Origin of the sequence: Pseudoalteromonas sp. T1lg75, assembly GCF_002964705.1 — a bacterium.
GTDB lineage: Bacteria > Pseudomonadota > Gammaproteobacteria > Enterobacterales > Alteromonadaceae > Pseudoalteromonas.
The window spans coordinates 1-115,343 of record NZ_PQCD01000055.1; the positions used below are offsets into that span (position 1 = coordinate 1).

Here is a 115,343-nt window from a genome sequence, read left to right on the forward strand (position 1 = left end):
GGTATAGGCCTGGGTTCTTTTCTTTTTAGTCATGAGACACCTCTTTTTCTAACTATAGAAGGTGTCTACTTTTTTTGGGTAAGTCCTTTACATAACGCCCCAATAAGAGGCTAAAAATCAGTTGGTTATACTTTAGCGAGGTACGAGCGACAAACCAACTGTTTTTTGACCTACCACTTTATTGGCTTGTTATATTCCCCAAACACATACTTCAAATTGGGGGCTTTGGTTTTCGTTGAACTCAAAGATAACTCCAAAATCCTGTGACTCTCCGACCCAGGACAAATCTCTAAAACCACCATTTTCGCAAGCTAGTAATTGCATGATACCAAATAAGTTTGATTTAAATTCTTTGGCACTCATTTGATAATGCATTCCTTGAAAGTCAAAACTTAGCCAACCTTTATAATGGTCAGGAATTTTCAACTTTTTGATATATATTATCGTAGATTGGAAATCGGGATATTCAGTTCGACTCCAGCTAACAACATGCTCTCGACTAGGCTTAAATTCGCCGTTATTCCAACTAGAAAGAGTTAAATTTCTAACTGCCTCTTTCCTATCTGTTCTTGGGACAGACTCAAAAAGTGCGTGCATCATAGGATCTAAACTAGAAACGAGTTTCTCATGCTCTTTCCTACAGCTAAATTCATGTAACTTCTGTTCGAGTTTGCTCATATCTATAAGGGAGTATAACAGCTTATTAGTGCGAATTCCCGGTTAAGGAAGTTATCCACAACCTCACCATTGCCCACTAATAAACTTTTTTATTCAATAATAGCAATAAGTTATCAGGTGTTTTGTTCACACGCAATCGAGAAACGAGCCATAAAAAACGTGCCTTCACTTATTCGAGCCTTGCGTGGCTCGCTATGTACTTTATTTTTGCCAATTAAAATCAGTAACCTATCTCTTATTACCACATAATCGAGCCGTTTTTGTGTATTACATAGCGTGCCAAAACGACGTAATTGACGCGTTTTTACTTATCCATGTTTTTGAGGATATGGGGCGAAGATCTGTTTCTGACACCGAGCCGAGCATCAGTTCGGCCCGGTGTCAGAATCGGGAATAAAGGATATGGCTGCGCAATACTAAAGCGAATTAATCTCCATAAAGCTCGCTTAAATAGGCTTTGGCGGCCTCATGCCAGCTAAAGCGACATTCTCTGGCGTTTGCACTTAGCTCTTGCCAATCCTGGGGCTGATCTTTGTGCATGTCCAGAGCACGAGTAAGGCACGCCAGTAACTGCTCACCTTGCTCTGCTGGGCTGTCGCCATTAAATACAAAGCCGTTCTCTCCTTCTTTGACCGTATCCTTTAAGCCGCCAACACCGTGCACCAGGCAAGGTGTGCCGCTGCGCAGTGCCAGCATCTGGCTGATACCACAGGGCTCAAACGAGCTGGGCATAAAGAAGAGCTCACACAGCTCATAGATGGCGTCGCTTAGCGCCAGGGAGAACCCATTGATAAAGAGGAAGTTATCATGTCTGGCCATGGCTTGAGTTAAGAGCGATTCATAGTATGGGTCGCCGGAGCCGAGCATAATAAAATGCTTTTGTTCTTTGGCCAGTTCATCGAGCACCGCATCGATAACTAAAGTTCCTTCTGACGATGCCATAGGCTGTGCCAAGGGCTTTGCCAATCGCTGCGCTAACAAGGCGACCTTTTGCGATGTCACCCGTCCCACCGAACCCAACCAAGGTTTAATTTGCAACTGCTGCCATTGTTGCATGCGCACATGAGCAATATAGTGGCCGCTGCTGAGTTGTGGCTGCTTGGCCATGGCCGAAAACAACGCCTGCTGCGTTAATGGCCAAAGCGCCTTAGGCGGATAAGATGCGGCCTCTTGTTCATAATCGCAGCCGTTTAATATGCCAACCAAACGACCTTGTTGATGGGCCTTTTGTAATTCGCCCTCTAAGCCCTCACCGCCGATAAAGCCCCGCTCTGGGTCGCTCGGTTGCAATACTTCCTCAACATACGTTGGCGACACCAGGTGAATTTTATCGCACAAAGTAATGGCCGCGCGCACCGGGTTATAGCAGTGCAGGTAGTGCGGATCGCAGATTTGCTGACCATCATAACCCAGCCAGGGGAACCAGGTTTGCAGCGATGACTCATCGCCGCTAAACGGGCGCGTGCCCTGCAGCGCCAGGTTATGCACCGTATAAACGGTGCGTAATTCCTGCAGGCACCGATACTGAGGCGCAAACGCCCGTAGCACCGCCAGAGTAGCGCTGTGCCAGTCATGCAGGTGCAACACCTCAAGCTCGCCAAAGCCGCCCTGCTTTATGGCCTCGGCCACCCCCACGCAGAATAATGCGAACTTGCTGGCATCCGCAGCGAAGGGGCGATTATCCGTGTCATTGTGATACACCTCGGCGCTATTAAACCAGGGGTGGCTCAATACATAGTGCGTCACCCCCTGCTCCACCAGCACCCGATATAAATTCAGGGTTAGCTGATTGCCCGCAAAGTTCACCGAGTATTGACCGCAAAGCGTGCGCTCAGCTAACTCCAGGCAGGCGTACTCGGGAAGCACCACCTGTACCCCATTACCGCTGAGACCTGTATTTACCTCGGCAATAGCCTTTGACACCTCGGCAACCACATCGGCAACGCCCCCTACCTTGGCGCCGCTAATCGCGGCGCTTTCGCTACTTACAAATAATACTGCACTCATAAGAACTAGGCCCTTTGCTGCTCGGCGCTGTTGGTCTTTGCCGCCAAGGCCGCGAGCATATCGCGGGTCACCAGCACGATACCGTTTTTAGACACCCTAAAGCCGTTGGCGCGGTCCTGATCATGATCGACGCCTATGTGCAGACCCGCCGGAATCTTACAGCTGCGGTCGATGATCGCCCGTTTTATACGGCAATTGCGGTTAACCACCACCCCGGGCAACACCACCGCCTCTTCTATTTCACAGTAGGAATGCACATAGACATTGGAGAACAACAGGGATTTACGCACCGTTGAACCGGAAATAATACAGCCGCCGGATACCGTGGAGTCCACCGCCATGCCGCGACGGTCATCATCATCGAAAATAAACTTGGCCGGTGGCAGTTGCTCCTGATACGTCCAAATTGGCCAGCTTGGGTCGTAAAGATCCAGCTTTGGTTCTGGCGATACCAGCTCCATATTCGCCTCCCAGAACGAGTCCAGGGTGCCCACATCGCGCCAATAGGGTTGCCCCGACATATTCGGGTCGGTAAACGGAAAGGCAAACACCTTATGTTTATCTATCAGTGCAGGAATAATGTCGTGACCGAAATCACGGCCCGAGCAGGAATTTTGTGCATCCTTTTTTAATTGCTCGAACAAAAACTCGGTGTTGAACACATAGTTACCCATGGATGCCAGACAGCGGCCACTCTTGCCGGGAATTTCATTAGGCACCGGCGGCTTTTCATCGAAGCGGCGGATTTGATTATGTTCATCCACCGTCATCACCCCAAAGGTGTTCGCCGCGTCCTGACTATCCACCTCGATACAACACACCGTCATGTCGGCACCCGTTTCCACATGCTTGGCCAGCAGAGCACCATAGTCCATGCGATAGACATGATCGCCGGATAAAATCATCACATAGCGCGGCAAGTCGTGGCGAATAATATCCATATTCTGGAACACCGCATCGGCGGTACCGCAATACCAGTCATCACCGTAACGCTGCGACGCCGGTAGAATTTCCACCGACTCACCCAGCTCCTTTTTGAAATGACCCCAGGCGCGTTGCACATGGCGAATGAGCGAGTGCGACTTATACTGAGTGGCCACACCAACGCGACGAATGCCCGAGTTGATGCAATTAGACAGCGGAAAGTCGATGATCCTGTGTTTGCCGCCAAAATACACTGCCGGCTTAGCTCGCCAGTCGGTGAGCTCGTGCAGGCGCGAGCCTCGGCCACCGGCGAGGATCAAGGCATAGGTATCACGGGTCAGGTTACTAATATAGCGATTGGCATAACTGGGCATACTATTCTCCTTGGGGTGAAGCAATCGGGCTTAGGCGCCAAATCTCTTGACTGTATTGGGCAATGGTTCGGTCACTGGAAAACGGGCCGGATGCGGCGGTGTTTAACACACTCATTTGCGTCCAACCTTGTTTATCCTCGTAGGCTTTGCTGACGCGCTCCTGCGCCTGGCAATAATCGGCAAAGTCGTAACAGGTCAGCCAGGGATCCGAATCGCTGTAAAGCGCCGCCAGAATGGAATCGAAGATCCCCGGCTCACAGAGGTTGAAATGGCCGCTTTTTAGCAGCGCCAGCACGGCGGATAAATTCTCATCTCCGGCGATGATGTCCTTGGCGTTGTAGTGACTGCGAATGGTATCGACCTGATCAATCTCGGCACCAAACACAAAGAAATGCTCGCCCCCCAAGGCGTCACGCATCTCCACATTGGCACCGTCCAAGGTGCCTATGGTAATGGCGCCGTTCATCATAAATTTCATATTGCCGGTGCCCGAGGCCTCCTTACCCGCAGTGGAGATTTGCTCGGACAGATCCGCCGCCGGACAAATGGTTTCCATGGCGGTGACATTATAGTTGGGCAAAAACGCCACCCTGAGCCAGGGCCTGGCTTTGGCATCGTTATTGATGGTCGCCGCCACATTGCTGATCAACTTGATGATCTGCTTAGCCATAAAATAGCCCGGCGCCGCTTTGCCGCCAATGAGCACACAGCGCGGCACCATGGTCTCGGTGTCGCCATCACAAATACGTCGATACAGATGGATAACGTGGAGAATATTGAGCAACTGGCGTTTGTATTCGTGAATGCGTTTAACCTGAACGTCAAAGAGCATGTTGGCGTCAAATTCGACGCCGCACTGCGACTGCACCAGGGCGCACAGGCGCTGCTTATTAGCCTGTTTTACCTGTTGCCACTGCGCCAGTAATTGGGGTTCATCATAATAACGGCGCAGTTTGCTGATCTCACTAAAGTCATCTTGCCAGTGCGCGCCAATCTTGCTGGTGATCAGCGCCGCCAGCTGGGGATTACAATGCATCAGCCAGCGCCTGGGGGTTACGCCATTGGTCTTGTTATTAAATTTATGCGGCCATAGCTCGTAAAAGTCTTTAAACAGGTTTTGCCTTAGCAACAGACTGTGCAACGCCGCCACGCCATTAACCGAGTAACTGCCAACGATGGCCAGATACGCCATGCGCACCTGAGGCTCGGCGCCCTCTTCGATTAACGACATCGCTCTTTGCTTGTCACTGCAACCCGGCCATTGCTTCGCCACCTCGACCAGGAATCGGGCATTGATCTCATAAATAATCTCCAGCAAGCGCGGTAACAGCCGGGCAAACAAGGCCACCGACCACTTTTCCAAGGCCTCTGGCAACAAGGTATGGTTGGTGTAAGCCATGGTTTTAGTGGTTATCTCCCAGGCCTGCGGCCAATCGAGCGCGTGCTCATCAATGAGCAAACGCATCAGCTCCGCCACGGCAATACTCGGATGGGTGTCGTTAAGCTGAAACACATGGTAATCGGCAAACTCGGTAAAATCGTCGCCGTGCTTTTCACACCAGATCTTCAGCCTGTCCTGCAAGGACGCACTGCATAAGAAGTATTGCTGGCGCAGGCGCAACTCTTTGCCGTTTTCCGAGGCATCGTTGGGATACAGCACCATGGAGATCTGCTCGGCCAGGTTCTTCTTCGCCACCGCCTCGGCATAGCCCCCGGCATTGAATTCACTCAGGTCAAACTCATCGGTGGCTTCGCTTTTCCATAGCCTTAAGGTGTTGACCACGTCATTGCCACTGCCCGGGACAGGCACATCGTAGGGCACGGCAAACACATCATGGGTGTCGACCCACACGCGATGGCTGCGCCCGCTGGCGTCTTTATACACCTCCACATGGCCGAAGAATTTAACCCGCACCGTTTGGTCCGGTGCCGGCAGCTCCCAGGGGTGGCCCTCATGCAACCAGTGATCCGGTTGCTCTACCTGATAGCCATTGTCCAGGCGCTGGTTGAACATGCCATATTCATAGCGAATACCGTAACCGGTCACCGGCAGCCCCATGGCCGCACAGCTATCGAGAAAACACGCCGCCAGGCGCCCAAGGCCGCCATTACCCAGGCCGGCATCGTGCTCGGCATCGGCCACGTGCTCCAGCTCGGCGCAGTAGTTTGCCAGTGCCGCCGTAACTTCATCGGCCAAATCGAGATTTAAAATGGCGTTATTAAGGCTGCGGCCAATTAAAAACTCCAAGGACAGATAGGAGACGCTGCGTTTGTCGGCGTTGTCATTACGGGTATGACGCATGCGTGCCACCAAGCGGTCACGTATGGTTAGCGCCAGAGCCTGATAAAGATAATGCTGCGACTCCCCTACCTTGTCGCGACCCAGGGTGTAGTGAAAGTGCCGGGCCAGGTCGACGGCCAGGGTTTGGCTGTCGAGCAAGGGGGCTTCTTGCCAGTCGTAGGGTTGGCATTGTGGTGCAGGTTTTGTCATGCTGAAGGTCTCACTATTTGCGGCCAGGGAATATTGCTAAATACCGAGCTGGAACCCGGGCTCAGGGTCAGTTCGTCGCCCTCGTAGAGGTCCGGTGGCGTGCGCTTATCGCTCTCACCCAAGGTGTGGCTATCACTGCTGAGTACGCAGTGCCAGCGCCCTGGTACGCACTCATCACCAGGTTCGGGCGCATCTGAGCTCAAGGCCAAAGGCGGCAAACGCAAGGTGCGTTCACTGCCACCTCGGTGTAACACTATGGCCAAACTCTGCTGACGCTCGTTATCGACCAGGGTGTAGATCAGGGTATGCAGGCTGGCATCGTGCCAATCCTGGGTTTGCATTTGTGTGCCATCGGGGCGATACCAGAGCAAACTAAAGCGGGGATCGTCCGGATGGACATGCCTGTCCAGGGTAAAAATGGCGAAGTAACGACGTAAGGTCAGCACCTCGCTGATAAAACTCGCCAAGGGATGGTGACTGTTGTAATCGTGCCAGGCCAGCCAGCTAATGGCGTTATCCTGACAATAGGCATTATTATTGCCGCCCTGGGTATGACCGAGCTCACTGCCGGCACTGAGCATGGGTACCCCCTTAGAAAGCAGCAGGGTAAGCAGCAGATTCTTTTGTGCTTTTAGGCGACGCGCCTTAACTTGCGGGTCCTGGCTATGCCCTTCGACACCATAATTACAGCTGTAGTTAGCACTGTGGCCATCGCGGTTATGCTCGCCATTGGCCTGATTATGCTTGTGCTCATAACTGACCAGATCGGTCAGGGTAAAACCATCGTGGCTGACAATAAAATTAATGCTGCTGCTCGGGGGGCGATTGACGAAGATATCGGCCGAGCCATGCAGACGTTTGGCCAGCAGCCCCAGCATATCGGCATCACCTCGCCAAAAACGGCGCACCACATCACGATATTGGTCGTTCCATTCCCGCCACGGCGGCGCAAAAGCACCCAGCTGGTAACCGCCCGGGCCTATATCCCAGGGCTCGGCAATGACCTTGGCACGGCGCAATATGGGGTCTTGCGCCAGACATTGGAAGAAACTGTGGGCGGCGTCAAAGCCCCTTTTATTGCGACCGAGAATGGGCGCCAGATCAAAGCGAAAACCGTCTACGCCCAAGACCTGGTACCAGTAGCGCAGGCTATCAAGCACCAATTGCAGGGTTTGCGGATGCTCCAGCGCCAGGGTATTACCGCAGCCGGTGTCGTTGATATACTGGCCTTGGCCATCAAGGCGATAATAGGCCCGGTTATCAAATCCGCGCAGGTGACAACAAGGCCCAAGCAAGGCGCCCTCACTGCTGTGGTTGTAGACTACATCGATGATCACCTCCAAACCCTCGCTGTGCAGTTTACTGACCATCTCGGTAAACTCCTGCACTGGGTGATCCAGGGCATAGTCCCGATGCGGAGCAAAATAGCTCAGAGTGTTGTATCCCCAGTAATTACTAAGCCCTAACGGCGCCAAAAACGGCTCACTGATAAATTCGTGTACCGGCATCAGCTCAACACTGGTGACCCCTAAGGCCTTCACATGCTCAATAAAGGTGTGTTCGGCCAAGGCTAAAAAGGTACCGCGCTTGGCCGGGCTAATGCCGTTGTGGCGCGCCGACCAACCCTTAACATGGCACTCGTAAATCACCGTTTCCGACCAGGGGATGTCCGGGCGCTTGCCGGTATAAGGGGTCGCCTGACATACCTTGGATTTAGGCATAAGATGGGCATTGTCCAAGGGGCATAAAACGCCCTGTTCATCGATGGCGCGATGGCGCACGCTGGGCTGAAACTCCCCATGGAGCGCATAGCTATAGGGGTCAATCAGAAGCTTATTGGCGTTGTAGAGCTGACCTTGTTGTGGGGCAAATGGGCCATGCACCCGATAGCCATAGAGCTGCCCCGCGTGAAGGCCATCGATTTGCACACTCCAAAGCCCGGCTTCGCCGCGATGCAAAGGCACTCGAGCCACTTCGCTATGGCCGGAGTGGTCATACAGGGACAGAGACACAGACTCAGCATGCTCGGCAAAAACACAAAAGTTCACGCCCTCGGCATTGACCGAAGCGCCCAAGGGGTCAGTTTTGCCGTTACGGGTTAGCCACTGCATCGACTTCGCGCTCCCACAGCAAATAAATACTGGCCAGTGGTCCCAGGCTTAGTTGCAGCGAGTAAGACTCCTGTAACCAAGGCACCGGCTCGGCGTCAATCCCAACCTCTTCATCGGCGATTACGGCCACCCCGCTGCCGCCATAGCCCTCGTCGTCACTGTTGAGCAACACCCGGTAGCGCCCCGACTCGGGTAAGGGGACGCGAAAATCATGGTGCACCTGAGGCGTAAAGTTATGCACGCAAACCACCTTCTGGGCACCATCGCGCGCTGTGCGCACAAAGCTGAAGATACTGTGCGCGCTGTTATCGCCATCCAGCCAGGTAAAGCCATTGGGGTCACGGTCGTTATCATGCAAGGCCCGGTATTGACGGTACACCTGGTTCAAGTCGCGTACCCAGCGCTGTATGCCCTGGTGACTGTCATGCACCAGCAAATCCCACTGCAAGGACATGTCGTGGTTCCATTCATGGTGCTGCGCAAATTCGCCGCCCATAAACAGTAACTTTTTGCCCGGGTGAGCCCACATAAAACCGTAGTAGGCCCGCAGATTAGCGAATTTCTGCCAAAGATCCCCGGGCATCTTATGTAACAAGGAGCCCTTGCCGTGTACCACCTCGTCGTGACTGAGCGGCAGGATAAAGTTCTCGCTAAAGGCGTAGACCAATGAAAACGTCATTTCATGGTGATGGTATTGACGATAGATGGGGTCGAGCTGCATGTATTTGAGCGAGTCATTCATCCAGCCCATATTCCATTTATAGCCAAAGCCCAGGCCGCCATGCTCAACGCTGTTGGTGACACCGGGCCAGGCGGTGGACTCTTCCGCCACCATCATGATCCCCTGGTTGCGGGCATAACAGACACTGTTGATTTGCTGCAAACAGTCGATGGCACCGAGGTTTTCGCGGCCACCGTATTTATTCGCCAGCCATTGGCCATTTTCGCGGCTGTAATCGAGATACAACATGGAGGCGACGGCATCGACACGCAGGCCATCGACGGCGAACTGTTCCAGCCAATAGGTGGCATTCGACACCAAAAAGCTACGCACCTCTTGGCGCTCATAATTGTAAATATAGGTGTGCCAATCCGGGTGGAAGCCCTGGCGGGTATCCGCATGCTCATATAAATGGGTGCCATCGAAACGGGCCAGGCCATGGCTGTCGCCGGGAAAGTGCCCGGGAACCCAATCGAGCAGCAGGCCAATCCCCGCGGTGCGGCATCGTTCGCAAAAATAGGCGAAATCCTCGGCGCTGCCAAAGCGTGCACTCGGCGCAAACAGGCCTATGCCCTGATAGCCCCAGGAGCCGTCAAAGGGATATTCGCTGATGGGCATCAATTGAATATGGGTAAAGCCCATGTCCTCAACATAAGGCAGCAGTTGCTCCGCCAGTTCGCGATAGGTTAAATACACGTTATTTTCACCGCGCCGCCAGGATCCGAGGTGCACCTCGTAGATGCTAATGGGCGCATCAATGGCATTGCGTTCACTGCGCTGCTCATAATAGTCGGGACTCAGCGGGGTAAGCCTTGGCGCAGCGGTGACTATGGATGCGGTGGCCGGGGGCTTTTCCATGGCCAAGGCATACGGGTCGGCCTTAACCAGGTGCTCACCTAAGGCACTGTATATGGAGAATTTATAACAGCTACCCGGCGGCACCGAGGGAATAAAAATAGCCCACACGCCGGAGTCATCGACGCGACTAAGGGGATGCTGGCGCTTATCCCAATGGTTAAAATCGCCTATTACGCTCACCGCCTGGGCATTGGGCGCCCACACACTAAAACGTACGCCCTGGATGCCATCGATATCCATGGGGTGTGCGCCTAAATGGCGCTGCGCCTGCTGCTCTTGCCCCTGGCGAAAATAATAAAGATCGTCCGCATTTAACCCCAAGGGCAGACTAAAGGGATCCGCCTCCTGACGGGTTAAATGCGGGTAGCGAATAAGCAGCTCGTAGGGTTCAAACCGGGCTTTACTGGGCGCCAAAAACAGCGCTGAGTCGCCATAACGCTGGGCCTCGGTTGTGCCCGTTGTAAACACCACCGCCACAGACTCGGCACCGGGTTTATAAACTAGAATATACCAGGCGCCATCTATGCATTGATGACCCAGCAACTGGCGCGGCTCGCCCACTCGGGCCTGTTCAAGAGCCGCCAGGGCATCGTCTAAATTAACCGGGTACTCGAATTTGCTCGCGCTACGTGCCATGTCTTGCTCTACCTAATTGCTGAAGAAGGGATGCCTGGCGGGCCAAAATAGCACCGCCCTGGGTGCTTAGTTGCCGTCGCCAATTGGGATATTGGGTATGGGTGCCGGGCACATTGACCGCCACGTGCTGGTTGTCCAGATCATCGAGTTGCAAGGTGAGCAGGCGACTAGGTGCCCTTGCCAATACCTGGCACAGGGCCGAATAAATGTCTTCACTCGCCGACTCCAGGTTGCACTGCTGACCTTGTTCACTGAGTAGTTCAAGCAACTGCCGGCGCTGACTCTCACGCTCGCCATACATGTCCTGTGCTTGTTCGTCACTTATTAGCTGCAGTTCGATAGCCTGGTCGATATCGCTCCCCTGCCACCAGGCAGCAAAGGGCGGAAGATCATGATTGCTGATCATCAACAGCGTCTGCTCGGGCAGCTGCTTTGGTGCAAAAAAACCCTGGTGATCACGACAGAAATAAAACACCGTGTTGGTTAATACCCGCGATTCGGCTAACGCCGTTTGCACCTGTGGCGGCACCACCCCCAGGTCTTCACCGATAATGGCGCAACGCTCTTGATGACTGAGGATTTTCACCACCGCCAACAGTGCATCAAATGGGTAGTACACATAACACCCTTGTTGGTCGGCCAGGCACCACCACAGGCGTCGCAGAGCCATGACGTGATCGATGCGCAGCGCCCCCACATCGTGCATATTGGCGCGTAAAAGGCTTTTAAAATACGCAAAATGATCGGACGCCAAACGTTTGGGGTGCAAAGCCGGCATGCCCCAATTTTGCCCCTGTCGGGCAAAAGGATCCGGTGGCGCGCCTATCTCGGCACCCTGAGTAAAATGAGACTGGTATTGTCGATATTCACCGCTACTGCGGGTAACGCCTACGGCGAGGTCGTTAATCAAACCGATGCGCATGCCACTGGTAATGGCCAATTGCTGGCAATGTTTGCGCTGCAACCAGGCCTGCCACTGCCAGTATTCATCCTGCTCCGAGCTGCCACTTGGCAGGGTATCCAGGGCATCGCGACGAGCGCTTTGAAAACGCCTAAAGGCACTGCGACGCTCGACACAGGCCGATGCACAAAAATTATCGTAAAGACGCTGTAACAAGGGCCACTTCAAGGCATAAACCCGCTCATAATCGAGCCAGGGCGCATTAGCCAAACTCTGATAGTGTGCGTGTGCCTCGGCCAAGTCGTGGCGCAGTTGCGGGTCGCAATCTTCACTGAGCTCAATACTGATGTACAAAGGATGCAATAACAGCCGACTCACCGGGCTGTAGGGGCTGACGGCCTGCGCCTGTGTGGTGTCGAGCAGATGCAAGGGATTCAGTAAAAGGTAATCGATACCCAGCTCTGCTGCTGCGACCACTAAGGCGGCTAAATCGGAAAAATCACCAATGCCAACACCACGCTCGCTGACCAAGGTATAGAGCCCAAAGGATAAGCCCAGTAGCTTTTGCACCGGCACTTTTGCGTGCGGTGCAAAACAGTGAGGTTGGTAGCTATATTCAGGCACCCACCATAACTGGGTGTCGGCGAGTTGTTCACCGATATTCACCTGGGCATCGTAAAAGCCAGGGGCGAGCCAGTTGAATGGCAGGTTAAAGGCCAGTTTTAAATACACTTCGTGGTCGAGATGGTAGTCACCCACAATCTCGCCCTCGGCCAACGACCAGTGCAATTGTTTATCGCCCTCAAGCAACTGCAAATGAACACCGGCGTTATTTTGCTGATACTGCGAGCGCGCCACCCGCACCAGAAGGCGTGGCTGGTGCTCGTTGACCAAGGTGGTTTCATCAACCAACTGCTGCCAGGGAGCTGCATCCAGGCGATAATTAAGCGCGCTGAGGGCCGCCAAATTGGTGCCATCTACTTCCATGGCCGCCAAGGCTTGGCTGCGCACCGCTGGACTAAAGCGCAGCAGCTCACCTTCATAGCTATGATACTCATAGCCAACCCCCATGAGGTAACAGGCCTGAGCAAATGCATCCATAACTGGTGCTAGCTCAGATAGGTCGAGACAACACTGTTGTCGGTGCCAAAGTCGTTGGCGACATAGGCATCGGCCTGGTGGTCATTGTCCCACTGCTCATCATTGATTAAATAGCGAAAGTGAAACTCGCTGTTTTTCGGCAAGCGCAGCTTAGTGCGAAAGGTGTGATCTTTTTTTGAATACTGCATGGCCAAGGGTTGCCATTGATTAAACTCGGCGACCAGAGCGACCGCTTCCGCATCCGGGTGCTTATATTCAAAAGTGACTTCGGCTTCTTCTTTGGTTTTAAAAAAGCGTTTTTTTAACATAGCTGGGCTCCAAATAGGGTTGAATATTCGATCGCCACATCAATGTGCTATGGATACTGCTAAGCAAATCGGTGTGTTTTGCAAAGTTTCAATCAGGCTAACAGGCAAATATGGACGCTTTATTACAGTGCAGCCCTCGCGCCAAAATAGTGCAATTTTGGTTGTTAACCCTGGTTTTTATTAAAAACCTCTGCCTCCCTACACTCTGAGCATGAACAATGCCAACTTAAAAAAGACGCCAATTCATTTGTTAGGCAATTGTGCACAAAATGTGTTTTGGCCCGATTAGCCGTGTTTAAAAGCAAGGCGCATGAAAAGCTAACACTCTGGTCATTAAGCAAAAATTCATTTAAGTGGTAAATTCTCATCCTAAATCATGAGCCTGTGCTAAACTCAAAGATGATTCAAAATGCGAGCACACACCATGGAAAGACCCTTTTCGTTCAAACTTAATGCCTTGAAAGTGTTTGTATTATTTGCCGTATTAGGGACAACATTTGCAGTTCAGGCGCAATCCACCATCTATCATTACTACAACCAACAAGGGATCGCGGTTTTTACCGATGCCAAACCCAAAGTCCGCGGTTTTGAGGTGGTAGAATTGAAGTGTGCCCAGTGCGAAGAGAAATTAGCCGCCTGGCACAGAACTCCCCTGTACACAGAAAAGTATCATCAGCACCTGGTTGACGCCGCCAAAGAGCACGGCATCGATCTGGCACTGCTTAAGGCAATCGTGCATGCGGAGTCCAACTTTAATCCCAAGGCCGAATCCCATAAGGGTGCCAAGGGCCTAATGCAACTTATGCCGCTGCTGGTTAAAGAGTTTAATATTAACGATCCCTTCGACCCCGCGGAAAACATTGCCGCCGGCAGTGCCTATTTCGCCCATTTGTTAAAGCGTTTTAAGGGCAATGCCAAACTTGCGGCCGCAGCCTACAATGCCGGCCCCAGCAATGTGGTGCACTATGGGGGCGTGCCCCCGTTTAAACAAACCCGTGCCTTTGTGCAGCGTATCGATATTTTGCGAAATCGCTATCGCCAACATTTTGAGGAGCAAAACTTGATAGCCTCGCAATTGACGGTGAATAATGACACACTGGAGCAATCTGCTACTTCACCTTAAATTCTATGATGTTAAATATCGTCCGTTGGTGCCGTAATTACTTACGTCTGTGCGTATTCTTTATCGCCGCGCTAGTTGGCCTTCAGGTACCTGGATTTAAAGACGATTATGGACATGCGCTACGTGCGGCCATGGTTGAGACCAACGCCGCGGTAGCGCCTTTTAAAGACGATGCCGAGCAGTTTTTTGATGGCTCCCTCACCAAGTTATTGGCCCATTATCAGCAAAGCGCCGACCCGGTGTATGCCAAAGGCGGCGATAATCTCGCCACCCTGTTACAGCGCAGTGAGACGCTGCAAAACGCCCTCAATGAATTTAGCCAATACCCCTATCTGCATCTGGTGCGCTCCCCCGTGCCAAGCATAGGCATCCAGGTCTGGCACAATTACACGCCGCAAATTCAGTTGAATCTTGAGGCCTTGGCCAGCGCGGTTATTTTTGCCCTGCTCGTCAGCTGGACGATTGAGGCGTTATTTGTGCTAATGGTGCTTGCCCTGATGCGCGCCGCTCACATGTTACGCCCCGCTCGGACTCAAGCTTAATAAGCCGAACCTTGGTGGTGCCTAGTTAAGGTGATCCACCAGCCAGGCATTTTCCGAGCGCCCAAATTCGGTCTGCTGTTGTAATTGCTCCAACGCCAGTGCCAACTCGTTCTGTACCTGCTCGCTGATGCGCTGCGCCTGCTGTTCCAAGATTCGACAGTTGCCCAGCTGGGGTAAAGCCTCTAATTGCTTATCGAGACGCTCGGCGGCGGCAATAATCATCACCCCCTGCTTACGCTGATATTCGGCCAGGTGTGGATACCAACGGGACCAGAGTTTCTTCACCGCCTCGCTGTAGCTATCTAGCTTGGGTAAGGTATATTCGATTTCTACCCTGGTGGTGAGTTTATTCACCTGACACTGACGGGCCCGGCTATTAAACCAAAACTCCCAGCCGATCTGATGGTGAGTATAACCATGCTCGACCCGAGTACCGCGTTTCACCGGCGAGGCAGAATCCACCGCGACCAGCAATTCACTCAACACGTCGGCATAGACGGGATAATTTTGCGTACTCTGCCTGACATCAAGTTTGCCGTAGGCCGGCAGAGAGAAAAACATAACTACAAGAATAAGACGCACACTACTTCCTAGGTCACGGTTACGGCCACTGCATACGACCGTAACACCATTCTTTATGCTAAATAATTATGGAAGCTTATATCATGGCTTCATAACAGAATAATGACAGTATTCAGTTATTTGCTCTCTTTGGGCGGATATTCCTCATAGGTCGGTAACAAGGCAATATATTGCTGCCACCCCTGTTGGCGCGAAGTGAAAATATGGGCATTGGGCTGGGGCAGCTCACCATTATCGACGCTGCCGGCGGGCACCATCACCACGCCCAACTCCTCAACTAACAAGGGCAAGGAGGAGCCGCAAACGCTGCAAAAACACTTTTCATGGCGGCTGTCGTCAACACGATAACGGGTCAAGAGTTGCTCGCCCCGCATCCAGTCAAGCTGAGCCGCATCCATAAAGACGATGGCACCATGAGCGGAGCCCGTACTTTTTTGGCAGCGATGACAATGGCAAAGATAAAAACCACTCACCTCACCGCTCACACTGTAGCTGGCGCCACCACATAGGCAGCTTCCGTGTAATTCCATAGGTATCTCCTGGCTAATTATTATTCACGTCCTAGCAAAGTGTAGCCCAAGCTTTGTGACTATGACTTGCTATGTAATAATGACGGAAATCATAAGTAACATGCGGTTACGCGGTTACACGACAAGTTAGGCGAAAGGATCGACAATGGCGCATAACGGCGACGAGCAGAGCACAATCTACTGGCACGACTACGAGACCTGGGGGGCCAACCCGCAAAAAGACCGGCCGAGCCAGTTTGCCGGTATTCGTACCGATCTGGAGCTGAAAATTATCGGCGAGCCGCTGATTGAATACTGTCGTCCGGCGCCTGACTATTTACCTCATCCCGAGGCCTGCCTGGTCACAGGCATTACCCCGCAACATGCGCTGCGCCACGGCCTGAGCGAGGCGGAGTTTATTGCCAAGATCCACGAAGAATTCAGCCAGCCCAACACCTGTGTGGCCGGCTATAACAGCATTCGTTTCGATGATGAAGTCAGCCGTTACACCCTGTATCGTAACTTTTATGACCCCTATGCAAGGGAATGGCAAAACGGTAACAGTCGCTGGGACATTATCGACCTGGTGCGTGCCTGCTATGCGCTGCGCCCTGAGGGTATCAACTGGCCGCGTAAAGAAGACGGCAGCGTCAGCTTTCGCTTAGAAGAGCTCACCAAGGCCAACGGCATAGAGCACGCCGATGCCCACGATGCCTTAAGTGATGTTAAGGCCACCATTGCCCTGGCCAAGCTGGTTAAAGAACGCCAGCCCAAGCTGTACAACTTCTTTTTCGGTCTGCGCCATAAAAAAGCGCTGTTGCAGCTGGTCGATGTCTACAATATGACGCCCCTGGTGCATACTTCATCGCGCATTCCGGCAACGCAGGGCTGCACCACCTGGATAGCACCCATGAGCTTCCATCCGAGCAATAAAAATGCCGTGGTTTGCTTTAACCTGACACAAGACCCCCAGCCCCTGCTCGATTTATCCGTGGAGCAATTGCGCGAGTACCTCTATACCCGCCACGACGAGCTGCCCGAGGGTCAGGCGCCCATCGGCTTAAAGCTGGTACATGTGAACAAGTGCCCTATTCTCGCGCCAGCAAAAACCCTGTTACCGGAAAACGCCGAACGTCTGGGCATAGACAGAGAGCAATGCCTGGCGCATTTGAAGTTTTTACAGGCGCATCCCGAGCTGCGTGAAAAGGTAGCCGAAGTCTTTAATGAAAGCCGTGAATTTGCCGCCTCCACGAATGTGGATTATCAGCTTTACAGCGGCTTTATCAGCAACGGCGATAAGGCCAAGTTCGATGTGATCCGCAGCAGCTCACCGGTGGAGCTGGCGAGCCTGGAACTGGATTTTGAAGACCCGAAATTTGCCACCATGCTGTTCCGTTATCGCGCCCGCAATTGGCCCGAGAGCCTCACGCCGGCAGAGTTGGATTCGTGGCGTAAATACTGCCAAAACAAATTGATGCACGGCGAAGACAGCCCGTCCATCAATGCTCAGGACTTTATGCTCAGCCTAGAGAATCTGGTGCATGAGAACGAGGGCAATGAGCGCAACATGGCGGTACTCAAGGCCCTGTATCATTACGCCCAAAGCCTTTAAAAAAAGCCTTGGGTTAATTGCACCTTAGTCGCTAGGGTTTAGCTTCTCTAGACGCGCAAGCAGGCTGGAAGTGTCATAACGATTGCCACCTATAGCCTGCACATCACCATAGTATTGGTCAACCAAGGCCGTAAGCGCCAGGGTCGCGCCATTGTTGCGGGCCTCATCCAGGGCAATGCCCAAGTCTTTGCGCATCCAGTCAACGGCAAAACCGAACTCGTACTCACCCTGCAACATGGTCTTGTAGCGGTTTTCCATCTGCCACGAGCCGGCCGCGCCTTTAGAAATGGTCTCCACAACCTTTTCACCGTCTAACCCGGCTTTTTTGGCAAAATGTAAACCTTCCGCCAGACCCTGTACCACACCGGCGATACAGATCTGATTGACCATTTTACACAGCTGGCCACTGCCAATAGGACCAAGCAATTCGCTAAAACGACTAAATGGCGCCATTACCGGCTGCACCGCGGCAAACGCATCCGCATCACCACCACACATTACGGTCAATACACCATTTTCGGCACCGGCCTGGCCACCGGAAACAGGCGCATCGATAAAGGCCACCTGCTTTTCTTTAGCCGCTTCACCCAGTTCACGGGCCAATAGCGCAGAGGTGGTGGTGTGATCGACCAAATAGCTGCCCGGCGCCATGGTTGCAAGTGCACCGTCATCACCGTAAATCACGCTGCGCACATCATCGTCATTGCCCACACACACGAATACAAATTCGGCGCCACTGGCTGCCTGCGCTGGCGTCGCTGCACTGCGTCCACCGTATTGCTCAACCCACTTTTGCGCTTTTTCGGCGCTGCGGTTATACACGCATACATCGTATCCCGCTTGTTGTAAGTGACCCGCCATGGGATAGCCCATAACCCCTAGACCGATAAAGGTACATTTTTTTGACATAATTCTGACCTATTTGCCTGCTAGCCTCGAAAAAACGCACACAGTATATCAAAGGCAAAGGCTAAAAACGTCTGGTTTTCAGCAAGGGAGCACTCAATGGATAGTATTTACCATTTCAACGCCACACTTATCGACGGCCAACCCTATTCATTTAAACAACTACAAGGACATGTGGTGCTAATCGTCAATACCGCCAGCAGCTGTAATTTCACTCATCAATACGGCGCACTGGAGCGCGTTTATCAAGACTATCAACATCAGGGCCTGGTAATTTTAGGCTTTCCCTGCAATCAGTTTGGGCGCCACGAAATTGCCGACAACGCCACCATAAAAGGCTTTTGTGAAAGCACATTTAATGTTAGTTTTCCGTTGTTTAGTAAAGTCATGGTCAATGGCCCGGACGCCCATCCACTGTTTAATTACCTCAAAGAGCATACCCGTGGCATTGCCCAAAATCGGGCAATAAAATGGAATTTCACTAAATTTCTCATAAACTCTCAAGGACAGCTGGTAAATCGTTACGCGCCACGTACCAAACCCGACACCCTAAGGTCGGTGATAGAGAGTCAACTTGATGAAATTAGCCCTATTCAGCTCGCAAAGGTATGAACAAAAGGTATTTGATGAACTCTGCCCCGCAGACGTAGATATCGAATATTTCGATGTCGGCCTTAATGTCCATACCTGCTCCCTTAGCAAAGGCTTTGACGCCGTTTGTGTTTTCGTAAATGACAACCTCAATGCCGAGGTCATAGGCAAATTGGCCGACCTTGGCATCGGCCTTATCCTGCTGCGCTGCGCTGGCTTTAATAATGTCGACCTGGCGGCGGCCAAAGCACATAACATAGCCGTGGCCAGAGTGCCGGCCTACAGCCCGGAGGCGGTGGCCGAGCACAGTGTAGCCCTAATGCTGACCTTAGCGCGCAAAACCCATAAGGCCTACAACCGGGTGCGCGAGGATAATTTCGACCTCAACGGCCTGCTTGGCTTTAACCTACACAATAAAACCGTGGGCCTGATCGGTTGCGGTAAAATTGGCCAGGCGCTGGTAAAAATACTCAACGGCTTTGGTGCCAAGGTGCTGGTCAGCGACCCGGCCGCACCCACCGGGGCCTTTACTCTGGTATCGCAAAACGAGCTGCTCGCCAACAGCGACATCATCAGCCTGCATTGTCCACTCAATGAGCAAACCCATCACATCATTAACAAACCTGCCCTGGCGACGATGAAACGCGGTGTCATGCTCATTAACACCGGCCGCGGTGCCCTGCTCGATACCAAGGCCTGTATCGAGGCGCTTAAAAGCGGACAGCTTGGTTATTTGGGCTTGGACGTGTATGAGCAGGAGTCCGAATTATTCTTTAAAGACAGATCGGAAGAAATTCTTCAAGACGATGTGTTTGCCCGTCTGCTCACCTTTAAAAACGTATTGATCACCGGCCACCAGGGCTTTTTCACCCAAGAAGCGCTGGAACAGATTGTACAGACCACTTACTTTAACCTGCACCAATTCGCCAAGGGCGACACCCTCACCAATCAGGTACTGGATATATAGGCTTAAAGCGTTTCAACAGGCACAAAAAAAGGGATATGACAGCATATCCCTTTTTTCGTTCTAGTTGGCTTTGTAGGATTATTTCATCGCGACATTGATAAACACGGCGGTCATCAAAATTGGGCACACCAAACGGATATACCACAACAGCGCTTTAATGCCCGGGTGGTTCGACTCGGCCAGTTTATTGCCACGATTCCACACCCAGCCCAGGGTAAGGAAGTAGAACAAGCCCATCAGCGGCAACTGGTACTGGGTAAAGACCTGGATCACCAAGCCAAACAGCCAGTCAAAGTTCATAATGATGGTGCCTGAGGCGATGGCCACCACTAAGGTCACCAAGGCAGTCGCACGCTTACGGTCCATTTGATGGTTTTCCACCAAAAAGGCCACCGGGATCTCGGTCGAAGAAATGGTCGAGGTCACGGAGGCGATAGACATCAGCACGAAAAACGCTAACGCGATCACCAGACCCATGGTGCCCATGGCTTCAAACAGTTGCGGCAAGACCGCAAAGATGAGCTGGCCCTCGCCGATCAGCTTGCCATTGGCAAACACTTCGACGCCGTTATGGCTGGCGACAAAAATGGCCGGCACGATCAGTAAACCGGCTAAAAACGCCACCGAGGTGTCGAGTGCGGCAACGCTTAAGGTCAATTTCCCCAGGTTAGCACCCGGCTTAAGGTAAGAGCCATAGATCATCATACAGCCCACCCCAAGCGACAGGGAGAAAAACGCCTGTCCCATGGCGGCGATAATCAAATCCGCATCCCACACCTTGTCAAAATCCGGCTTCAGATAATGGGCAAAGCCCTCTGCCGCCCCATCAAGTGAGCCAATATAGAAGATCAGCGCCACCAACAGAACTAAGAGCAAAGGCATTAGGCGTCGTGACCAGGCTTCGATACCCGACTTCACCCCTTGCAAAATAATGCTCGCGGTCAACACCAGCATTAAGGGCGTAAATACCAGGTTGCGAGTCAAGGAATCATTGCTTAGAAACTCGGCCGCCGCTGGCATATCGAGCATTTGCGCAATCGGCGCCAAGGCGTGAGCCAGCATCCAGCCGGCCACGATGGAATAGAAACTCAGCATCACCACCGCACCGCCCAGGCCCAGGTAACCGGCGCCAGCGCCAAGCTTGGGTGCCTTGTTCTGCCAGGCACGTTTAAGCGCCTGAACCGGGTTGGCCTGTGCCGCATAGCCCAGATATAACTCGGTAAAGAGCGCGGGCAGTGCCAAGGCAAAAATTACGATAAAGTAAACAAGTAGGAAGGCTCCGCCTCCGTGGTTTGCAGCTTGAGTTGGAAACCCCCATATATTTCCTAAACCCACTGCAGCGCCGGCAGCTGCCAGCACAAATCCTATGCGACTTTGAAAGCCGTCACGATTATTCGTCATTCTTATTGATATCTGTTATTGTTTTGCCGCTATTAAACCACACTTACCATTAACAAAGTAGTCGCCGCCAACCATATCGGACCATTCATCCCATGTTTAATGCAGCTTATCGCTTTCCCGCATTACCAAAGAGCACTCCATCTGTGCCGATATCGGAAAAAGTCTTACTGTGCCTTAGTGCCGCCATTGAGCTCAATGAAGCCCACCTGCATCCAGGCGAACTCAAGGTGCTCAACAGGCGTAAACAACCCCAGGCCAAACGCGAATACCTAAGTAGCCGCTATTGCATCAAGACCCTGGCGCAGCACCTATTTCCGCAATACGCGCACATCCCCCTTACACGTTGGCAGAGTGTGTTTAACGAGCAGGAAAAAGCGCTAAAGCTCTATATCGACGGACAATTATTGGATGTCAATGTAGTGATCAGCCACTCGCACGGCCATATTGCCGTGGCCATGACTCAGGACCAGCAATCTTTATTGGGCGTGGATATTGAAAAGCGAGATGCAAGCCGGCGCTTTGAAAAGCTGGCGGCGCATTTTTACCCTGAGGTGGAAGCCCGGGATATAGGCGACGATGTTGATACTTTTTTTCGGGTGTGGACGTTAAAAGAGGCCTATGCCAAGGCCGCCAAGCAAAGTATCAGCACGCTGTTAAGCCAGCCCATACTGCCCTTGCTTGACCGCTTCCCGGCCCAGGTTTATTGCCAGCCCTGGCGGCATTTCGATCTCAGTTTGATCACCGCCAAGACCGAGGTCGAACTTATCGACCTTGCTCTAACAACTGCTGGTGAATAGCCTGCACCACGGTATCCGACTGTGATTGCTCCACCAAGAAGCACAGGTTGTGCTTTGACGCCCCATGACAAATCAGGCGAATATCAAAATCACTGAGCACCCGCATCAGGTTCAGTTCGCTTTGGCGTAACTGAATCTCGGAGCCGATCAGTGCTACCAAGGCAAGATTGGTTTCCACACTGACATGACAAAACTCACCTAAACGCTCCAGGGCTTCCTGATCAAGCTCAGGGCGGCTGGCATTAGGCGCGTTATCTAGGGTTACGGCTACGCTTATCTCCGACGTGGTGACCAAATCTACGGAAATCTTATACTCGCTAAGAATGGTAAACACCCGCGCCAAGAAGCCGCTGGCGAGCAGCATTTCAGGGCTCTTGAGCGTCAGCAACAGCTGATTCTTACGCTGGGTCACCGCGCGTACGCCAGCGATCAATTCACTGCTGGGCACTTTTTCAATCCAGGTGCCACCCCCTTGAGGGTCTTGGCTGGAGCCAACGAATACACCAATGCCGCTGCGCGCTGCGGGTAGAATGGTCGCCGGGTGTAATACCTTGGCGCCAAATGTAGCCATTTCCGCAGCCTCGTCAAAGGTCAGATGGGCAATGGGCTTAGCCTTGTTACACAGACGCGGGTCCGTGCTGTAAATGCCAATCACATCGGTCCAAATATGGATGTTTTTGGCACCACAAGCCTCCGCCAACAAGGCGGCACTGTAGTCCGAGCCACCGCGACCTAAGGTAGTGGTATCGCCGTATTCATCAGAGCCGATAAAGCCCTGAGTCACCACCACCTGCTCGCTTAAAAGTGGTACTAGCTCGGCCTGAGCTCGCGCCTTGGTTTGGGTTATATCCGGCTGCGCCTTACCAAACTGGCCGTCGGTTTTTAGTACCGAACGCACGTCGAAGCGACTTGAGGCTACGCCTTTATCGCGCAGCACCTGGGTAAATAGATACGAAGATAAACGCTCGCCAAAGCTAAGCAATTCATCTCGGTGCGCATTGATTTGTGCCGGGTGCTGGGCGGCGTGTTTAAAATCATTAAGGGTGCTATCGAAGCCATGGGCTAAATCCGCGTCCAGGCTCAGACATTCAATGATATTCAGTTGGATAGCGATAACACCATCGATATGTGCCTGGCGCTCCTCAGTGCTAAGCCCAGTTTGACACAAGGCGACCAGATGATTGGTCACCCCGGCACTGGCACTGACAACGACGATGCGCACTTGCGGGTCGCTGGCGATAATGTCGGCGCAACGGCTCATCGCTGCATGATCGGCCACTGAGGTGCCGCCGAATTTGGCGACGGTAAATTCCTGATTCATTTTCTCTCCGAGATGAAAAATAGGTTATTTTTCAAATACAATCAGGAGAACTTGGCAAGACTAAAAAGAAAGGTATGTCCATTGCCAGAAGCCCTCCACCCAAACAGGTGACAGTTCCGAGGATTCAGCCTCAAGAACCGAAAGTCATTGTGACGAGCAATGTACTTCCTCGGCGATAGTCTCCCTCATAAACGGTCATGGGCCTACGTCTGCCTCACGTTTACTACCTAGCTATCGCACCTCTTCTGCTAAGGGTTTACGGTGTGAACCGCAAACCTAGGCAAGCAATTTAACGTTTGGATGGCTGGATGTCAATCACCCTTAGGTCGAGCATGGGCACTTTATTTTTGCTTGGCGGCCAGCAGCAAATCGGCAAGCTTAACAACACCGCCCCGCTCTAACTTTTCAATACAGGCAACAATGGCCGAGTTTACGGGAGTGGCTACCGCGTGCCGCTGACCAAGTGCGACCACGGCGCCGTTGAGATAGGCGATTTCCGTTTTGCGTCCCGCCTGAATATCTTCCCACATGGACGAGCGCGCCTTGGGATCAATGTCCAACATGGCCGATGCAACACGCTTAAATAGCCAGTTAGGTAAGCTCAAAATCACCGGCACCCAAGCCGGCTTGACCTTGGTAAACTGCGCCAGCTCGATGTTCATGGCCTTACAGACCCCAAGCCATTCGCGCATGGCCGCCGCCAACACGTGTCTTAATGCTTTATTTTCCAGCTCTTGCTTAATGGGCATATCGGCCACGGCATTAAGAGCATTATTGAGATTTAATAACAGCTTGCCGTAGATCACCGACTCCATCTGAGCCTCTAATTCACAGTTAACCCCATGTTCTCGCAGGGCCTTGGCTATTTGCTCTGTGCGGGCGGTTTTGGCAAATACAAATTCACCCTCGGTGCCCTTATGAAAGTGCGCGCCCTGCTGCAGCACATTGAATGGAGTAATACCAAACACACAGCTGCGCGCCCCGAACTGGTTCTTGATGGCCTCAAAACTGCCAAGGCCATTTTGCATAAACACCAGCTCGGAGTCCTCATCGGTGATGGCCAACAACTGTGGCAGCGCGGCTGGTAATTGATGACATTTTAGGGTGACAAAGACAATATCAAAGCGCTGCCCTTGAGGTTCGGTAAGCAGCTCTTCGGGCATCAGGGTTTTATCCAGCCCCTGGTAGTCGCTGATATGAATGCCGCCGTTGTTAACAATGGCGTCTTTAATTCGTGCCCGGCATATCAGGGACACCTTGAGCCCCGCCGCGCTCAGGAGCGCCCCTAAATAACAGCCCGTCGAGCCGGCACCAAAAACCGCAATACGCATAAGCCTCCTTTATTAATCTGGTCAATAAGTTACCTGATATGTTCATAGTGCTGTAAGTTTAAGTACGCGGCAATGGTTGAAAGGCTTTTAATTGTACCAAGCGGTATGTGGATGCGCTTAGAAGTGCGCCTTAAACAAAAAGACCACCTGGGTTTAAGCCCAGATGGCCTTTATAGAAAACGCAGATGCCGTCGCCGTTACACGAATGAACCCATGTAAAAAGCGCCCACATAACCCACCGAGTAGGCTATCAACAGATAGAAGCTGTTACGCAGGTAGCTGCCGAAGGTCAGATCGCGCACCTTGCTCATAGCGATAATACCCGCCGCCGAGCCAATCACCAGCATGGAGCCGCCTACCCCGGTAGCATAGGTAAATGCCAGCCAGTTCTGGGTATCCATATGAATATCGGCTTTAAGCAGGGCCGCAGTTAAAGGTACGTTATCGACCGCTGCCGACAGTAGCCCCATCAGGTAGTTGGCCTGACTTGGCGCTAACACCTCATACAGATGAGTAAACTGGGCCAGCACGCCCACTTCTTTTAGCGCGCCAACCAGTAACAACACACCCACGAAGAACAACAAGGTGTCGTACTCTATCTCACGGATATAGTCGATGATCTGTTTGTTTACATCCTTTTTGCGCATCAAGAATTGCGCCGTTAGGAACATCAGGGATAAGCCGAATAAAAACGTCAACAAGGGCGGAATTTGAAACATCACACTCATGGTCAGGGTGCCGACGATTGTCGAAAGGAAAATTGCCGCTATGGTGATGTCGGTTTTTTCTATGGGTTTGCGCTCGCCCAGAGAAAAGGTCACCGTGCCGCGCATCTTCATCGATAACAAGGTCGCCAGCACCAGTACACTAAAGGCCGCAGGAGCAATCAATAACAACAGATTGCCTATGGTCACCTTATCGGCCAGGAAGATCATCAAGGTGGTTACGTCACCTGTGATCAGCGACACGCCGCCGGAGTTAACCGCAAAGATAATCAAGGTCGCGTATTTTACCAGCTTGCGGCCATCGAGTTTCAACGACATCACCACCGCCAACGAAACTAGAGTCGCGGTAATATTGTCGGAAATCGATGAGAATAAAAACGCAAAACCAGCGATAAGGAACATCAGCTTGCGCTCGCTAATCTTACTTGGCAGTACCCGTTGCACCAAATTTTGAATAAACCCTTTGGAGTTGAGATAGGCTACAAAGGTCATGGCCGCCATTAAAAACAGCCACAAGGTCGCTATTTCTAAAATGTTCTCATTGAGTTCATGCTTAATATGGTCAAGGGAATGACCGTGAAGGGGCGAGATGAAGAGGATAATCCAGCACAAAGTGCCGAAAAACAGCGTGGTTTTAGCCTTATTTACATGGATGACGTCTTCCACAACAATAAGCACAAACGCCACGGCAATGAGCGTCAAGATGAGCGCACTGACCATTTTGGGTATTATTCCTTGCGACAAGCGATTTAAAAAAGTACGGCTAAGTTTATTGGTGGTACAAAAATACCCTGATGTACAAATAACAAACTTAGCGATACCATGAATTATTAACAGACGGTTACAGTCTGTAAGCGGCGCGAATTCTAACATTCATATGGCAAAGGAGCTATTACCAATTCGTGGTAAATGACAATTTCTTTACATAATTTTTGTCAACCTAAAACAACGCTTGCCGTAAACGTAAAGTAACAACGAAAAGCTATTTTCCCCTTTTGTACCTTTGGTTATAATCCCTGCCTATTGCCAAGCACAAAGATAAAACATAATGATAATAGCGAAACGCGTGCTCAACACGCTGACGGAGCTATGGCCGGTGCTTGAGACCCTGATGAAACGTTTCAAAATGGGTGACTTTAGCATCAAGGAAGTGCAAAGCATCATAAAACAGCACTTTCCCCATTATTCCGGCGCCCAAATTTACAAAGAAACGAACCGCCTGCTCAGCCAAGACATTCTTGTTCCCTTAGCAAAATCATCGCAATTGGAGATCAACCGTGCGGTCAGCGATTTTGCCGCCTATTTATTGCAAGATGAAAGCCTTGGCGTGGCCGCTGAAATTCATGTCTTGGTGGAAGACTTGGAGCGCTTGAGCACCAAACTCTCCAAGGCCGTGAGCGACGATGATTACGCGGATATCAGCCGCTACACCCGTATTATGGATGAACGGGTACGTAAAATCGTCAAACTCTATAAGCACAATGAAAACGCCATTTATAACCTGGTCGAGCAGGCCAAGGCCAACGGCTCGAGCATGTCCCTGAGTAAACGTTATAAGGCGGTGATCGAGGCCTTTGACGAATACATAGAGCCCATGCTGGAAATGCTCGATATCAGCGGTGCCTTTCAAATTTGCTTCGACGCCATTGAGTTAGGCCTCACCGAACACCTGTTACACCTTAAACAAAGTGGCCGCGACACCAACACCATTCGCATGTTGGAGCAACTGCGCACCCGTATTCTGGATATGCACCACATAGGCCGCGAAAGCCTACGCCAAAGTGCCGACATACTGATGCCACTGCGTGAAGAGTTAAGACAAAACACCCTAGTCACCCGCCAGGCCGCTAAGGTGCTGGGGCTTATTCGTAAACGCGGTTTGGATAATGTGATGAGCGCTCATCAGCCGTTTTTTGCCAGCGAGCCCATGCATCACCAACTCGGCAGCAATGCACAACTGGTGGCCTATATGGCCGGCTTAAGCGAGTTTGAGGAGCATGACTTTGAAATGCCCGACGCCAGTGCCGCCGAGCCCTATCGCGCCCCAAATATTCCCAGCTTCAGAGATGTTCGCGCCCTGTTTAAACCCGCCAAGGGCAACAGCAAAGCCCGTAGGCAGCAGCTTATCGATGTGCTCGATACCCATTATCCTGAGCTGGAGTCCGACGAGCTGTTATACCTGTATCAAAAACTGATTAACGACCCATCGCTGACCCTGAGTCAAAGCGAACAGCTTGAAACTAAAACCATCGCCGGCAAGCGCTTTGCCTTGTATCCCTTTATCGATGCCAGTGATGCGACAACAACAAAGAGTAGCGAAGAATTATGACCACCATAGACTTAACCCAGCTTACGCAGCTGCACTACATCAATAAGAAACTGGTCAGCGGCTATCATATCAGCGAGCAGGACAACCTTGCCTGGCAGGAGCTCGACCAGCAACAAGCGCAATACGCCGCCCTCTTTAGTGCCCTAGGTCACACCCTGGTGCACGATGCCCGTGGTTTTTTCCATTTTGCCACCGATGAAGGCACCGCCAACATGGGAAAAATCTCCCGAGCCATTGCGCTGTTTATCTATACCCTGATTGAGCACTACGCCAACCAGGGGCAGGATCCTATGCGCGCGCTGTTCGACAAAGACGTCGACCTAGAGCTGTGTCAGGAGTTGGTGTTGCACAACAAGGTACTCTATGACCAGTTGGAGATCTTCTCCGGCACCGACTTACGCAAGGATGTGCTAATGCGCATGGTACGCCTGGGGATGGCCAAGGCCAAAGACAAGGAAAGCGTGTTTCGTTTACTCGCCCCCATTCACCGCTATCTCGATGCCCTGTTAGAAGTAAATGAAGACGCGCTTGAAAGCGCCGAGGAGCTATAAATGCAGCAATTACATGGTCTGAGTAAACTAGCCCTGTTAAATACCGCGGGCTATGCCAAATGCGTGATCCCGCTGGATAAAAGCAGCTCTATTTGCGCGCCAAACAACACGGGTAAAAGCTCGGTAATAAACGCCCTGCAGTTTCCCCTTATCAATGACTTGCGCCTGACCGAATGGGATGGCCATGATTTAGAAGAAACCCGCAAATTCTATTTTAATTCCGACCAGTCCTATATCTTGCTTGAGGCCGACCTGCCCCATGGCAAGGTGGTCATAGGTGTGGCGGGCCTTGGCAAAATAGCCGGCTTTGCCCATCAGTTCTTTTGTTATAACGGCGCGCTGAACCTCGATGACTTTACCGACAACAAGCGCATCGTCAAATACACCCGCTTGTTCAATCATCTTAAGGACAAGGGCTTTAGCCCCATCGAACTCAAGGCGCAGGAACTCAATGCCCTATTGATAGGCGGCGCAACGCCGTTCGATGGCGACATCAACCTGCGCATGATCCCGCTCAATAATGTCAGCGACGCCGCCACCTATAAAGAAATCTTCCGTCGCATGCTCAACCTGCATAAACTTGGCGCCAGCGATGTAAAACGCTTTATGATGCGTGTGTTTGAGCGCCATATGTCCAACGCTCATGTCGATTTTTACGAGGTTTGGCAGCGGGCATTCGACAAGGTTAATCGCGCCCGTCGTGAGCTCAATGCCCTGGAAACCATGCAAGAGCCCATCGCCGCGCTGGAAAGTATGTTGGATCACCAAAGTGCCCTTAAAGGCAAGCTAGGTGCCTATGCGCCGAAAATCGACTTGGCCCTGGCCGAGTTCGATACCTTTTATGAGGATCAGCACGCCACCTTGGCCGAGCAGCTTGAAGAAATCTCTCAGGAGAAGGAAGAATTCGAGCAAAAGCAGCGCCTCTACGTGCAACAATCACGGGATATTGAGCGCAAGCTCACCGAGCTGGCGGCCTGGTTTAACGATTTCGACGCCCTGCATACTGAGTTTGAGCTGACCAACAGCGCCACCTTGCAAAGTGACCTAAAAGCGCTTAAACAAGAGTATGAAGCCCTGTCCCACTCGCTTAAAAGCGCCGAGGGCCAGAGCCTGCATACCCTGGATTTTCGTATTAAAGAGACGCAAAAGCAGATCAAGAGCCTGAAACTTCAGCTGAAAAACCTGGAGTACAACCTCTTTACCCGCATGCGCGAGGACTTATCGCTCAAAGAAGTGGAAGAAATTTCGCGCATCCTCAATCCGGATCTGCTGTCTTTTGCCACCAGTAATGGCGGCGAGATCGATATTGACGATGAGGATGCCTTCGGCGCATTTTTATCCGAGCTAAGCCAGGCCGTGCGCGGCGGTGAGCTGGTGGTACCGGGCGCGACCATCTCCCTAAAGAAGCTGCCGGTAGTACAGATGCAAAGCGGCGCCGATAAGGCGCAACTAAGCGAGCAGCTGGCATCCCTTGAGCGCTCACTGAATGACCTTAAGTCCCAACGTGACGTTGCCGCCGATGTCGCCGGTAAACAGGCCGAGCGCGATGCTCTGTATGAGCAACTAATGGCCCAGGAAGCGGCGCTCAAACGCTTTGAGCAATACCAGGTCATGCAACGCTCTGCCGAGGCCCAACAGGCCCTGCAAGAAAGCCTTAATGGTGAGCAGGAAGAAGTGGATGCCCATCTCAGTGAAGTGCAACAAAACGCCGCCGGCATTGCCGATCGCCGCGCCATTATTAACTCCAAAAAAGAGGCGTTGGAGCGTCAAAAAGCCCGCTTGCAACAGGTTAAGAGCGAGCGCTTGGATCACACCCTGGACTTTATCAGCGGTAAGGTGACCCCCTACCTTATCGATATCACCTTTGATCTCGATGCCCTGGCCGACACCATTCACGGCTTTAACAAGGATTGTCAGGAGCTGCGCAACTTCGATATCAATGTGCGCAACACCTATTTGCATATCTACAACGCCGGGATCACCAAATTTGATAACGAAAGCGACGAGCTGAGCAAATACCAAAAGCTGATCAGCGCCTATCACAACCTGGATAATGAGCGCGAGGCGGTCAATCGTCAGGCTCGGGTGGCATTGACCGATGTGGCCGCCACCATCAAGGGGCTGCGCCAGGATCTGAACCGCTTAACATCGGAAATGCGCCTGTTTAATCAGGGCATTAGCGAGCACCAGATCTCAAACCTCAAAGGCTTTAAGATTGAGGTGGTGCCAAGAAAAATGCTGGTCCAAAGCATAGATACTATCCTTGCTACCTCAGATCTCTATGAGCAAGGGGATAGCCTGGATTTATTGGCGGAGCAGCATGTACACGAAAGTGAGGTGAATGAGGCCAAAGATCAATTGATTAAGCTGGCTTCCGACAAGGCGGGACTGACGCTAAGCGATCTCTTCGATATCCGCTTTGAGGTGGTTAACCGCGCTGGCGACACCGAGTATTTCGACAAAATCGACTCGGCCGGTTCAAACGGTACCCGTATTACCATCAAGTTGTTGTGCGGCATGTTGTTTATTCGCCATCTGCTGTCGGATAAAGAGAAAAGCCAGTACCGCGTGCCCCTGTATATTGATGAGGCCGCCGATATCGACCCGCAAAACCAACAGGCCATTATCGAAACCGCGTTAAGCTTTGGTTTTGTGCCCATCTTTGCCTCGGTTAAACCGCAGATCAGCTGCGACTATATCGTGCCCATACGTACCCTGGGCGACGGCAAACAAAACTGGGTGGATGAAAAAGACTGGATCCGGGTGGAAAACGAAGAGCTGGTATCTTGATTTGACTAAATAATAAAGGGGCGCCTGCCCCTTTGTTATTTTTAGCTCAATAGCATTCCATTACTCATCAAGCAAGGTCTCAAAACCACCGTATATCATTCGCTTACCATCAAAGGGCATGGGGTTAAGCTGCTCCTGACAACTGGGGTCTTTCATAAACTCTTCCCATCCTTGATCACGCACTTCTTTTGAAGGCCAGCGGATCCAGGAAAACACCACGGTTTCGTCATCTTTGCATTGCACCGCCATGGGGAAAGACGTGAGCTTGCCATCGGGCACATCATTCCCCCAGGTTTCCACCACGCGCTCGGCACCAAACTTTTTCAACAACCCAGCGGCTATTTTCGCGTGTTGGCGATACTCTTCTCGTTTTTCCGTTGGCACAGCACAGACAAAGCCATCAACATAACTCATCTTTATTCTCCTTGGTGCAGCTCGCACCTTTACATTTTTATTAGGATTAACCTTTAGTGGACAAAGCCGACTGTTTCTAACGGCTTTTTCAAGCGACATCTCCAAGCGGACGCATAAATTTTTCCCTTCATAGTATGTATGATGCTCGGCAAAACGCCGGAAAAGTTTCCTCCCCGACCGTAAAACTGATAATTCTCTACAACAAATTCAACCCCTTGCATATACTCACTCTACGATTGTGCACTAAGCCACGAAGGAGAATTAAATGATTGCCTACACCATGATAGGAGTGAGCGATTTACCCTGGGCAATAGATTTCTACAAGCCATTATTTGCGCAAATGGGCATGGAAATATGTTGGCAAGACGATACCTGCGCCTCTTTTGGCATTGTCGATGATGAGTCGGTGCCACGCTTTTTTATCGGCTACCCATTCGATGGTGGTGCCGCCAGCGTCGGCAACGGCACCATGACGGCATTTAGGCTGCAATCACCGGAGCAGGTTGTGGCCCTGTACAAAATGGCCTTGGAAAATGGCGGCAGAGATGTCGGTGAGCCGGGTTATCGACCCCAATATGGCGAGGGCTTTTATGCCGCCTATGTGCGCGATGGCGATGGTAATAAACTCGCTTTTGTTGTCTATCCTTAGTCTTAAGCAACTTAACTAAGCGATCGGGGCATTCCCTTCAGTGCTACAGCCACTTTTTTTACTCACCTTTTTTGTTGGCACCTTTATTGGCTTTCGTTTTGTCCTGGCTTATCTACGGGTGAAAGACGAAGTCAATAAAAGGGCCATTGCACTGACGGTCAGTTTTTTAGCCATTCAACTCGCCTGCGGCTGGGTGAGCAACCTGCTAAATTTTGTCGAGCCCACAACCCTTATCGCTTCGGTGATCCTCTTTGCCTTTGTATTAAGAAAAGTGCTGATCCTAAAGCTATGGCAAGTTATCGCCATCCCCATTGTGGTATCTATGATCTCCACCCTATTTATGGCAATTACCTTTATGCTGGCCATTCGCTTGTTTGGGCCCATCGGCGTCAATTAGCACCCAACACCTAAGAAAATATGATCCAGATCCGCTTTGCGTAAAATTTACACACATTTACGCTAAATGCTGTCGAAATTGACACAAATCTCACCCATACTGGATTTTAGTTCGCTCAACCTGAGAATTAAATATGGACAATAAACTCTCGACTCCCACCATAGTGTTGCACTGGCTTACCGGCCTGTTGTTTATCGGTGTATTGGCATTTGGCCTGTATGTTGAGGAGCTGCCCAAGGGGGATGAAAAGCTAGAGATGCTGGCGCTGCATAAATCCTTTGGCATTACCGTCCTCTGTTTTGCCTTTGCGCGCTTGCTCTGGCGCCTTAAAGAGGGTGAAATTACCCATGTTGCCGAGCTTAGCAAGGTGCAGGAGTTGACCGCTAAGAGCGTGCATATGGTGCTGCTGATAGGCACCTTGTTAATGCCCATCTCCGGATTAATGATGAGTATTGGCGGCGGCCATGGTGCGGCCTTATTTGGTTTTGAGCTCTATCCCAAGAGTGAAAAAATCGAATGGATGGGTAGCCTTGGGCACGATATTCATGGCCCGGCGGCCTGGCTGTTGCTTGTGACCCTGTTGGTGCATATCGCCGCGGCCATCAAACACCATTTTATCGATAAAGATAAAACCTTAAGTCGTATGCTGGGGCGTGGCAGCGACTAATTCAAAAATAAGATGGGGAGCCTAGACTCCCCTTTTTTATACCCGCTTAGGGCTCAGCCAATTGCCTTTTGACCTCTTCACTGTCCTTGTGCAGATAATTATCACTGCTTAACCCCAGGCTTTGGGGCAAGGTGGCACTGATAAATACCGACGACCAGGTGCCCACCAGGACACCAATAAACAAGGTGATGGCAAAGCCACGCAGCGGCGCCCCCGCCATCATCCAAATACTGATAATGGTGGTTAAGGTAGTCAAGGAGGTGATCAGGGTGCGGCTCATGGAGGCAAAAATGGCCTCATTCACGCTTCTGGATACGTTTTGCTCGGGTTTAGCGCGCACTATTTCGCGCACCTTATCGCCTATGACTATGGAGTCATTGAGTGAATAACCTATGATCGCCAAAATAGCCGCCAGCACGGTTAAGGTAAATTCCACCTCAAACAAGGCTAACAGCGCCAGGGTGATAATCACATCATGGGCCAGCGCCAGGGTTGCCGCCACGCTTAAGCGCCATTCAAAACGACCAAGGAGGTAGAGCATCACCGCCAGGGTAGCAAATAACAAGGCCATCATTCCCTGCTCTATCAGTTCATCGCCGGCGGCGGCACCCAAGAAGCTGTTATCAAGCACGGTTGCACCGCTGTGCACCGACCAGCTCGCCAGCCAATCGCCGCTGGCGCGTCCCGCCTCGGGCGTTTGAAATACCGACCATTGCCCCAGGCCCCGCTCGGTTAAGCGAAATGGTCCATCAATATAGCTGCCGAGCACTTGGTTTAACTGCTCTTGGGCGACGTACTGAGGCAGAGCAAATTCACTGACATAACCGCCGGTAAAATCCTGCCCCAAGGGTACGCCCTTAAGAGTGATGATCAACAGGCTCAATACCATAAGCACAACACTCAACCACAGGCCAAATTTGCGCACGGATTTAAAATTACTCGCCATGATGGAACTCCTTGGTCGGGTGCTTAGCCGGTTCTTTCGCCCAGTTAAACAACAAATAGGAAAGATATTTGGATACCAGTACACCGCTAAAGACGCTGGTGGCAATACCCAGGGCCAAGGTAATGGCAAAGCCTTTGACCGGACCATAACCCACCCCCACCAGCACCAAGGCGCTGATAAAGGTGGTGAGATTAGCATCGATAATACTGCTCATGGCGTGTTGATAACCTCGCTGCAGTGCCTGCAAGCGAGTGCGCCCCAGGCGTAGCTCCTCCTTGATGCGCTCAAAGATGATGACATTGGTGTCAACCGCCATGCCTATGGTTAGGACCAAGCCGGCGATCCCCGGCAGCGTTAACACCACCCCGGGCAACAAGGACATCAGCCCAAGTAAACTGACGACATTAACCATCAACGCCAGGTTCGCCACCACACCTAATCGGCGATACCAAAACAGCATAAATCCCAGGGTCAACGCAAAGCCAAGCAATAAGGCATTAAGGCCATTATTGATATTTTGCTCGCCCAGGCTCGGACTCATGGTTTGTTCCTTGATGATGCGGATCGGCGCTTCCAAAGAACCGGAACGCAGCACCAGGGCGAGATCCTGCGCCCGCTGCCAGGAACCCAGACCGGTAATACTAAAACGCGTTCCCAAGGCTTCATTGATGGTGGCAATTGAGATCACCTCCTCACGTTTATGCACATTGTCATCGGCGCCTTGCACATACTCGCTGTACAAGGTGGCCATGGGCTCACCGATATGGGCGCGCGAGAAGCGATTAATTTTATCGCCGCCCTGGGATGAGAGCTGCAACTGCACCATGGCTTGGCCCCACTCATCGCGTCCGGCCTGTGCTCCGGTAATATCATTGCCGGTAAATATGGCCTTGGCATCGATGGCCACTCGGTCTCCCTCTTGGGTTAACACCCGCTTGCCACCTTGCTGCTGCAAGCCGTGAAATGAGAGCTGAGCGGTAGCACCTATGATACGTTTGGCCTCGGCCGGGTCTTGGACGCCGGGCAACTCAATGCGAATGCCCTGCTCTCCCTGACGCTGCACCACAGCCTCGGTGATCCCCAGCTCCTCAATGCGCTTGCGCAAGGTGGCCAGAGCCTGAGCCATATCCTCACGGGCGAAAAGCTGCTGTTGGGCCGCGGGGTAATGCAGTGTGTAATAGACAAAATCCCCCTTTTGCTCGCGCGTAACATGCAATTGTGGATACAGCTGCTGCAGCTGCTCTTGTAATTGCTCGCCCTGAGCCGCCGAACGCAGTGGGGAGCGCAGCACCAGGGCATGATCCCCAGTGTCTATGCTCACGCCTCGCACTCCATGGGTGCGCCTAAGAGTATTGGCATCCGCTGCAATGGATTTAATACGCTGCGCCATGGCTTGGTCGGTATCGACTTGCAGGACAAAAAGCACGCCGCCCCCTAAGTCCAAACCCAGTTTCATCGGCGCTAAGCCTAGACTTTGCATCCAGCTCGGTGTGGTCGCTTGTGTTTGCACCTTGACGTCGGCGTCCGCTAAGTGTTGTCGCAATACCCCGGCCGCCGCGGCGCTGTTATTCGGTTTTTCCAGGGTCAACCATAACCTCTGTGCCTGGGGGTCAAAGTGGCCACCTTGTACAGGGAAACCTTGGCTCTCGAGCAAGCGTTCGACCTGAACCAAGGCCAGCGCTCCCTCTGGATTATTGACAGAAATTACCTTGGTATTGGGGTATAAATTGGGTAAGGCACTCAGTGCCAATATCACAATGAGGGCAAGGGTGGTAAATACGCCCATGCCACGCTTAGCTCGCCATAACGAGCTGTTTTTATTATTCATAATCTCTACCTTACACTTGTCATAACAAGCGTAAAAAATTGCCATCCTTGTAAACAGGCGCAGCCTAAACAGGTCTGTAAACAAGGAATTAAACGTTTGCTGGATACTTGTTCCAGCCGCTAAATAGGTTGTTAAGCGGGTCGTTAGCCGATCCGCTAACCAGGCAGAGAGTCGTACAGCAGACGGCTGCGATAGGTGAGATTGGCGGCCTTGCAGTTGTCAAGCAAGCCACTGTTGGGTAGACACGTATGCATATACCAGGGTAAGTCGGTCCTTGGCGTCAACCTGATCTTGTCCAGGCGACTAGGCTCGTCTTGTTGCGCCAGGGTGTAGGCAAGCAGATACAAGGGTTGCTGCTCGGGATGTAAAAAATAGCTTGGGTGCGAGCCCATGGCTCGCTGGGGCAGTTGTACCGGATGAGACGTGGGCGCTTGATGCTGCTTGGCATCCATATCCATACCAAACGCCGAGGTGATACAAGGGACAGTACTTTGCACTTGCTGCGCGACACACAGTGCCGTTGGTGCAGGTGAGTAACTCTGCTGCGAAAACTGCCCAGCACCAAGCGCACTCGCCAAAACGAGTGTGACCGCTGCCACCCAGATTATCAAAAACGCACGCACAATAAGCTCACCCACAAATCATCATATTGCCCCGCTCAGTTGTTATTTCAGCAAAGGACAACCTACTCTTAGGTATGGGCAAAACAAGACAAATCAAACCTCTATCTAAAAAATCGCTGTTTGGGAGATGCTATGCTAGGTCAGGTATTTAACGATGCGGTCGCGCGCTTAAAGCGCATTGGCGCACTCACCCAGTGCTCTAATCAGGTGATCAGTGCCCTAAGTCATGCCAATGCCATGTTGCACGTCAATGTTGAGGTGCGCATGGACAATGGCCATATTCACTACTTCCCCGGCTATCGCTGTCAACACAATAATGTGCTCGGCCCCACCAAGGGCGGGATACGTTTTCACCCTCAGGTCAACGCCGATGAAGTGCAGGCTTTGGCGTTATGGATGACGCTAAAATGCGCGGTGGTGGGTATTCCCTTTGGCGGCGCCAAGGGTGGCGTCTGTGTCGACCCAAAAACCCTCTCCCCCTTTGAACTAGAGCGCTTATCCCGCTCCTACGTGCGCGCCATGGCCGACTTTATTGGTCCTGAGCGCGATATTCCCGCTCCGGATGTCTATACCAACGCCTTGATCATGGGTTGGATGATGGATGAATACGAAAAGATAACCCGGGTAAAAAACCCCGCAGTGATCACCGGCAAGCCCATCGCCCTGGGCGGCAGTTTAGGACGAGACGATGCCACCGGCCGCGGCGCCTATTTGTGCATCAAGGAGTTGGAAAAACGCGACCAGCTTACGCCACAAGAAACCCGCGTTGCCGTCCAAGGCTTTGGCAGCGGCGGCTACCATGTGGCGCGCCTGCTCGCCAATGACGGCTATAAGGTGGTGGCGGTCAGTGACTCGCAAGGGGCTATTTATCGTCAGGAAGGTCTGAATATCGACAGTGTTTATCGGCAAAAGCAACAGCATAAGGAGCTCAAAGCCGTGTATTGCGAAGGCTCGGTGTGCGAGGCCCTAGAGCACCAACGCCTCAGTAATGCCGAACTCTTGGTCAGTGACGTCGATATCCTGATCCCCGCCGCTCTCGATGGGGTGATCACGGCTGCAAACGCCGCAGCCATTCAAGCCCGTTACATAGTGGAGATTGCTAACGGCCCGGTGACCAGTGACGCCGATGCCATTTTGAAAAATAAAGGGGTGATAGTAATCCCGGATATTCTTGCCAACGCCGGCGGTGTCACCGTCAGCTATTTTGAATGGACGCAAAATCGCTGTGGTCAACGCTGGGAAAGAGAAAAGGTCAGCGATGAGCTGAGCCAGGTAATGCAACGCGCCTTTAAGCGCGCCAATGATCTGGTAGACAAACACGGCATGGACTTTCGCGACGCCGTCTATGCCGTGGCTCTAGAGCGTCTCAGTGAAGGCATAGAAGCACACGGCACGCCCGATTATTTCAACGGCGGTTGAACAAACATCTTGCTACTAAGCTCGACCAGGGCGTCGAGCTTAGCTTTATCGACCGGAGGTTTCCAGGCGATTAATTGCTCCCAAAATGCCAACTCTTTGAGGCCACCAAAAAACACCACGGCGGCGGTATCGGGGGCAATATCCTTAAGCGCGCCCTTGCTGTGGGCTTCTTCGAACCATTCTTTAATGCCCTGCTCACAATGCTTAAAGCGCTCATCGAGCATGGCCGCGCGTTTTTTCGAACGCAATGATTCGATCAAAATAATACGGGATAAGGTCAAGTAGTCCTTATCCTGAGTCAGCCTCAGTGCAACATCGGCTAACTTTTGCAACTGCTCTTTAATCGGCGTTTGCATGCAGAAAGGGTTGTCTTGTAGAGGGCGAATACGCTCAATCAACAAATCGACAACGCCGTCAAAAAGTTGTTCCTTGTTGCTATAGTATTTGTACAGCGTGCGCTTTGATACCTTGGCCTTAGTGGCCACCGCTTCCATGGTCGTGCCTGCCAGCCCGCGTTGGGCAAACAAGGCAATGGCTGCGCCGATCACTGCTTGTTGTTTTGTACTACTCATGTGCTGCCCCTTATGTCAACGCTCGGCAGTATAACTAAACTGCACTAAGAAGATAGTTGGTAAACGAAAAAGTATACCTAAATTAAAAAAAAGTATACACTTTCGTTTACTTGGTGACCATTGGGTTACAATAATTACATTTCGCAAAGTGCGATTCATTCTTTCGAGAATCGACGCTACGCTTTATTTACGGCGGCTTTTTTACCATGCGATAACAGCCTGAAGATGCCAAGTATTCCGCCTCGGCGGCTCGTAAATACCATATAACTTGCACAGGGAAACGCTTATCTTATGCGAACTAACCTAGTTAATTCTTTCGCCCGCTCCGCGTCTTTGGCGCTCACCGCCAGCTTACTATTAAGTGCCTGTGAGCAAGGCGCGCAGCAGCAACAACAGGCCATGCCTCCAGCCCAGGTCGAAGTACTGGCCGTCACCCCTATCGACGCGCCCTTTGTGATCTCATTGCCAGCCACGGTATCGGGCTCTAAAGAAGTTGAAATTCGCGCCCGCGTCAGTGGCGTGCTTGAGTCTCGAAACTTCTCCGAAGGGCAAAAGGTCAGCGCCGGGCAATCGCTCTTTACCATTGACTTAGCACCCTATCAGCTCGCCTACGAGCAGGCTCAGGCCGCACTCGCCGCCGCCGAAGCACGTTTAGAACAAGCACAAAAAGAAAGCAAACGTCTGGCCAAACTGCGCGAAGACAATTCGGTTTCCCAGCGCGATTATGACAATGCCCGTTCCAGCGTCGATATCGCCGAGGCGGATCTCAATGCCAGCGAAGTGCAACTACGCGAAGCCAAGCTCAACCTCGACTATGCCCAAGTAAAGGCGCCGGTTAACGGCATCATGGGTCGTGAGCAGGTATCGGAAGGCACCTATGTGTCCGGCCCCGAGGTATTACTCACGCAGATCACCGCACTCGACCCGGTGCGGGTGCGCTTTGGCCTGTCCGAGCGCGAACAACTGATGATGCGCCAGGCGCAAAAGCGTGGCGAACTAACCTTGCCTGCGGATGGCCAATGGCAAACCCAGTTAAAATTACAAGACGGCAGCCTGTATGAGCATATGGGTACGGTTAACTTTACCGATGTGCGTATTAATGCCAATACCGGCACCTCTGAATTTCAGGCCATAGTCGCCAACCCGGACTTTAGCCTGCGCCCGGGCCAGTTCGTCCAGGTTGAGTTGCTAGGCGCTGAACACAAGGGCACCTTTGCCGTCCCGCAAAAAGCCGTGCTCGATAATGGCACCGGCAAATTCGTTTATCTTGCTGCCACCAATGAGCAAGGAGCTACCATAGCCCGCCCCGCTCCCGTTGAGGTCGGCGAATGGTATCGCCAACAAAAAGGTGAGCAAATTGAAAACCTGTGGATTATCCGTAGCGGCCTGAGCGCCGGCGATAAGGTGATCGTCGAGGGCATGGCTCGTATCTTCTTCCCGGGCATGCCGGTTAGCGTCATCAACGAGCAAGGATAAGGGCATTATGTTTTCTCGATATTTTATCGATAGGCCGATCTTCGCCTTTGTGATCTCCATCGTCATCGTTCTCGCGGGTCTGGCCGCCATGCGCGCCCTGCCCGTGGCCCAATACCCGGAAATTGCGCCTCCCGTAGTGCAGGTGACCGCCAGTTACCCAGGTGCCGCCGCCGAGGTGCTGGAGCAAACCGTGGCCGCCCCCATCGAAAACGCCATCACCGGCGTTGAGGGCATGATGTATATGGCATCGACGTCCACCAGTGCCGGCACCACCACCATAGAAGTGACCTTTGAAATCGGCACCGATGCCGATCAGGCCGCGGTGGACGTAAACAACCGCGTTAAGCAAGTGGAAGCGCGTTTACCCGAGGAAACCCGTCGCCAGGGCGTGGTGGTACAAAAAGGTTCATCCAGCTTTTTGCAGGTGCATGCTTTTTATTCCCCGGACGACAGTCGTTCGGCGCTGTGGACCTCTAACTATGTGACCTTGAATATACTCGATCGCATCAAGCGCATCCCAGGCACCACCAATGTGCAAATATTCGGTGCCAAGGACTATGCCATGCGCATCTGGTTGCGACCGGACTTAATGAGCCAACTTGGCGTGACGGTGAACGAAATCACCACCGCAATTCGTGAGCAAAACTCTCAATATGCCGCCGGTAACATAGGTGCCACGCCAACCCATGTGGCGCCGCAATCTTTGGTCTACAGCGTCACCGCTCGTGGCCGTATGTCGGAGCCAAAAGAATTTGAAAACATTATCTTGCGTGCTAATGCCGATGGCAGCTCGCTGCGTTTAAAAGACGTAGCCCGGGTTGAGCTCGGCGCCAAGGACTATAACTTTGAAGGCAGCTTTAACGGCAAAGAAGCCGTGCTGATGGGTATTTTCCTGCAGCCCGGTGCCAATGCCCTGGAAGTCGCCGAAGAAGTCGGCGCCGTGATGGCCGAATTTAAACCCCAGTTCCCGGCGGGCCTTGAACACGTGGTCTCCTATGACACCACCCGCTTTGTTGAGGTTTCAATCCGCGAGGTATTGAAGACCCTGATTGAGGCCATGATCCTGGTGTTCCTGGTGGTGTATCTGTTCTTACAGAACTGGCGCGCCACACTGATTCCGACACTGGCGGTTCCGGTCTCCCTGCTTGGCACCTTTGCCGGCATGTATATGTTGGGTTACTCCATCAATACCCTGACCCTGTTCGGCATGGTGCTTTCTATCGGTATCGTCGTCGACGATGCCATAGTGGTGTTGGAGAATGTTGAGCGCATTATGCACGAAGAGCATGTCAGCGCCCGTGACGCGGCCATTAAAGCCATGGGCGAAGTCTCTGGCCCGGTGGTGGCCATAGTCCTGGTGTTGTGTTCGGTGTTTGTGCCCATCGCCTTCCTCGGCGGGCTAACAGGTGAGTTGTTCCGCCAGTTTGCCATTACCATTTCTATTGCCGTCAGCCTCTCTGGTGTTGTGGCTTTAACCATGACACCGGCGCTGTGCGTGCTTATTCTGAAACACGAACACAAGCAAACCGCTGGCTTCTTCGTCTGGTTTAATAAGTTCTTTAGCGCTATTACCCATAAATACGTGGGCGCCGTCGGCTTTATGGTGCGCCGTGGTCTGCTGGGTTTAGTGCTTATGGTAGCCATGGTCACTGCCACCATAGGTCTCTGGCAAAAAACGCCCAGTTCACTGGTTCCCGATGAAGATCAGGGCTTTTACATCGTCGCGGTATTCCTACCGGATGGCGCCTCGTTAGAGCGCACCTCCGCGGTGGTCGACGAGGTGATAGCCGCAGTGCAGTCGAACCCGGCAAACGAAAATATTGCCTCTTTTACCGGCTTTGACTTTATCGGCGGCGGTTTTAAAAACAATGCCGCAACCATGTTCGTCACCCAAACCCACTGGGATGAGCGTGACGTCGACACCAAGGCCCTAGTCGCTGAGCTGTTTGGTAAGACCGCCCATATCAATGAGGCTCTGGTCCTGGCGTTTAATCCACCGGCGATCTTCGGTTTGGGGTCCACAGGTGGTTTTGAGTTTTATATTCAAAATAAGGGCGCCGGTGGTCCGGAGAAGTTGCAGCAGGCGATGCAACTGGTAATGAGTGAGGCGCAAAAAAGCCCCATTGTCGGCGGCGTGCAAACCCTGTGGCGCCCGGACGCACCGCAATTGAAGGTGGATATTGACCGCGAGCAGGCCCGTGCCATGGGCGTCAATATTAACGAGGCCTTTAATACCCTGGCCGGTACGCTGGGCACCTACTATGTGAATGACTTCAATAAGTTTGGCCGCGCCTGGCAGGTATTGATGTCGGCGGAAGCCCAGTATCGCATGCAGCCCCAAGACATAGGCCGTATTTACGTTAAAAGCAGCTCAGGTGAGATGGTGCCCATGTCGGCCTTTACCACCATGGAGTTTAGCCGCGGACCGGATAGCCTGAGCCGCTACAATAACCTGCCGGCGGTCAAGCTGCTGGGCGAGGCGGCGCCGGGTTACAGCTCGGGTCAGGCCATCGCCGAAATCGAGCGTATCGCCGCCCAGGTTTTGCCTGCGGATATGAGCTATGACTGGACCGGCACCGCCTTTCAGGAAAAACGCAGTTCGGGTACGACTGGATTGGCGCTGGGTCTTGCGGTGATCATGGTATTTTTGATCCTCGCGGCGCTCTATGAGCGTTGGTCTTTGCCTCTGTCAGTTATGCTGGCCCTGCCCTTTGGTACCTTTGGCGCGCTGATTTCCATTTGGATAGCGGGCCTGACCAATGATGTGTATTTCCAGATAGGCCTGGTTACCCTGCTCGGCCTGGCCGGTAAAAACGCCATTCTGATCGTTGAGTACGCCCTGCTTAAGCATCAGCAGGGGTGGAGTGCCGCTGCCGCCGCTCTTGAGGCAGCACGACTGCGTTTTCGCCCCATTATCATGACCTCCATGGCCTTTATCCTCGGCGTTGTGCCCTTGGTACTCAGCTCCGGTGCTGGTGCCGGTGCCCGTCACAGTGTTGGTACCGGGGTGATGGGCGGTATGATGGCGGCCACCTTCCTGGCGGTGTTCTTTGTGCCTCTGTTTTTCTATTGGCTGACACAGCGTCGCCTCGGTGAGCGTCGCTCACGCCAGGAACTCGCGGATGAAATCGCCAGCCAACATAAAAAAGAACAAGTGGATACCAAGGAAGGCTTGGTTTAACCAACTCACACAAAGGCGCCCACGGCGCCTTTGCTCTGTGCTCGCAAAAATCCCGCTTTAAAATTGTTGTAATGCCCGCTACTATTGGAAAATCAGCGTGTTAAGAGATAAATATGGCTACTAGTAAAGGCGAGTTGTTTGCCGAATTTTTTCAAGTACAAGAAAGTATTGATGTGGTGATTGAAGCCATAGAGCCGAAGCAAGTCCCCAACGACACCGACGCCCTTGAGCACGATATCCCGTCCTTGTTTCGCCTGGCCAATGAGGTGAGCACTCTGGAACAAAGTGCGCTGCGACCACTGCGGTTACTGAGCGAAACCGCCAGCGAACTGGCCCAGTATTTATCCTTACAATCGCGCAAAATCGATCTCATCCTTAGTCATATCCTGATGCAGGAAAATGCCGACCACCCCAGTGAGCGCGCCCACAGTTATGGCGGCTCCGGCTTTACCCTGTGGCGCGAGTCGGCGCTTGAGCGCGGTCAAGGCTTTCGCTGCAAACTGTTTTTAGAGCATGAAGCCGCGGCCATCTATTGCTATGGCGAGGTGATTGATGTCAGCAGCAACGAGGAAGGCTTTATGCATCAAATCCTCTTCACCCTGGTCCGTGAACAAGACCGGGAGTTGTTGGTCAGAGCCAGTTTGCACGCGCAAACCAGACAGCTCAAAAAGCGTAACCAGCAACAACACTAAATACTTTGGCTACACTTGGTAGCAGGCGGCAAAAATTGCCGCCAATCCGCCTTGAAAGCTGCATATTTAGCTGACATTCAAGCTATAAATGCTAAACTAGCGGCTTGTTTTTCAGTGATTGACAGCAATGACCTTTAGTTTACTTCCCGAGTGGCATCCTCAGGATGCGGTAATGCTCACCTGGCCCCATCAAGACACCGACTGGGCGGCCAACCTATCTGCCGTCGAGCAGGTTTATCTTGAATTAAGCAAGCATATCAGCGAGCGCCAACGCCTGCTGATCGTCGCCGACAATGCCGAACTCAAAGCCCATATTCACAGCGCCCTAAGCGAACAGGGTGTAGACCTGACGCAGATAAGCTTTGTTGATGCCCCCTGTAACGACACCTGGGCCCGGGATCATGGTCCGCTGACCCTAAGCGACGGACGGCAGCTTAAGGCCATCGATTGCAAATTCACCGCCTGGGGCGGTAAGTATGAAGCCGATAAAGACAACGCCATCAATGGTCAGCTGTTTGCGCAAGCGCTCAATCAAGGCGTGCGCACCCAGCAGAGCGATTTTATCCTCGAAGGTGGCGCCATTGAAATTAACGAGCACGGCGTACTGCTAAGCACCCGCGCCTGCGTACACAATAAAAACCGTAATGCCAGCATGAGCGCAGAGCAAATCGATGCGGCATTGGCCGAGTTGCTTGGCGCCAACAAGATTCTTTGGCTGGACCATGGTTACCTGGCCGGGGATGACACCGACTCCCATATCGACACCCTGGTGCGTTTTGCCCCGAACAATACCCTGGTGTATGTGCGCTGCGACGACCCGCAAGACGAGCATTATGACGAGCTTGGCAAAATGGCCGAAGAACTGGTGGCCCTGCGTGGCCTTAACGATGACGCCTACGAATTAATTGCCCTGCCCTGGCCCAAAGCCGTGTATAACAGCGAAGGCGATCGTCTCCCTGCCACCTACGCCAACTACCTGATTATTAACGATGCTGTCTTGGTGCCAACCTACCAGGATAGCCATGATCAGGTGGCGCTGGCACAAATAGCCAAGGCCTATCCGGGACGTGAAGTAATTGGCGTAGACTGCTGCGCCCTGATTGAACAATTTGGCAGCCTGCACTGTATTACCATGCAGTTGCCCCATGGTTTTTTGGAGAATAGATGATGTCCTCTTCGAACTTAGCCGTTGCGCCTCTAGCTGTGGCATTAGTACAGCAGCAAAACACCGCAGACCGCGACTTTAACCTCACTAACTCCATCGCCGGGATCCGCGAGGCCGCCGCCAAGGGCGCCAAGCTAGTGGTGTTGCAAGAGCTACACACCGGCTTATATTTTTGCCAAAGTGAAGACGTTAACCAGTTTGACTTAGCCGAAACCATTCCCGGTCCAAGTACGGATACCCTGGGCGCGCTGGCCAAAGAACTGAACATAGTGATCGTCGCTTCCTTGTTCGAGCGCCGTGCCGCCGGTCTGTATCACAATACCGCCGTGGTGCTTGAGTGTGACGGCAGCATTGCTGGTAAATACCGCAAGATGCATATTCCGGATGACCCGGGTTTTTACGAGAAGTTTTACTTTACCCCGGGCGATCTGGGTTTTGAACCCATTAAAACCTCGGTCGGCACCTTGGGCGTGTTGGTGTGCTGGGATCAGTGGTTCCCGGAAGCGGCGCGTTTAATGGCCACGAAAGGCGCTGAAATCCTGATTTATCCGACCGCCATCGGCTGGGATCCCAACGACGATGCCGCCGAGCAAAAACGCCAGCAAGATGCCTGGGTAATTTCGCAACGCGCCCACGCGGTGGCCAACGGCGTGTATGTGATCAGTGCCAACCGCACCGGTTTTGAAGCGGATCCCACGGGCCACAGCGCCGGTATCCAATTCTGGGGTCACTCCTTTATCGCCGGGCCTCAGGGGGAATTTTTAGCCACCGCCAGCGACGACAAGGCCGAAGTACTAAGCGCCAACTTAGATCTTGCCCGTGGCGAAAATGTGCGCCGTATCTGGCCTTATCTACGTGACCGTCGTATCGATCATTACGGCGACCTAACTAAACTTTATCGCGACTAAAACGGAGATTTCCATGCAGTTAGCGCAGTTCATCGAATTGCCTTGGGTAAAAACGCAGCAAGATAAAATCAAATGGGGTCAGTTAAGCGGCAGCGCTCTGACCCTGAGTGTCGGCGAAGCGGTAAAGCAGCACCCGCAATTGGTGGTGCTAGTCACCCCGGATACACCCACGGCACTGAAACTTGAGCACGAACTCCATGCGCTACTGCCTCGCGATCAGGTCATGGTATTTCCCGACTGGGAAACCCTGCCCTATGACCATTTCTCGCCGCATCAGGATATCGTCTCCACCCGCCTAAGCACCTTAAGCCGTTTGCGCGACTCGCATCAGGGCGTGCTCATTGTGCCGGTGTCGACCCTGATGCTGCGCTCGGCGCCCAAACAATTTATCTATGGCAACGCCATCGTCTATCGCGTCGGTGACACCCTGAACATCGACAAGCTGCGCAAGCAACTGGACGATGCCGGTTATATACACACTCAGCAGGTCATGGCGCACGGCGAATATGCGGTGCGCGGCTCGGTTGTCGACCTCTTTGCCATGGGCCAAAATGCGCCGGTGCGGTTTGATTTATTCGATGACGAAATCGACAGCATGAGTCATTTCGATGTCGACACCCAACGCTCCAGCGAGCAAATTAAGGCCATCAACCTGCTCCCGGCCCACGAATTTGGCACCACGGATGTGGATATTGAGCGCTTTCGCATTCAATACCGTGAAGCCTTTGGCGCCAGCGCCGAACAAGACTCTGTGTATATGCAGGTCTCCAAAGGGGCATTGCCACCGGGGATTGAATACTATTTACCCCTGTTTTTCGAGCAGCTCGATACTCTGTTCGATTACCTGCCCGAGCAAGCTGTGTTTATGCATATGGGCGATATTCAGCACGGTGCCGAACGTTTCTTAGCGGATGTCCACAGCCGTTATACCAGTCGCAAAGTTGATCCGCTGCGCCCCTTGCTGGAGCCGCAACGTCTCTACCTGCCCCTTGAAGAGCTTAACAGCCGCTTTAAACAGTATCCGCGCATCGAGCTTTCCCAAGCCAGTCTGCCGCTGCGCGCAGGGCATTTTAACTTAGGCACCGAGCCCTTGCCCGAGGTTCGCATAGACCATGCCAAGCAGCCACCCTTTGGTGCATTTGTGGATTATGCCCTGGCAGAGAAGCAAAACAAGGGTCGCATCGTCTTAAGCGTGGAGTCCGATGGCCGCCGCGAAGCCCTGTTGACCTTGTTAAAACCAAGTGGCTTAAAGATCACGCCCTGTGACAACCTTGATGCGGCGCTCGCAAGCGATGCGGATATCACCCTGATAGTAGCGCCCTTTGAGCAGAGCGTGGTGCTCAATCACAACGGCCGTGTCAGTCTGATCACAGAGCAGGAATTACTGGGTATTCGCGTCTCCCAGCGTCGTCGCCGGAAGCATAAACACCAGGTCAGCAGTGATGCCCTTATTCGCAACCTAGCTGAACTCAAAGAAGGCCAACCCATAGTGCATCTGGACCATGGTGTTGGCCGCTATGTGGGCCTGGAAACTCTGGATGCGGCGGGCGTGGCCACCGAATTTGTGACCATCATGTATGCCAACGACGCCAAGCTTTACGTACCTGTGGCCGCCTTGCATATGCTCAGTCGCTACTCCGGTGGTGAAGAAGCCAGTGCGCCATTACACAAACTGGGTTCAGATGCCTGGGAAAAAGCCAAAAAACGCGCCGCCGAAAAGGTCCGCGATGTGGCCGCCGAATTGCTTGATATCTATGCCAAGCGCCAGGCCAAGCCTGGCTACAAATTTGCTCTCGATGAAGCAGGCTATCGTCAGTTCAGTGACAACTTTGTCTTTGAAGAAACCGAAGATCAGCAAAATGCCATCACCGCTGTGCTTGAAGATATGCGCAGCAAAAACGCCATGGACCGCTTGGTGTGTGGTGATGTCGGTTTTGGTAAAACCGAAGTCGCCATGCGCGCCGCCTATGTTGCCGTGGCCGATGGTAAGCAGGTGGCGGTATTGGTACCGACCACCTTGTTGGCGCAGCAGCACTTTGAAAACTTCCGCGACCGCTTTGCCGACTTTCCGGTAACGGTAGATATCCTATCGCGCTTTAAATCCACCAAGGAGCAAAATGCGACCCTGGCGAAAATCAAAGAAGGTCAGGTGGATATAGTGATCGGTACTCATAAACTGCTGCAGGAAAACATCGAGTTTGCCGATTTAGGCCTATTGGTGGTGGACGAAGAGCACCGCTTTGGCGTACGTCAGAAAGAAAAAATCAAGGCACTGCGCGCCGATGTGGATATTCTCACCCTGACCGCCACCCCAATTCCGCGCACCCTTAATATGGCCATGAGCGGCATGCGTGATTTATCCATTATCGCTACCCCGCCGGCAAAACGCTTGGCGGTGAAAACCTTTGTTCGTCAACGCGACGATGAGATGATCCGCGAAGCCATTTTGCGGGAAATTAAGCGCGGCGGTCAGGTTTACTTCCTGCACAACAATGTCGAGACCATAGAGCGCACCGCCGAAGATATCCGCGCTATCGTGCCGGAAGCCACGGTGGCCGTGGCCCACGGACAAATGCGTGAGCGCGAGCTGGAATCCCTGATGAGTGATTTCTATCATCAGCGCTTCAATGTGGTGGTCTGTACCACCATCATAGAAACCGGTATCGATATTCCCAGCGCCAACACCATTATTATGGACAGAGCCGATCGCCTCGGCCTGGCGCAATTGCATCAGCTACGTGGTCGTGTGGGCCGCAGCCATCACCAGGCCTATGCCTACTTGTTAACGCCGCCGCCCAAGGCCATGTCTAAGGATGCACAAAAGCGTCTTGAGGCCATCGCCTCGCTGGAAGACTTGGGCGCCGGCTTTACCCTGGCCACCCACGACCTGGAAATTCGCGGCGCCGGTGAGCTGCTGGGTGATGAGCAAAGCGGGCAAATTCAAACCATCGGCTTTAGCATGTATATGGAGATGCTGGAGCAGGCCGTTGAAGCGTTAAAAAATGGCCAGGAGCCCACTTTAGATAAGCTGCTTAAATCCCACACCGAAGTGGATCTCAAGCTGCCCGCCTTGCTTCCCAACGATTATATAGGCGATGTGAATCTGCGCTTGGGCTTGTATAAACGCATTGCCAGTGCCGGTGATACGGAAACTCTGGACGAGCTTAAGGTGGAGCTTATTGACCGCTTTGGCCTGCTGCCCGATGCTACACAGCACTTATTCGCCTTGCAGGAGCTAAAACAACGTGCCGGTGCAATAGGAATAACCAAGGTTGAAGCCAATCCTAAAGGCGGTTACTTTGAATTTAGCCAGCAAACCAAGGTCAGTCCGGGCTTTATTATTGGTTTAATTCAAGCGGATCCAAAACACTATAGAATGGAAGGCGCGAATCGGTTACGCTTTATGATCAGTGAAGCCAATGCCAAAGAGCGACTTAAGTTAATCACGGCGATGATCACTGAATTTGAAGCCAAGGTAGGAAGTTAATGATAAGAATAATGTTAATCACGTTGCTGGCGATGCTCAGTGTCCCGAGTTACGCCGATGGTCGTTGGTTTGAAATTGAGGTGCTGGTATTTGAGCAAGGCCAGACCCAGAGCACGGAAACGCTGCGTAATGAGGAGCTCGATCTGAGCCGCTACCAATACGACAACGACCTGCTGACCCCGGCTTACGTTTACACCCTCAATGGCCAATGTGATAGTGGCGAGATAAGCCCGCCAACGCGTGCGAACGATGTGTTTGCGCTGCAAGGACAAACACAAAGCAGCAGCTGCGACTACAACGCCGCCGATATGGTGAATCTGCAGCGCGTCCCTAAGGTGCCCAATGCCGAGGTACAAAACCACACCGCCAGCCCTTATTTGCTTGCTCCGGAGCAACTGCAGTTTGACGAGCAGCGCCAGGCGCTTCGTCGCAAAGGGAAACAGGTGCTCTTGCACACCGGCTGGCGTTTTGCCGGTCAATCCAAACGCTCGGCCCCGCGTTTTCGCCTCTTTGGCGGCGAGCAGGTGGCGACCTTGAGCGAGCTGCCCGAGCAGATGGCACAAGACAGTCTATTATTATCGCCAAGCACCCACTACGAGCCCCAATGGCAATTGGACGGCTTTTTAAAGGTGCACCTAAACCATTATCTTTACATCACTTCTAACCTGGTGACCCGCGCCATAGGCGATACCGACACCTCGGTCAGTGGTGAATTTTCACAGTTTCGTCGCGTCATTTCGGGCGAAATTCATTACTTCGACCACCCGCAAATTGGCATGCTGGTGCAAATTAGACGTTTTAATCACTAGTCAGTGATAAGGAAAATAATATGAAAAAATCGCTTCTTTTAGCTATCGCCGCAGGTCTAACCCTAACTGCTTGTTCTAAAGTGACTCTTGAAAACTACGAGCAAATCAAGGTCGGTATGGACCGCGCAGAAGTGGAAGCGCTTTTAGGCAGCCCGTCTGCGTGTGAAGACAAAGCCCTACACACCAACTGTATCTGGGGTTCAGAAAGCAAAAACATTCAGGTTACCCTGGTTTCGGATAAAGTAACTCTTTATTCTGAAAAAGGCCTGTAAGGTCTAAGGGGTGGCGTCGCCACCCCAACAATCTGCTCTCATTAATGGAATAAGGATATCGCCATGAAAAAAATAAGCCTGGCTAGCGCCTGTGCCGCCCTACTGCTATCAAGTCAATCCATTGCCGGTATTTATACCGATGACCTGGCAAAATGCTTGGTTAAATCAACCAGCCCTCAAGATAGAACCCAATTAGTACAATGGATGTTTGCCGCCGCCTCTGCTCACCCTGCAGTACAAGACATCTCTAACGTGACGGGGCAACAAATGGAAACAGCCAACAAGCTTACCGCCGGCTTATTTATGCGCTTATTAACAGTGTCGTGCAAGGAGCAAACGCGGGACGCCATTCGTTACGAAGGGCCATTTGCCATTCAGGGCAGTTTTGAAGTGCTTGGCCAGGTTGCGGGTCAGGAGCTGTTTGCCAGCCCTGAGGTCACGCAGTCCATCGCCGGTCTAGAAAAATATATAGACTCAAGCAAGATTGACGACGTGGTCAACGACATCGCTAACTAATCTAACCATGCTGTACTTCACCTATGGGCTCTAAGGCCACCACAGCCGAGCGATTCAAAGTGATTTTATAGCGCTGGGCCTGTTTATTACCAGCGCTGTTGTGACTGACCAAGACCAGATTAATTTGATAACGACGCTCCACCGCGTGTTTACGAATTTTCTTGCCCGTATATTCATACAGCTTTCCTTCCCCCTTGCGTAAATAACGCACCATGGGCGCCAAACTAATACTGGTAGTCTGGTTTAAGGCATCATATCCAGGCAAAAATGCATTAACCAGGACCTGATTTTCAAATTGCATATATAGCCATTGAGCGGCTTGTTTATTTTGTTGTCGGCGCTTTGAAAATATAGCCGCAACGTCCTTAGGTATACGCTTAGGTCGAATATATTCCAACCATACTTTTTGTTTCCCTACTCGAGAGCGTGTGGTGCTGTTATAAAAAAGATTCAGCCATTTGGCGCGGCCGCGAATAATTCGACGCCATAGAAAATAGGTGACGTCTTCCTTAAAAATTTCCCTAAGACCATAGATGGTGCCCAATAAGGCCACTAAGCCTACGGTAACCTGGGTAAAGTTGGTACGGGCGTTAAGCACCAAGACCATAACAAAGGCCATGATCACCGCGGTCACCAAGCCCTTTACCATCCTTTTCAACATGGTATTGAGGTTTTTTGTTTCTCTTTTTAATACTACCCCATGCTCAATTAAGCGCTGTAGTAACAGCATCTTATTGGCGAGGCGGTTGGGGTCTTCCAAGGTCGGAGAAGAATTATAGCGGGCATTTTGGCGGTGCTCGTTTTCATCTTGGCAATATTGTAATAATTGCGCGCGCTCCAGGCCAAAGTCGGTAGATTTTGGCGCCTTATCGAGCAGTTTTAATAGCCCTTGCTCTATATACCAACTGAGAAAGTTATCGGCATTATGATAAAAAGATAATAGCTTTTTCTCTTTCGGCTCATAACGACGCAAACGCTTCAATAGCCGATGAGCCTCCTGCTTTAATGCCAGTGCCCGAATATAAAACTCGTCGGCCTCAGTAATACTCAGCGCTTCAGAAATATCAGTATCCACTGCCAGACGTACCTGATAGCAATATAGGTTAAGATTTTGCCGGTACTCCTGCTCATCACCACGCACTTTACTTACGTAGCGGCTACGAACTAAGGGTAAATGTATACCGCTGGCATTATAAGCCAAATGACTTTTAATATGGTTATAGTAGAAGCTTTCTTCCCCAAGAGTGTTGGGGTTTATACCCATTTCATTGGGGATACAAAAATACAACTCGATACGGGTGTGGGATTTAGGTAGCAATGATTGCCCAAGCGCCAGACGCAAGCCTTCATCAAGTTTGAGTGTAGCGATTTCGTGCAAAGATTAGCCCCCTATTGTATTGATAATAAAAGTATAACCTATTTTTCACGAATAAAAAAAATGCCCATCAGCACGCTGATAGGCATTTTAATGCTAAGGCTTAGAGCCAATTAGAACTTAACGTTCACACTCGCGAAGAAGCGACGACCTAGTACGTCATACGTGTACGGGTCAGTGTTAGAGTCGTTGTTGCCTGTGTAGTAAGGCGCTTGCTTATCAAACAGGTTGTTTACACCACCAGATAGCGACACTGTGTCGTTGATGATGTATGAACCGCTGATGTCGTGGTAAACCACAGTGCCAACGCTTGGTACTAAACACTTGCTGTTTTCTTTTTGACAAGAGTAATCATCTAAACCATCGATCATACGTGCCTGATACTGTGCATCCCAGCTATCGCCAGCAACATTTAGCGTGAAGTTAGTCTTGTACTCAGCATAGCTACCTAGGCTAGAAGTTACTAGACCTACATAGTCGATGCTGCTTGTACCTGAATCAACAATGTACTCGTCAAGGATAGTGATATCCAGGCCTGTACGCCATGCTAGGTCAAGAGCGTCAAACGCGTACTTGAAGTTAACATCGTAGCCTTTAGTTTGCTCAGCACCGATGTTTTGTAGCTGGTTGTTGAAGCTAATACGGCCAGTGCTTTGGTTGAAGTTGATGTCTGCAGACTGACATAGCGCCGAACCGGTGTTGATGTAACCACCTGTGTTCTTGTCTAGACAGTACTCAACAATGTACTGGTCGTTTACGCTTGAAATCGCATTTTCGATTTCGATGTCGAAGTAGTCAACGGTCATTGAGAAACCGTCTAACCATGAAGGCGCGTATACGAAACCAGCAGTTAGCGTATCAGCTTCTTCCGGAGTTAGCTGGTCGTTACCACCTACAGTTACTTCAGCCTGGTCTTGTGCACCTGGGAACTTAACCTGTTCGAATGAAGGTGATTTACCTTGGTATAGCTCTGATACAGTAGGAGCACGGAAAGCCGTTGAACGTACCGCACGAAGCATTAGTTCATCGTTTACACGATAAGTTAGACCTAGCTTCCAGGTCTCGTCAGAACCGAAGGTGCTGTAGTCGAATGCACGAACGGCTGCACTTAGGTCGATGCTGTCAGCAAATGCTGCATCGGCAACTAGCGGCACGGCGAATTCAACATAGGCTTCGTTTACATCGAAACGACCGCCGGTAGGCTCAACACGAGGGTCATTAGCAAGACCTTGTGAAGTTAGTGAATCTGGAACATACCAGGCTTTTTCTTCACGACGCTCGATACCCGCAGCGAAACCTACGTAACCGGCAGGAAGTTCCATTACTTCACCGTTAAGGCCCGCAGAGATAACCAATAGCTGGCTACCGCCCGAGTTGTTTTCGGTGTAGTTGTACTGTTGTAGGTTGTCACCAGACCAGTCAGCTTGATCTAATGGGTTGAAGTCGCCTTCAACGATAGCGTCTTGGATTGAACCCATGTTTAGTAGGTTAGTTGCGCGGTCAACCGAGTCGTTACGACCGAATACAACTGATGTATCCCAGCCCCAACCGTTGTCGAACTCACCGTTTAGGCCAACTACGGCACGTACAGTATCTACAACCTGCTCGTAGCCACGAGGACCAACGTCAGTCATACGACGACCGTAAGAGATCTCTTCACCGTCAGCAACACCATGCGCCAATAGTGAATCACCCATGTTTTCGGCGTCATAAGTAAAGTCAAACCATACTGGCTGAGGTGCCATTTGCTGATCTGACCAACGCTTAGAGTAAGTGAATTCAGTAACAAGACGCGTAGTGTCTGTTAGCTCAAAGTTACCCACACCCGTTAGGTTAAGACGACGCATTGGCGTGTATAGATAGCTCGCTTGTGAGAAATTATATCGATCTTTAGTATCGTCGAAATCGTGCCACTCACCGTCTGCCTGACCTTGTAGGTTGGCATTGTCAGCCCAAACGTGACCGAAAGGCGTGTAAGAAGAACCGCCACAGTAGAAGCTGCCGTTGTCGTAGTCTTCGCTAATCGGGCAATCAGAGAAATCACGGTCGGCCTGAGAAGCATCGCCACGGTCGGTGTACTGAAGACCGATAACCACGTTACCACGGTCGAAGCTAGAACCCATAGTGATGTCGAATGAAGTCTCATCGGCGTCGCCTTCACCGGTGATAGCACCGCTCAGGTTCATGTCCAGACCTTCGAAGTCATCTTTAAGGATGATGTTAACTACGCCGGCTACCGCATCGGTACCGTAAACAGCAGAAGCACCGTCTTTTAGTACTTCAACTGATTTGATCATAGAAACAGGGATGGTGTTAAGGTCAACAGTAGACGCAGCACCTGTACCTGAGTTGATCATACGACGACCGTTTACAAGTACTAGCGTACGCTGAGCACCTAAACCACGTAGATCAACGCGTGCGTTACCACCTGAGCCGTTGTTTACGGCTGGGTTAGTCATGGCACCGCTGGCAGCCGTCATTTTTTGTAATACGCTATCGATGCTGGTCGCACCCATGGCTTTAATATCGTTGGCACCGATCAAGGTTACTGGCGACGCAGTTTCCATGTCGGTACGCTTGATGCGAGAGCCCGTTACTTGAATCTTTTCAATTGCGTCGGCTGAAGAATCCGCAGCAATTGCTTGAACACTTGAGAACATAGGCAAAGCTGCAACAACAGCTAGCCCTAGTTGTGTCTTTTTCATATTAAACCCTACTTGTTGAATTTTTACCCGATTTGGGTGGCTATGCAGTTCATATTTTTATGAATTTACTGCACAACGCCGAGCAACTTAGGTTTAATTAACTGAATGAAAACTGAATGGGAGTGCAGGTATCAAACAACGTAAAATACCCCGAGTTTTCCCATAAAAGCATGTAACCACTTGTTATAAATGTTTACGTCTATAAGCCTTTAAAAATACGAACTAAGCACCTTTTTAAATGACAATTTTTGATACCTGAAACTATATGCGGTGACTTTGTAACTCAATGTAATCGATGGTGGTGGGCTTTGCTTAATCGAAAATTTACAACTTATACACAGGCCGTTATTCATGCATTTAAAATATACTGGTTAAATTAATAGCTTAGCGGCACTCGTTTTGGACTTGCTCAAAAAGCAACAATGCAAGGCGATTATAATCCACCCAACTATCGGTGAATTTATATGCAAATATGTCGTTCGAGCGGGATTGGCAAAAACAGCCATAAGAATGAAGTGTAAGCCGCAAAGTGAGTGATGCCACAGACTAGGCCTCAGGCTAAGCCTTGAGTGAGACCTTTTGGCAGGGCCGTCCTCTAGGCCGGTTACGGATGGGTTACGTTAATGGGATAGGCCAGAGTTTGCACTTGCCCCCGGTGGCTGACTTGAACCTTTAGCTGCCAAAGCATGTTAGGTTCGGAGCAGGCACCGACCATGATGTCCGCCTGCCATAAGCGTGCGTCAATTTGCTTAAAAAGCACCGGGATGGTGCCCATATACATGGTGATCCCCTGCATCTGTGCGCTCTCTATCAGGGCGTCAGCTGGCATGTGTAAAGACACAGAAAACGGAGACTCAGGATGGACACGCTCGCCACTGAGGGCGAATCGGAATGAGTCGATGTTGAGCGGGTGATGGTCACAACAATGGGTGAGCGACGCATCTTTGACTATACTCATGTCGGTGTCGTCACACGCGGTCAGTGACAGCATGGTCGCCAACAGGGGATAGAAAACAAGATAGTGACGGGGATGTAACGACAGCTTCATGGTTATTTATTGAACATTGATTTAGCGTCAATATTAACCAATGGGATCCACGCTGACTAGGCATTAGTTAAAAAATCCCCAACTTCGCATGATAATTTGATTGAAGTCATTATTTTAGCCATTTGCGCTATCTTTTTGAGGTCAAAAATTTTATTATTTCGACCGCAAATAATAAGAGTGTTGCGAGTCTGCTTTCTGAAACGCTTAATAAAATGAGAGTTTTAGGTAGTCGGCTTTGACACCATCAGTAGGCCCTATTCGCAAGAGTAGGTATTTCATTTCTAATCGCATAATAATGCAGCGGAAACCTGACAATGAGCCAAACAGTAGCATCACAAACTGAGTACAACTATAAAGTTGTTCGCCAATTCGCTATTATGACAGTGATTTGGGGCATCGTTGGCATGAGTGTTGGTGTGTTAATTGCTGCCCAGCTTGCCTGGCCAGCATTGAACTTCGATACCCCATGGCTAACATACTCTCGACTACGTCCGTTACACACGAACGCAGTTATCTTCGCATTCGGCACCAGTGCCCTGTTCGCAACGTCGTATTACGTTGTGCAGCGTACCTGCCAAACGCGCCTTTTCTCCGATAAACTTGCAGCTTTCACCTTCTGGGGCTGGCAGTTGGTTATCGTTTTAGCCGCCATTACCCTGCCTTTGGGTATTACCAGCTCGAAAGAATATGCCGAGCTTGAGTGGCCAATCGATATCCTAATCGCCATCGTCTGGATTTCTTACGCTGTTGTTTTCTTTGGCACCCTGATTAAGCGTAAAGTATCGCACATCTATGTTGCCAACTGGTTCTATGCCGGCTTCATTATCACGGTTGCGGTATTGCACATTGTTAACAGCATGGCCGTGCCGGTATCACTGACTAAGTCATACTCTATCTACGCCGGTGCCGTTGATGCCATGGTACAGTGGTGGTACGGTCACAATGCGGTAGGTTTCCTACTGACGGCTGGTTTCCTTGGTATGATGTATTACTTCGTACCTAAGCAAGCGGGTCGCCCTGTATATTCTTACCGTCTATCGGTTGTTCACTTCTGGGCACTTATCTCTCTATACATCTGGGCTGGTCCTCACCACCTACACTACACCGCGCTACCAGACTGGACTCAGTCACTGGGTATGGTGATGTCTGTAATTCTATTCGTGCCGTCTTGGGGTGGCATGATCAACGGTATCATGACGCTATCTGGCGCATGGCACAAACTACGTACCGACCCGGTACTTCGTTTCCTAGTTGTATCGCTTTCTTTCTACGGTATGTCTACGTTCGAAGGCCCGATGATGGCTATCAAGTCAGTAAACGCGCTTTCGCACTACACTGACTGGACCGTTGGTCACGTACACTCGGGTGCCCTAGGTTGGGTTGCCATGATTTCAATCGGTGCTACATACCACCTTATCCCTGCACTATTCGGCCACAGCCGTATGTACAGCGTGAAACTGGTTAACACCCACTTCTGGCTACACACGGTAGGTGTTGTACTGTACATCGTTGCTATGTGGATCTCTGGCGTAATGCAAGGTCTAATGTGGCGTGCAGTAAACGAAGACGGTACGCTTATGTACAGCTTCGTACAATCGCTAGAAGCATCACATCCTTTCTACATCATGCGTTTCCTAGGCGGTGTATTCATCGTAGCGGGTATGCTGGTAATGGCCTACAACAGCTATCGCACTATTGCAGCTAAGAAAGGCTCAATTGCAGACGATGCGCAAGCACAAGTAGCTTAAGGGGTAGGATGATGAGCAATAATAACTCTAGCAACAAACACGAAATTGTTGAAAAGAACGTTGGCCTAATGGCCATTCTCACGGTGTTCGCTATCAGCTTTGGTGCCCTAGTGGAAATCACTCCGTTGATGTTCCAAAAAGACACCACTGAGCCGGTAGACGGTCTACGCCCACTAACGGCGCTAGAACTTGAAGGCCGCGACATCTATGTACGTGAAGGTTGTTATAACTGTCACTCACAGATGATCCGTCCTTTCCGTGACGAAGTTGAACGCTACGGCCACTACTCTGTTGCCGGTGAAAGCGTTTGGGACCACCCATTCCAGTGGGGTTCTAAGCGTACCGGTCCAGATCTGGCTCGTGTTGGTGAACGTTACTCTGACGATTGGCACTACGCTCACTTAATGGACCCACGCGCCGTGGTTCCTGAGTCAAACATGCCAGCTTTTCCTTGGTTAGATGAAAACGTACTTGATGGCGAGTTAACTGCAAAGAAAATGGAAGTCTTCCGCGACTTCGGCGTACCTTACACGGATGAACAAATCCAAGGTGCCCAAGAGTCGGTTAAAGGCAAGACTGAAATGCAAGCGCTTATCGCTTACTTGCAGCAACTTGGCACACACTTGAAGTAATTATTATGGATTACGGCACGTTCAGAGGCATTTTAACTCTGGTAATAATGGTACTTTTTATCGTGATTGTGTTGTGGGCCTTCAGCAAGCGCAGCAAAAAGCGCTTCGATGATGCAGCCAACGCCGTGTTTGAAGACGAAAAGAAACACCAAAGCACAATCACTAATGAGGAAAAGGAGTCTGAGAAATGACTAGCTTTTGGAGTATTTGGGTCATCGTTCTAACCTTGGCCTGTCTAGTTCTTATCTTCGGCCTACTAGTTTGGAACTTAAAGAACTTCGTAGGTGTTAAAGAAGGCGAGAGCTGTGGCCATGAATTCGATGGCATCGAAGAAATTAACAACCCGCTGCCTAAATGGTGGACTTACATGTTCTTCGCGACCTTCGTGTGGGCCGTGTACTACCTTGCGGCCTACCCTGGTCTAGGTAACTTTGAGGGTTTGTTAAAGTGGAAGAGCTCTAACCAGGGCGTAACATCACTTGAAGAGTCGAAAAAAGCGGTTGAAGACATGCACGCTAACGGCTACCGCATACAGCTGGATGGCGAGTACCGCGCGGCAGAAGAAAAATTCGGCCCTATTTTTGAGTCATTCGCTAAGCGTGACGTACTGGACCTGGCATCTGACGAGCAAGCACTAGAAATCGGCCAACGCCTGTTTCTACAAAACTGTGCTCAGTGTCACGGCTCTGACGCCCGTGGTGGTGACGGCTTCCCTAACCTAACCGACAAAGACTGGTTATACGGTGGTACGCCTGACAAGATCAAAGAAACGCTACTACACGGTCGTGTTGCTGCTATGCCTAGCTGGGAAGCAGCCCTTGGCGACCAAGGCATCAAAGAAATGACTGCCTATGTACTTAGCCTTTCTGGTCGTACGGTTAACCAACGTGATGCCGCCGCAGGTAAAACTAAGTTTGCCATGTGTGCTGCCTGTCACGGTGCCGACGGTAAAGGTTCAGTGGCTCACAACCTACCTTTCGGTGCACCTAACCTAACCGATAACACTTGGTTATACGGCAGTGGTTCAGCACGTTCGGTAGAAGAAACGCTACGTAACGGTCGTGCCGGTGTAATGCCAGCGTGGAAAGAGATTCTAGGCGAAGACAAGGTTCATCTGTTGACCGCCTACGTATACAGCCTGTCGCAAGACAAGTAAGCATACGAATTTAATCGAAATCAAAAAAGCCTCCTATTTGGAGGCTTTTTTTTAGGATTTTATTCACCAATGCCGTAAAATAGCCGTCACTTATCTGGCAACTAACTTGGTATTATGAACGCAACTCCCTGGTATAAGCAGTTTTGGCCTTGGTTTTTACTTTTCTTCCCCCTTGCAACCATTATTGCCTGTGTTGGCCTTATCACCCTGGCGGTGGGTAACGGCCCGGATATGGTGGTCGATGACTACTATAAAAAAGGCAAAGCCATCAACCTTGAGTTAACCAAGTTCGACAAGGCTAAGGCCTTGTATTTACACGGCGATTTACAAATCACCGATGAGCGTATCAGCTTTGCCTTCACCAAGGGCGACGACTCAAAAGTGGCAGCGCTGAATATTGGTTTGTATCACCGCACCATAAGCGATAAAGACCTTACCTTCAGACTGACCAAAAACGCCCGTGGCCAGTTCACCACCCTACTCGACGCACCGGTTGAACAAGGTGCCTATACGGTGTTTATCACCCCGTTTGATGATACCTGGAAGCTAAAAGAAAACATTCAATTGCCGCAAGCGGGCGCCATTAAAGTGAGCCCCGAGTATAAATAAATGAGCATGCAGTCCTGCTTTCATTGCCTTGAGCCCATTCCCAAGGGTTTCAATGAATCGGTTGTTGTTAACGACACGCCCGAGCCCATGTGTTGCATTGGCTGTAAGGCGGTGGCCGAGACCATTATCGCTCAGGGCATGAGCGACTATTATAAATACCGCACCGAATCCGCGGGCAAGGTGCAGCAGCTGGTGCCTGAGCAACTGGCGCTGATCCAAAGCTATGATAACGAGTCTATCCAGCAGGAGTTTATCTCCCATCAGGGCAATGACAAAGAAGTGCTGCTGAGTGTGGAAGGCATAAGCTGCGCGGCCTGTGCCTGGCTGATTGAAAAGCAGCTGTTGGCACACTCCGGGGTGAAGCGCGTCGATGTAAACACCTCCACCCATCGTGCCATGATAGTATGGGACGACACCCAGGCCAAACTCAGCACCCTGATCACCAGCTTGGCGGAAATCGGCTACAAGTCTTACCCCTTCCAGGCCGATAACGAAGCAGCGCAAAAGCAGGCGCAGGCCAAGAGTTTTATCCGCCGCCTGGGTGTGGCTGGCTTGATGACCATGCAGGTGATGATGTTTGCCTTTGCCATGTACTTTGGCATGTTCTCCGGCATGGAAGACAACTTTGAACAGTATTTTCGCTGGATCAGCCTAAGCCTGGCCACACCGGTGATTTTCTATTCGGCATTGCCGTTTTTAAGTAACGCCATCACCGGCTTAAAAGCCAAACAATTAAATATGGATGTGCCCGTCTCCTTGGCCATTTTCGGCGCCTATTTTGCCAGTGGCTATGCCACCGTCAGCGGCACCGGCGAAGTGTATTTTGAGTCCATCTGTATGTTTACCTTCTTGCTGCTGCTGGGCAAATACTTAGAGTTTCGCGCCCGCCTTAAAGCCAGTGAGTTCACTGCTAATCTGCAGCAACTGCTGCCACTGACCGCCCGCGTGGTTGACGGCGATAACGAAGAGCAGTTGATCAGCGCCAAATTGTTAAAGCTCGGAGATACGGTGCGAGTCAAAGCCGGCGAGACCATTGCTGCCGACGGCCTGGTGGTGAGCGGGCGCTCCAGCGTCGATGAGTCCATGATGACGGGTGAACATCACCCGGTTAACAAAACGCATGGCGACCAGGTTCATGCCGGCACGGTAAACCACGACGGGGTGTTGACCTTAGAGGTAAACAAGGTTGGCCAAAACACCCTGGTCAATCAGATTATCCGCCTGCAGCACAGTGCCCTGAGTCAACGCCCGAAAATTGCGCAAATCACCGACAAGGTGGCCCAATGGTTTGTCGCCTGTCTGTTGATCTTTGCTTCTATTACCGCCTTATCCTGGTATCAAATCGACCCGGAACATGCCTTTTGGGTGACCATAGCTGTGTTGGTTGCCACCTGCCCCTGTGCCTTGAGTCTGGCAATTCCCACGGCGCTGACCTGTGCCGTGGCCAACCTCACCAAACGGGGGGTATTGATAAAGCAGGCCCATGTGTTGGAAACCGCCACCAAGTTGACCACGGTGGGCTTTGATAAAACTGGTACCCTCACCTATGGCCGCTTTGCTATCGCTGAGATGGACATTATCGACACAGATTACAGCGAGCAGCAGTTACGTTCGTTAGCGGCCAGTTTAGAGCGCTATTCCGAGCACCCGATTGCCAAAGCCTTTAGCGAGATCACTCCCATTCACCCGCAGCCCGAGCAGGTGGAAGTGCATACCGGCTTTGGCGTTAGCGGCCTATGGCAAGCGCACCGGGTGCATATTGGCAAGGCCAACTGGTTCGCCCACGACCTGACGCTTAATGCCCAGGCGGTATTGTTTATCGACGAACAGCCCGTGGCCGCGTTTTATCTGCACGATCAGGTCCGCGACCATGCCGAAGCACTGCAAGCGGAGCTAAAAGAGCAAAACATCAGCCGCGTGATGCTTACCGGCGACCCTTCAACTGCCGGCAAACAGCTGGCGGAGCAACTCCAACTTGATGCCTACCACGGTGCCCTGCTTCCCGAAGATAAGCTGGCGCTGATGCAACAATGGCATGGCGAAGGTCAGGTATGCGCCATGATAGGTGATGGTGTCAACGACAGCCCGGTCTTTAATGCCGCCCACCTGTCCATTGCCATGGACAGCGGTGCCGACATTTCTAAAAACACCGCCGATGTGGTGCTGCTCAATAGCGACCTGCGCTCGGTGGCGCAATTAATCCGCGTCGCCAAACAAACCCGGCGCATCATTAGGCAGAACTTGACCCTGTCTTTGTGTTATAACGGAGCTATTCTTCCCCTTGCCGCCTTAGGCTGGGTCGCCCCCTGGATGGCGGTGATCGGCATGTCGGCAAGCTCGATTATTGTTATAACCAATTCACTACGGCTGCTGCGCTTATGAGTATCATCTACGTCCTAATCCCCATTGCCATTTTGTTTGTGCTTATCGCCATTGGTATCTTTTTCTGGGCGGTAAGAAGCGAGCAGTTTTCCGATTTGGAAAAGCAAGGTCACAGTATTCTCTTTGAAGACGACAAAGAGGAACACGACAAGAGCAATGAACGAGATTAACTTTGCCGCCGCCCTTTTAATGGGCTTGGCCGGCAGTGGCCATTGCGTGGCCATGTGCGGGGGTATCGCCGGCACGTTTCAGCTTGCCAGCCGCGATCTGCCGCCGCTCGGCGCCACCCTTGCCTATAATGTCGGGCGCTTAAGCAGCTATGCCCTGGCCGGTGCTCTGGTCGGCGGTTTTAGCGCCGCGTTCGCCAGTCAAAATAACCACATTAGCCAGGCTTTGAGCCTGCTCAGTGCGGTGTTTATGATCCTCGTTGGCCTCTATGTTATGCGCCTTTTCAATCCCTTGGGCGGCATAGAAAAGCTGGGCAACTGGGCCATTTGGCGCCATATCGTCAAGCTGAATCGTCATCTGATGCCGGTTAACAGCTACCCAAAAGCCCTGTTATACGGCGCCCTGTGGGGCTGGTTACCCTGCGGCTTGGTCTACAGCGCCCTCACTTGGGCTATTTTTAGCCAAAGCGCCGCCGATGGCGCCTTATTTATGGCCTTATTTGCCCTTGGTACCTTGCCCGCACTGCTCGCCTTGGGCTTGGGTGCCAACGCCATTAAGGGTATACTTAACCAAACGTGGGTGCGCCTGGTGCTAGGTAATCTATTACTTTGGTATGGGCTCTATAGCTTGGTTATTGCAAGTGCCTCGCTAGTCACGTAGATTTAACTTCATCTCTTGCTTACCTTGGAATGTAAAATGGACGTAAAAACACAACTTTCTGGTAAATTCGCCGGTAAATCGAATTGCACCATTAGCTGTACCAACTGCTCTATCTCACAGTTGTGCCTTCCTTTTAGCTTAAACGGCGAAGAAATGGACCGCCTTGATGAAATCATCGAGCGCAAAAAGCCACTGCACAAGGGCGACTACCTGTTCGAGTCTGGCACTAAGCTAAAATCTATTTTCGCGGTTCGCAGTGGCTCATTTAAATCTTTCACCCTATCCGAGCAAGGTGAAGAGCAGATCACCGGCTTTCACCTTGCAGGCGATTTAGTGGGTTTCGATGGTATTCATACCTTTACCCACCAAAGTTTTGCCCAAGCCATGGAAACCTCCATGGTCTGTGAGATCCCCTTTGAAACCTTGGACGATTTGGCCGGCCGCTTACCCAAGTTGCGCCAACAGATCATGCGCCTGATGAGCAATGAGATTAACTATGATCAGGAAATGCTGCTGTTATTGAATAAAAAGACCGCCGAGCAGCGTCTGGCGTCCTTCTTACATACGCTTTCTCGTCGCTTTAGCGAGCGCGGCTTCTCGGCCCGTGAATTTCGTCTCACTATGACCCGCGGCGAAATTGGTAATTACCTGGGTTTAACCGTAGAAACCATCAGCCGTTTGCTGAGTCGTTTCCAAAAAAGTGGTTTTATTAGCGTCGACGGTAAATTTATTACCATCAACGATCATCAGCAACTTGCTCAGGCGGCTGCGATTTCTACGCCAAGCAGTTGATCTGACTCAAACTAAGTCCATTAGCGCCTTTAAATATCAGAGATTTCTATTACACTCAAAGATGTATTGAAATACTCTTAAAATTAGGTATTAAGGAGGCGCATAATGGACAAAATTAAACGAATACTCGCAGTTGTTGACCCTTCCGTTGAGCTACAACAGAGCTTATCTCGAGCCGCTGAAATAGCGCGCAACACTGGCGCAAAAATCACCGCCTTCTTATCCATCTACGATTTCTCCTATGAGATGACCACCATGCTCAGTGGCGATGAGCGCGAAGCCATGCGCAGAGCGGTTATCGCCGATAAACAACAATGGCTTCAGTCCTTGGCGGCGCAGCATGAAAATATTGCCTTCGATACCAAGGTGGTGTGGCATAACCGCCCCTTTGAAGCCATTATTCGTGAGGTCTTAGAGCAAGAGTATGATTTGGTGATCAAGGGTACACATCAGCATCATGCCCTTAAATCGGTGATTTTCACCCCCACCGACTGGCACCTTATTCGTAAATGTCCAACCCCGTTATTGCTGGTAAAAGATCATAAGTGGCTGGTTGGTGGCGCTATTTTGGCCGCTGTTAATGCCTCCAGTGATGATGATGAACATCGAGCCCTGAGTCAGCGCATCATTAAGGACGCCCAGTTTATTAGTAAAATCGCCCAGGGCGATTTGCACCTGGTGAATGCCTACCCGGCGACACCGGTCAATATTGCCATCGAAATCCCAGAGTTTAACCCGTCTCAATATAATGAAACGGTGAAAGAGCATCACCTGAGCTCCACTCGGGAGCTGGGTAAGCAATTCAATATTCCAGAGAACCATCAACATGTGGAAGAAGGCCTGCCTGAGGACGTGCTGCCCCGCCTGGCAGAAAAGCTCGACAGCGAACTGGTGGTCATAGGCACGGTAGGTCGCACCGGACTCAGCGCCGCACTTGTTGGTAACACAGCCGAGCATGTCATCGACAGTCTGGATTGCGACGTACTGGCTCTGAAGCCGGACGGCTACCGCAGTCCCTTAGAAGATTAAGGTTTTCAACTCCCAAAGGCAGCATCCGCTGCCTTTTTCTTGATGCCTTGAGAGCCTCAGCCTATAATACGCGCCTTTGATTTTAGCCGTAACGAGGGTGCCCAGGTGTCGCATTCAGCACAAGCCAAAGCGCAATACAATTTCAACAAACTGCAAAAGCGCTTACGCCGCCATACCGGTCAGGCCATTGCCGACTTTAATATGATTGAAGAAGGCGATCGCATCATGGTGTGCTTGTCTGGTGGTAAAGACAGCTACACCCTTTTGGATATACTGCAAAACCTGCAACGCTCGGCACCAGTCAACTTCGAGCTGTTCGCCGTAAACCTGGATCAAAAGCAGCCCGGCTTCCCCGAACATATTCTCCCTGGATACCTTAATGAGTTGGGTATTGAATACAAAATAGTCGAGGAAGACACCTACGCCATCGTTAAGGACAAGATCCCCGAAGGTAAAACCACCTGCTCACTGTGCTCACGTCTGCGCCGCGGCATCTTATACCGCACCGCCAAAGAAATGGGCGCCACCAAGATTGCCCTGGGCCATCACCGTGACGATATGATAGAAACCATGTTTCTGAACATGTTCTATGGTGGCAAGTTAAAAGGGATGCCGGCAAAACTCATGAGCGATGACGGCCAGCACATGGTTATTCGCCCGCTGGCCTACTGTAAGGAAGTGGATATCGCCGAGTATGCAGAGCATAAGGAGTTCCCGATTATCCCTTGTAACCTGTGCGGCTCGCAGGAAAATCTGCAACGACAAAACATCAAAGCCATGTTGCAGCAATGGCATAAACAACACCCGGGACGCATCGAAAGCATCTTTACCGCGATGCAAAACGTGGTGCCTTCGCACCTGGCCGACACTAATTTATTTGCCTTTAGCGACTTACAAACCGGCGAGGTGATCGATGGCGGTGACACGGCGATGGATAAGCCTGAGGTACCCGTCATCCCCGTAGGCTATGACCAAGAAGATGAGGTCGCCGATACGACCCCTGCGATTATTGAACTGACTTAATGTCACCATGAAAAAAGCGCTAATAAGCGCTTTTTTCATATGTACAAGGCGGCTAGCCTATTCGCAGCCCTCCTCAATTTCATTGACACAAATATCACCGGTTTCAGTAAAGGTGGCATTGCCGTCGACTCCTATGGCACCCACTTCGATTTTCATTTCCGTATTTGCCGGCAAGGCATCCAAAAACTCTTGTGAGACAGCAACCTGAAACGCCGATGCGGGCACCCGAACACTGAATTTCATCTTCGCCAAGGGATCTCCATCCTCGACAACGGTATCCATAACGACTTCCCACGCACCGACGGCTACAAATTCGGGGTGCATAGGCAAGCTACCATCACTGACTAAATCATCAAGTTCGCCACTGGTCGCACATTTACCAAGATCGTTACCCGGCTCCCAGGTGATCACTCCACCATAATATGAAACATTGGCAGGCGCGGCCGGTAGGTGATAGGTAAGCAAGGTCTCTCCTTCGGCTTTTTCTCCTTCTTCACCTTTGCCCGTGACCATATAGATACCGGGTTGCCAGCGCTCTAGAAACTCACTTAGTGTGACTATTTCTTCATCCTCTTCGGCTTCCGGATCATTCCAACACAAGGGTTCGGCGCTTTCGGCAAAGGTTTCGGTCAAGGTTTGTTCCTTCAATGACCCCCCTACCTTGTACTCGAACAGTTTGGCGCCATCTGGGTCCGTCAGCCGCGCCGACTCAAGGTCGTCACCGTCGAATAAAAAGTGGAAACCTATGTCTCCGTCGCTGGCATTAATTTCAATCAGAGCCAGGCATTCTCCGAAATCACCGCAGGGTTCGGTTGCCAAGCCCTGCATACTTGCGCCTGAGGTGACCACAAACAGCATGGCTCCTATTTTGGATATGTATTGCATTTTCTATTCCTCGTTGTTTGCTTTTAACGGCGATCGAGGCATTCGCATAATACAAAATGAACGGGTCACCGCCGTTACACTCGTAGAAAGTATAGAAGCGAGACAGGACTTTGCAGCGAGCAATAGGAAGAATTTTAGGTAGTCTGCGGTAGCACAGACAATCAAGGCTGAAGTGGGGTGGGTCAGTAGCCCGGCGGCACCGGGCACTGTGGTCAATGATTAACCTTTATCAATCCAGGGAGTGATGCGCACCAGTTTGCTGCCGTCGACTAAGACAGTTTCGCTGTCTTGCCATTTGTTTTTAATTTTGACCTTACAGCGGGTATCGGCACACTGCCAGTCGGATGGGACACTGGTCGGCACCGAGCCGTCAAAGTGAAGTTGAATGCCCTGCTGCTCCGGTAACAAAAAAGACATCAGGGTGCCGACGAAGAAACCGGAAAGGTCCGCCAACAATTCATCAAATTCCTGATTGACCTGATACAGCTGCCCCGCAGTGATCCCCTGTTGCGGCATTTTTGCCTCAATTTGCATGCTCAACTGACACCCACCGGCATTCGCTGGGGTCACCACGACCATGGCCTTGTGAGTATCAAGCTCTTTATCAAAGGGTAAAAACAGCTGACCTTGGTCGTTGTAGGTCAAGGCATAGCTTTGCTTTTCCGTTAAGATCTCACCCTCGGCTATTTCGCACGGCTTGGCATCGGCATAGGTTTTTAAATAGAAACCCACCTGCGCATATTGGTACTCCCCCTCATTGACGACTTCCATGCGATCATAAAAGCCGTCATAAGACATCACCACGGGCTCGGCGGCAGCAGTAAACGACAATATTAATAAAGGAGATAGCCAGGAAGTCAGTTTATTCATCAAAATACGCCTCATTGTGATCTATCATCGCGTGCAGCTCTTCGATATAGGCTTCACCGCGTTCGGAATAGGACATTAACCCATAGGCCAGCGCCTTGGCGCTTAGCGGTTCTTGTGCCTGGCGCAGCTCGGCGCGAATATCGCGCAGCTCGCGATAGGCATTATGGGTGTTAATATTGTAAAAATACGCATCGACCGCCTCTTGCACCGATTGATACACGGCCACTTCATGTTTAGCCCCCTGGTTACGGCGTTTGGGTACCAGGCCACAGCCTTCACTAAAACACCATTGGCCAAAAAAGTTTAAGCCGATACGGGCAAAACGCGAGGTGCCCCAGGCCGACTCATTGGCCGCCTGCATCATCACCAGCTCTTTTGGGATCACATCAACGCGGCGCAATGCCTGTTGCAATGACAGTTCACCGATCTCTTCGTCTTCCAGGCCATATTCGGCAAAAATATCGGTCACCTTTTGCTCTTGCGTGGTGGACAAGGCCTGCTGATACTGAACCATCATCAGGGCAATTTCCAAGGTCGCACGCTGCTCCCGCACGCGGTTGTTGGCTTTTTCCACCGGGCCACGAATAAAGTCAAAAAACAGGGATTTTTTCTTTTTGATATCGGTCACTTGTGCAAAATTAGGCAGTTTCACATTATGCCGTGGCTTCTCTACCTCCGGCTTGGTAACCACCTGCTCTGACGTTGAGTCTGTGATCTGCGCACCTTGCTCTTGCTGTTGCCAAATAAAAGGGTACAACAGGCCGGTAATGGATACGATGGCGAATAAAACGAGTCCCAGCTTTTTGATCATGACACCTCTAGTATTCATCTGTCTGGATAAACAAACGGCGCATTATATCCTAACAGAGGCAAATACGAAATAATGACTACTTTGACACTAACATCATACAAGACAATAAGTTATTTATTGTTTACACTGAGTATATAACACTCAGGGTTACGAGTATTGCATGGCCGATATTTGGCAACAAAGACGCACCAGTGAAGATAAGCACCGCCCCAATGATAATCGCTCTTCGTGGCAGGTAGACCGCTCCCGTATTATTCATGCCGCTGCATTTCGCCGTTTACAGGCAAAAACGCAGATTATGGGCATAGGGTTAAACGACTTTCACCGTACTCGTCTCACTCATTCCTTGGAAGTGGCACAAATTGGCAGCGGTTTACTGCGCCATTTAGGCCGTCAGCACCCCGAGGTGAAATGCCTGCCCGACGACTCCTTGCTCGAAACCCTGTGTTTAGCCCATGATATCGGCCATCCGCCATTTGGCCATGGCGGCGAAATTGCCCTTAATTATATGATGCGCGAACACGGTGGCTTTGAGGGCAATGCCCAAACCTTGCGTATTGTCGCTAAGCTCGAGCCCTACACTCAGGGCTTTGGCATGAACCTAACCCGCCGTACTCTGCTGGGCTTTATCAAATACCCGGCCATGCTCGATACGCTGTGGCATAGCAAGCCATCTGAGCCGGCGCAGCAGCGTTATATTAAGGCCAATGAGTGGCGCCCAGCAAAAGGCCTCTATGGTGACGACAGCGATTTGGTGGACTGGATCTTCGCCCCACTCAGTGAGGCGGACCGCACCTTATTCCAAAGTCATCAGCCGCTGGATAGCTTTCGTGCCAAAACCTTATATAAGTCGGTCGATGCCTCTTTAATGGAGCTCGCCGATGACATCGCCTACGCGGTTCATGATTTAGAAGATGCCATCGCCACCGAGCAGATCACCATTCATGACTGGCAATCCCATGCCGAACCCATGCTGGCTAAGCTCGACTGCCCCTGGTTAAGCGATGCCGATATGGCACAACGACTGTTTTTCCAGTGCGAAGCACAGCGCAAGGACATTATAGGTGAACTAGTTAATTTGTTTATAACCCAGGCCAGGCTGTTACCCACCGACGGGCAGTTTAGTTGCGATATCCTCAGCTATCAGGTGGCTTTGCCACCGAGTTATCAGGCTCTGCTGGACTGCCTTAAAAACTTTATCTACAAGCGCCTTATTCGCGCGCCCCATATGCAGCAGATCGAGTTTAACGGACAGAAACTGATCATCGAGTTGTTCGAAGCCTTTGCCAGCGATCCTTTGCGCCTGTTGCCAGAAACCACCGCCATCTCCTATCGTCAGGCTGAGCAAACGGGTACCAGCACCTATCGGGTGTTATGTGATTACCTCAGCGGCATGACCGATGAGTACGCCTATAAAACCCACCAGCGCCTGTTTAGCAGTAGCGCGTATTAAGCAGAACAGGCTTCGCATCTAAGACGGCGAGCTTAGCGCAGCGCACCTTTGTACCCTCGGCAGATTGACCTATTATTAATAGGCAATTAATTGCATTTATTCACCCCCGTTGGAAACCGAGTTGCAAAGGAAGTCGCGATGCCATTTTTCGCCCTGTTTATTATTTTTTCTCTGTTGTTAGCACCCGGGCTTTATGCTCAACAGCCCTCACTGTTTATTGAAGAGCGCCAGGCCATAGTTAAAGACATAGATAAATTCGATTGGCTGCGCCTGAGCTCGGGGGAGTGGCTAAAGGGCGAGTTCAAAGCCATGTACGACAAACAAATCGAGTTTGATAGCGACATACTCGATACTTTGTTTATCGACCGTGAAGACGTGCACATGGTGATCTCCGGCAAGGCCCATAGTGTGCGCTTTAATGACGGCTCGGTGTACGAAGGCGCCCTGCTGATCGGCCCGGACTATGTGCAAGTGGGTGAACAACGACTGGCCTATATGCCTAAAGAACTGGTCTCCATCGCCGCCAGCGCCGATAATGTTGGCGGCGCCTGGTATGCCAAGGTGGGCCTGGGTGCCAACCTAAGTCGCGGCAATACAGAGCAAACCGAGCTCTCCGCCAACGTCGATATCAAACGGCGCACCGCCACCAATCGGCTGCTGATAAACGCGCTGGCGGCACGCACCAGTAATGATGAAGAGGTGACGGAAAATAACGTCCGCGCCAACGGCACCTTTGACTGGTTTTATACCAAGGCCCTGTATTTTCGTCCGGTGTTTTTCGATTACTACCGCGACCCGTTTCAAAATATCGATCATAAATACACCTTAGGCGCTGGGTTAGGGTATTACGTGGTTGATACCCAACGCTGGGAGTGGGATGTCGGTCTGGGTCCGGCCTATCAACGCACACAATTTTCCAATGTCGGTGCCGATGCCGCCACCAGCAACTCCTCCACCTCGGTATATTTTTCATCGAACATGGATTATGAACTAACCTCGGACATAGATTTAAACTTTGATTACCGCTTTACCCTAGCCGAACAAGCGGCCGGTGGTAATGCCCAGCACGCCCTTGCCGGCGCCTCAATAGATATAACCAGTGATATTGATTTCGATATATCCCTGCTTTGGGATCACCTTCAATCGCCCATAGCCAATGCCGATGGCACTGTGCCGAAAAAGGACGACTACAAGATGATCGTCACCTTTGCCGTCGAGTTATAGGAGCAAACATGGTCCCGCTTAATCCTAATCGCCGCAATCCCTTCTCCCCGGGAAGCAAAGCTTTAGGGCTCGCCCTGACGGCGCTCCTGCTCAGCCCCCAGGTACAAGGTGCCACGGTTGAAGAACGTTTGGCCGCGTTGGAGCGCCGCATTGCCGAATTAGAGCGGCAATTACAACTAAAAGATGCAGAGATTGAACGACAACTGACGCTCAAAGACGCGGAAATAGAGGCGATAAAGCGCCCTCTCACCACGGTCAAGACCCAAACCGAAGAGCCCACCAGCAAGCTCAACGGTCGCCTGTATCAGGAATATGAGCGCCCCAGTTACCGTTTTAAAACACCGCCGAAAAGCATCTTCCTGAGCGACTCGGAAACCACGCTGCAAATCGGTGGGCAAATCTGGCTGGATGCCATCTATAACGATGGCGAGATGGCCAATCGCGGCGCCTTTCAAACCTCATCCATTCTCTTTGATGAAGATGCCAGTGATGATAAAACCTTACTCAACGCGGGGCAGTCCAAACTCTCCTTTCGCAGTCATACCCCCACCGAGCATGGCGATATGACCACACGTTTTGAGTTTGATATGTTCGATGGCGACGGCAAGGCCGACTTTAACCTTACTCATCTTTGGGGAGAGCTGGGCAACTGGGGCGCAGGGCAAACCTTTAGCGGTTTTATGGACATCAATTCCTTTCCCAATATCCTCGACTATTGGGGTCCATCGGCCATGGTCTTTGCCCGTCATCCGCAAATTCGTTATCGCCGCAGCTTAGACGGTGGCAGCTCCTGGGCCGTAGGCATTGAGCGCTCAGATGCGGATCTGGCGTTACCGGTTAATATTGACCCGGAGTCCCTCAACTATAGCGAACAAAACGATTGGCCCGATGCCAGCGCCAGTTATACCTATCAATTTGACCAAGGGTATATTAAAACCGCACTGCTGCTGCGCTATTTGGGATATAAAACAACCCAGCAAGAAGATAAGGTCTGGGGTTGGGGTATCAATGTCACCGGCACCTATGATCTGGACTATAGCCACAGCCTCAAATTTCAATTGGCTAACGGCGAAGGCATAGGCCGCTACCTCAATGATCCCTGCTGCCATTATTACGCCTCGGTCACCGGCGGCAGCGACGCTGGCCTGGACGGCAATGGTGAGCTCACCGCCATTGGGGCCAAGGCCGGTTTTATCTACTTGGATAAACAATGGAACGACAACTACACCTCTTCCTTTGGTATCAGTTATGTGGATATCGACAACATCATTACCCAGCATCCCTTGTCCTTTAATAACAGTCTCTACAGTACGGTGAACCTGATTTATAACCCTACCATCATGTCGCGCCTTGGCATTGAACTGCAATATGGTGAGCTGCAAAATTACCAAGGAGACAAGGGCGACAATTTCCGCTTGCAGACTTCTTTTGGCTTTAAATATTAGGCGCTTAAAGCGAGATTCACGCCCATTTTCTGATAAGGACGATAAGGACTGATATAAATGAAGAAAATACTCTACTCGCTAATATTGATATCGGCCCTCGGCCTGCAAACTAAAGTCGATGCCCGTCCCTATGACACAGCCAAGGTGGAGCAGATACTTGCTCAGGCCCATGCCCTGTATAAGGACGACAAAAACGGTGCCAATGCCGATTACATTCCTGCCTTGGCCGAGGTTGACAGCGAACTTTTCGCCATCGCCCTGGTCACTACCGACGGCAAGATTTTTACTCAGGGCGATATCGACACCCGCTTCTCGATTCAGTCTATTTCGAAGGTCTTTACCCTAGCCCTGGCCATGGAACAAAAAGGTGCCGAGGCTATCCGAGATAAAATCGGTGTCAACGCCACCGGCCTGCCCTTTAATTCGGTGGCGGCCATTGAGTTGAATGAGGCCAGATCGGTCAATCCCCTGGTTAATGCCGGAGCCATGGCCACGGTTAGCCTAATAAACGGCGACACGGGTGAGCAAAAATGGCAGGCAATAAGCGCTTGGTACGCACAATTTGCCACGGCTAAACTCGGCGTCCTTGAGGATATCTATCGCTCCGAGTCCGGCAGTAACGGTCATAACCTGGCCATTGCCGAACTGCTTAAATCTTACGGACGTTTTTACGGCGATGTGGATATCAACCTGGATATTTATACTCGCCAGTGCTCCGTGGGGGTCACCACCAAGGACTTAGCCCTGATGGCCTCGGTGCTGGCCAATGGCGGCACCCACCCCATTAGCGGTGCGCACTTGATGAGCGCAGATAATGTCCAGCGGGTGTTGGCGGTGATGACCACCGCCGGCTTGTACGAAACCAGCGGCGAATGGGCCTATACAGTCGGCTTACCGGCGAAAAGTGGCGTCGGCGGTGGCATTATCGCCATCATGCCGGGCAAGTTTGCCATTGCCGCTTTTTCACCGCGTCTCGATGGGGCCGGCAACAGTGTGCGCGCCCAAAAGGCCATTGATTATATTGCCGACAAAGCCAAGGCCAATATTTTTGCTCATCTCGATTAGCCACCAACACCATTAGTAAGGCTCGGGGCGTTAAAAGCGCCCCGAGCGTCCTTGAGGCGATTCCTTCCCAGGGCACAAAATGCTACACTGACCCCCTCTTAATAATAACTTTCATCATTTATCACCAATGAAAATAATTTCCTTTAACATTAATGGCTTACGCGCTCGCCTTCATCAACTTCAAGCACTTATCGACAAGCATCAACCGGATGTGATCGGCCTACAAGAAATTAAGGTGCATGATGAAATGTTCCCCGTCGCCGATGTCGAGGCCATGGGTTATCACGTTTATTTTCATGGTCAAAAAGCCCACTATGGGGTGGCCATGCTGACCAAACAGCCGGCCAAAATGGTGAAAAAAGGCTTTTCTACCGACACCGACGAGCACCAAAAACGCATGATTGCGGTAACCGTGGAAAACGCTCAAGGGGAAGATGTCACCGTGCTCAATGGCTATTTCCCACAAGGCGATAACATCAACCACGAAACCAAGTTCCCTTATAAACGCCAGTTCTACAGTGACCTAATGGCCGAACTAAGCAGCCAATACAGTGCCGACAGCAAGCTAGTGGTGATGGGCGATATTAATATTTCCCCAATCGATTTGGATATCGGCATCGGCGAAGCCAACAAGAAGCGCTGGCTGAAAACCGGTAAATGCTCGTTCCAGCCTGAAGAAAGACAATGGTTGGCCACCCTTACCGATTGGGGCCTGGTTGACACCTTCAGACAATTGCACCCGGACGTTGACGACCAATATTCCTGGTTCGACTACCGCTCCAAGGGCTTCGACGACAACCGAGGCCTGCGTATCGACGTTATTTTAGCCACCCCGGCCTTAGCCCAATCCCTCACTGACAGCGGCATCGACTATGAACTGCGAGGCATTGAAAAGCCCTCGGATCATGCGCCGGTCTGGAGCACCTTCGAGGGCTAATAGCTGATGTTGGTAAGCACGCTCGCCTTGGCGATTATCCTATTTTTTACCCTGGATAAAGCCAGTGTGTCAGGCCTATGGCAGCGCCCGGCAAGACAGACCGGGCTCTTTGCCTGCGCCTTGGTATTGGCGCTGCTGTGGCGTATCAAGGCCGGCATTGCTCCGGGGCTGGATATACATATTCTTGGCATCACCGCGGTGACGCTGATCCTGGGATGGCGTTTGGCCAGCCTGGCCGCGGTGCTCGCCACCGCCTTGCTTGCCGGCTTTTCGACCATTGCCTGGGAAAACGCGGCGGTGTTTGTGCTCACCACGGCGCTTATCCCTATTTACTTTAGCTATGGCATCTTTGTGCTGGTTTATAACCTGCTGCCACGCCATTTATTTATCTATCTATTCGTTTGTAGTTTTCTCTGTGCGGCGCTGGCCAATTGCCTGAAGATCTTTGTCGGTGCCCTGTACTACTGGGCCATTGGCACCTATGAATGGTCTATGCTGATGGACAACTACGTGATTCTAAGTGCGCTTATCTGGTTCCCGGAAGCCATGCTCACCGGGATGGCCATGACCCTGCTGGTGATCTATCGCCCCCACTGGGTGCGCACCTTTTATGATAAGGAATACCTTGCACCATGAGTGCTTATTGCTGCCCCTTATGCCAACAGCCCTTAGCCCGCCAGGGCAACAGCCTAAGCTGTGAACAAGGACACCAGTTCGATTATGCCAAAGAGGGCTATATCAATTTATTGCCGGTGCAATACAAGAAATCAAAACAGCCCGGTGACAATCAAGACATGGTGCAGGCCCGACGCCGTTTTCTATCCGCCGGCCATTATCAGTTTTTACGCCAGGCGCTGGCCAAACGCGTTGGTGCCTTGCATCAGGCGAATACGGCGGTCATCGACATGGGCTGTGGTGAGGGCTACTACAGCAGCGAACTGGCCAACCAGTTACAGCACGAAGGTCAGGTCTACGGCATAGATATCGCCAAACCTGCGGTGCGCTATGCCGCCAAACGCTATAGCAATTGCGAATTTGCGGTGGCATCGAGTAAACAGATCCCCTTGAAGGCGGGCTCGGCGTCTGTGGTGACCAGTGTGTTTGCACCCATTTTTGCCGAGGAAAGCGCTCGTTTGTTGGCGCCACAGGGACACCTGGTGGTAGCCTCCCCCGGTCCTCGTCATTTGGCCGAGCTGAAAGAGATTATCTATCGTGAGGTACGCGAGCATCAGCCACTTGAAACACCTACCGGCTTTACGCGTAGCGCCGAGAAACTGCTTAGCCAGACCCTGACCCTTAGTGGCGAGCAGGCCAGAGATTTGGCCTTAATGACGCCCTTTGCCTGGAAATTCAGCGTCGAACAATTGACTGCGCTGGCAGCACAGCCGGAGTTTAAGGTGCAGGCCGAGTTTTACCTCAGCGAGTTTCAGAAGAGTTCCTGACGAAAGGTCTTGTCCATTTTATCAAACACATCCTTTAGCAGCAGGGCCAGCTCTTTATAACTAGGCTTGGCCTTGGCGGGTGCGCCTTGATAACCCTGAGCCACCATTTTGGTATACAGCTCCTTGTACCAATGGGCATAAGCCGGGGGCAACGGGGACGAGGCGCGCTTGGCGAGCCAGAGCAACCCTTGTACAGGTAGGGATAGAATCAACAAAGCGCAGGCCAGCGCCGGACCCAAGTAATGCTGCCCCAGCAGTTGCAATTGCACCACTAAGCTGGTGAGCGCCAGTAGCGGCATCACCTTAATGGCGAACAAGGTGGCACTGATAATACGGTTTTCCACAAACATGGGGGCCAGCTCACGGCGCAGCGGCCAGAGTTTGGCGTAGCTATGCCCTTGCTGAATTTGTGCCATCATACTGTTTTGCATTTACGCCCCTTACAACTAACGTTTAGTGGCAATATAAGGTAAAATAGCCGGTCCCACTGCAATAATACCTTAGTCTAAATGTAGCCTTTGGTCATAGCTATTATGACCAGGTTAAAAGCTATTACTTTAGGTAAACGTGGGGTTTAATTTCTGATATTCAACCACGGGTCTACCAAATGTCTGTACAACACGTCCTAGTTTTAAATTGCGGCAGCTCGAGCCTAAAATTTGCGGTTATCGACGCCAACAGCGGCGATGAGCTGTTAAGCGGCTTGGCCGAACGCCTCCATAACGACGACGCTACCTTAAAGTATAAATTCGCCGGCAACAAAGAGCAAAACGCATTAGCCAGCGGAGCCGATCACAAAATTGCCATCGACGCCCTTGTCGCACTTATTCACCAATATGATCTGGCCAAGAATTTGATTGCCGTCGGTCACCGTGTGGTTCACGGTGGTGAGCAGTTTACCGGCTCTCAGGTGATCACCCCGGACGTGCTTGACGCCATTACCCAGACTGCCCAATTAGCGCCACTGCATAACCCTGCCAACCTCACGGGTATTAAGGCAGCGCAAACGGCGTTTCCTAAGCTGGTCCAAGTGGCCGTATTCGACACCGCGTTCCATCAGAGCATGCCCAAGCACGCGTTTTTATATGCCTTGCCTTATTCCCTGTACAGAGAGCATGGTGTACGCCGTTATGGTTTCCATGGCACCAGTCATCATTATGTTTCCAACCAGGCCGTCGAGGTCCTGGGGTTGGCCGCGGATAATCATCGCCTGATCACCGCCCACCTGGGCAATGGCTGCTCCGTCTGTGCCATTAAAAATGGTGCAAGTGTCGATACCAGCATGGGACTGACCCCGCTTGAAGGCGTGGTTATGGGTACTCGCAGCGGTGACATCGACCCGGGTTTATTCGATTACCTTACCAGTCAGCTTGGCTATTCGGTGGCCGAGGTCAATACCATGCTCAACCAGCAAAGTGGTTTACTCGGCATTAGCGAATTGTCTAATGACTGTCGCACCATAGAAGAGGCCTATCTAGAGGGACATGAGCAAGCCACTTTAGCGCTGGATATCTTTTGTTACCGCCTGGCCAAACAAATTGCCGCCTACCTGGTGCCGTTAAAGGGTTTGGACGCCCTAGTCTTTACCGGCGGTATAGGTGAGAACTCAGACATTATTCGCGCCAAGGTGCTTGAGCACCTTAGCTTCCTGGGCTGGCAACTCGATGAACAGCGTAACTTGGCCGCACGTTTTGGCAAAAGTGGCATCATTACCAGTGACACCAGCCCCGTTACCGCCATGGTGGTGCCGACCAATGAAGAATGGATGATCTGCCAGGATGCGGCTCGTCTGGCCAAAGGAGCCTGATCATGTCTAGACGTATTATGCTTATTCCCGTATCCACCGGTGTTGGTCTGACTTCGGTGTCGGTGGGTTTGGTGCGGGCGCTGGAACAAAAAGCACTGAAGGTCAACTTTTTCAAACCCATAGCCCAGCCACGTCGGGGCGAATGTGGTCCGGAAAAGTCCACCGCCATAGTGAAAATTGGTTCGAGCATTAACCCGCCGGAACCGATTTCACTGGCCTACGCTGAAAAGATGATCGGCGATGGTAAGGGCAATACCTTGCTCGAAGAAATCGTTGAGCGTTTTGAAAGCGGCATTAACGACGATGAAATCGCCATTATTGAGGGCATGGTACCGACCCGCAACCAACCCTATGCCGGGCGCGTCAACCGAGAAATCGCGCAAACCCTGGGCGCCGATATCGTCTTTGTGGTGACCCCGAGCAACGACACGGTGGAAGAGCTTGAGGACAAGTTGGAAATCGCCGCCGGCAACTATGGTGGCATCGCCCATCCACGAGTGTTGGGCTGTATTTTCAACAAGGTCAATGCGCCGCTTGATGAGCAAGGCCGAGCCCGTGCCGATTTGGTCGAGCAGTTCAACCCGGATTTACTGGATAACGAAATTAACCGCCTGGCGTCCATGCCTCTGTTTCGCAAGCACCCGTTCCAACTCTTGGGCACCATTCCCTGGGACTTTGAACTGGTGGCCCCGCGTGGCATCGATCTGGCCAATTATTTAGATGCCCGCATTATTCATCAAGGCGACCTGCTGCATCGTCGTCTGCGCCGGGTAACCTTCTGTGCCCGCACTGTGTCTAACCTGCTGAATCACATTTCTCCCGGGGTCCTGCTGGTCACGCCGGGCGATCGTTCCGATGTCCTGGTTGCCGGTTGTTTATCGGCCATGAACGGCACCAAGATAGGCGCCATCTTACTCACCGGTGGTATTGAACCGGAACCCCGCATTATGGAGTTGTGCCATCAGGCGATGGAGCAAACCGGATTGCCGATCCTGGCCACCGAGCACGATACGTGGCGCACCTCCTTGCTGCTGCACAACTTCAATTTAGAAGTGCCCTGCGATGATGAGCAGCGCGTCGACAAGGTGAAATCGCATCAGGCCACCTTTATCGATTCCGACTGGCTCGATAGTCTCGCACAGCAGTCGCAAAAAACCCGTAAGTTGTCGCCGCCGGCATTCCGCTATCTATTAACGGATAAGGCCCGTCGCGCCAATAAAACCATTGTTCTGCCCGAAGGCGAAGAGCCCCGCACCATAAAAGCTGCGGCTATTTGTGGCGAGCGTGGCATTGCCAATACGGTGTTACTGGGCGACCCTATGGAGATCACCCGCATTGCCGAACAACAAGGGGTTGAACTCAACGAGCGCATGCAACTGCTCGACCCAGAGCAGATCCGTCGTGACTATGTGGCGCCCATGGTGGAGCTGCGTAAGAGCAAGGGGTTGACCGAGGTCGTGGCCGAAGAAATGCTGCAAGACAACGTGGTGCTTGGTACCATGATGTTGGCCCAGGGCCAGGTGGATGGCCTAGTCTCCGGCGCCGTGAACACCACAGCCAATACCATACGCCCGCCGCTGCAACTGATCAAAACCGCACCGGGGTCGTCCCTGGTCTCGTCGGTGTTCTTTATGCTGCTGCCGGATCAGGTGCTGGTATACGGTGACTGCGCCATTAACCCGGATCCGACCGCTGCCCAATTGGCGGACATCGCCATTCAATCCGCCGACTCTGCCAGCGCCTTTGGTATCGAACCGAGGGTGGCGATGATCAGCTACAGTACCGGTAGCTCAGGGGCCGGCGCCGACGTTGAAAAGGTGCGCGAGGCCACCGAATTAGCGAAACAAAAGCGTCCCGACTTAATCATCGACGGTCCACTGCAATACGATGCCGCTATCATGGAAAATGTGGCCCGTAAAAAGGCGCCTAACAGCCCGGTCGCGGGACAGGCGACTGTGTTTATCTTCCCCGACCTGAACACCGGTAACACCACCTACAAAGCGGTACAACGAAGCGCCGAGCTGGTCAGTATCGGCCCTATGCTGCAGGGGATGCGCAAGCCGGTCAACGATCTGAGCCGCGGTGCCTTGGTGGATGACATCGTCTACACCATCGCCCTGACCGCCATTCAAGCGGATCAGAGCCAAGCCTAATTCCTCGCTTATGTTAGGCACATAATCACAAGGGTGCACCTTCGGGGGCACCCTTTTTATTTCGTTATTAGCAACAACCAACCGGGTATTGATCAATAAACAGACAGAGTATTAAATTTATTATATTTCAATAAGATAAAAACTATCGACCACCCTACCCCCAAACTTATCCACAGCTATTGTGAGCAACTTACGGTGGCATAAATTGCGCTTTTTAGGTATAACTTGTACTTATACCAATTCGCTTAAATAGCTAATCATTCTAGCGGGCTAAATCTGATCACATACTTAACAGAATTGGTATTAACCCAAGGGGATCTGTATGGCCAAACAAACGCTCCAATTACTCCCGCATGAATTCACCATTCACAGCTTCGACAGCACGGCTGCCATCCCGGGCATTATTTTTCAAAGCGAAGTCTACTTTGTAGGTAAAACCGCAGATGAACTGTCCATCGTCTGTAACAGTGATATTAAACTCGATAGCCTGGAGCAGGAGCCCGGCTGGGTGGCGCTGGAGGTGTTGGGGCCACTGGGCTTTTCCCTTACCGGCATTTTGTCTAATATTTCCGGTGTCTTAGCTCGCGCTAACATCTCCATCTTTGCCATTTCCACCTTTGACACCGATTACATCTTGGTCAAACGCATACAAGTTAAAAACGCCATGAATTCATTAAAAAAAGAAGGATATAACGTACGTTCATGAACTACACAGCGCAACTAATCGCCGCACGTGAACTGTCGCAGAGCACCCTACCATCGACTGCAACTCTTTATGCCCCCCTTAGCGGCGCCGTTTTACCCTTGACCGAGGCACCCGATGCCCTGATGGCGCTGGGTTTATTAGGCCCCGGAGTTTGCATCCAGATGCGCGGCCATAAACTGCTAGCCCCCTGTGACGGCACCTTGGTGAAAGTCAGCGAAGGAGCAAAACAATGGCATTTTCGCAGCCAGCACGGGCTTGAGATTCTGCTCTATTTACACCTTGATGAACCCAGTATTTGCAACAAGGCAAAATTAAAATACTTAGACGGCGCCACCTTAACGCGCGGCGAAGAAATTGCCTATTTCGACCTGCGGCAGTTTAAATCTGCGCCCTTGGCCGCTATCATGATCACCAATCTCGCGCCGTCGACGCTGACCTATTACTGCCAGCAGCAGGTTGCGGCCAATGAACCCTTATTATTTATCGGCAACTAAAGCTACATACAGATTATGACCACAATTATGTACGGTATCAGTAACTGCGATACCATTAAAAAAGCAAAAAAACATTTAGAAAATAATAACGTAGAATACCAGTTCCACGACTATCGCAAACAAGGCCTGGACTTGGCGTTACTCACCGAGCTTGAAGCCTTGTTCGGCTGGGAAGCCATGGTCAATAAGCGCGGCACCACCTATCGCCAGCTTAGCGATGAACAAAAGCAGCAATTGGATAAAGACTTGGCCATGACCCTGATGCTGGAGTCTCCGGCCTTAATAAAGCGCCCCATACTGCGCACCGACGAGCATCATTTGATCGGTTTTAAGGCGGCGGACTACGACGCCATTTTTGCATAGGAAACGCCATGAGTGCTGTCATTGACCTGGCCAAAGAGTTAATCCGCCGTCCTTCGGTGACCCCTAAAGACGCCGGCTGCCAGCATGTTATCGCCGAGCGTTTAGCGAAGATCGGGTTTACCAATGAGCCGATGTTTTTCGTCGATACCCTTAACACCTGGTCGCGTAAGGGTAAGGGCAAGCCCAATGTATGCTTCGCCGGACATACCGATGTAGTGCCGGTGGGCGATGAAAAAAAATGGCGCTTTGCGCCCTTTTCGGCCACCGAGCATGAGGGCTATTTGCATGGCCGCGGCGCCGCCGATATGAAGGGCTCTTTGGCCGCCATGGTGGTGGCTACCGAGCGCTTCATTGCCAACCACCCCGAACACAAGGGCTCAATTTCCTTTTTGATCACCTCGGATGAAGAAGGTCCCTTTATCAACGGTACCACAAGGGTGATTGACACCCTGGAAGCGCGTAATGAAAAAATCGATATGTGCATCGTTGGCGAGCCCTCCTCCACCGACAAGCTGGCCGATGTGGTCAAAAACGGTCGCCGTGGCTCGCTCACCGCTTATTTAACCGTTAAGGGCAAGCAGGGCCATGTGGCCTATCCCCATTTGGCCGAGAATCCGGTGCATCAGGCCACCGCCTTCTTACAGGCCTTGTGTCAGGAAAAATGGGATGATGGCAACGAGTTTTTCCCCGCCACCAGCATGCAGATCTCCAATATCAATGCGGGCACCGGTGCCGGCAATGTTATCCCCGGAGAGCTGGAGGTGCAATTTAACTTCCGTTACAGCACCGAGCTGAGTGCAGAGCAGATCCAGGCCCGTGTCTTAGCCCTGCTGGCAGAGCATAAGGTCAATTACGATATCGACTGGACTCACAACGGCCAGCCCTTTATCACCGAGCCGGGCGAGTTAACCACCGCGGTGCAAGGGGCGATTGAAGAGCAAATGGGCTATCAGGCCGAACTGCAAACCAGTGGCGGCACCTCGGACGGTCGCTTTATCGCCCCCACGGGCGCCAAGGTGATTGAGCTGGGACCTCGAAACGCCACCATTCATCAGGTCGATGAATGTGTCAGCTGTGATGATTTAGACAAGCTGGCACTGATTTACGAAGGGATCTTAAGGCGATTGCTAACATGACACTGGCATTATGCGCCACCGGGCGCAGCGAGTCCCATTTGTGTGACTGGCAAGGCCAGCGCCTAAACCATGAAGCGCTGGCGGACTTCCAGTGCCTGCAACGCCGTGCTCTGGCCGATGGTATCGACCTCCGTATTGCCTCGGCGTATCGCTCCTTTTCCCGCCAGGCCATGATTTGGAACAACAAGTATCTGGGCGTACGACCGGTTTTTGATGCCACACATCAAGTGGTCGATCTCGCTGCCTTGTCGCCGTTAGAGCGCCTGCATGCCATCATGCTTTATTCGGCGCTGCCCGGAGCCAGTCGCCACCATTTCGGCAGTGATTTTGATGTGTGGGACCCAAGCGCGGTCGCCGAGGATTATCAACTGCAACTAAGCCCGGATGAATATGCCCCAAGCGGCCCATTTGCCACCCTTAACGCTTGGCTAAGTGAGAACCTGCATGAGTTCGGTTTTTATCGCCCCTATCTAAAATACCAGGGCGGTGTTGCCGCTGAGCCTTGGCATATCAGCCATATAAGCAGTGCCGAGACGTTACAAGGTTGGCAAACCCCAGCTAGCATAGCCGATGCCCTTATTGATTCTGAGGTGGCGGGAAAAGAAGAGATCCTCCCCCATCTTGATGAGCTCTATGCGCGCTACGTGCAAACCCTCTGCGCGCCGGAATGAAGACTCCATAAAAACCAAAAAGCAGCGCCAACGCGCTGCTTTTCTTTAATTAGGCCTTGGGCTAAAACCTATTCTTGTTTATAACGCTCAAAGAAGCGACCCAGGCGCTGCATCGCTGGGGCCAGCTCATCCTTATGGGGTAAGAAGACAATACGGAAGTGATCCGGCTCCGGCCAGTTAAAGCCACGACCATGAACCAGCAGGATTTTTTCCTGTGTCAGCAGGTCCAACACCATGGTTTCATCGTTACTGATATTAAAACGCTTGGTGTCCACCTTGGCAAAACCATACAGGGCTCCTTTGGGTTTCACACAGCTTACCCCGTCGATGTCGTTAAGGCCCTGCCAGGCAATATTGCGCTGCTCGTATAAACGTCCACCGGGCTCGATCAAGGCATCGATGGATTGCACGCCACCAAGTGCCTGCTGCACCGCATATTGAGCCGGTACGTTGGCACATAAACGCATGGAGGCCAACATGTCTAACCCCTGGATCAAATCGCTCATACGCTGCGTCGGACCGCTTAGCACCATCCAGCCGATGCGCAGGCCAGCGGCACGATAGGTTTTCGCCAAGCCATTAAAGGTGATCACAGGCACATCGTCACACAAGGAGGCGATGGAACTATGGGTGGTGCCATCATAGAGAATTTTTTCGTAAATCTCGTCGCTCAGTAATAGCAAGTTATGTTCACGAGCCAAGGTGATCAAGTCCAGCAACAGGTCGTTACTGTACACCGCCCCCGTGGGGTTGTTTGGATTGATTAGCACCAAGGCCTTGGTTCTGGAGGTGATTTTGCTGCGAATATCGTCGATATCGGGAAACCAGTCCTGCTGCTCATCACAACGATAATGCACCGCCTTACCGCCGGCCAGGGTCACACAGGCACTCCATAAGGGGTAATCCGGCGCCGGGATAAGAATTTCATCGTCATTGTTTACCAGGGCCTGGGTTACCATTTGGATAAGCTCACTCACCCCATTGCCGATAAAAATATTGTCGATACTGAGGTTATGCAAACCACGCTGTTGATAATGTTGATAGACGGCCACCCGCGCCGAATATAACCCCTTGGAATCGCAATAGCCCTGAGCCGAGCTGAGGTTACGAATAATGTCTTTAAGCATGTCTTCGGGCATATCAAAGCCAAAGGCCGCCGGATTGCCGATGTTAAGCTTGAGCACCTTTTGCCCTTCATCTTCCATGGCCTTGGCGGCAGCCAACACGGGCCCACGAATATCGTAGCAAACACCGTGTAACTTCTGACTTTTTAAAATTTCTGACATGCTTTCCCCCTTCAAATTATTACCGTTAGATTATCGGCACAAGCGGGAAATAGCTATATGTGATATGCCCTTAGCTATGAATTAATTTCAACTTTGTTGTTGCCACTGCTTTATCAGCTCAATACTTTGCTCTATGGCATTAGGGAGTGCATCGATCTGCGCCTGCAGCGCCTGTTGCTCGCCTTCGGCCAGGCCATGCTCTATGGCTCTTGCCGTATCCGCCAGGGTGACGGCGCCAAATTGGGCGGCGTTGGACTTCAAGCTATGAATATTGCGAATGGCATCGCCTTGCTCCTTGCCCAAGGTTTGTTTAAAGGCACCATGTAAGCGACAGAATTCACTAAAGCAAAATGCGAGGGTGTCATCAAAGTGCTCACCGAGTAAGTCCTGCATTGCTAATAACGCAGATTCATCAATTTTTATCTCCATGTTCCCTTTTCCTTGTTTATCAGTGGCCCGGCAAAGGATAGCAAATGCGCAACTTGGAGCAAATAGCCAAAACCAGTACAATGGCGCCATAGACCCCTAATTCATACTTTTTGCCATGGCTCGTCCTCTTTGCTCCCGGTGTCACTACCCTCCCAGCAGTTGTGTGTGTCCCTTTGTTAATCAAATCGATAACCGCATTAAGCTTTGGGTATTGCAACATCCCCACGAACAAAAGCAGGCTAAAAGCACCACCCCACTGTTACAGTTGGGATTAACTAATGTACAGCTCTGTGTAGGTGAGCTCCCCGAGGATTTTGCCGAGGTACGGGCCATTAGTGAGCAGGCCTGTGCGCTGTTATACCCAAGCACAGACGCCGAGCCCGTGGAGCAGAGCCACAGCCCCCTTGAGCATATTATTGTTCTCGATGGCACCTGGAGTAAGGTGCATAGGCTGTGGCAACAAAACCCCTGGTTACATGAGCTTAAGGCCCTGAGTTTCGACCAGGTTCCCGCCAGCCGTTACCATATTCGTAAGGCCAATCGCGAGCAAAGCCTATCGACACTCGAAGCCAGCGCCTATTGTTTAGCGCACCTAGAAGGGCTCGATACCCGCCCCTTGTTGCACTTGCTTGAGGGCTTTGTCACCATGCAAACAAAGCAGATGCCTGCAGCCGTTAAGCAACGTTATCAAAAATGAGTTCATCGCTTATGGCGGATAAGTACCGCCGCGGCCCGGATTACCGTTTTGGGGTGGACGTAGACTTCAGTGAGGTACGCACCACCTTTGGCCTGCGCGCCATCAGTGTGGGGCGCTGGGTTAATAATGAAGAGCGTCAACGAGCCGCCAACCTGGTTTACGATGCCTTAGCGGATCTCACCCAAATTCTGGCGGTTTCTCCCGAGGTCATTGGCCTACGCCAGAGCTTAACCCTGGCCTTTGCACAAGGCGGGCGCCTTGGGGTCCAAGCCCACTACCAAAGCAGCACCCGCACCCTAGCCTTGGCGAAAAACGCCGGCAGTGGCGCCTTTGCCCATGAATGGTGGCATGCGTTTGATCATTACATCAGTCGTTTTTTATTTACCGGGCCAACATCCCAGCGTGCGTTTGCCAGCAAACTCTGGCTGACCCGGGATGACTATAATCCACACCGGCTTAATCAACCCCTGTTACAGCTCTTAGAGCACATCCTGTTAAACGAGCAGCAAACGGATAGCTCGGCCTACTTGCGCCGCAATGCTCTACTTGATGCCAGTGCCGGTCAATATTACCTGGCCATGCCAGAAGAGCTGAGCGCTCGCGCGTTTGAACACTATGTGCAAAATGCCGAGATAAAAAACCAGTATTTGGTCAGTGGCACCAAGCAAGGGGAATTGGCCAAGTTAGGCGCCTACCCCAACGCCGATGAGGCGGCAAAGCTGGCGCCGTGTTTTCGGGAATATTTTACCCTTTTGGGGCAATCACTGGGATAAGGGTAGGACCGCCCTGAAGACTTGGGCGGCCAAGAGACAGGAAGCGAGCTTACTGCTGGCCTTCATCACCAATTCGGCTTGCCAGGGCACTGTTTTGCCCCTTGTATTTGGCATCTACACGAGCGTTATAGGGTTTTTCCGCCGGGCTTGAAAGGGTTTCAAAGCTCAGTGCACCGATTTTCATATTCGGGCGCAGCGCCAAAGGCAGCTTGCCGGAATTATAAAACTCAAGCACGATATTGCCACTCCAGCCCGGATCGATGCGGTGTGCGGTCACATGCACCATCAAACCCAAACGGGCCAATGACGAACGACCGTCGAGCCAACCAACGATATCCGCCGGCAGGGTCACAGATTCATAGGTAATGGCCAAGGCCAGCTCGCCCGGGTGCAGGAAAAACGCATCGCCCTCTTTGATGACGATTTCATCGCTCATAATGGACTCCATCGCCGCATTAAGCTGCTCTTTAGGGCCGCTTAAGTCTACATACGGCGCACAGTGATCCTGAAACACGCGAAATTTATTGCCCAGGCGCAAATCGACGCTGACGCCTGAGATCATCTGCTCGTCGGGCTGCGGGGTGATCACGATGCGCTGATCGTTTAGGTATTCTTTTATATGGGTATCTGATAAACGCATGGTTAGTCGTCCGTTATAATAATTTCTACGCCCTGTTGAGCGCCTTGTTGATAATAGAGTTGGCTGGCACACAGGCGAGCCGCCGCGGCAAAATGTGCCGCCATGTTTTGATCTTGCTCGTTTAGGTCACCGCCGCGCTCCGAGCACTGGCGAATTTCCATCGCCAGCGGTAAGTGCGCCAAGATAGGCACGCCGTAGCGCTGCGAAAGTTGCACCGCACCGTCGGCGCCGAAGATATGGCTCGACTCACCACAGTGAGGGCATTGGAATTGACTCATGTTTTCCATCAAACCAATAATGGGCACGTTCACCTTGTTGAACATGGCCACCCCTTTTTGCGCATCGGCCAAGGCTAAATCTTGGGGGGTGGTGATGATCACCGCCCCCGATGCCGGTACCTTTTGCGACATGGTCAGCTGAATATCGCCAGTGCCCGGAGGCATATCCACGACCAAATAATCCAGCTCCCCCCACTGGGTTTCATTCAGTAGTTGAACCAGAGCTTGTGATGCCATGGGCCCGCGCCAAACTGTGGCATCGTCCGGGTCCACCAAAAAGCCTATGGACTGGGCTTTTAAGCCATGGGCACTCATGGGCAGCAGGGTTTTCTCGTCTTTGGCCTGAGGTTTCTGCCCTTGCAGGCCCAATAACAAGGGAATAGAAGGACCATAAATATCGGCATCAAGAATACCGACGCGGGCACCTTCATGGCGCAGCGCCATGGCCAAATTGACGGCGCAGGTGGATTTACCCACACCGCCCTTGCCGGAGGCGACCATAATAATGTGTTTGATGTTGGCAAATCGCGGTTTTTCAGCCAACTGAACGTCGATTGCCACCTGTATCTGGCGGCTCAATTGCTCGCTTAGAAAGGCACCGAGATCCGGCGCTTCTTGAGCACAGGCAAAGGGCATAACAAGCTTGCATAAACCTTGCTCGCTGCTGGCCTGTACCGCGGTCTCTGGCACCCCTGCGGGAAAGGCGGCGCTGCGATAGCGACCCAGATGTTGCCTATATTCTTCCTGCCATTGTGAACCCCGGCGTTTTGAAAACAAAGAGGGTTTTTTACCTGAGCCTAATCCAAACATAGTAACTGCATAAATAATTAAAGAAGCGTAATGAAATGTGCCGCCAAATTATGTAACATTCAGGGCATTAACACCAGTCTATTCACCCTAGGCACCGAAACTTCATCGCGCTACAGCGCCTTGAGTCGACGATCTGGGTGATCCTATCTGAGATGGAATAAGCACCTTATGGCAAAGAGAAAAATTCTCATTACAAGCGCCCTGCCTTATGCAAACGGTCCTACACACCTGGGCCACATGCTTGAGTACATTCAAACCGATATTTGGGCTCGCTTTCAAAAGTCCCAAGGACATGAAACCTATTATGTGTGTGCGGACGATGCTCACGGCACGCCGATCATGCTCAATGCACAAAAACAAGGGATCAGCCCTGAGGAAATGGTTGCCAAGGTTAGCGTTGAACGCCAACGTGACTTTGCCGATTTTAATATCGAGTTTGATAACTACCACAGCACCCACTCGGATGAGAATAAGGCGCTAAGCGAGCTTATTTATAACCGCCTTAACGACGGTGGTTATATTAAAAAGCGCACCATCTCGCAGTTATTCGACCCGGAAAAGCAAATCTTCCTACCGGATCGCTTCGTAACCGGCACCTGTCCAAGCTGTGATGCAGAAGACCAAAACGGCGACAGCTGTGATGTCTGTGGCGCCACCTACTCGCCGACCGAACTGAAATCACCACGCTCTGCGATGTCTGGCGCCACCCCTGTGCTGCGCGACTCGGAGCATTACTTCTTCGACCTGCCTGCCTTTGAGGGCATGCTAAAAAGTTGGCTGCACTCCGGCAGTATTCAGGAAGAAATGGCCAACAAGCTTGACGAGTGGTTTGCCGATGGCCTGCAGCAGTGGGATATCAGCCGCGATGCGCCTTATTTCGGTTTTGAAATCCCAGGCGCACCGGGTAAATACTTCTATGTGTGGTTGGACGCCCCTATCGGCTATATGGCCAGCTTTAAAAACCTGTGTGATAAAAACGGGATCGACTTTGATGCCTTTTGGCGCGAAGATTCCGACGCTGAGCTGTATCATTTTATCGGTAAAGACATTATTTACTTCCACAGCCTGTTTTGGCCAGCCATGCTTGAAGGCGCCGGTTTTAGAAAGCCGACCAATGTTTTCGCCCATGGCTTTGTAACCGTCAATGGCGCCAAGATGTCTAAGTCAAAAGGCACCTTTATTAAGGCTCGTACTTACCTAGATCATCTCGACCCTGAATACTTGCGTTATTACTTTGCCGCGAAACTAAGCGGTGGCATTACCGATTTGGATTTAAACCTGGAAGATTTCGCCCAGCGCGTTAACTCGGATCTTGTCGGTAAGGTAGTAAATATCGCCAGCCGTTGTGCCGGTTTCATCACCAAGAAGTTCGATGGCAAGCTAAGCGACACCAATGCCGAGCCGGCCTTGTTGGCCGAGTTCGCCGCGGCCAAAGACAGCATAGCCGAACACTATGAAAGCCGTGAATTCGGTCGTGCGGTACGCACCATTATGGCCCTGGCCGATAAAGCAAACCAATATATTGATGCGCAAGCGCCTTGGGTTCTGGCTAAAAACGAAGACACGGCGCAGCAAGCCCATGAGGTATGCAGCGTTGGTCTGAATCTGTTCCGTATCCTGATGACCTATCTGCGCCCAATTTTGCCGGGCATGGCCGCCAACGTGAGCGATTTCTTAAACGATGAGCTGGCATGGGATGGTGTCGATAAGCCGCTGCTAGGTCAGCCTATCAATAAATTTAAAGCGCTGATGCAGCGTGTCGAAATGGATAAGGTTAATACCATGGTCGATGAATCAAAAGAAAGCCTGGCGCCACAAAGCCAAGCACTGGGGCAAGTAGCCGACAACGGCGAGTTGACAAAAGATCCGCTGGCGGATGAGATCGAGTTTGATGACTTTGCCAAGGTGGACTTACGCGTAGCCCTCATCGCCAACGCCGAGCATGTTGAAGGTGCCGACAAACTGCTTAAACTGACCCTGGATCTGGGTGGTCAGCAGCGCCAGGTATTCGCCGGCATTAAATCGGCCTACAGCCCGGAGCAGCTGATTGGCAAACACACCGTAATGGTTGCCAACCTGAAGCCGCGTAAGATGCGCTTTGGCCTTTCCGAGGGCATGGTGCTGGCTGCAGGCCCAGGCAAGGATGAGATCTACATTCTTGAACCTCATGCCGGTGCCAAGCCGGGCATGCGAGTGATGTAAGCGTCTGTACACAGATTCAAAGGCCAGCTTAATGCTGGCCTTTTCTATTTATGCATCAAGATCACCTTACCTATATTGGCGTTTTGCGCTAAACGCTGATGGGCTTGTTCCACCTCTTCCCAGGGGTAAACCGTATCGATCACCGGCGTTAACTCACCGCTTAGCATGCCCGCTTCACACCTATGCTGCAGCTCTTTTACCAAGGCCGATTTATACTCGCTGCTGCGATTACGTAGGGTAGAGCCGATAATGGATGCGCGCTTTTGCAAGATCCTGGCAACATCCAATTGTTCGCAATAGCGTCCGCCGAGCAGGGCTAAGATCACAATTTTACCGTCTTGGGCCAAGGCCTTCAGGTCGCTGTTAAGGTAGTCACCGGCAACAGGGTCGATAACCACATCTGCACTTAGGCCTTCGGCACGCATGGTGTCTGCCCAATCGGATTGACGATAATTAATCACAGTATCGGCACCGAGTGCTAAACAGGCCTGGCGTTTTTGTTCGCTGCCAACGGTGGCCACCACCTTGGCGCCAAAATACTTGGCCAGCTTGATAGCGGCGGTTCCGACCCCGCTGGCACCACCATGTATTAACAGGGTATGGTCGACACCAAATCCTGGATATTGGCGCAAGGCATCGAATGCGGTTAAGAAAACCTCACAAAAGCCGGCCCCCTGTTCGGCACTGAAGTTAGGCGGTAACGCCAGGCAATGACCCTGATCCACGGCCACATATTCACCATAGCCACCGCCAGCGCACAGCGCCATCACCTGTTGACCCTGCCACTTGCCGTCGGCTCCCTCGCCCACGGCCACCACTTCGCCGCACACTTCTAATCCTAAAGTGGGACTGTCCCCTGGCGGTGGTGGGTAATTACCCTGACGCTGCAATAAATCGGCGCGATTAACGCCCGCTGCGCGCACTTTTATCAGTAATTGCCCTTGTTTTGTCTGAACCTTTGCTGACTCGGTGATAACTAGCTGTTTATTTTCATTTAAATCAATTGTTAGCATTGTGTAATACCAAATTGTCGTAGTATGATTGAGGTAGTACCTGTAAGGATAGAACTACAACTAAAATAGTAATTATTAGCTGTCGCTGCAAAATTAACTAGAATATTTTTCTTAGATTTTTCTAGCCAGTGGCTGTTTTAATGCTATCCTAAATATCTGCTGGGAGGATAGATTGATGACTCAATATAATGAAATTAAAGCCGTTTGTGATGAGCTGCATCGCGCCGGTACACCAATCACACTGGAAATTTTATTACAACGTGTTAACGGAGACCGTTCGAGCGTGCTAGAACATTACCGCCAATGGCGCAGCGAGGATCGCTCCGCCCGTCCACAAGACACGCAAGAGCCCGTCAAGGCGAGCGAGGTCGATCTTGAGTTCTCCGAACAGTTTGTTCAGGCTTTTAAGGCACAATCTCAAGCCTTTGCCAATGCCCAGCTCGCCCCGGTACAGGCGCAGCTAGAAGAGATGATCCAGGCCGAGCAACTCGCGGTGCAAAGCCTAGATAACTTGCAACAGCAGTATCAGCAACTATCCCAGCAAAAAGAAGAATTAAGCGAAAAGATTGCCGCCAGACAGGAGCAGATCGATGCCCAGGCGGCCGAACTTGAGCAACATCAAGATAAGCTCGCTGGCGTTCAGCAGCAACTTGAAGAAGCCCAGTCAGAAAACGAACAAAAAATTACCACCTTGCAACAGCGTATCGATAACTTCGATAATGATTATGCCGCCCTAGCCCAAGAGCGCGACGAATTACTGCAGCAACGTGATGAGCTCGCTCATAAGCACAACCAGCTAGAACAGGAAAGATCGGATATCGACGTTCAGATCGAACGCCTGCAGAAGCAGCTGGAAGAACAACAGCCTTTGGTTGAGCGCCTGAAAAATGAAAATAGCATGCTCAAGGAGCAAAGCGCCATAGCCGCCAAGCACCAAGAGAGCCAGCGTGAAGACATTCGCCAGCTCCGTGAGCAAAACAAAGGCCAGACTCAGGAACTGCAAGAGCTTAAAGAGACGCATGCGCAAGCGCAGCAGGACAATGAAAAACTGCACGAGCAGGTACGTTTCTTAAAGAATAACTCGGCATCAACCATTGAGCGTCTAACCGCCAGTAACGATCAATACCAGCAGAAGATCAAAGAGCTTGAAGAGCGCTTAGCGAATAAAGACTCTGAAGCCCAGGGTATTATTGATGAGAATAAACGCCTAGGCGAACAAATCACCTTCTTGAAGCAAAATTCAACGTCAACGCTGGAGCGCCTTTCTAAGAGTGCGACCCTGGCGCAGAGCCGTCTTAGCGAACTGGAATCAAGCCTGGCGGAAACCCATGCCGAGCTTGAGCGTTTACGCTCGGAGGACGACGAAGAAGCAAAAAAGTACATGGGTGATGGCATGAGCTCAGCCCAAAGTGCATAAATACTTGAGGCGCCGAGTTGGCGCCTTTTTACCGTTTATGCCCTCGGCCATCACCGCAACTTTCCCTCCAATTTCCTTTTCTGCTATTCCAAGCAGCGGCAAATACTGATTATCAGCAATGAAAATACCTTAAGCCGTTGCTGCGGTTAGCTTTATCATGACGGCTAGGATAGAGTATTGGTTAGGTACTATTTTTGTGTATAAAGCATGAACTTACGTCAGGTCGATCTTAATCTATTGGTGTATTTGCATATCCTTATCGAGGAGCGCAGTGTCTCTGGCGCTGCCAACCGCCTGGCGCTGACACAAAGTGCCATGAGCAATGCCCTGAAGCGGTTGCGCGACCTATTTGGCGACCCGTTACTGGTTCGTAGCGGCAGTGTCATGATGTGCACCGAAAAAGCGCTGGCCCTGCAGCCACAGTTGGAACACTTTCTTACCTTGGCGCAGGCGATCACCACGCAAGAACAAGATTTTGACCCCAGTCGCAGCGAACATACCTTTCGTATCATGGCCAATGAGTTTTTGGTGGCTTCCCTGTTAGTGCCCTTTATCAGCGAGGTGCTCAGCGCCTACCAGGGTATCAACATAGATCTGATAAACCCCAGTGATGTCACCTTAAGCGAGCTTGAACATGGACAGGTCGATATCGCCATCGACCGTTTTACCCGCATGCCCGCCTCGTTTCATCAGGCCACGCTGTGGCGAGACAATTACTGCTGCCTGACCTCCAAGGAGCACCCTTTACAACAACACCTGGATCTCGAAACCTATTTGGCTAACCCGCATGTATGGCTGAACCGCAGCGGCTTTGGCCCCGAGCCAATGATCAAAAATCGCGAACCACAAAAGCTGGGGTGGGTCGATCAGGCGCTTGTTCAACTTGGCGAGCGTCGTAATATTCGTGTCTATGCCCGCCATCACAGCCTGATCCCCGCATTGTGCGCCGACTCACAGCTCATCGCCACTTTACCAAGGCGCCTGGCAGAGCATATTATCGCTCAAAGCAACGCACCCTTAGCCCTGTGTGCCGTTCCCTTTCCCATTGTCCCAATTGGCGTCTCCATGCTATGGAGTCCACTGGTGCACCATAGCCCAGCCCATATCTGGTTACGGCAACAATTACAAAGTTACACCTAGATAATTTACAGCATCAATACCTGATATCGATATCATCCATTTAATAAATAGAGTAATTCCTTCTAAGGTAGAGTTATAGCAACAACAAGCCGATGGAGGCACCCATGCTACGACGCCAATACAAACATTACGACTGCATTCACATTAACACCGAGTTAGATCTTTTCATTCGCGCCCAGCTGCAAGCCTGCGCTTCGCCTATGAATCTTGAGGAATTTTATCAAGCACTCGCACAGCTCAATGACGAGTTTGGTGGCCGCTGCCGTGCTTGTGGCGACAACAGCCTGACCTTGGATGCACTGCGCGAACATTACCCTAATGCCGCCGGCGTTAACACTACTCAGGCCGATATTCTCGATGAAAACAATTGCCCTATCCCAGTGAGCATGTTGCTGATCATGCTTGACGAGCTGGGCCTGGCACCGCGCCTTGGCAGCCAGGAGCCTGCGCGGGTGCGCGCTCGTCAATTACTGCAAGGAGCGATTGCCGCTTAACAAAATATCACCCAGGCTTTGTTTAGCATGGCAAGGCCTTTATCAGGGCGGCAATCACCTGCTTGGTCGGCACGCCCTGCTCTAAGCTATGTCGCGTATCCAGTTGAAACAACTGCTCATGGCTGGCAATCACCTGTGTTAAGGCACTGAACAGGCTCGAGGCCGCCCTGTCCAACTGCAAATGCTGCAGCATCAGTACGGCCGCCCACACACTGGCACAGGGATTGGCCAAACCGCTGCCGGCAATGCGCCGAAATGGTCCATGGCTGGGTTCAAACAGTGCCAACTCGTGGTTACAGTTCACACTGGGCACTATACCAACTCCGCCCACCAGGGATGCCGCCAAGTCGGCCAGCAGATCCCCTGCCAGGTTGTTACATACCATTACATCAAAGGTGGCGGCTTGTTGTGGCAGTCTCTCCATCACCTGATCCAACATCATTTGTTCAACCTGGATCTGGGCGCCATCGTATAGGTGCAGGAGATAATGCTGTTTACACTCGCTCACCGTTAGCTGATATTCTTTACGCAGGTAATCAAGGGCCCAGCGCTGGAATTGTCCTTCGGTGAGCTGCCAGGCATTGCTTTTGTGTACCAGGGTAATTTTGGCGCGCCGCTGTTTGATGGCGTAATCGACGGCCTCTTTGATCAGCCGTTCGGTGGCCGCCTGTGAGCAATTTTTGATGGCCAAGGCACAATTATCAACAAACCTTAATCTATGATATCCCAGCTCCTGCTCCAGCACCTCAATGAGGCGCTCGGCATCTGGACTGTTGGCAGCCAGCTCAATGCTGGCAAAGCTGTCTTCGCTACACTCACGAAACACAACCAAATCAATGTCTTCGGAGTTTTTTAGCGCCGAAGGCAAACCGGGTAAAGCCTTTATCACCCGCATGTTACAAAATAAATCCAGCTCTTCGCGCAGGGCAATATTCAATGAGCGAAAGCCGCCGCCAATGGCACTGCTCATCGGCCCTTTTAACGCCACCTTGAGTTCACGCAGTGCCGATATGGTGGCCTGTGGGAACCATTCTCCATCGCCCTCTCGCGCCGCCTGCTCGCCAAGCAATAAGCAGTGCCAGTGAATTTGTCGCTCACCGCCATAGCAACGCTCGAGCACGAGGTCCACTAACTCTCGCACCATGGGCATCACATCGGGGCCGATGCCATCGCCGTCAATATAGGCTACCGCCACGCTCTGTGCTTGTGCCATAGGGGGCTCCGAAAGATTGTTTTTTTAGTTATACCAAGGTCTTAGTTACTTTGCTAATTTCAAGCTAGCGTGTTGATTATTCATGGTATTAATAGCCACAATGGGCTAGTGTTGACCAAGATATTTACATTTTTATATATATTTCATGTGCCTGGGGTCATAGCGATGCTAGACTCAAAGAGTTGATTTGCATTAGCGGTAACTTGTATGTGGTATCTCCGACAACGTCTCCAACAAAGCCTGTGTCTGTGCTTCACCCTGATTGTTTCTAGCGCCAGCCATGGGCAAAGCAGCAAAACCATCACCTGGCTGACCCTGGATTTCGAGCCCTACTATATTTTCAATGGTGCCAATGCCGGTCAAGGCCGCGATGAACAAGTGATCAATTTGCTACAGCAGCAACTGCCTGAATATCACTTTAATTTTATGGCTATCCCTAGTAGTCATTTACTCACCGAGCTGCGCCATACACAAAGCACTTACTGCTTATTATCTCTATATAAAACCAGTCAACGGCTGATGGATCTGCACTTTAGTGAGCACTATTCCACCATAGGCTTGTCACCGGCCTTGGTTATGCACAAAGAGGTGGCGCAACAATTAGGCTTAACTGCGGGAGCCCCCCAATCTCTAACCAAATTACTCGGTGAACATCGCCTGCGTTTAGGCCTGCCCATGGGGCGCTCCTATGGCAATGAATTGGATGAGGTGATAGCCCAGGTGCCTAAGTCCCAGTTAACAACCCGGCCCGGGCGCGATGTACTTGCCAGCCTGACCTATATGTTGGCCAAAAAGCGGCTCGATATTTTGCTCAGTTACCCCAGTGAATTTCAGTACCTTAGCGAAAAAATGGGTTTAGATGAGCAGCTCAGTATTTTCCCTATCACTGAAGCGCCGCCCTTAAGCTATGGCTATATTGCCTGTAGTAACAATGAATTGGGTCAACAGCAGGTCAAGATTTTAGCACCGGCACTGCAACAGGTGGTAAGCAGTCGGGCGTACAAGGAGGTGATGTTGCAATGGTTGCCCACCGCGCTGAAGCCACGCCTACAACAAGCGCTGTAGGCGTGTGAGAAAGGAGGTTATTGACGTACGCCTTCAATGGAGAGTTCAATTTCCACATGGGTTGATGCCGGACCCAGGTCTTGCTCGATACCATAATCGGCCAAGGCAAAGCGTGTATGGCCGTTAAAGCCGGCACGATAGCCGCCCCACGGATCTTTACCTTCACCCACCCTGTTTACATCGAAACTGATGGTTTTTGTGACACCGTTTAGGGTGAATTCACCGGTTACCTTGGCATTATCGGCGTCCGTAAACGAGATATTAGTGCTTTTAAAGGTGGCCTTAGGATGTGCCTTCACATTCAGGAAATCTGCACTGCGCAAATGCTTATCACGCTCGGCATGGTTTGAGTCGATGCTGGCGGTGTCGATCACCACCTTGATTTGAGACTCATTGGGCTTTTGCGCATCATAGCTGAAGTCGCCGGAAAAGGTGTTAAAGCGCCCATGTAACCAGCTATAGCCAAGGTGTTGAATTTTAAAATTCACAAAGGCATGAGCTCCCTGGGTATCGATAACATAATCCGCCGCACTGGCGGCACCGCTGGCAGCCACCAAGGCCGCAGCCATAGTTAATTTAGTCAGAGCTTTGTTCACATCAATCTCCTTTTTTCGCTTTCAACATACGCACCAGCGTATGGTCACGATTAATAAAATGGTGTTTAAGGGCCGCCAGGGCATGTAAGCCAGCAAGAATAACCAGACTCCAGGCCGCGTATTCGTGCACCATGCCGGCAATATCTTCTTGGTTGTCGACAAACTCCCCTAGCGAGGGGACGCTAAACAAGGAAAATACCTCGATACCACGACCGTCGGCGGTTGAGTCAGGTACCCGGAAACCATAACCACAATCAACACCAGGTACAGCGTGATATGAACCCAGTGCGCCACGCGATTTTGCCATGTTAAACTGCTGTCCACCGGCTGAGGTCGTGCCTGAGTTAAGCGCCACACTAGCCGCAGCACAAAAAGCAGCGCCAATGTCAGGCCGATGCTTTTATGCAGGTCAACCGATCCCTTGTACCAGCTGTCGTAATAGCTTAATTCGACCATATACAGACCCAGGCCAAAAAGCCCAAAGACGGCAAGAGCCACCAGCCAGTGCAGGGCAATGTGCATCCAGCCATAGCCATGCTCGGTATTATTCAACATACTTCTTACTCCTTAGGGTCTGTTGACCTTTGTTGTTCGTTTCTGCAGCAGTTTGTAGTGTATTTATACAAGGCGGCACATGTGTGGTGTAGTTATTCTCGGCTTTGACTCCTGCGTCGCTCTACCGCCTACATCCATGTAGGCGTACATGAACATGTAACAACACAGTAGAAATGTGCTACAAGCTCTGCCCTACGGGTTCATCTAAACGCATCCTGCTCTGTGTTACTCGCTATGTACATAGGCGAGCAAGACCGAAGCAATGCTTCGCAGCTTAGCGAGGTGAGCGCATGGATGCGCGATGTAACCAAGCTTCATGGATGAATTTAACCACATAAATCAGTGATTATATTCATCAGAATGCGTTTAGATTGAACATAAAGTAAACCGCAAAGATAAACAGACCCTATTTACTCTAGCTTATCCCAGCGTTACGCCCGTGAACATGGCGCCATGGCGCTAGGCTCTGTGCGTATATGCACAATAAAAAACGTTTACTGCTATTACAAACTCAGTTGAAATAACCAGTCCTCCACCTCAACGCCACCAATACAATAACCATTGCGGGCGCTGGCGAGCTGAGTAAAGCCGCATTTAAGCAACAGTGCTCGCGACGCCAGATTGCCTGCAGTAACCGTAGCCCGATATTGTGCAATTGCAAAACGCCGCTCGCCATGGGTCAGCAAGGCTTGTAATGACTCCTGGCCATAACCCCGGCCTTGATACTCGGGCAGAAGTAAAAATCCCAGTTCGGCACCCTGTCTCTCTTGAGGTAAAAAGCCAGTCACACCGATTTCCTGGCCGTCGTCATTGATTATGGCCCAGGTATGCCAGCTATCGGCTGTTGCCTGCGACGCCAAGCGCGCTTCAAAGCGCTCTTTAATCTGTGCGTATGAGGGTACGTCGGCCACATAGCGCATCACTTCTTGATTTTGATGAAGCGCTGCAAACAGCGGCCAATGCGCTTGACGCAAGGGTTGGTGTTCGAGTCTGGGTGATTTAAAGGAGGCTAATGGCATTGTCATATCCCTAAAACGAAAAAGCCGAGCACCATGGCTCGGCTTTCAAACTAGCATAACTTACTGGGTATTAAAGCTTTTTAATACCCATGTTATACAATGTAAAGCCATAGATATCTGCATACTGCTCGATAATCTTACTGGTTGGCGTACCCGCCCCGTGACCGGCATTGGTCTCGATGCGGATCATCACTGGGTTGTCGCCCTCATGCTTCGATTGCAGCTCGGCGGCAAACTTGTATGAATGCGCTGGAACCACGCGGTCATCATGATCGCCCGTGGTGATCAGAGTCGCAGGGTAGCTGGTGCCCGCTTTTACATTGTGTACCGGTGAATAGCCCTTAAGGTAATCAAACATTTCCTTGCTGTCTTGCGCCGTACCGTAATCGTAGGCCCAACCCGCACCGGCGGTGAAAGTGTGATAGCGCAGCATATCCAGTACCCCTACCGCAGGTAAGGCAACCTTAAACAGATCCGGGCGTTGCGTCATCACAGCACCTACCAATAGACCGCCGTTAGAGCCGCCACGTACCGCCAGGTAATCGCTTGAGGTGTAGTTGTTGGCGATCAGGTATTCGGCCGCAGCAATAAAGTCGTCAAATACGTTTTGCTTTTGCATTTGCGTACCGGCTTTATGCCACTGTTTTCCGTACTCACCACCGCCACGCAGGTTAGCCACAGCATATACGCCGCCTTGCTCCAACCAAGCCGCCGTAGTGGCCGAGAAGCGAGGAGTCAGGCTCACGTTAAAGCCGCCGTAACCATATAGAATGGTTGGGTTTTTACCATTAAGCTCAGTGCCCTTTTTAAAGGTTAGGATCATAGGTACCTTAGTACCGTCTTTTGAGCTATAGAAAACCTGCTTAGACTCGTACAGCGCCGGGTCAAACTGGGCACCTGACTCGTTATAAACAACCGAGTCACCACTGTTTACATCAAAGCTGAAGATGGTGCTTGGAGTTTTATAGTTGGTGAAGCTGTAATACAGGGTGGTTTGATCTTTTTTACCGCTAAAGCCCGACGCCGTGCCCACGCCTGGCAAGGCGATTTCACGTACCAGCTTGCCGGTCTTATCGAACTGCTTCACCTGAGAAATGGCATCAACCATGTAACGTGCAAAGAAGAAATCTCCGCCTTTAGAGATGTTCAGCACATTCTCGGTTTCTGGAATAAGATCCTGCCAGTTTTCAGGCGTCGGATCTTTGCTGTCAACGGTCACCACGCGCTTGTTCGGTGCGTCCTTGTTGGTGACGATAAACAGGGTATCGCCCTTGTTATCCAGTACCGAGCTGTCATAAGTCAGGTCATCGATAATGGTAACCAACTCGCTGTCTTCTTTGCTTAAGTCTTTAATAAACAGCTTGTTACCCGATGTAGATACGGCCGCTGAGATTACCAGGAAGCGCGCATCCGAGGTCACCTCGGCGCCAACATAGCGGTGTTTTTGCTCATCGCTGCCACCAAAAATAAGGGCATCGTCTTTTTGTGCCGTACCCAACTTGTGGTAATACAGCTTATGTTGGTCGGTTTTCGCCGACAATTCACTGCCTTTGGGCTTGTCATAGCTTGAGTAATAGAAGCCATCGTTACCAAACCAAGAAATGGCGCTGAACTTCACATCGACCAAGGTCTCGCCAATTTGTTCTTTGGTTTTAGTATCAAGAACAATCACTTTACGCCAGTCACTGCCACCTTCTGAGATTTGGTAGGCTGCGAGAGAGCCATCTTCGCTGAAGCTGATGCCAGCCAGTGAGGTGGTGCCATCGGCGCTAAAGGTGTTCGGGTCTAGGAAAACTTCCACCTCACCTTCGCCCTTTTGGCGATACAATACGTATTGGTTTTGTAGGCCATCGTTTTTATAGAAATAGGTGTATTCACCCTCGGTGAACGGCGCGCTCACCTTTTCATAGTCCATAAGGGTCTTAAGACGTTGTTTAAGCTCGTCGCGGAAAGGGATCTGCTCAAGGTAACCGAAAGTGACCTTATTTTGCGCCTCAACCCATTGTGCCGTCTCGCTGCTCATATCGTCTTCAAGCCAACGGTATGGGTCTGCCACTTGCTGCTCAAAATAGCTGTCAACGACATCGCCTTTACGGGTGGTTGGGTAGCTGATGGCCGCCTGGGCAACCTGAGTTTGCTCTACTTTTTGTTCTTTTTGTGCGCTTGCTTCTGCCGCCGGTTTGTCGTTGCAGCCAGTTAGGGCCACACACACGGCCACAGCCAGTGTTCTTTTAAGCATAAAAGTTCCATTCTTGTTGTTATAAACCGGTTTACGTTAGCGGCTAGACGGCCATTTGTCTAGTGTTGTGCGAGCAGGTACAAGGCGTAGGGAAAATTAAGAAGGGCCAAAAAAGAAGAAAACCAACTCGACGAGCGAGATTGGTTATCTTTGGCTGGAAACCTATAATACCAATTCACTTAAATAGCTAATCATTCTAGCGGGCTAAATATCGTGTTCACTGCGTTCGTATTTTTCTGTGTAGAATAACTACACAAGAAAAATACCGCCTTGTTATCACATCATTTATCCAGCGCTATCTCTGATCACATACTTAACAGAATTGGTATAACTAATTATTAACCTAATTGCGCAAAAACACCTCAATTGTTTCGTTATATAGATATACGCGTTTAGTATTATTGCGCTTTTCAGGCTAATAGATGGGTAACTCAGGTCTCTGTGCGGTCTTTAGGGCTGAGCTTATCGCGAAAATCGAGGATTTTTGAAACGCCAGCACCGAGCTTCATCAAGGTCGATAGTTTTTCCGGGCTTAAACGCTGCAGCTCGGAGGCCCATTCGGTGATCATTTCCAGTAAGTCATGAATTTCTAATAACCGTTGCTGGGCATAACGCTCCTGCTGATCCCTGGGCTCATCGAGCAGGTTATCGCGCAGCAGGCTCAAGGTTGGGTCAATTTCGCGCTTGCGGCGCTGTTCAAACACACGATTGGCCATCTGCCAAATGCTGCCTGCGGGCTGGTAATATTCTTTGCGATCGCCCGGCTTATGCCGAGTGGCGATCAATTGCCAGGAATTCAGTTCTTTAATACCCATGCTGACATTACCACGAGAAATATGCAGGGTTTGCGATAATTCGTTAGCACTGAGAGGCTCTTCGCTAATAAGTAACAACGCATACATCTGCCCTATGGTGCGGTTAAAGCCCCAACGACTGCCCATTTCGCCACAGTGCATTACAAAGGCCTGCATTTTGTCTGTTAGTTCCATCACCCACCCCAAATGTTCATTATGTTCTGAAAGTACCTCATTTTAACAACGCGATTCAAGCATCGACTACACTTAAATCTATCGAACCTAGCTCACATCAAATAAAGCGCAAAAAAGCATCCTAAATACACCTAGATGCAGTTACAATAAGCGCCTTGTGATTAGATTCTGGCCTTCACAAACTACAGGGGGATGTATGTTTCATTATTCCGGCGCCAATGGTTCGTATCAACTAACCCGACAAGGGGATGTTATCGTCGGCCAATTCAGTGGTGCCATCAATGAGCGCATGATAGCCACCTTCGCTACTCAGTTAGAAACCCTGGTTAAAGAGCATCAACTTCAACGTTGGGCCTACATTAGCAATTCCATGGATGTGCTCGCTGCCACGCCGGAGGCGCAACTGCGCATGGTTTCCGTGGCCGAGAAGATGTTTGCCCACGGCTGTCAGGCCGCCGCCTTTGTTATCGACTCCGCCATCGCCATTAATCAGTTAGAGCAAATTCGCCGCTCATTAGGGCGTGCCGACACCGCCTCCGACATTGTCTTCGATAATTTTGACGATGCCCTGGCCTATGTAAATGAACACCTGGCGACCCCCTAAGGCGTTGGCCAGTTAAGGCAATGTGGTTGACAAACCACACCAAGACTCTAAGCTGCGGCTAAACACAAAAGAACACTAGGAAGGCTTATGAGCAACACCATTTATCCCATTGGCACGCCGGGCGAGCCGTGGGGAGAAGAGCACAAACAACAATGGTTGGCAGCACAAAACGTTCAACGCAGCTATCAGGATGAGGTCGTCACTAAGGTCCAGGCTTTAGCCAACCAGTATGACATCATCGAATACGGCCAGCTTGACTACCAAAGTCGCTACCCGCTTTATGCCCTTAAGCACAAAAACTGGCAGCCCGGGCGCCCCATTGCCCTGGTGACCGGTGGCGTACATGGTTATGAAACCAGCGGCGTACACGGCGCTCTAGCATTTGCCGCCGAGCTGGCGCCGGCACACAGCGACGCCTTCAATATTCTTGTCGTTCCCTGCGTGAGCCCTTGGGGTTATGAAACCATTAACCGCTGGAATCCGGATGCGGTTGATCCTAACCGCTCGTTTTATGAGGGCTCGCCGGCCCCCGAGTCCCAACTGCTGCTGGACTTTATTGCCCCCTTTAGCAGCGATGTGTTGGTGCATATCGACCTGCATGAAACCACGGATACGGATAACTCCGAATTCCGCCCGGCCCTGGCGGCCAGAGAAGGCACGACCAATAACAATTGGAATATTCCCGATGGTTTTTATCTGGTGGCCGACACCGAGCGCCCGCAGCCAGACTTCCAAAAAGCCATCAATGCCAAGGTAGCGAGCGTTACTCATATTGCCGAAGCCGATGTCAATAATCAGTTGATTGGCGTGCCCATTTCCGGGCATGGGGTGATTGAATACGCCGGTCGTAAGCTTGGCCTCTGCATGGGTCTGACTTTAGCTCCTTATGTCACCACCACTGAGGTGTATCCGGATAGCCCGCGCAGCACCCCTGAAAATTGTATCGCCGCCCAGGTAGCGGCCGTGGTCGCTGCCCTGGATTTTGTCCGCGCTTTATAAACAGCGCTTGAGGTTACAACCCTAGGTAGACACAAATAATAAGACCCAGCGCTAAACTGGGTCTTTTTTTATTGCTCGGCTATATCTGGTAATTGGCCAAACTACTTATAAAAACGGGTTTCCTTACTGATACTTTGCTGCTCTCCCTCACTTTGCGTTATCACAAAGCTAAAGGGCGTGACCTTACGCTCGAGTAACTCACCGTCGACGCTAACCGTGACCGGTACCTCTTTTTGCTCACCCGGTTGCAATAACAAGTGGCCATGCACCTGCAATTGAGCCTGGGCTAAGCCGTCTATGCTCAGGGTGTAGCGCTGTGGCTGCTGGGATTTATTGATGATGGAAATGCGATATGGGTTTTCCACCTGGCCCTGATAATCGACCCGCGACAGCTCTCCCCTATCCCGGGTGATATAGGCCTCCAGCGCCGTACGGCCATTGAGCCAAACGGCCATCACCACAAACACCAAGGCCGTCATCAGTGCATACCCCATCAGCTTTAGACGCCAAATTGATGTCCGGCCACCGTTTTGCTGGCGTTCGCTGCGATAGGCAATTAAGCCCTTTGGATAATTAAACTTGTCCATGGTTTGGTCACAGGCATCGATACACAGGCCGCAGTTAATGCACTCGTATTGCAAGCCATTACGAATATCGATACCGGCGGGGCATACCTCGACACACAGATTGCAGTCAACGCAATCACCCAACCCCAGTTGATTAGGGTCGGCCTTGCGCTTTCTTGGTCCCCTGGCTTCGCCCCGGGCTTGATCATAGCTCACCACCAAGGTGTCTTTATCGAACATCACGGATTGGAAGCGCGAATAGGGGCACATATAGATACACATTTTTTCCCGCAGCCAGCCGGCGTTACCATAGGTGCACAGGGTGAACAGGAAGACCCAAAATAAGGTGATACCACCCCAGCTCAAACCCAGCAGGTCGCTATACAGTTCGTGCGCGGGAATAAAGTAACTCATAAAGGTGGTGGCGGTGAAAAAGGCCATGGCTATCCACACCAGATGCTTGGCGCCCTTACGAGCCAGTTTATCGGCGCTCCAGGGCTGAGCGTCGCGTTTTATACGTTGGTTGCGGGTACCCTCAAGGCGGTGCTCAACCCAGGTATACATCAACATCCACACGGTTTGTGGACACAGATAGCCACACCAGACACGGCCGAGCCAGTTGGTGATAAAAAAGAGCGCAAAGGCCCCGGCCATAAAGAGCCAGGCAACCAGCATAAAGTCTTGCGGGAAAAAGGTGACGGAAAAGATCCTGAACTGTTGTTGGGCAACATCGAATAACACCACTTGCTGGCCCTCATAACTCACCCAGGGCAGCCCGATAAAGGCGAGCATCAAACACCAGCTAAGCACTCGGCGAATACGCTGAAAGCGCCCCTTTTGCTCACGCACATAAATCGGCCCGGATTGCTTATAGGGCTTAATGATCAGGTCTTCTTCTTTAATATCAAATTTCATCTTACTTGCTTTTACTAACTAGGGAACACAGCCCCTATCGCAAGCCCCGTGCCAGGTAGGAAATTAAAATAATCTATTGTTTTTATTAACTATTTTAAAAATCAAAAGCAGGTTGAGTGACGATATAACGCCGAAGGTATCGAAATATCGTTATTTCCATTGACGGAATACTTAGAAAAGGATTGAATTTGTGAGGAAACCTCTTCGCATTGTGCCGAGTTATCATTTCGTTTACTGTATGATTTACTATTACTTTTTATAGTCTTATTAGTGCGCCTATACATGGTTTACCTCCTACCTCGCAAGGTCTCACTAATTAGCTGTTATGTAGCAAGGAGGCGCAGTGAGCCATCAAAACATCCTTAATTTAGTTTTCAAAATTGCAGCGATTTTTATTTTTGTGGACATAGTAAATACTTTACCTAATCAATTAGGCGATTATGGAAATGCAGTAGACAGTGGAATGCAAGCGTCAATTGTGAAAATGATATGGATACCTCTTGCAACGAAGTCTCTTGTAATGCTGCTACTGTGGTTTTTTCCTAATTTGTTCATAAAAAGTGTGGTTTCTGAACAAGAATATACTGATGAGTTGAAGCAGTTTTATAAGAATTTAGATGTTGCTGTTTTAACTGGGATCGGGGTTTACCTAGTTGCATTCTCAATTGGTGACTTAGCTTACTTCATCGTTTTAAAAATGGAGATGCAATCTTTGTACAGCCAATCGTTACCACCTCAAGAACAGGCCTCATTTGTGGCCCGTATGGTGCAAGTTATCGTTGGATTAGTACTTGTAATTGGCAACCGTGGAATAACAATATTGCTGAAGAAGGCAAGGGCTTAATAGCTACATAACAAACGCATTAAGTGCGGACACAAAAAGCTTGGCTTGTGCTCGTGCCTCGCTAAGTTTAGCCAAGCATTTTGTCCCGCTAATGCGGGCGTTACTTATAATTTTGGAGCAGTTAGTGCAAGATCTGGACAGAAAGGCCCATTGGCAAAACGTCTATAAGCAAAAAGCAGCAACAGAAGTCAGTTGGTTTCAGGCAAAGCCCACCATCTCGCTGGAACTGATAGCCAAGTGTCATCTCGAGCCCTCTGCGCCAATTATTGACGTAGGCGGTGGCGCCTCAGTGCTGGTCGATCAACTGATTGAGCAGGGCTACACAAATCTTAGCGTCCTGGATATTGCCGGCGCGGCATTGGCTAAATCGGCCAAACGGCTGGGAGAAAAAGCCGGTGCAGTGAATTGGGTCGAGTCTGACATTACCGCTTTCTCACCAGATACCCCGGTTACCCTGTGGCACGACCGAGCGGTGTTCCACTTTTTGACGGACGCAGCAGACCGTCAGCGTTATGTTGATGCCTTGAAAAACGCGCTCTGCCCAGGCGGGCACCTAATTATTGCTGCTTTTGCAGTCGGTGGCCCTGAAAAGTGCAGTGGCTTGCCGATAGTGCAATATGACGCTCCAAAGCTGAAGGCCGAGCTCGGAGAGTGCTTCAAGCTGCTCGAGGAACGAAGCGAGGAGCACATCACCCCGGCCCAAAGGGTGCAGAAATTTGCCTATTTCCGCTTTGAGCGCATCGCTTAAAATGCGACAAAACGAGTGCTCACTAAGCCCCTTTATGCATTCATTCAGAATTCGCCCCACTCACACTATCCGCGGCAGATCCCAAGCTTCTTCATTCTTGAACGCAGGGTGCTTGGTGCCAAGGCCAAAACTTCGGCGGCGCCGCCACGGCCATTAATACGGCCCTGACATTGGCTTAACACCTCTTCGATATATTGCTTTTCGTGTTCGGCCAAGGTTGGCATGGCATCGTGAGCAGGCTCCCCTGCTGCACCGTCCAGCATCAGGCTGGGTATTTGCAAAATCGGCCCCGGGCTTAAAATGGCCGCGCGCTCCAGGGTATTTTGCAGCTCACGGATATTGCCCGGCCAGGAATAGCGCTTAAGCATGGCCAAACTTATCTTGCTGATCCCGGTGAAACTACGGGTTAACTTCTGCGATAGCTTAGTCAGTAGCTGAGCCACCAGCAGCTCCATATCCTCGATGCGCTCGCGCAGCGGCGGCACGGTAAGTGGAAATACGTTTAAGCGATAATAGAGATCCATACGAAACGTGCCCTGCTGCACCATTTGCCACAGATCCCGGTTGGTGGCGGCAATCAGGCGAATATCCACCTTGATGGTCTCCTGCCCTCCTAAGCGTTCGAACTCCTGCTCCTGCAACACCCGCAACAGCTTGCCCTGAGCCGCCATGGGCAGCTCGGCAATTTCATCGAGAAACAAGGTGCCGCCGTCGGCCAGCTCAAAGCGCCCTTTGCGCCTTTGGGCGGCACCGGTAAAGGCGCCCTTTTCATGGCCGAAGAGCTCGGACTCCAGCAGGCTTTCGGCAAATACGGCGCAGTTGACCTTAACTAAAGGAGCATCACGGCGCTCACTTTGAGCATGAAGGTGGCGCGCCACCAGCTCTTTGCCGGTGCCGTTTTCACCGAGGATCAAAACGCTGGCGTCGGTTTGTGCCACCAGCTCAATCTGCTGCATCATGGTGCGAAATGGCGCCGACTGACCAACCAAGTCACCGTGCTGCCAATCCGCGTTGAGCTCTTCCAACAGATAACGATTTTCCGCCTGCAATTGCTCGCTAAGCTGACTCACCCTTTGCAGCGCCTCACGCAAAGCGTGCTCGGTACTGCGTTGGGTCGATACGTCACGAAATATCGCCACTGCGCCAATCAGCTGGGAGTCCTTATAAATAGGCGTGGAGGTGTATTCAACGGGGAACTGGCTGCCGTCCTTGCGCCAAAACACCTCATTGCTTACCTGACGGGTTTGACCGTCGAACATGGTGCGATAAATGGGACACTCATCGGCCGGATACCCGCTGCCGTCTGCGTGACTGTGGTGATGAAACTGATGGATCTTTTTGCCCAGTAGCTCGTCTGCCTGCCAGCCGGTCATGCGCTCTGCGGCGGGGTTAATAAATACCGCATTACCACTGAGATCGAAACCGTAAATGCCCTCGCCGGCGGCATCAAGCAATAGACGGGGATCGTGAAGAAAATGTTTTAATGAAGAGTCCATGGAAATGTGCGAGCAAGTGACGATATGTCGTCATTTTAGGGCTTGCCCACACAATTTCGCAAGGTTTAATGCAATTAAAGGCCCGAAGTCAGGGTGATCACCCCTGGATTAACCTCTAAAGCGAGTTTAAAGCGTGCCAGCAAGGCCTGTTTAGGGTCTTGCTTATTCAGGCTGTACACCGGATATTGGCTCAACGCCTGAGTCAATAATTGCTGCACCTCTTCGGACAGAGGCGCCAACTTACCGCGGTAGCCCATGGCATCGATATCGGCATTGAGGATTTTAAAATCCTGCAAATAGATGGCGTCTTCATCGCCATTAAAATAAGGCACAGCGGCGATATTTAAGCGCACGCGCACCGGCACCTTAAGTGCCAAGGCCTGCATCATCACCGTATTATCCAGCGCGAGCTCAATACCATTAGGGCTCTGCTCGGGGCCAATTTGCACACCAATATCATTCACCGTCAGCTCCATAGGCACGCCCATTACGGTGGCATTGGCGCCATAACGATCACTTTGTTGCAGCAGGCTTTGCTCCAACTCGCCGCTCGTTAGTGAAAAAACACTCAAAGGTGCATGACTGGCGCAGCCACCTAACAAGGCGACACAAGCCAGCACCATACCCATTATCCATTGCTTCATACTGATACCATCTTATCTAATACTACTAGGATGCGCTCACGCTCTTGAGCGTCACCCTGACAAATACCTTGCTCGTCAACACCCGCCTTGGCTACCCAGGCAAGTAACAGCTCATCAGTGCTGTACTCAACGCCATGGTGTTTGGCATCGAGCATATTGACTTGCTCCTGCATGCGCTGTGCCGAAAGTGACTCAGGGCTGGCCAGATTATTGGCAATTTCCAGGCGCAGAACGAGCTGCTCACTGCTTAGCTCAATGCGCGAATCATTCAGCCAGTCTATTGGCAGAGCCTGTCCCTGAGCCAAACTTGCACGCAATCCCTGCAGATGACGGGTTTGCTGTGCCTGCTCTTTAGCATTCAACGCCGCCTCAATGCGGACCACTAAGTTTTGCTGTCGCCCCTGTAGCTCACGCACTAATTGCAGCTGCTGCACATCATTGCGCAGCTGTTGCAAATCCGCATTGCTTTGCGCTTGCGCCAGTTGTTGCTCCAACGCCTCAAGGGCACTCAGCTGCTGGGCTTTTTGCTCGGCATGGGCCAGCTGTTGCTGTGCCTTAGCTGCATCGCGCTGACTAAAGATACTATCGTTTACGCGGCGAAACGCCTGCCATAACTTACGCTCTTTGCTATTGCCGGCAAAGCCGATTTGCTGCCACTGCTGTTGCAGCTCTTTTAGCGTTTGCGTTGCCGCAAACACATCGTCTTGGCTTTGCAGCTCTTCCGCTTGCTGTAAAAGCGCCGCTTTGGCATTCGCATTGTCTTGATAGAAGTTAGCAACGCGCTCGCCCATATCCCCTTGAGCATTGCTAAAGGCTTTATTGAGTTTGTGATAAAGCTTACTTTCTAACTGCTTAGCCGCGCGCCATTGTTTTAATAGGGCATTGAACTGGTGCTCAAGCTCACGAATTTCAAGCTCACCGCTGCGCTCTCCCAGGCTGGCCATTTGCGCAATTAGCTGTTCGCGCTCGGCAATTGCCTGCTCTTTAAGCTTTTGTTGCTCGGCAAAATAATCGCGACAAGGGGCAAACGCAGCCTCAATCGCCTGTTCGAATTCGTCTTTCGCCTGTTGCGCCACCTCTGGCCCCAACAGCTGCCAGCTTTTACGTAAACGCTTCACTTGCGCCAGGCGCTCGTTGGCATCATCGCAGTCGCCGTTTGCCAGCACTTTCGCGGCCTCGAGTAACTGCTCTTGTTGTGCTTCGCCGGCATACTGGTGCCAATCTTTGGCTTCACTCAGGGTTTGCGCCAGGCCTTCGTATTCGCGACTGATGTCGTTTTGAAAATGTTCGGCCAGTTGCTCAAAGATTTCCTGTAGACCATTGAACACACCAAAGGCAACGCGATAGCGGCCCTGGTTGATCAAGCGGCGAATATCTCGCGCCTTTTTACGCGCCGCATTCTGCAGTTGCTTTTGCTCCTGCATTAGGGCGTCACTCTGGCTCTGCCAATGCTTGCGGGCTTGCGAAAACTGTTGCTGCCAAAGCGCTGCCAGTTCTTTAGGAAGTGCCTTAATGGCCTGTTGTAATTGTGCTCGTAACTCGGCTTCGGCGCTAATGGCCGAGTCCAACTCACTGACCTCGCCAGGGGCACGTAAGCTACTGTAGCTGGCAAGCTGCTCACGCAGGGCATCCACGTCTTGTTCGTAGGCTGCGAGCTGCTCTACCTGCTTAAATAAGCGTGCTAATTCCTGCTGCTGGCTTTGCAGCTCGGTGCCGGCCTGCAAGTCTTCACTTTGCAGCATGTCTTTGGCCTGCGCCACCTTGGCATGAAGCCAGTCGGTTTGAATTTGCTCGTTTCCATCGAAACGCAGTGCCATGGCATTGCTGATCTCTTCGGCCAAGGCACTGAGATTGGCCAGGGCGAGTACGCTGCGCTGTTTGGCTAACTGCTGTTCTTGCTGTTGTTCAAAGGCAACTTTTAGCTTATCGCTATGGGTCGTTAGTTTGGCCGCCAGTTGCGTAAACTTTTGTTGTGTTTGCCCACGTAGCTCTTCATCCAGCCATTCAAGCTCCAACTGCTGATACTGCTTTTGAAGTTGTGAAAACTGCCCGCTAACTAGCTGATAGTCAGTTTTGTCACGCAAGGCATTCAGCTTGGCAAGAATCAACTTGGCCTGCTCGGCCACCTCAACCGGCATCTGCGCCTGGCGCTGCTGCTCATCAATGACTTCCTGCAGTTTTTGCTTAGCCTCACCCTTGGCAACCTTAAGCAGCTTTTCCGTCAGCTGTAACTTCAAGACCAGCTCACACAATTGCAGTTGCAATGCTTCATCCGCGCCGCGGAATACCTGCTCAACCAAGGGTGCTTTATTTAAGCGGGTTAACAACTTAATTTTAATGGCCGCGGTTTTTTCTTGCAGCGCCAGTTGTTCCAGGGTTTTATCGGCGGCAAAACGCTCAATATAGCGCTCTTTATCGGCGTCGCTCAGTGCATTAGGGCTGGCTAAAATGGCCTCGGCCACTTTTTGATTGGCAAGGCGTTTAATGCTTGGCTCACCATCCTGTTGGCAGGCCTGCCACCACAAAGCGACATCGTTAAGCTTTTTCAGCGCTGCGGTACGCACATTGACGCTGGGGTCTTCACACGCCAGCGTGGTGAGGATGTGTGCATCCTGTTGTTTATCCAACTGGGCTAAGGCCCCCAGGCGAGTGGTTTCTTTTGGATGCTTCCACTTGGGTTGGAACAACTGTTTAAAGATCATTTTCACTGAACCTAGCTATTTCGTTTTCGGCCTTAAATTGCTGCTTTAATTCTTTCTTAGACTTTTGCACCAGCTGGCCGTCGGCGCCAACGGTGAACTGCTCGTCGCTTTTGAGCACCTTGGCTTGATAGAGCATCACCAGTTGCACTGTTTGCTCTTTTTGTTGTTCGCTTAACGGGCTGCCATCTGGCCACTTGCCGGTTGCGGCGCCGTATTGCAGACGTTCGTATACTTCAGGGGTAATAGACAGGACTAACTGGTCAATATTCATAATTTTTTTCTTTTCAAAAACACTAAACGAACGCGGTTAACTAGGTACCAGACGACACCAATGGCAATGGCTCCATAACAAGCTGTTTGCTGCCATGAGCCGGGCACCGGATGTTGCCAGTAAAGGACTAAAAAGCCACCGAGGAAAAGGATTAAGGCGATAAAAGACTGGTTCATCAGCGACTGCTGTTTTTGCGTTTTAGTACGCGCCGCCAATCGGGTTTTGGTTTCGGCATCCATTTCGCCAAAAGCGGCATTGCAATGGGGACAGGCTTTATGTTTGTCGGATATCGATTTTTGACATTGCGGACATGAGATTATGGCCATGCTTACTCCTAGGTGCAATTGCGCGCCAATAAAAAAGGCGCCACTTGGCGCCTCATTGTACTGGTTTTATTTGTCGATGTCTTTTTTGAATTTAAGGCAAATGCCGAGATTCAAAAATGGGGGTGAGCTACACCTCTGCATCAACAAAATGAACCTATTTACTCAGCATCTTTTGATTGCTTAGCAAGACGTTCTTCCCAGAAGGTGGCGTTTTTAATGCCTAATTTTACCGGGTCAAATGTCACTTTACCGCCCGCTTTCTTCTGCTCTTCGTAATCACGCAAGCAGGTCAACGCCGGCTTGGCGACAAACAGAATAGCCAAGATACCAACAATGTTGATCCACGCCATCAGGCCCACACCAATGTCACCGATATTCCAGATATAACCAGAGCTGTTAACCATGCCATATGAAACCATAAACATGATCACCAACTTCACAATCACGATTGGGATGTTGCCTTTGAAGTAACGGTTTAAGTAGGCCACGTTGGTTTCGGCAATGTAGTAGTACGCCAGTATAGTGGTAAATGCGAAGAAGAATAAAGCAATACCGACAAAGGCATGGCCAAAGTCACCAAACACTTTGAACAAGGCCATTTGGGTAAATGCCGCAGAGCCGATTTCGGTTGCCGCATCCACATTTTGCACAATAAATTGGCCCGCAGGTAGTTCACCAACCACATTGTACTGCTGGGTAATCAGGATCATTAAAGCCGTCGCCGTACACACGAAGATAGTATCCACATACACAGAGAAGGCTTGCACCAGACCCTGCTGCGCAGGATGGTCAACTTCTGCGGCCGCGGCCGCATGAGGACCGGTACCCTGGCCTGCTTCATTCGAATAAATTCCGCGTTTTACACCCCAGCCAATCGCCGCACCAAAACCGGCTTGTGCGGTAAAAGCATCGGAAACGATTAATGAGAAGATACCCGGCACTTTATCCAGGTTTAGGAAGACCACGATCAAGGCCAGGACAATGTAACCCAAGGCCATAAACGGCACGACAATTTGAGTGAAGTGGGCGATACGTTTAATCCCACCAAAGATAATAAAGGCGAGAACAATCAGAATAATAGCCAAAGCAACGAGTTTAAAGGTTCCTACCTCACCAAAGCTCGTAGTCACCATTTCACCGTGGCCAAATACCTCGGTAAAGGCATTACCAACCGCATTCGCCTGCACACCCGGTAAAAACACGCCACAGGCAACGATGGCAGAGACTGCAAATAAGATAGCCAGCCATTTTTGCTGCAAACAACGGTCAAAATAAAAAGCTGGGCCACCTCGATATTGGCCATCTTCTTCGGTTTTATAAATTTGGCCTAGGGTTGATTCGGCATACGCGGTGCTAGCACCCAAAAATGCCACGACCCACATCCAAAAAATAGCGCCAGGACCACCAAAACCAATCGCAGCGGCGACACCGGCAATGTTACCTACGCCTACGCGTCCGGATAACGACACGGCCAAGGCTTGAAAAGACGAGATACCTTTACTTGATTCATTCGAGCTCAGCAGCAACTTCCACATTTCTTTGAAATGTCTTACTTGCGCAAAACGGGTTAGTAAGGAATAAAATAGACCTGCGCCTAGACAGAGATAAATGAGTGCACTACTCCACACAACGTCATTAACGGCGCTTACAAAAGCTTCCATGGATATCCTCTATAATTATATTTTTTATTCTTAGTTACGATACTGAGAATGCGGGACATAAGGCAGTGAGGATCGGTTAGCACACTTACCCCACTCTTCAACCTTTGGAATATTAACTTATACCACCCAAGTTTGTTAACAGTTAATTTTCAATCCAACTGCATCTGGGTGTCTACTGGTACGTATTAGAAAAATAAAAGTCTTTAAATTTTAATATGTTAAACCAACCTAACCAGTATTCATCCTGACTATGTTAAAAGTAATAAAAAAGGCATGGGCCGTTATACGACGCATGCCTTTATTCGCTGCTAAGCTGTTAAATGGGCACTCGCGATGACTACTGCCCATGCTTTAGCGCATTATCTCAACTTATCGACCACAGCAACGATGGCGCTTAGGGTATCCTGGCCAAACTGATAAGAGCGGCGATCAGACCAACCATAATCTAGGTCTGGCAAGTTGGCGTTATCTTTAAACGGCATTTCTACCGTGTAGGCCAAGGCCTTAAACTCTTCACCCACGGCGCAAGATGCCACGGTCAAGTTGGCCTCGCCCGGCGCGTCTTTATCGTAACCGAACTCGTCCTGGAACTCAGGCGTGATGGTCAATAAGGCTTGCTTAAAGGTGTTTTCTAACTCTTCTAAGCGCGCATCATAGCTTGGGATCCCTTCACTGCCGGCAACAAAGTTGTAAGGCAGGGCTTCATCACCGTGGA

The 115,343-nt window shown here is 51.3% G+C and carries 103 protein-coding genes, 1 pseudogene and 1 riboswitch (1 of these 105 running past the window's edge); of the genes and pseudogenes, 58 read left to right on the forward strand and 46 right to left on the reverse strand.

Annotation, left to right across the window (positions count from 1 at the left end; all coding sequences use genetic code 11):
- Positions 1–189 precede the first annotated feature (189 nt).
- From C2M36_RS14575 to C2M36_RS14610, 8 genes are all read right to left on the reverse strand, one after another.
- Positions 190–678 carry a hypothetical protein gene (locus C2M36_RS14575; RefSeq protein WP_105255532.1) on the reverse strand — a complete coding sequence of 163 codons (489 nt, stop codon included), beginning with the start codon at positions 676–678 and terminating at the stop codon, positions 190–192.
- Positions 679–1,104: 426 nt separating this feature from the next.
- Positions 1,105–2,685 (reverse strand): glycogen synthase, encoded by a 1,581-nt coding sequence (locus C2M36_RS14580; RefSeq protein WP_105255533.1) that lies wholly within the window; start codon positions 2,683–2,685, stop codon positions 1,105–1,107.
- A 5-nt stretch (positions 2,686–2,690) separates the two neighbouring features.
- Positions 2,691–3,983, reverse strand: coding sequence for a glucose-1-phosphate adenylyltransferase (gene glgC, locus C2M36_RS14585; protein ID WP_105255534.1), 1,293 nt, complete (start codon positions 3,981–3,983; stop codon positions 2,691–2,693).
- Between the two features lies 1 nt (position 3,984).
- On the reverse strand, positions 3,985–6,474 hold the full coding sequence (locus tag C2M36_RS14590) for a glycogen/starch/alpha-glucan phosphorylase (RefSeq protein WP_105255535.1): 2,490 nt from the start codon (positions 6,472–6,474) through the stop codon (positions 3,985–3,987).
- The gene (gene glgX / locus C2M36_RS14595; RefSeq protein WP_105255536.1) at positions 6,471–8,585 is read right to left on the reverse strand and encodes a glycogen debranching protein GlgX; all 2,115 of its coding nucleotides are present in this window, start codon (positions 8,583–8,585) and stop codon (positions 6,471–6,473) included. The genes C2M36_RS14590 and glgX overlap by 4 nt, the downstream gene beginning before the upstream one ends.
- The gene (gene glgB / locus C2M36_RS14600; RefSeq protein ID WP_105255537.1) at positions 8,566–10,800 is read right to left on the reverse strand and encodes a 1,4-alpha-glucan branching protein GlgB; all 2,235 of its coding nucleotides are present in this window, start codon (positions 10,798–10,800) and stop codon (positions 8,566–8,568) included. The genes glgX and glgB overlap by 20 nt, the downstream gene beginning before the upstream one ends.
- Positions 10,790–12,802, reverse strand: a complete 2,013-nt coding sequence (gene malQ, locus C2M36_RS14605) for a 4-alpha-glucanotransferase (protein WP_105255538.1) — start codon at positions 12,800–12,802, stop codon at positions 10,790–10,792. Before malQ ends, glgB begins: the two co-directional genes overlap by 11 nt.
- Positions 12,803–12,810: 8 nt before the next feature.
- The gene (locus C2M36_RS14610) at positions 12,811–13,110 is read right to left on the reverse strand and encodes an isoamylase early set domain-containing protein (protein ID WP_105189611.1); all 300 of its coding nucleotides are present in this window, start codon (positions 13,108–13,110) and stop codon (positions 12,811–12,813) included.
- A 424-nt stretch (positions 13,111–13,534) separates the two neighbouring features.
- Between C2M36_RS14610 and C2M36_RS14615 the strand changes: the two genes are divergently transcribed.
- Positions 13,535–14,233 (forward strand): lytic transglycosylase domain-containing protein, encoded by a 699-nt coding sequence (locus tag C2M36_RS14615; RefSeq protein ID WP_158678960.1) that lies wholly within the window; start codon positions 13,535–13,537, stop codon positions 14,231–14,233.
- Positions 14,234–14,238: 5 nt separating this feature from the next.
- Positions 14,239–14,775: a DUF2937 family protein gene (locus C2M36_RS14620; protein ID WP_105255539.1), complete on the forward strand. Its 537-nt coding sequence runs from the start codon at positions 14,239–14,241 to the stop codon at positions 14,773–14,775.
- A gap of 21 nt (positions 14,776–14,796) precedes the next feature.
- On the opposite strand, the gene C2M36_RS14625 is transcribed toward C2M36_RS14620, so the two are convergent.
- Together C2M36_RS14625 and C2M36_RS14630 are read right to left on the reverse strand one after the other, a co-directional pair.
- Positions 14,797–15,357, reverse strand: coding sequence for a DUF922 domain-containing protein (locus C2M36_RS14625; RefSeq protein WP_158678961.1), 561 nt, complete (start codon positions 15,355–15,357; stop codon positions 14,797–14,799).
- A 116-nt stretch (positions 15,358–15,473) separates the two neighbouring features.
- On the reverse strand, positions 15,474–15,887 hold the full coding sequence (locus tag C2M36_RS14630; protein ID WP_105255541.1) for a GFA family protein: 414 nt from the start codon (positions 15,885–15,887) through the stop codon (positions 15,474–15,476).
- A 145-nt stretch (positions 15,888–16,032) separates the two neighbouring features.
- Here C2M36_RS14630 and sbcB point away from each other — a divergent pair, with 145 nt between their 5' ends.
- Positions 16,033–17,478: an exodeoxyribonuclease I gene (sbcB, locus tag C2M36_RS14635; RefSeq protein WP_105255542.1), complete on the forward strand. Its 1,446-nt coding sequence runs from the start codon at positions 16,033–16,035 to the stop codon at positions 17,476–17,478.
- A 24-nt stretch (positions 17,479–17,502) separates the two neighbouring features.
- Here the strand turns inward: sbcB and C2M36_RS14640 are convergent, their stop codons facing one another.
- Positions 17,503–18,387, reverse strand: a complete 885-nt coding sequence (locus C2M36_RS14640; protein ID WP_105255543.1) for an NAD(P)-dependent oxidoreductase — start codon at positions 18,385–18,387, stop codon at positions 17,503–17,505.
- A 96-nt stretch (positions 18,388–18,483) separates the two neighbouring features.
- On the opposite strand from C2M36_RS14640, the gene C2M36_RS14645 reads away from it, so the two are divergent.
- Both C2M36_RS14645 and C2M36_RS14650 read left to right on the forward strand, forming a co-directional pair.
- Positions 18,484–18,996, forward strand: a complete 513-nt coding sequence (locus C2M36_RS14645) for a glutathione peroxidase (RefSeq protein WP_105255544.1) — start codon at positions 18,484–18,486, stop codon at positions 18,994–18,996.
- Positions 18,962–19,942, forward strand: coding sequence for a 2-hydroxyacid dehydrogenase (locus C2M36_RS14650; protein ID WP_105189601.1), 981 nt, complete (start codon positions 18,962–18,964; stop codon positions 19,940–19,942). Before C2M36_RS14645 ends, C2M36_RS14650 begins: the two co-directional genes overlap by 35 nt.
- Before the next feature lie 78 nt (positions 19,943–20,020).
- On the opposite strand, the gene C2M36_RS14655 is transcribed toward C2M36_RS14650, so the two are convergent.
- Positions 20,021–21,343 (reverse strand): sodium-dependent transporter, encoded by a 1,323-nt coding sequence (locus C2M36_RS14655; protein WP_105255545.1) that lies wholly within the window; start codon positions 21,341–21,343, stop codon positions 20,021–20,023.
- Positions 21,344–21,435: 92 nt separating this feature from the next.
- Between C2M36_RS14655 and C2M36_RS14660 the strand changes: the two genes are divergently transcribed.
- Positions 21,436–22,140: a 4'-phosphopantetheinyl transferase family protein gene (locus C2M36_RS14660; RefSeq protein WP_105255546.1), complete on the forward strand. Its 705-nt coding sequence runs from the start codon at positions 21,436–21,438 to the stop codon at positions 22,138–22,140.
- Here C2M36_RS14660 and lysC read toward each other — a convergent pair.
- From lysC to nhaD, 3 genes are all read right to left on the reverse strand, one after another.
- Positions 22,106–23,461, reverse strand: coding sequence for a lysine-sensitive aspartokinase 3 (gene lysC / locus C2M36_RS14665; protein WP_105255547.1), 1,356 nt, complete (start codon positions 23,459–23,461; stop codon positions 22,106–22,108). The genes C2M36_RS14660 and lysC overlap by 35 nt on opposite strands.
- An 80-nt stretch (positions 23,462–23,541) precedes the next feature.
- Positions 23,542–23,714, reverse strand: a riboswitch (Lysine riboswitch).
- A gap of 88 nt (positions 23,715–23,802) precedes the next feature.
- Positions 23,803–24,792, reverse strand: coding sequence for a 2-dehydropantoate 2-reductase (locus tag C2M36_RS14670; protein WP_105255548.1), 990 nt, complete (start codon positions 24,790–24,792; stop codon positions 23,803–23,805).
- Positions 24,793–24,989: 197 nt separating this feature from the next.
- Positions 24,990–26,237: a sodium:proton antiporter NhaD gene (nhaD, locus tag C2M36_RS14675; protein ID WP_105255549.1), complete on the reverse strand. Its 1,248-nt coding sequence runs from the start codon at positions 26,235–26,237 to the stop codon at positions 24,990–24,992.
- A 328-nt stretch (positions 26,238–26,565) separates the two neighbouring features.
- On the opposite strand from nhaD, the gene C2M36_RS14680 reads away from it, so the two are divergent.
- The 3 genes from C2M36_RS14680 to C2M36_RS14690 are packed head-to-tail and all read left to right on the forward strand — an operon-like array spanning position 26,566 to position 31,187.
- Positions 26,566–27,846 (forward strand): hypothetical protein, encoded by a 1,281-nt coding sequence (locus tag C2M36_RS14680; protein WP_105255550.1) that lies wholly within the window; start codon positions 26,566–26,568, stop codon positions 27,844–27,846.
- Complete coding sequence (locus C2M36_RS14685) at positions 27,843–28,397, forward strand: condensin complex protein MksE (protein WP_105255551.1); 555 nt, start codon at positions 27,843–27,845, stop codon at positions 28,395–28,397. The genes C2M36_RS14680 and C2M36_RS14685 overlap by 4 nt, the downstream gene beginning before the upstream one ends.
- Entirely contained in the window at positions 28,398–31,187 is a 2,790-nt protein-coding gene (locus C2M36_RS14690; protein ID WP_105255552.1) for an ATPase, read from the forward strand.
- 60 nt (positions 31,188–31,247) lie between these two features.
- Here C2M36_RS14690 and C2M36_RS14695 read toward each other — a convergent pair whose 3' ends face one another.
- Entirely contained in the window at positions 31,248–31,601 is a 354-nt protein-coding gene (locus C2M36_RS14695; protein ID WP_105255553.1) for a DUF1428 domain-containing protein, read from the reverse strand.
- 265 nt (positions 31,602–31,866) lie between these two features.
- Here C2M36_RS14695 and C2M36_RS14700 point away from each other — a divergent pair, with 265 nt between their 5' ends.
- The 3 genes from C2M36_RS14700 to C2M36_RS14710 all read left to right on the forward strand — a co-directional run bounded on the left by C2M36_RS14700 (position 31,867) and on the right by C2M36_RS14710 (position 33,314).
- Positions 31,867–32,250, forward strand: coding sequence for a VOC family protein (locus C2M36_RS14700; RefSeq protein WP_105255554.1), 384 nt, complete (start codon positions 31,867–31,869; stop codon positions 32,248–32,250).
- A 40-nt stretch (positions 32,251–32,290) separates the two neighbouring features.
- Positions 32,291–32,647 carry a hypothetical protein gene (locus C2M36_RS14705; protein WP_105255555.1) on the forward strand — a complete coding sequence of 119 codons (357 nt, stop codon included), beginning with the start codon at positions 32,291–32,293 and terminating at the stop codon, positions 32,645–32,647.
- 133 nt (positions 32,648–32,780) lie between these two features.
- A complete protein-coding gene (locus C2M36_RS14710) occupies positions 32,781–33,314 on the forward strand; it encodes a cytochrome b (protein WP_105213568.1) in 534 nt (177 codons plus the stop codon).
- Positions 33,315–33,360: 46 nt separating this feature from the next.
- Here the strand turns inward: C2M36_RS14710 and secF are convergent, their stop codons facing one another.
- The 3 genes from secF to C2M36_RS14725 form a co-directional block, all read right to left on the reverse strand.
- Positions 33,361–34,260, reverse strand: coding sequence for a protein translocase subunit SecF (secF, locus tag C2M36_RS14715; RefSeq protein WP_105255556.1), 900 nt, complete (start codon positions 34,258–34,260; stop codon positions 33,361–33,363).
- A complete protein-coding gene (gene secD, locus C2M36_RS14720) occupies positions 34,250–36,088 on the reverse strand; it encodes a protein translocase subunit SecD (RefSeq protein ID WP_105255557.1) in 1,839 nt (612 codons plus the stop codon). The genes secF and secD overlap by 11 nt, the downstream gene beginning before the upstream one ends.
- A 155-nt stretch (positions 36,089–36,243) precedes the next feature.
- Entirely contained in the window at positions 36,244–36,726 is a 483-nt protein-coding gene (locus tag C2M36_RS14725; RefSeq protein WP_105255558.1) for a hypothetical protein, read from the reverse strand.
- A 117-nt stretch (positions 36,727–36,843) separates the two neighbouring features.
- On the opposite strand from C2M36_RS14725, the gene C2M36_RS14730 reads away from it, so the two are divergent.
- Positions 36,844–38,130 (forward strand): Glu/Leu/Phe/Val family dehydrogenase, encoded by a 1,287-nt coding sequence (locus C2M36_RS14730; protein WP_105255559.1) that lies wholly within the window; start codon positions 36,844–36,846, stop codon positions 38,128–38,130.
- Here C2M36_RS14730 and C2M36_RS14735 read toward each other — a convergent pair.
- Positions 38,112–38,702, reverse strand: coding sequence for a TetR/AcrR family transcriptional regulator (locus C2M36_RS14735; protein ID WP_105255560.1), 591 nt, complete (start codon positions 38,700–38,702; stop codon positions 38,112–38,114). The two genes, C2M36_RS14730 and C2M36_RS14735, sit on opposite strands and share 19 nt — an antisense overlap.
- A 291-nt stretch (positions 38,703–38,993) precedes the next feature.
- Here C2M36_RS14735 and C2M36_RS14740 point away from each other — a divergent pair, with 291 nt between their 5' ends.
- The 9 genes from C2M36_RS14740 to C2M36_RS14780 all read left to right on the forward strand — a co-directional run bounded on the left by C2M36_RS14740 (position 38,994) and on the right by C2M36_RS14780 (position 51,208).
- On the forward strand, positions 38,994–40,178 hold the full coding sequence (locus C2M36_RS14740; RefSeq protein ID WP_105255561.1) for an efflux RND transporter periplasmic adaptor subunit: 1,185 nt from the start codon (positions 38,994–38,996) through the stop codon (positions 40,176–40,178).
- A 7-nt stretch (positions 40,179–40,185) separates the two neighbouring features.
- Entirely contained in the window at positions 40,186–43,359 is a 3,174-nt protein-coding gene (locus C2M36_RS14745) for an efflux RND transporter permease subunit (protein WP_105255562.1), read from the forward strand.
- Positions 43,360–43,472: 113 nt separating this feature from the next.
- Positions 43,473–44,051 carry a PilZ domain-containing protein gene (locus tag C2M36_RS14750; RefSeq protein WP_105255563.1) on the forward strand — a complete coding sequence of 193 codons (579 nt, stop codon included), beginning with the start codon at positions 43,473–43,475 and terminating at the stop codon, positions 44,049–44,051.
- A 127-nt stretch (positions 44,052–44,178) separates the two neighbouring features.
- Positions 44,179–45,219, forward strand: a complete 1,041-nt coding sequence (locus tag C2M36_RS14755; protein ID WP_105255564.1) for an agmatine deiminase family protein — start codon at positions 44,179–44,181, stop codon at positions 45,217–45,219.
- Entirely contained in the window at positions 45,219–46,124 is a 906-nt protein-coding gene (locus C2M36_RS14760; RefSeq protein WP_105255622.1) for a carbon-nitrogen hydrolase, read from the forward strand. The genes C2M36_RS14755 and C2M36_RS14760 overlap by 1 nt, the downstream gene beginning before the upstream one ends.
- 13 nt (positions 46,125–46,137) lie before the next feature.
- Positions 46,138–49,611, forward strand: a complete 3,474-nt coding sequence (mfd, locus tag C2M36_RS14765; protein ID WP_105255565.1) for a transcription-repair coupling factor — start codon at positions 46,138–46,140, stop codon at positions 49,609–49,611.
- A gap of 11 nt (positions 49,612–49,622) precedes the next feature.
- Positions 49,623–50,420, forward strand: a complete 798-nt coding sequence (locus C2M36_RS14770; protein ID WP_158678963.1) for a CsiV family protein — start codon at positions 49,623–49,625, stop codon at positions 50,418–50,420.
- A gap of 20 nt (positions 50,421–50,440) precedes the next feature.
- The gene (bamE, locus tag C2M36_RS14775) at positions 50,441–50,692 is read left to right on the forward strand and encodes an outer membrane protein assembly factor BamE domain-containing protein (RefSeq protein ID WP_105189577.1); all 252 of its coding nucleotides are present in this window, start codon (positions 50,441–50,443) and stop codon (positions 50,690–50,692) included.
- A gap of 63 nt (positions 50,693–50,755) precedes the next feature.
- Complete coding sequence (locus tag C2M36_RS14780; RefSeq protein WP_105255567.1) at positions 50,756–51,208, forward strand: hypothetical protein; 453 nt, start codon at positions 50,756–50,758, stop codon at positions 51,206–51,208.
- Position 51,209: 1 nt separating this feature from the next.
- Here C2M36_RS14780 and C2M36_RS14785 read toward each other — a convergent pair whose 3' ends face one another.
- The 3 genes from C2M36_RS14785 to C2M36_RS16850 all read right to left on the reverse strand — a co-directional run bounded on the left by C2M36_RS14785 (position 51,210) and on the right by C2M36_RS16850 (position 56,336).
- Positions 51,210–52,586 carry a hypothetical protein gene (locus C2M36_RS14785; RefSeq protein WP_442792665.1) on the reverse strand — a complete coding sequence of 459 codons (1,377 nt, stop codon included), beginning with the start codon at positions 52,584–52,586 and terminating at the stop codon, positions 51,210–51,212.
- 110 nt (positions 52,587–52,696) lie between these two features.
- Entirely contained in the window at positions 52,697–55,288 is a 2,592-nt protein-coding gene (locus C2M36_RS14790; RefSeq protein WP_105255568.1) for a TonB-dependent receptor, read from the reverse strand.
- A gap of 604 nt (positions 55,289–55,892) precedes the next feature.
- Positions 55,893–56,336 (reverse strand): hypothetical protein, encoded by a 444-nt coding sequence (locus C2M36_RS16850; RefSeq protein ID WP_158678964.1) that lies wholly within the window; start codon positions 56,334–56,336, stop codon positions 55,893–55,895.
- Positions 56,337–56,650: 314 nt separating this feature from the next.
- Between C2M36_RS16850 and ccoN the strand changes: the two genes are divergently transcribed.
- The 11 genes from ccoN to ttcA all read left to right on the forward strand — a co-directional run bounded on the left by ccoN (position 56,651) and on the right by ttcA (position 66,535).
- Positions 56,651–58,084, forward strand: a complete 1,434-nt coding sequence (gene ccoN, locus C2M36_RS14795) for a cytochrome-c oxidase, cbb3-type subunit I (RefSeq protein ID WP_105189574.1) — start codon at positions 56,651–56,653, stop codon at positions 58,082–58,084.
- 11 nt (positions 58,085–58,095) lie between these two features.
- Positions 58,096–58,716 carry a cytochrome-c oxidase, cbb3-type subunit II gene (ccoO, locus tag C2M36_RS14800; protein ID WP_105255569.1) on the forward strand — a complete coding sequence of 207 codons (621 nt, stop codon included), beginning with the start codon at positions 58,096–58,098 and terminating at the stop codon, positions 58,714–58,716.
- Positions 58,717–58,721: 5 nt separating this feature from the next.
- Positions 58,722–58,907: a cbb3-type cytochrome oxidase subunit 3 gene (locus tag C2M36_RS14805; RefSeq protein WP_105189573.1), complete on the forward strand. Its 186-nt coding sequence runs from the start codon at positions 58,722–58,724 to the stop codon at positions 58,905–58,907.
- On the forward strand, positions 58,904–59,872 hold the full coding sequence (gene ccoP / locus C2M36_RS14810) for a cytochrome-c oxidase, cbb3-type subunit III (protein WP_105255570.1): 969 nt from the start codon (positions 58,904–58,906) through the stop codon (positions 59,870–59,872). The genes C2M36_RS14805 and ccoP overlap by 4 nt, the downstream gene beginning before the upstream one ends.
- Positions 59,873–59,986: 114 nt before the next feature.
- Entirely contained in the window at positions 59,987–60,481 is a 495-nt protein-coding gene (locus C2M36_RS14815; RefSeq protein WP_105255571.1) for a FixH family protein, read from the forward strand.
- Positions 60,482–60,487: 6 nt separating this feature from the next.
- Positions 60,488–62,863 carry a heavy metal translocating P-type ATPase gene (locus C2M36_RS14820; protein WP_442792668.1) on the forward strand — a complete coding sequence of 792 codons (2,376 nt, stop codon included), beginning with the start codon at positions 60,488–60,490 and terminating at the stop codon, positions 62,861–62,863.
- On the forward strand, positions 62,860–63,033 hold the full coding sequence (gene ccoS / locus C2M36_RS14825; protein ID WP_105189569.1) for a cbb3-type cytochrome oxidase assembly protein CcoS: 174 nt from the start codon (positions 62,860–62,862) through the stop codon (positions 63,031–63,033). The genes C2M36_RS14820 and ccoS overlap by 4 nt, the downstream gene beginning before the upstream one ends.
- Positions 63,020–63,691, forward strand: a complete 672-nt coding sequence (locus C2M36_RS14830) for a sulfite exporter TauE/SafE family protein (RefSeq protein WP_105255573.1) — start codon at positions 63,020–63,022, stop codon at positions 63,689–63,691. Before ccoS ends, C2M36_RS14830 begins: the two co-directional genes overlap by 14 nt.
- A gap of 36 nt (positions 63,692–63,727) precedes the next feature.
- A complete protein-coding gene (locus C2M36_RS14835) occupies positions 63,728–64,483 on the forward strand; it encodes an FNR family transcription factor (RefSeq protein ID WP_105189567.1) in 756 nt (251 codons plus the stop codon).
- 105 nt (positions 64,484–64,588) lie between these two features.
- Positions 64,589–65,512, forward strand: coding sequence for a universal stress protein UspE (gene uspE, locus C2M36_RS14840; RefSeq protein ID WP_105255574.1), 924 nt, complete (start codon positions 64,589–64,591; stop codon positions 65,510–65,512).
- Between the two features lie 105 nt (positions 65,513–65,617).
- A complete protein-coding gene (ttcA, locus tag C2M36_RS14845) occupies positions 65,618–66,535 on the forward strand; it encodes a tRNA 2-thiocytidine(32) synthetase TtcA (protein WP_105255575.1) in 918 nt (305 codons plus the stop codon).
- 57 nt (positions 66,536–66,592) lie between these two features.
- On the opposite strand, the gene C2M36_RS14850 is transcribed toward ttcA, so the two are convergent.
- From C2M36_RS14850 to C2M36_RS14860, 3 genes are all read right to left on the reverse strand, one after another.
- Positions 66,593–67,420, reverse strand: coding sequence for a hypothetical protein (locus C2M36_RS14850; protein WP_158678965.1), 828 nt, complete (start codon positions 67,418–67,420; stop codon positions 66,593–66,595).
- 219 nt (positions 67,421–67,639) lie between these two features.
- Positions 67,640–68,290 carry a DUF2987 domain-containing protein gene (locus C2M36_RS14855; RefSeq protein ID WP_158678966.1) on the reverse strand — a complete coding sequence of 217 codons (651 nt, stop codon included), beginning with the start codon at positions 68,288–68,290 and terminating at the stop codon, positions 67,640–67,642.
- Positions 68,283–69,101 carry a glucosaminidase domain-containing protein gene (locus tag C2M36_RS14860; protein WP_105255578.1) on the reverse strand — a complete coding sequence of 273 codons (819 nt, stop codon included), beginning with the start codon at positions 69,099–69,101 and terminating at the stop codon, positions 68,283–68,285. Before C2M36_RS14860 ends, C2M36_RS14855 begins: the two co-directional genes overlap by 8 nt.
- Before the next feature lie 160 nt (positions 69,102–69,261).
- On the opposite strand from C2M36_RS14860, the gene C2M36_RS14865 reads away from it, so the two are divergent.
- From C2M36_RS14865 to rlmA, 7 genes are all read left to right on the forward strand, one after another.
- Positions 69,262–70,554 carry an anti-phage deoxyguanosine triphosphatase gene (locus C2M36_RS14865; protein WP_105255579.1) on the forward strand — a complete coding sequence of 431 codons (1,293 nt, stop codon included), beginning with the start codon at positions 69,262–69,264 and terminating at the stop codon, positions 70,552–70,554.
- A gap of 138 nt (positions 70,555–70,692) precedes the next feature.
- Positions 70,693–71,778 carry a DUF481 domain-containing protein gene (locus C2M36_RS14870; protein WP_105255580.1) on the forward strand — a complete coding sequence of 362 codons (1,086 nt, stop codon included), beginning with the start codon at positions 70,693–70,695 and terminating at the stop codon, positions 71,776–71,778.
- Positions 71,779–71,786: 8 nt separating this feature from the next.
- Entirely contained in the window at positions 71,787–73,223 is a 1,437-nt protein-coding gene (locus C2M36_RS14875) for a DcaP family trimeric outer membrane transporter (protein WP_105255581.1), read from the forward strand.
- A gap of 57 nt (positions 73,224–73,280) precedes the next feature.
- On the forward strand, positions 73,281–74,288 hold the full coding sequence (glsA, locus tag C2M36_RS14880) for a glutaminase A (RefSeq protein WP_105255582.1): 1,008 nt from the start codon (positions 73,281–73,283) through the stop codon (positions 74,286–74,288).
- A gap of 127 nt (positions 74,289–74,415) precedes the next feature.
- Positions 74,416–75,225, forward strand: coding sequence for an exodeoxyribonuclease III (gene xthA, locus C2M36_RS14885; protein ID WP_105255583.1), 810 nt, complete (start codon positions 74,416–74,418; stop codon positions 75,223–75,225).
- Between the two features lie 6 nt (positions 75,226–75,231).
- Complete coding sequence (locus C2M36_RS14890) at positions 75,232–75,861, forward strand: energy-coupling factor ABC transporter permease (RefSeq protein WP_105255584.1); 630 nt, start codon at positions 75,232–75,234, stop codon at positions 75,859–75,861.
- Entirely contained in the window at positions 75,858–76,667 is an 810-nt protein-coding gene (rlmA, locus tag C2M36_RS14895) for a 23S rRNA (guanine(745)-N(1))-methyltransferase (protein ID WP_105255585.1), read from the forward strand. The genes C2M36_RS14890 and rlmA overlap by 4 nt, the downstream gene beginning before the upstream one ends.
- On the opposite strand, the gene yfbV is transcribed toward rlmA, so the two are convergent.
- The gene (gene yfbV / locus C2M36_RS14900) at positions 76,652–77,098 is read right to left on the reverse strand and encodes a terminus macrodomain insulation protein YfbV (RefSeq protein ID WP_105255586.1); all 447 of its coding nucleotides are present in this window, start codon (positions 77,096–77,098) and stop codon (positions 76,652–76,654) included. The genes rlmA and yfbV overlap by 16 nt on opposite strands.
- A 176-nt stretch (positions 77,099–77,274) precedes the next feature.
- Between yfbV and C2M36_RS14905 the strand changes: the two genes are divergently transcribed.
- The 7 genes from C2M36_RS14905 (at position 77,275) to C2M36_RS14935 (ending at position 83,997) form a co-directional block, all read left to right on the forward strand.
- Positions 77,275–78,474, forward strand: a complete 1,200-nt coding sequence (locus tag C2M36_RS14905; RefSeq protein ID WP_105255587.1) for an acetate kinase — start codon at positions 77,275–77,277, stop codon at positions 78,472–78,474.
- A gap of 2 nt (positions 78,475–78,476) precedes the next feature.
- Positions 78,477–80,627, forward strand: coding sequence for a phosphate acetyltransferase (gene pta / locus C2M36_RS14910; RefSeq protein WP_105255588.1), 2,151 nt, complete (start codon positions 78,477–78,479; stop codon positions 80,625–80,627).
- A gap of 322 nt (positions 80,628–80,949) precedes the next feature.
- On the forward strand, positions 80,950–81,333 hold the full coding sequence (locus tag C2M36_RS14915; RefSeq protein ID WP_105255589.1) for an ACT domain-containing protein: 384 nt from the start codon (positions 80,950–80,952) through the stop codon (positions 81,331–81,333).
- Entirely contained in the window at positions 81,330–81,827 is a 498-nt protein-coding gene (locus tag C2M36_RS14920) for a PTS glucose transporter subunit IIA (RefSeq protein WP_105255590.1), read from the forward strand. The genes C2M36_RS14915 and C2M36_RS14920 overlap by 4 nt, the downstream gene beginning before the upstream one ends.
- Positions 81,828–81,842: 15 nt before the next feature.
- Positions 81,843–82,190, forward strand: coding sequence for an ArsC family reductase (locus C2M36_RS14925; RefSeq protein WP_105189550.1), 348 nt, complete (start codon positions 81,843–81,845; stop codon positions 82,188–82,190).
- A gap of 8 nt (positions 82,191–82,198) precedes the next feature.
- Positions 82,199–83,326: a succinyl-diaminopimelate desuccinylase gene (gene dapE / locus C2M36_RS14930; RefSeq protein WP_105255591.1), complete on the forward strand. Its 1,128-nt coding sequence runs from the start codon at positions 82,199–82,201 to the stop codon at positions 83,324–83,326.
- On the forward strand, positions 83,323–83,997 hold the full coding sequence (locus C2M36_RS14935) for a M15 family metallopeptidase (protein WP_105255592.1): 675 nt from the start codon (positions 83,323–83,325) through the stop codon (positions 83,995–83,997). The genes dapE and C2M36_RS14935 overlap by 4 nt, the downstream gene beginning before the upstream one ends.
- A gap of 68 nt (positions 83,998–84,065) precedes the next feature.
- Here C2M36_RS14935 and C2M36_RS14940 read toward each other — a convergent pair whose 3' ends face one another.
- The gene (locus tag C2M36_RS14940) at positions 84,066–85,283 is read right to left on the reverse strand and encodes a pyridoxal phosphate-dependent aminotransferase (RefSeq protein ID WP_105255593.1); all 1,218 of its coding nucleotides are present in this window, start codon (positions 85,281–85,283) and stop codon (positions 84,066–84,068) included.
- Between the two features lie 87 nt (positions 85,284–85,370).
- Positions 85,371–85,712, reverse strand: a complete 342-nt coding sequence (locus tag C2M36_RS14945; protein ID WP_105255594.1) for an Hpt domain-containing protein — start codon at positions 85,710–85,712, stop codon at positions 85,371–85,373.
- 115 nt (positions 85,713–85,827) lie between these two features.
- Here C2M36_RS14945 and C2M36_RS14950 point away from each other — a divergent pair, with 115 nt between their 5' ends.
- Together C2M36_RS14950 and C2M36_RS14955 are read left to right on the forward strand one after the other, a co-directional pair.
- Positions 85,828–86,409 carry a tRNA-uridine aminocarboxypropyltransferase gene (locus C2M36_RS14950; RefSeq protein ID WP_105255595.1) on the forward strand — a complete coding sequence of 194 codons (582 nt, stop codon included), beginning with the start codon at positions 85,828–85,830 and terminating at the stop codon, positions 86,407–86,409.
- Positions 86,406–87,182, forward strand: coding sequence for a CLCA_X family protein (locus C2M36_RS14955; protein WP_105255596.1), 777 nt, complete (start codon positions 86,406–86,408; stop codon positions 87,180–87,182). Before C2M36_RS14950 ends, C2M36_RS14955 begins: the two co-directional genes overlap by 4 nt.
- A 49-nt stretch (positions 87,183–87,231) precedes the next feature.
- Here C2M36_RS14955 and dcd read toward each other — a convergent pair whose 3' ends face one another.
- Both dcd and apbC read right to left on the reverse strand, forming a co-directional pair.
- The gene (dcd, locus tag C2M36_RS14960; protein ID WP_105189543.1) at positions 87,232–87,822 is read right to left on the reverse strand and encodes a dCTP deaminase; all 591 of its coding nucleotides are present in this window, start codon (positions 87,820–87,822) and stop codon (positions 87,232–87,234) included.
- A gap of 2 nt (positions 87,823–87,824) precedes the next feature.
- On the reverse strand, positions 87,825–88,910 hold the full coding sequence (gene apbC, locus C2M36_RS14965; protein WP_105255597.1) for an iron-sulfur cluster carrier protein ApbC: 1,086 nt from the start codon (positions 88,908–88,910) through the stop codon (positions 87,825–87,827).
- 168 nt (positions 88,911–89,078) lie between these two features.
- Here apbC and metG point away from each other — a divergent pair, with 168 nt between their 5' ends.
- On the forward strand, positions 89,079–91,112 hold the full coding sequence (metG, locus tag C2M36_RS14970; protein ID WP_105255598.1) for a methionine--tRNA ligase: 2,034 nt from the start codon (positions 89,079–89,081) through the stop codon (positions 91,110–91,112).
- 44 nt (positions 91,113–91,156) lie between these two features.
- Here metG and C2M36_RS14975 read toward each other — a convergent pair whose 3' ends face one another.
- On the reverse strand, positions 91,157–92,125 hold the full coding sequence (locus C2M36_RS14975; RefSeq protein WP_105255599.1) for an NAD(P)H-quinone oxidoreductase: 969 nt from the start codon (positions 92,123–92,125) through the stop codon (positions 91,157–91,159).
- A 175-nt stretch (positions 92,126–92,300) separates the two neighbouring features.
- Between C2M36_RS14975 and C2M36_RS14980 the strand changes: the two genes are divergently transcribed.
- The 3 genes from C2M36_RS14980 to C2M36_RS14990 all read left to right on the forward strand — a co-directional run bounded on the left by C2M36_RS14980 (position 92,301) and on the right by C2M36_RS14990 (position 95,176).
- Entirely contained in the window at positions 92,301–93,542 is a 1,242-nt protein-coding gene (locus C2M36_RS14980) for a DNA-binding protein (protein WP_105255600.1), read from the forward strand.
- A 207-nt stretch (positions 93,543–93,749) separates the two neighbouring features.
- Positions 93,750–94,682, forward strand: coding sequence for a LysR family transcriptional regulator (locus C2M36_RS14985; protein WP_105255601.1), 933 nt, complete (start codon positions 93,750–93,752; stop codon positions 94,680–94,682).
- Between the two features lie 104 nt (positions 94,683–94,786).
- Positions 94,787–95,176, forward strand: coding sequence for a hypothetical protein (locus tag C2M36_RS14990; RefSeq protein WP_105255602.1), 390 nt, complete (start codon positions 94,787–94,789; stop codon positions 95,174–95,176).
- 22 nt (positions 95,177–95,198) lie between these two features.
- On the opposite strand, the gene C2M36_RS14995 is transcribed toward C2M36_RS14990, so the two are convergent.
- Positions 95,199–96,389: an isocitrate/isopropylmalate family dehydrogenase gene (locus C2M36_RS14995; protein ID WP_105255603.1), complete on the reverse strand. Its 1,191-nt coding sequence runs from the start codon at positions 96,387–96,389 to the stop codon at positions 95,199–95,201.
- A 207-nt stretch (positions 96,390–96,596) separates the two neighbouring features.
- Here C2M36_RS14995 and C2M36_RS15000 point away from each other — a divergent pair, with 207 nt between their 5' ends.
- Complete coding sequence (locus tag C2M36_RS15000; RefSeq protein ID WP_105255604.1) at positions 96,597–97,454, forward strand: TIGR02285 family protein; 858 nt, start codon at positions 96,597–96,599, stop codon at positions 97,452–97,454.
- A gap of 17 nt (positions 97,455–97,471) precedes the next feature.
- Here the strand turns inward: C2M36_RS15000 and C2M36_RS15005 are convergent, their stop codons facing one another.
- From C2M36_RS15005 to C2M36_RS15025, 5 genes and pseudogenes are all read right to left on the reverse strand, one after another.
- A complete protein-coding gene (locus C2M36_RS15005; RefSeq protein ID WP_442792667.1) occupies positions 97,472–98,050 on the reverse strand; it encodes a YceI family protein in 579 nt (192 codons plus the stop codon).
- Position 98,051: 1 nt separating this feature from the next.
- Positions 98,052–98,605 (reverse strand): annotated as a pseudogene (locus C2M36_RS15010) (cytochrome b).
- A gap of 503 nt (positions 98,606–99,108) precedes the next feature.
- Positions 99,109–99,624 carry a GNAT family N-acetyltransferase gene (locus C2M36_RS15015; RefSeq protein ID WP_158678967.1) on the reverse strand — a complete coding sequence of 172 codons (516 nt, stop codon included), beginning with the start codon at positions 99,622–99,624 and terminating at the stop codon, positions 99,109–99,111.
- Positions 99,625–99,694: 70 nt separating this feature from the next.
- Positions 99,695–101,863 (reverse strand): prolyl oligopeptidase family serine peptidase, encoded by a 2,169-nt coding sequence (locus C2M36_RS15020; RefSeq protein WP_105255606.1) that lies wholly within the window; start codon positions 101,861–101,863, stop codon positions 99,695–99,697.
- 431 nt (positions 101,864–102,294) lie between these two features.
- Complete coding sequence (locus C2M36_RS15025) at positions 102,295–102,852, reverse strand: GbsR/MarR family transcriptional regulator (RefSeq protein ID WP_105255607.1); 558 nt, start codon at positions 102,850–102,852, stop codon at positions 102,295–102,297.
- A gap of 196 nt (positions 102,853–103,048) precedes the next feature.
- Here C2M36_RS15025 and C2M36_RS15030 point away from each other — a divergent pair, with 196 nt between their 5' ends.
- Both C2M36_RS15030 and C2M36_RS15035 read left to right on the forward strand, forming a co-directional pair.
- A complete protein-coding gene (locus C2M36_RS15030; RefSeq protein ID WP_105189531.1) occupies positions 103,049–103,456 on the forward strand; it encodes a hypothetical protein in 408 nt (135 codons plus the stop codon).
- Between the two features lie 87 nt (positions 103,457–103,543).
- On the forward strand, positions 103,544–104,455 hold the full coding sequence (locus tag C2M36_RS15035) for a M14 family metallopeptidase (protein WP_105255608.1): 912 nt from the start codon (positions 103,544–103,546) through the stop codon (positions 104,453–104,455).
- Positions 104,456–104,556: 101 nt separating this feature from the next.
- Here C2M36_RS15035 and ccoG read toward each other — a convergent pair whose 3' ends face one another.
- Positions 104,557–105,936 carry a cytochrome c oxidase accessory protein CcoG gene (gene ccoG / locus C2M36_RS15040; protein ID WP_105255609.1) on the reverse strand — a complete coding sequence of 460 codons (1,380 nt, stop codon included), beginning with the start codon at positions 105,934–105,936 and terminating at the stop codon, positions 104,557–104,559.
- A 343-nt stretch (positions 105,937–106,279) separates the two neighbouring features.
- Between ccoG and C2M36_RS15045 the strand changes: the two genes are divergently transcribed.
- Both C2M36_RS15045 and C2M36_RS15050 read left to right on the forward strand, forming a co-directional pair.
- Positions 106,280–106,780 carry a hypothetical protein gene (locus tag C2M36_RS15045; RefSeq protein WP_105255610.1) on the forward strand — a complete coding sequence of 167 codons (501 nt, stop codon included), beginning with the start codon at positions 106,280–106,282 and terminating at the stop codon, positions 106,778–106,780.
- 124 nt (positions 106,781–106,904) lie between these two features.
- Positions 106,905–107,528 carry a class I SAM-dependent methyltransferase gene (locus C2M36_RS15050; RefSeq protein WP_234399186.1) on the forward strand — a complete coding sequence of 208 codons (624 nt, stop codon included), beginning with the start codon at positions 106,905–106,907 and terminating at the stop codon, positions 107,526–107,528.
- 65 nt (positions 107,529–107,593) lie between these two features.
- Here the strand turns inward: C2M36_RS15050 and C2M36_RS15055 are convergent, their stop codons facing one another.
- The 7 genes from C2M36_RS15055 to C2M36_RS15085 all read right to left on the reverse strand — a co-directional run.
- On the reverse strand, positions 107,594–109,024 hold the full coding sequence (locus C2M36_RS15055; RefSeq protein ID WP_105255612.1) for a sigma-54 interaction domain-containing protein: 1,431 nt from the start codon (positions 109,022–109,024) through the stop codon (positions 107,594–107,596).
- Between the two features lie 74 nt (positions 109,025–109,098).
- Positions 109,099–109,668 carry a DUF1439 domain-containing protein gene (locus C2M36_RS15060; protein WP_105189525.1) on the reverse strand — a complete coding sequence of 190 codons (570 nt, stop codon included), beginning with the start codon at positions 109,666–109,668 and terminating at the stop codon, positions 109,099–109,101.
- Positions 109,665–112,370, reverse strand: a complete 2,706-nt coding sequence (locus C2M36_RS15065; protein WP_105255613.1) for a DUF349 domain-containing protein — start codon at positions 112,368–112,370, stop codon at positions 109,665–109,667. The genes C2M36_RS15060 and C2M36_RS15065 overlap by 4 nt, the downstream gene beginning before the upstream one ends.
- Positions 112,360–112,641, reverse strand: a complete 282-nt coding sequence (locus C2M36_RS15070) for a YeaC family protein (RefSeq protein WP_105255614.1) — start codon at positions 112,639–112,641, stop codon at positions 112,360–112,362. Before C2M36_RS15070 ends, C2M36_RS15065 begins: the two co-directional genes overlap by 11 nt.
- Positions 112,638–112,967: a hypothetical protein gene (locus tag C2M36_RS15075; RefSeq protein WP_105255615.1), complete on the reverse strand. Its 330-nt coding sequence runs from the start codon at positions 112,965–112,967 to the stop codon at positions 112,638–112,640. Before C2M36_RS15075 ends, C2M36_RS15070 begins: the two co-directional genes overlap by 4 nt.
- Positions 112,968–113,125: 158 nt before the next feature.
- Positions 113,126–114,628 (reverse strand): alanine/glycine:cation symporter family protein, encoded by a 1,503-nt coding sequence (locus C2M36_RS15080; protein ID WP_105255616.1) that lies wholly within the window; start codon positions 114,626–114,628, stop codon positions 113,126–113,128.
- Positions 114,629–114,987: 359 nt separating this feature from the next.
- Positions 114,988–115,343 carry the 3' end of a M14 family metallopeptidase gene (locus C2M36_RS15085; RefSeq protein ID WP_105255617.1) on the reverse strand. The gene runs 772 nt beyond the window's last position, so the window shows 356 of its 1,128 coding nt (coding positions 773–1,128); the start codon falls outside the window, past its right edge; its stop codon occupies positions 114,988–114,990.

What these genes read in the sequence shown, in the direction of transcription:
- rlmA (WP_105255585.1), top strand. Translation starts at nt 75,858, where the DNA reads ATGAGTGCTTATTGCTGCCCCTTATGCCAACAGCCCTTAGCCCGCCAG.
- C2M36_RS14905 (WP_105255587.1), top strand. Translation starts at nt 77,275, where the DNA reads ATGTCTGTACAACACGTCCTAGTTTTAAATTGCGGCAGCTCGAGCCTA.
- C2M36_RS14820 (WP_442792668.1), top strand. Translation starts at nt 60,488, where the DNA reads ATGCAGTCCTGCTTTCATTGCCTTGAGCCCATTCCCAAGGGTTTCAAT.
- apbC (WP_105255597.1), bottom strand. Translation starts at nt 88,910, where the DNA reads ATGTTTGGATTAGGCTCAGGTAAAAAACCCTCTTTGTTTTCAAAACGC.
- C2M36_RS15075 (WP_105255615.1), bottom strand. Translation starts at nt 112,967, where the DNA reads ATGGCCATAATCTCATGTCCGCAATGTCAAAAATCGATATCCGACAAA.
- C2M36_RS15030 (WP_105189531.1), top strand. Translation starts at nt 103,049, where the DNA reads ATGTTTCATTATTCCGGCGCCAATGGTTCGTATCAACTAACCCGACAA.
- C2M36_RS14975 (WP_105255599.1), bottom strand. Translation starts at nt 92,125, where the DNA reads ATGCTAACAATTGATTTAAATGAAAATAAACAGCTAGTTATCACCGAG.
- metG (WP_105255598.1), top strand. Translation starts at nt 89,079, where the DNA reads ATGGCAAAGAGAAAAATTCTCATTACAAGCGCCCTGCCTTATGCAAAC.
- C2M36_RS14575 (WP_105255532.1), bottom strand. Translation starts at nt 678, where the DNA reads ATGAGCAAACTCGAACAGAAGTTACATGAATTTAGCTGTAGGAAAGAG.
- glgC (WP_105255534.1), bottom strand. Translation starts at nt 3,983, where the DNA reads ATGCCCAGTTATGCCAATCGCTATATTAGTAACCTGACCCGTGATACC.
- C2M36_RS14855 (WP_158678966.1), bottom strand. Translation starts at nt 68,290, where the DNA reads ATGAATAAACTGACTTCCTGGCTATCTCCTTTATTAATATTGTCGTTT.
- dapE (WP_105255591.1), top strand. Translation starts at nt 82,199, where the DNA reads ATGAGTGCTGTCATTGACCTGGCCAAAGAGTTAATCCGCCGTCCTTCG.
- C2M36_RS14790 (WP_105255568.1), bottom strand. Translation starts at nt 55,288, where the DNA reads ATGAAAAAGACACAACTAGGGCTAGCTGTTGTTGCAGCTTTGCCTATG.
- C2M36_RS14580 (WP_105255533.1), bottom strand. Translation starts at nt 2,685, where the DNA reads ATGAGTGCAGTATTATTTGTAAGTAGCGAAAGCGCCGCGATTAGCGGC.
- nhaD (WP_105255549.1), bottom strand. Translation starts at nt 26,237, where the DNA reads ATGGTCAGTGCGCTCATCTTGACGCTCATTGCCGTGGCGTTTGTGCTT.
- C2M36_RS14700 (WP_105255554.1), top strand. Translation starts at nt 31,867, where the DNA reads ATGATTGCCTACACCATGATAGGAGTGAGCGATTTACCCTGGGCAATA.
- lysC (WP_105255547.1), bottom strand. Translation starts at nt 23,461, where the DNA reads ATGAATCAGGAATTTACCGTCGCCAAATTCGGCGGCACCTCAGTGGCC.
- C2M36_RS14615 (WP_158678960.1), top strand. Translation starts at nt 13,535, where the DNA reads ATGGAAAGACCCTTTTCGTTCAAACTTAATGCCTTGAAAGTGTTTGTA.
- C2M36_RS14640 (WP_105255543.1), bottom strand. Translation starts at nt 18,387, where the DNA reads ATGTCAAAAAAATGTACCTTTATCGGTCTAGGGGTTATGGGCTATCCC.
- C2M36_RS14835 (WP_105189567.1), top strand. Translation starts at nt 63,728, where the DNA reads ATGGACGTAAAAACACAACTTTCTGGTAAATTCGCCGGTAAATCGAAT.
- C2M36_RS14860 (WP_105255578.1), bottom strand. Translation starts at nt 69,101, where the DNA reads ATGATCAAAAAGCTGGGACTCGTTTTATTCGCCATCGTATCCATTACC.
- C2M36_RS14955 (WP_105255596.1), top strand. Translation starts at nt 86,406, where the DNA reads ATGAGTTCATCGCTTATGGCGGATAAGTACCGCCGCGGCCCGGATTAC.
- C2M36_RS14730 (WP_105255559.1), top strand. Translation starts at nt 36,844, where the DNA reads ATGCTAGGTCAGGTATTTAACGATGCGGTCGCGCGCTTAAAGCGCATT.
- C2M36_RS14645 (WP_105255544.1), top strand. Translation starts at nt 18,484, where the DNA reads ATGGATAGTATTTACCATTTCAACGCCACACTTATCGACGGCCAACCC.
- C2M36_RS15000 (WP_105255604.1), top strand. Translation starts at nt 96,597, where the DNA reads ATGTGGTATCTCCGACAACGTCTCCAACAAAGCCTGTGTCTGTGCTTC.
- C2M36_RS14940 (WP_105255593.1), bottom strand. Translation starts at nt 85,283, where the DNA reads ATGTCAGAAATTTTAAAAAGTCAGAAGTTACACGGTGTTTGCTACGAT.
- C2M36_RS14770 (WP_158678963.1), top strand. Translation starts at nt 49,623, where the DNA reads ATGTTAATCACGTTGCTGGCGATGCTCAGTGTCCCGAGTTACGCCGAT.
- C2M36_RS14780 (WP_105255567.1), top strand. Translation starts at nt 50,756, where the DNA reads ATGAAAAAAATAAGCCTGGCTAGCGCCTGTGCCGCCCTACTGCTATCA.
- ccoO (WP_105255569.1), top strand. Translation starts at nt 58,096, where the DNA reads ATGAGCAATAATAACTCTAGCAACAAACACGAAATTGTTGAAAAGAAC.
- pta (WP_105255588.1), top strand. Translation starts at nt 78,477, where the DNA reads ATGTCTAGACGTATTATGCTTATTCCCGTATCCACCGGTGTTGGTCTG.
- C2M36_RS14685 (WP_105255551.1), top strand. Translation starts at nt 27,843, where the DNA reads ATGACCACCATAGACTTAACCCAGCTTACGCAGCTGCACTACATCAAT.
- malQ (WP_105255538.1), bottom strand. Translation starts at nt 12,802, where the DNA reads ATGGATGCATTTGCTCAGGCCTGTTACCTCATGGGGGTTGGCTATGAG.
- glsA (WP_105255582.1), top strand. Translation starts at nt 73,281, where the DNA reads ATGAAGAAAATACTCTACTCGCTAATATTGATATCGGCCCTCGGCCTG.
- C2M36_RS14610 (WP_105189611.1), bottom strand. Translation starts at nt 13,110, where the DNA reads ATGTTAAAAAAACGCTTTTTTAAAACCAAAGAAGAAGCCGAAGTCACT.
- C2M36_RS14760 (WP_105255622.1), top strand. Translation starts at nt 45,219, where the DNA reads ATGTCCTCTTCGAACTTAGCCGTTGCGCCTCTAGCTGTGGCATTAGTA.
- C2M36_RS14945 (WP_105255594.1), bottom strand. Translation starts at nt 85,712, where the DNA reads ATGGAGATAAAAATTGATGAATCTGCGTTATTAGCAATGCAGGACTTA.
- C2M36_RS14650 (WP_105189601.1), top strand. Translation starts at nt 18,962, where the DNA reads ATGAAATTAGCCCTATTCAGCTCGCAAAGGTATGAACAAAAGGTATTT.
- C2M36_RS15080 (WP_105255616.1), bottom strand. Translation starts at nt 114,628, where the DNA reads ATGGAAGCTTTTGTAAGCGCCGTTAATGACGTTGTGTGGAGTAGTGCA.
- C2M36_RS14995 (WP_105255603.1), bottom strand. Translation starts at nt 96,389, where the DNA reads ATGGCACAAGCACAGAGCGTGGCGGTAGCCTATATTGACGGCGATGGC.
- C2M36_RS14710 (WP_105213568.1), top strand. Translation starts at nt 32,781, where the DNA reads ATGGACAATAAACTCTCGACTCCCACCATAGTGTTGCACTGGCTTACC.
- secF (WP_105255556.1), bottom strand. Translation starts at nt 34,260, where the DNA reads ATGGCGAGTAATTTTAAATCCGTGCGCAAATTTGGCCTGTGGTTGAGT.
- yfbV (WP_105255586.1), bottom strand. Translation starts at nt 77,098, where the DNA reads ATGCAAAACAGTATGATGGCACAAATTCAGCAAGGGCATAGCTACGCC.
- secD (WP_105255557.1), bottom strand. Translation starts at nt 36,088, where the DNA reads ATGAATAATAAAAACAGCTCGTTATGGCGAGCTAAGCGTGGCATGGGC.
- C2M36_RS14755 (WP_105255564.1), top strand. Translation starts at nt 44,179, where the DNA reads ATGACCTTTAGTTTACTTCCCGAGTGGCATCCTCAGGATGCGGTAATG.
- glgX (WP_105255536.1), bottom strand. Translation starts at nt 8,585, where the DNA reads ATGCAGTGGCTAACCCGTAACGGCAAAACTGACCCCTTGGGCGCTTCG.
- C2M36_RS15070 (WP_105255614.1), bottom strand. Translation starts at nt 112,641, where the DNA reads ATGAATATTGACCAGTTAGTCCTGTCTATTACCCCTGAAGTATACGAA.
- C2M36_RS15065 (WP_105255613.1), bottom strand. Translation starts at nt 112,370, where the DNA reads ATGATCTTTAAACAGTTGTTCCAACCCAAGTGGAAGCATCCAAAAGAA.
- C2M36_RS14805 (WP_105189573.1), top strand. Translation starts at nt 58,722, where the DNA reads ATGGATTACGGCACGTTCAGAGGCATTTTAACTCTGGTAATAATGGTA.
- C2M36_RS15060 (WP_105189525.1), bottom strand. Translation starts at nt 109,668, where the DNA reads ATGAAGCAATGGATAATGGGTATGGTGCTGGCTTGTGTCGCCTTGTTA.
- C2M36_RS14815 (WP_105255571.1), top strand. Translation starts at nt 59,987, where the DNA reads ATGAACGCAACTCCCTGGTATAAGCAGTTTTGGCCTTGGTTTTTACTT.
- sbcB (WP_105255542.1), top strand. Translation starts at nt 16,033, where the DNA reads ATGGCGCATAACGGCGACGAGCAGAGCACAATCTACTGGCACGACTAC.
- C2M36_RS14985 (WP_105255601.1), top strand. Translation starts at nt 93,750, where the DNA reads ATGAACTTACGTCAGGTCGATCTTAATCTATTGGTGTATTTGCATATC.
- C2M36_RS14750 (WP_105255563.1), top strand. Translation starts at nt 43,473, where the DNA reads ATGGCTACTAGTAAAGGCGAGTTGTTTGCCGAATTTTTTCAAGTACAA.
- C2M36_RS15055 (WP_105255612.1), bottom strand. Translation starts at nt 109,024, where the DNA reads ATGGACTCTTCATTAAAACATTTTCTTCACGATCCCCGTCTATTGCTT.
- C2M36_RS14980 (WP_105255600.1), top strand. Translation starts at nt 92,301, where the DNA reads ATGACTCAATATAATGAAATTAAAGCCGTTTGTGATGAGCTGCATCGC.
- C2M36_RS14690 (WP_105255552.1), top strand. Translation starts at nt 28,398, where the DNA reads ATGCAGCAATTACATGGTCTGAGTAAACTAGCCCTGTTAAATACCGCG.
- C2M36_RS14850 (WP_158678965.1), bottom strand. Translation starts at nt 67,420, where the DNA reads ATGCAATACATATCCAAAATAGGAGCCATGCTGTTTGTGGTCACCTCA.
- ccoS (WP_105189569.1), top strand. Translation starts at nt 62,860, where the DNA reads ATGAGTATCATCTACGTCCTAATCCCCATTGCCATTTTGTTTGTGCTT.
- ccoN (WP_105189574.1), top strand. Translation starts at nt 56,651, where the DNA reads ATGAGCCAAACAGTAGCATCACAAACTGAGTACAACTATAAAGTTGTT.
- C2M36_RS14875 (WP_105255581.1), top strand. Translation starts at nt 71,787, where the DNA reads ATGGTCCCGCTTAATCCTAATCGCCGCAATCCCTTCTCCCCGGGAAGC.
- glgB (WP_105255537.1), bottom strand. Translation starts at nt 10,800, where the DNA reads ATGGCACGTAGCGCGAGCAAATTCGAGTACCCGGTTAATTTAGACGAT.
- C2M36_RS14745 (WP_105255562.1), top strand. Translation starts at nt 40,186, where the DNA reads ATGTTTTCTCGATATTTTATCGATAGGCCGATCTTCGCCTTTGTGATC.
- C2M36_RS14870 (WP_105255580.1), top strand. Translation starts at nt 70,693, where the DNA reads ATGCCATTTTTCGCCCTGTTTATTATTTTTTCTCTGTTGTTAGCACCC.
- C2M36_RS14950 (WP_105255595.1), top strand. Translation starts at nt 85,828, where the DNA reads ATGGCTCGTCCTCTTTGCTCCCGGTGTCACTACCCTCCCAGCAGTTGT.
- ccoG (WP_105255609.1), bottom strand. Translation starts at nt 105,936, where the DNA reads ATGAAATTTGATATTAAAGAAGAAGACCTGATCATTAAGCCCTATAAG.
- dcd (WP_105189543.1), bottom strand. Translation starts at nt 87,822, where the DNA reads ATGCGTTTATCAGATACCCATATAAAAGAATACCTAAACGATCAGCGC.
- C2M36_RS14915 (WP_105255589.1), top strand. Translation starts at nt 80,950, where the DNA reads ATGGCCAAACAAACGCTCCAATTACTCCCGCATGAATTCACCATTCAC.
- C2M36_RS16850 (WP_158678964.1), bottom strand. Translation starts at nt 56,336, where the DNA reads ATGAAGCTGTCGTTACATCCCCGTCACTATCTTGTTTTCTATCCCCTG.
- uspE (WP_105255574.1), top strand. Translation starts at nt 64,589, where the DNA reads ATGGACAAAATTAAACGAATACTCGCAGTTGTTGACCCTTCCGTTGAG.
- C2M36_RS15015 (WP_158678967.1), bottom strand. Translation starts at nt 99,624, where the DNA reads ATGCCATTAGCCTCCTTTAAATCACCCAGACTCGAACACCAACCCTTG.
- C2M36_RS14660 (WP_105255546.1), top strand. Translation starts at nt 21,436, where the DNA reads ATGTTTAATGCAGCTTATCGCTTTCCCGCATTACCAAAGAGCACTCCA.
- C2M36_RS15035 (WP_105255608.1), top strand. Translation starts at nt 103,544, where the DNA reads ATGAGCAACACCATTTATCCCATTGGCACGCCGGGCGAGCCGTGGGGA.
- C2M36_RS14620 (WP_105255539.1), top strand. Translation starts at nt 14,239, where the DNA reads ATGATGTTAAATATCGTCCGTTGGTGCCGTAATTACTTACGTCTGTGC.
- C2M36_RS14990 (WP_105255602.1), top strand. Translation starts at nt 94,787, where the DNA reads ATGCTACGACGCCAATACAAACATTACGACTGCATTCACATTAACACC.
- ccoP (WP_105255570.1), top strand. Translation starts at nt 58,904, where the DNA reads ATGACTAGCTTTTGGAGTATTTGGGTCATCGTTCTAACCTTGGCCTGT.
- C2M36_RS14630 (WP_105255541.1), bottom strand. Translation starts at nt 15,887, where the DNA reads ATGGAATTACACGGAAGCTGCCTATGTGGTGGCGCCAGCTACAGTGTG.
- C2M36_RS14925 (WP_105189550.1), top strand. Translation starts at nt 81,843, where the DNA reads ATGACCACAATTATGTACGGTATCAGTAACTGCGATACCATTAAAAAA.
- C2M36_RS14920 (WP_105255590.1), top strand. Translation starts at nt 81,330, where the DNA reads ATGAACTACACAGCGCAACTAATCGCCGCACGTGAACTGTCGCAGAGC.
- C2M36_RS14655 (WP_105255545.1), bottom strand. Translation starts at nt 21,343, where the DNA reads ATGACGAATAATCGTGACGGCTTTCAAAGTCGCATAGGATTTGTGCTG.
- C2M36_RS14695 (WP_105255553.1), bottom strand. Translation starts at nt 31,601, where the DNA reads ATGAGTTATGTTGATGGCTTTGTCTGTGCTGTGCCAACGGAAAAACGA.
- C2M36_RS14670 (WP_105255548.1), bottom strand. Translation starts at nt 24,792, where the DNA reads ATGCGTATTGCGGTTTTTGGTGCCGGCTCGACGGGCTGTTATTTAGGG.
- C2M36_RS14680 (WP_105255550.1), top strand. Translation starts at nt 26,566, where the DNA reads ATGATAATAGCGAAACGCGTGCTCAACACGCTGACGGAGCTATGGCCG.
- xthA (WP_105255583.1), top strand. Translation starts at nt 74,416, where the DNA reads ATGAAAATAATTTCCTTTAACATTAATGGCTTACGCGCTCGCCTTCAT.
- mfd (WP_105255565.1), top strand. Translation starts at nt 46,138, where the DNA reads ATGCAGTTAGCGCAGTTCATCGAATTGCCTTGGGTAAAAACGCAGCAA.
- bamE (WP_105189577.1), top strand. Translation starts at nt 50,441, where the DNA reads ATGAAAAAATCGCTTCTTTTAGCTATCGCCGCAGGTCTAACCCTAACT.
- C2M36_RS14735 (WP_105255560.1), bottom strand. Translation starts at nt 38,702, where the DNA reads ATGAGTAGTACAAAACAACAAGCAGTGATCGGCGCAGCCATTGCCTTG.
- C2M36_RS15020 (WP_105255606.1), bottom strand. Translation starts at nt 101,863, where the DNA reads ATGCTTAAAAGAACACTGGCTGTGGCCGTGTGTGTGGCCCTAACTGGC.
- C2M36_RS14935 (WP_105255592.1), top strand. Translation starts at nt 83,323, where the DNA reads ATGACACTGGCATTATGCGCCACCGGGCGCAGCGAGTCCCATTTGTGT.
- C2M36_RS14740 (WP_105255561.1), top strand. Translation starts at nt 38,994, where the DNA reads ATGCGAACTAACCTAGTTAATTCTTTCGCCCGCTCCGCGTCTTTGGCG.
- C2M36_RS14865 (WP_105255579.1), top strand. Translation starts at nt 69,262, where the DNA reads ATGGCCGATATTTGGCAACAAAGACGCACCAGTGAAGATAAGCACCGC.
- C2M36_RS14590 (WP_105255535.1), bottom strand. Translation starts at nt 6,474, where the DNA reads ATGACAAAACCTGCACCACAATGCCAACCCTACGACTGGCAAGAAGCC.
- C2M36_RS15025 (WP_105255607.1), bottom strand. Translation starts at nt 102,852, where the DNA reads ATGGAACTAACAGACAAAATGCAGGCCTTTGTAATGCACTGTGGCGAA.
- C2M36_RS14830 (WP_105255573.1), top strand. Translation starts at nt 63,020, where the DNA reads ATGAACGAGATTAACTTTGCCGCCGCCCTTTTAATGGGCTTGGCCGGC.
- C2M36_RS14890 (WP_105255584.1), top strand. Translation starts at nt 75,232, where the DNA reads ATGTTGGTAAGCACGCTCGCCTTGGCGATTATCCTATTTTTTACCCTG.